The organism is Ornithinimicrobium sp. F0845, assembly GCF_023015765.1.
Taxonomy (GTDB): Bacteria; Actinomycetota; Actinomycetes; order Actinomycetales; family Dermatophilaceae; genus Ornithinicoccus.
The window spans coordinates 228596-343938 of sequence record NZ_JALKAL010000001.1; the positions used below are offsets into that span (position 1 = coordinate 228596).

The following is a 115343-nucleotide window of genomic DNA, read 5'->3' on the forward strand; positions in this document are numbered from 1 at the left end:
TGTCCTAGCCGGTGCAGGTGGCCGCCGATGCGGCCACCGCCGCTGCCGGCGTCAAGGATCCGCGCGCCGCGCGGCGCCATCGCGTCCACCAGGCGCGCCTCGCCGACCACATCCGCCCCGGATGCGGCCAGCCGACGGAAGCGATCGGCATACTTCGTGGAGTGCGCAGGGTCCGCCGCGACCTGACGCATCCACCCACTCGGTTCGACCATGACACCAGGCTAGCCAGGCCCCACCGACCGGGCCGGGCGACCGGGTCTCCGACGCACGCATCGGCGAAACAGATTGCGCCGCAACCCTGGTCAAGAGGAAGGCGGACTGGCTAGGGTCGTGCTCACATCCTGCTCCCCAACCGCACGGAGAGACCCATGAGACCCAGATCCCGCCCACCGGTCGACGTCGCACGACTGCGGCGCCGCGGCCTCGGTGCCGTCGCCGCGAGCGCGCTCGTCGCGAGCTCGCTCGCCACGGGTGTCGCCACCGCCGACGAGGACGACGCGACCTACCTCGGCAGTGCTCCGGACTTCGGCATCGAGCCGAGCGCCACGGACACGACCTTCGACGAGGGGGTGCTGGCCGGGAGTCCCCGGGTGGCGTCCGCCTACTTCGTGCAGCTGAAGGGCAGGTCGGTCATCGAGGGGGCCAGCGCGCAGGCGGTGAGCGCGGAGCAGGAAGGGTTCCTCCAGGACGCCGCAGCTCTGGGCGCGACCGTCGACGTCCGGGAGACCTACCGCAACGTCTGGAACGGCGTGACGGTGGACGCGTCCTCGGCCGACCTGTCGGTCCTCGCCGGGGCGAGCCAGGTGGAGGCGATCTTCCCGGTGTACCTGATGGACGCCCCGGAGGTGGACCCGGACGCGGTCGCGCCGATGATGGAGTCTGCCATCGGTATGACCGGTGTGGATGAGGCGCACGAGATGGGATACACCGGCGCCGGGCTGCGGATCGGCATCATCGACACCGGTGTCGACGTGGACCACCCCGACTTCGGCGGCGGTGGCACCCCGACCGACGGCCTGCACCCGAACTGGCGGACCAGCCAGATCCAGTACGGCCTCGACCTGGTTGGTGACAACTACAACGCCAACCCGCAGTCGGCCGCCTACGACCCCGTGCCGCTGCCGGACGGCAACCCGGACGACTGCAACGGGCACGGCACGCACGTGGCCGGCATCGCGGCCGGCAACGGTGACCCCGCTGCCGGCGGGGTGGTCGGGGTGGCGCCGGACGCCACCCTCGGTGCCTACCGCGTCTTCGGCTGTGGCGGCTCCACCACGGCGGAGATCATGCTCTCCGCGATGGAGCGCAGCTACGAGGACGGCATGGACGTGGTGAACATGTCCATCGGCTCGGCCTTCATGACGTGGAAGCAGTACCCCACCGCCGTGGCCGCCGACGCCCTCGTCGACGCCGGTGTCATCGTGGTGGCCTCCATCGGCAACAGCGGTGCGGAGGGCCTCTACTCCGCCGGTGCCCCGGGCGTCGGCGACAAGGTCATCGGCGTGGCGTCCTTCGACAACACGCAGATCGTCGTCAACGCGGTGACCATCAGTCCCGATGACACCGAGATCGGCTACGTCAACGCCACCGGCGCGGGCCCGACCCCGACCGAGGGCACCACGGTGCTCTCCAGGCTCGGGGACCCGGGCAGCGCCGAGGCCCGGGCCTGCGTGCCCATCACCGCCGACCTCACCGGCACCACGGTGCTCATCGAGCGCGGGGCCCACGCGGATCACCCTGCCTGCGACGCCTCGTTCTACAACAAGGCCCTGCAGGGTCAGGAGGCCGGCGCCGAGGCAGTGATCATCTACAACAACGTTGCCGGTCTGATCAACCCCACCGTTGAGCCACCGTCACCGGCTGACCCGCCGGTCACCATCCCCGTCATCTTCATCCAGCAGGCCGACGGTGCGCTGATCGACGGCCGCATCGTCGCCGGTGAGACGACGCTGACCTGGACCGACCAGGAGACTTCCATCCCCTCGCCCACGGGTGGCCTGATCTCGAGCTTCAGCTCATACGGGATGACGGCCGAGCTCGACCTCAAGCCGGACATCGGCGCGCCGGGCGGCAACATCCGGTCGGCATGGCCGCTGGAGAACGGCAGCTATGCCACCATCTCGGGCACCTCGATGGCCTCCCCGCACGTCGCCGGCGCGGCAGCACTGCTGCTGCAAGCGCGCCCGGACCTGACGGTGGCCGGCGTGCGTGACGTGCTGCAGAACCACGCGGACCCGGCGCTCTGGTCGCTCAACACTGCGCCCGGCCTTCTTGAGGGTGCCTTCCGCCAGGGTGCGGGCTTGCTCGACCTCGACGACGCGATCCTGGCCACGACCTCGATCAGCCCCGGCAAGCTCTCACTGGGCGAGGGTGAGGCGGGACCACACACGGTGTCGCTGTCGGTGACCAACACCTCGGACTCGCCGGTCACCTACGCGATCAGCAACAACGGTGAAACCATCGCGGTCGGCCCGCCGACCACCGCTCCGTCCTACTTCTACGACCCCGCCAACATGGTCGGACCGTCCGACGTCACGGTCGGTGCCGGTGAGACCGCTGTCGTCGAGCTGACCTTCACCCCCCCGGTGATCAGCCAGCGGATGTACAGCGGCTGGGTCACCTTCACTCCCGGGGACGGCGAAACGCTCCGGGTGCCCTATGCCGGGTTTGCCGGCGACTACCAGAGCATCGAGGTGCTCACCCCCGGCTCCTCCGGTGCGCTGCCGGTGCTGGGTCAGCTCGCCGAGTGCGACCGGTTGATCGGTGACGAGTGCGTGTGGAACGGGGTCTGGGACGGATTCTCCGACACGGGCACGGGCAATGAGCCGATCTTCACCCTGGTGGACGGGGACGTCCCGACGATCCTGGCCCACCTGGAGCACCAGGCACGCTCGGTGACGCTCACGGCATACGAGGCCGGTGCGGACGGTTCCCAGGGCGACCAGGTCGGGGTGGTGTCCACCCAGGACTACCTCGCCCGATCGGCCACCCAGGGCAGCTTCGACGCGTTCGTCTGGGACGGCACGTTCCAGGGCGAGGCGGTCGCCGACGGCAAGTACATCCTCGAGCTGGCCGTGCTCAAGGCTCTCGGCGATTCGGCGAATCCTGCCCACACCGAGACCTTCACCAGCGAGCCGTTCACGATCGGCGACGAGTCGGCAGCGCCGACCTCACCCGAGGTCACCCGGTTCACCGGGACCGACCGGTTCGCCACGGCGGCGCGGATCTCGGCCGAGACCGAGCCGGGCGTCGAGACCGTCTACATCGCGACCGGTCTCGATTACCCGGATGCACTCGCGGGCGCGGCCCGTGCCGGCAGCGAGGGTGCGCCGGTGCTCCTGGTCCGTGCGGACTCGATCCCGGCGGCGACGCAGTTCGAGCTCAGCCGGCTCCAGCCCCAGAACATCGTGGTGCTGGGTGGCACCTCGGTGATCCAGGGCTCGGTGACCGGTGCGTTGCGTGACTTCACCGACGGTGACGTCACCCGCGTGTCCGGGCTGGACCGCTATGACACAGCGGTCCAGATCTCCGCGGTGCACGCGCCGGGTGTCGACACGGTCTATGTGGCGACCGGATCACAGTTCCCCGACGCGTTGGCCGGCGCAGCCCGGGCCGGTGCGGTGGATGGTCCGGTGCTCCTGGTCAAGCAGGACCGTGTTCCGGCCGTCACCAGGGCCGAGCTCGAGCGACTGGCACCGGCCAACATCGTGCTGCTCGGCGGCACGGAAGCGATCTCGGGCGCGGTGGAGACCGAGCTCGCGGCCATCGGCACGGTCGACCGGGTGAGTGGCACCGACCGCTACGGCACCGCCGCGGCGATCTCGGAGGTCTACGAGCCCGGCACCGGGGTGGCGTTCGTGGCCACCGGCCAGGACTTCCCGGACGCGCTCGCCGGCGCGGCCAGGGCTGGTCACCTGGAGAGCCCGGTCCTCTTGGTCAAGCAGGACCACATTCCGGCCGCCACCCTGGCGCAGCTGGAGCGGCTGCAGGCCCACGAGGTCGTCATCCTCGGTGGTTTCGGCGCGGTCTCCTCCGACGTTGAGGAGCAGATCGCGGCGCTCACCTACGGCGACTGACCCCTCGTCGGCGCAACGGCTGGGGACCGCACAACGCGGTTCCCAGCCGTTGTCGTTGTGGGCCAGGAAACCTTCTCGCATTCAAAGGAATTGGAGGATGGCCGAAAGTCTGAGGCGATGCCACGATGCGTGGGAAGGCCCACCACAAGTCGGGCCGGACGCACACTAAGGAGAGGGACGTCGTGGAACTCGTTCCAGGCAATTCACTGATCACCGCCACACCGCAGGAGGGGCGCGAACTCGCGATCGCCATGGCCCGCAAGACCATCGGGGCGATCCAACCTGACGCCGATGTTCGTCATCTGCTGAGGCCCGGCTACGCGATGAGTGCCGACTCGCTGACGGCGGCAGGGCACGTGGTCGCGGTCGAGTTCGCGACGATCGCGGCGGCCAACAACTACTGGCGCGACAACGCCTGATCGCTGCAGGCTGCGGCCTTCGGTGAGCCCACATCTGCGAGCGACTGCGCGTTCTTCGGGCCGACTGTGCCCGAAGATACGGAAGGCGCTCGAAGTCCGACTGTCCAACGCCTCACGTGCTGCCGTCGGCAACCTCACGCTGGCTCTTCCCGACAGCCCATTTTCGTTATACGATTTTGCCATGGTGACTGAAGACCGGGTGACTGACGAGCAGATCAAGAAGTGGGCTGACGAGGCTGAGGCCGGATACGACGTGGAGGAGTTGAAGCGTCGCGGTCGGGGACGTCCCGGGCGGGGGGCCGAACCAAGCCAGGTGATAGCCGTGCGCCTCACGGCCGAGGAGCTCGCGGCGCTCGACGCTTACGCCGCCCGGGAGCACCTGTCCCGCTCCGAGGCCATCCGACGAGCGCTGGCCGGCTACGCCGCGTGAAGGTCCACCGCAGCGCGCTCAAGCACGGGATTCTGCCCGAGGACGCGGTCCAGGCTGCGGACCTGTCGCTGTGGATCGAGCCGCTGGAGGAAGACGAGTGGCCGCATCGCGAGCTGCGGCTCGGCTTCGACACTCGGGCGCGGCTCCTCGAGACGGTCGTGCTCGTCTTCCGCAGCGGCGAAGAACTGGTCATCCACGCTATGCCGGCACGTCGTCCGTTCTGGGACCTTCTGCCCTGAGTCAACATGCGCCCCCAGTCGCCCCTTCGATGGACACTGGTGGCCATGGGCATCATGCGAAAACTCATGAACGGCCGCGCCCACATCACGGCCCGGAGCAGCGCAAACGCGAGTGGGCCCCGTGGGACTCGAACCCACAACCTACGGATTAAAAGTCCGCAGCTCTAACCATTGAGCTAGAGGCCCAGGGCGTCCCCAGTGCTCGGTGGCGCTCCGGCCGGTCAGTCTACGTCCGTCGGCAGCCTGCACCGAGATGAGGGAGGGCGTCGGCGGCCCGATGCCGCACCGGAGGTGACGACGGACTCCGCTCGCTGTCACGCCATACTCCGCTCGCTGTCGCGCCGCAGGCCGAGGCCGCGCGCCTACGGCTTGTGCGGCAGCTTCACGTCCACCCAGACGAGCCGGTGGTCACTCGACGGGAACGGATAGGTGCCGGTCAGCCACGACAGCGGATCGCTCGACACCGGCCAGAACACCCCTGAGTCCAGGATCCGCAGGCTCTTGCCGGGCAGGACGTAGTCGACGCGGATGTTGCCCGGGGGCTCGGCGAAGTCCGCCGTGTCCAGGTGCGGGTCGCCCAGGTGCTCCAGGTTGATGCCGCCCTGCAGTTCGCTCGCCTCGGCAGCGCCCTCGCTGGTCGGGGGAGTCCCTGCGTTGACCCGCGGGTGCTCGAGCAGCTGGTTGATGGCGCCGTCATAGGAGTCCCCGTCCAACGGGTCGGCGTTCTGATCACCGGCGATGACGAACCGCGCGCCGGGCTCGAGGCCACCACGCACACCCTGGTCGTCATAGATATACGACGCCTTGCCCGGCGCCCCCACGTAGTCGGCCCAGAACCGGATCTCGTCGTGGTTGCGGCGCCCGTTGCGGTCCTCGGGGCCGTCGAAGGTGGGCGGCGTCGGGTGGCTGACCAGGAAGTGCACCGTCTTGTGCCGGTCGACCCGGATCGGCACGTCCCAGTGCGACTTGCTCGACAGCCGCAGGATCTCCTGCTCCTCGGGGGAGTAGAACTCCGTCGGCATCAGGTTGCCCGGCATGTCCTGCCACCGGAAGAGCTGGAAGGTGCGCACCGCGTCGGTGTCGATCGGGTACTTGCTGAACACGACCATGCCGTACTGCCCGGGGAAGAGCCCGAACCCGAAGGCGTCGTCGCCGCCGCCGATCACGCCGTCGTTGTTGAGGTCGTGACCGGAGGGGATCCCGGTGTTGGACGGCGCCACGTAGTAGTACGGATAGTCGACCGGCGCCGCACCGTTCTGCCCCACGGCCAGGTAGTTGTCGCGGAACAGCTCGGCGGCCGCACCGCCCTCGACGTAGTCGAACTCGTTGACCAGCAGCACGTCGGGGTCGTTGCGCTGGATGATCTCGGCGATCACCTGCGCCTGCTCGTTGTCCGGCGTCGACAGGTCGGCCAGCAGCTGGCCCTCCGCGCCGCGGTTCAATGAGGCGTTGAAGGTCGCGAAGCGCACGTCCATGTCCGGCCTTCCGGGTGCTGTCTGGGCGGCCGCGCCGGGAGAGCGGTCCGACGTGGCCGACGCAGGCGCCAGTGCGACGCCCGCGACAAGTGTGGCGGCGGCGAGGGCCAGGGCAGCCAGTCGCCTGTTCGTGGCAGCAGTCATAGGGGCAGGTTAGAGGCAGGAGTATGCCGTGTCGCGCGCTCGCGATGAGCGTCCGGTGAATGCTCGGGCCGACAGAGCGGTGTGCAAAATCTCCCCAAGAATGCGCGGGAGGCGGACAAAACCTCCCCAAGAATTGGTGTAACACTTGTCACACCAGTCACTTCTGCATCATATTGGTGGGCCCCGACCAAGGAGTCCACCGTGCGACCAACCCTCGCCGCCTCACTGGCCCTCGCCCTGACCGTCACGCTGCTGCCGACCGCGGCACTCGCGGCCGACGACACGGCCGAGCCGGTCAGCGAGGCGATCCCCGACGAGCACCTCGACCTCGAGCACGGGCTCATCACGTCCGACCCCGAGGACGTCGCCCTCTCCGAGCCGACCGTGGTCACCGAGCTGACGCAGCTGCCGGCGGCCGAGCCGAGCGCCGAGTCCTACCCGATGCCACCCGGCGGCGCCTACACGGTGACCGGGGGCGGCTGGGGGCACCGCATCGGCATGTCGCAGTACGGCGCGCACGGGGCCGGCCTCGCGGGCCTGACCCACCAGCAGATCCTCGCCTTCTACTACCCGGGCACCGTGCTGGAGACCCGGGACATCGGGACGATCCGGATCGGCATCACGATCGACAACGACGGGGTGACCCGGGTCGACCACCGCGCCGGACTGGTGGTCAGCCACGGCACCGGCGGCACGACATACTCCCTGCCGAGCAGGGACCAGTGGCGCGTCCGGGCCACGTCAGGCAGCGCAAGCAGCTGCGTCCTGGAGGGGCGCAGCGACGCGGGGGTGTGGTCGGCCTACCAACCCACCGGCATGCCGTCCGGGTGCCCGATCACCTTCGCCTCGCCCACCGAGGGCACCGTCGACCTCTACCTGCCCAGCGGCTCCCGGCGCATCTACCGCGGGCAGCTCACCGCCACCCACCGCGGCAGCACGAGTCTCGCAACGGTCAACCGGCTGCCGATGCAGCACTACCTGCGCTCGGTCGTCTCCATCGAGATGTCCCCCTTCTTCCACACCCAGGCGCTGCGCGCCCAGTCCGTCGCGGCCCGGACCTACGCCGAGCGCGGCGTCAACGGGACCGGCTACTACGACACCTGCGACACCACCTCGTGCCAGGCCTACCGCGGTCGCGGAGCGCGGCAGAGCGACGGTGGGATCACCAGCTATGAGTATGCCGAGAACACGGCTGCCGTGAACGCCACCGACGGGCAGGTGCTCACCTATAACTTCCCCACCGGCAAGGGCCTGGCCACGACGATGTACGCCGCCTCGACCGGTGGCTACACCATCCCGGGCGGGGCCGGGCACCCCTACCTGACGGCCCAGGCCGACCCCTACGACGCCACCCCGCTGAACACCCGGCACCGCTGGACGGCGCAGCTGACCGCGACCTCCCTGGAGGCGCGCTACGGCATCCACGACGTGACGCGCGTGCAGGTGCTGGAGCGGGACGGCCACGGGTTGTGGGGCGGCCGGATCGTCCGGGCCAAGGTGGAGGGCTTCACCTCCGGTGGCGCCTACACCTACGCCAACGCCACCGGCGTCGGGCTCTACCTGGCGCGGCCGTGGCCGACCTGGAGCACCGGCCTGTCCACCGACTACTTCACGTTCGGCGACCCCGGCGACGACCCGCCGCCCGCCGGCGACGTCACCAGGATCTCGGGGAAGGACCGCTGGGAGACGGCCAAGAAGGTCTCCGAGCAGTGGGCGCCCGGGGTGAGCGTGGTCTACCTGGTCAACGGCCAGGACTACCCGGACGCGCTGGCGGCCTCGGCGCGCGCCGGGATCTACGACGCGCCCGTGCTTCTGGTCAAGCGGGACCACATCCCCTCGGCCACCCAGCAGGCCCTGACCCGGCTGCAGCCGGGCCGCCTCGTGGTCGTCGGGGGCACCGGTGCGGTCAGCACGGCCGTCGAGGACCAGCTCAAGGAGTTCACCACCGGCACCATGGAACGGGTCGGCGGCGCCAACCGCTATGAGACGGCCGCGAACCTGGCCTCCTACTACGCCAGCGGGCAGTCGCGCGTATACCTGGCCAGCGGCCAGGACTTCCCGGACGCGCTCGCCGTCGCCGCCCTGGCCGGCAAGCAGCACACCCCGCTCCTGCTGACCCGGGGCGACCGGCTCAATGCTGCGGCCCGCACCCAGCTGGACCGGCTGAACCCGGGCGAGATCGTCGTCCTGGGCGGCACGGGCAGCATCTCGAACACGGTGGCGCAGCAGGCCGCGGCCTATGCGACGAGCGGCAGCTACCGCCGGCTCGGCGGGACCGACCGCTACCGGACGGCGGCCCAGGTGGCGCTGGAGTATCCCGGGTCGGTCAGCTCGACGATCGTCGCGTCCGGGGAGACCTTCTCCGACGCCCTGGTGGGCGCCGCGCTGGCCGGGCGTCGAGGCGTGCCGGTCGTCCTGGTCCAGCGGGACCGGGTCCCCGTGGGTGCCATCACGGCTCTCACCCACCTGCGCCCGTCCGCCATCGACGCGCTCGGCGGCACGAACTCCGTGACCGACGCCACGCTGGCCGATCTCGCAGATTACCTGCGCTGAACGCCGCCCGGTGGGAGAATCCGCGCATGACTGACACGCACACCGCCGTGCCCGAGGCCAAGCGGGTCCTGATCGAGACCAACGGGATCGACATCATCACGGAGCAGGAGCGCACCGCCAAGCCCTCCGACCTGTTCTGGCCGTGGTTCGCCGCGAACGTGTCGGTCTTCGGCATGAGCTATGCCGCGTTCGTCTACGGCTTCGGCATCGGCTTCTGGCAGGGGGTCCTGGTCACCGTCGTGGGCGTGACCCTGTCGTTCCTGCTGTGCGGGATCATCGCGATCGCGGGCAAGCGCGGCTCGGTGCCCACGATGGTGCTCTCCCGCTCCGCCTTCGGCGTCAACGGGCAGAAGGTGCCCGGCATCTTCTCCTGGCTCATCTCGATGGGGTGGGAGACCTTCCTGGCGATCATGGCGACGCTGGCCACCGCCACCGTCTTCAACGAGCTCGGCTGGAGCAGCGGGACGACCACCAAGGTGATCGCGTGCGCAGTGATCGCCGCGCTCATCGTGCTCGGCTCGGTCGCCGGCTACCACACGATCATCCGGATGCAGTCGGTGCTGACCTGGGTGACCGGCCTGGCCACCCTCGGCTACATCGCGATCACCTTCCGGGACATCGACCTGTCCGCGGCCACCGCGCTGCCGGCCGGGTCCAACCAGGCTGTCATCGGTGCCCTCGTCATGGTGATGACCGGCTTCGGCCTGGGCTGGATCAACATCGCGGCCGACTGGTCCCGCTACCAGAAGCGGGACGCCCCCGGCGGACAGATCGTCTTCTGGAACACCCTCGGCGGCGCTCTCGCCCCGGTCCTGCTGGTCTGCTACGGCCTCGCCCTGGCCGGCTCCAACCCCGACCTGATCGACGGCATCGCGAACGACCCGATCGGCACCCTCGCCACCATCCTGCCGACCTGGTTCCTCATCCCGTTCTGGATCGCCGCAGTGCTGGCGCTGGTCAGCGGCGCCATCCTGGGCATCTACTCCTCGGGCCTGACCCTGCTCAGCCTGGGCATCGACATCCCGCGCCCCATGGCGGCCCTCATCGACGGCACGATCCTGACCATCGGCACGATCTACGTCGTCTTCTTCGCCGAGTCCTTCCTCGCGCCCTTCCAGAGCTTCCTGATCACCCTGGGGGTGCCGATCGCCGCGTGGGCCGGCATCCTGATCGCCGACATCATGCTGCGGCGCAAGGACTACGACGAGCTGGCGCTGTTCGACCGGCGCGGGCGCTACGGCAACTGGAACTGGACCTCGGTCGGTCTCATGGTGGTCGCCTCGATCGTGGGCTGGGGCCTGGTCGTCAACAACTTCGCCGCGGACGCCGCCTGGAACAACTGGCAGGGCTACCTGCTGGAGCCGCTCGGCCTGGGCACCTACGTCGAGGACGGGGCCTACTGGGACGGCAACTGGGCCTACGCCAACCTGGGGGTCCTGCTCGCCCTGGTGATCGGCTTCGTCGGCTACGCGCTCCTGCAGGCGGCCACGGTCCGCCGCCAGGAGGCCACACCCGTGGCCCCGGCGGTCCGCGAGGACGTCGACGGAACGGTGGTGTGAGTATGTCGGACGAGCAGTCCTCCTCCGACCTCCCGACGGACCAGGGTGAGCTGAAGGAGGGCCCCGGCGACGTCGCCTCGTCGGCCGGCACGGACCCGTGGCTGGTCGTCATCGACGCGCAGGTCATCTTCGCCGACCCGGAGTCGAAGTGGGGCGCACCGCGGTTCCCCGAGATCGTCGAGCCGGTGCGGCGCCTGGCCGCCGCCTTCGGCGACCGCGTGGTCCTGACCCGCTGGGTCCCGCCGGCGCAGAAGATCGGCTCGTGGGTGCCCTACTTCGAGCAGTTCACCTTCGCCGACCAGCCGCCGAACCACCGGCTCTTCGACCTGGTGCCGGCGGCCGCGGACCTGGGCGCACGGCATACTCTCGCCGAGCCCACCTTCGGCAAGTGGGGCGACCAGCTGCGTGCGCTCACCGGGCCCACCCCGCACCTGGTCCTGGCCGGCGTCGCCACCGACTGCTGCGTCATCTCGACCGCGCTCCCGGCCATCGACGACGGTGCCCAGATCACGGTGGTCTCGGACGCCTGCGCCGGATCCGACGACACCAACCACCAGCGGGCGCTGGACGCCATGGCGCTCTACGCACCCCAGCTGTTCGTGCGCACGACCGAGCAGGTCCTGACCGAGGACCTCACCCCCTCCTGACCGAGCGCACGGGCGTCAGTCCGCCGGGGTGATCGACAACCCGAGCTCGGCGAACTGCTCGGCCGGGCGGTGGTAGCCACGGACGAGGTGCCGGATGCCACCGATGCGGGAGGGGGAGTCCGCGATGGCCGCGGCGATCACCGAGGAGAAGCCCGCGCGCACGTCGGGGACCTCGACCTCGGCCCCGCGGAGCCTGGACACGCCCTTGACGACCGCCGAGTGGACCGCGTTGGTGTCGTGGAAGCGGCACGACTCACCGCCCAGGCAGGTCGAGAAGAGCTCGATCTCGGCGCCCATCTGCTGCAGCGCGGGGACATAGACCAGCCGGTCCTCATAGACGGTCTCGTGCAGCACCGACATGCCCGAAGCCTGGGTGAACAGCACCATGAGCGGGGTCTGCCAGTCCGTCATGAACCCCGGGTGGGTGTCGGTCTGCACCGCGGCCGGCCGCAGCCCCTCGGGTGCGGTCGCCAGGACGTAGTCGTCGGTGATGTCGAAGCGGGCACCCATCCCGCGCAGGGTGGTGAGTGCGGTGACCAGCCGGTCCTGCCGGCAACCGTGGACCCGCACGTCACCGCCGGTCACCAGGCCGGCGACCAGATAGCTGAACGCCTCGTTGCGGTCGCCCTCGAGAGTGACCTCGGCGGCCTGGAGCCGGTCCACACCGTCGATGGTCCACTTGCGGCCAGGAGAGAGGACGATCCGGGCGCCCATCCGCTGCAGGAAGAGGGCGAGCTCGATGACCTCGGGCTCGGTCGCCGCGTTGCGGAGCACCGTGCGTCCCTCGGCAAGGGCCGCGGTGAGCAGCACCGTCTCGGTGGCGCCGACGCTCGGGTAGGGCAGCTCGAGCCGAGCGCCCCGCAGACGGGTCGCGCGGGCCACGATGCCGTCGTCCCGGTGCTCGATCTCCGCTCCGAGCGCCGTGAGTGCCTCGATGTGGAAGTCCACCGGGCGGCGTCCGATGCGGTCCCCGCCGACCAGCGGCACGAATGCCTCGCCGGCCAGGTGCAGCAGGGGTCCGAGCAGCAGGATCGGGATACGGTTCAGGCCGGTGAACGACAGGGGCACCTCCGCGCGCACGTCGTCGCCACGCCCCACCGTGATCACGCCCTGCTGCTCGTCGTGCTCCACCGCCACCCCCAGCGAGCGCAGCATGTCCCGGGTGATCGCGACGTCGCCGACCTCGGGCACGTTGCGGATCTGGCTGGGCCCGTCGCCCAGGATCGCGGCCACCATGTGCTTGGTGACGGCGTTCTTGGAGCCACGGACGTGCACGTCTCCGTGCAGGGGACCGGAGGGCGTCACCGACCAGGCTGTCGTAGGCATGGGATCAGGCTACGCACTGTCGGAAACTGCGTCGCGGGCGCTGGCCCCGGCTGTCAGGCTGTTGCCCATGACCTCACCTGATCAGAAGGCGATCCTGCACCGCTATCTCACGAGTGGCCGCGAGGCGCTGCTGTGGAAGCTGGACGGGCTCAGCGAGTATGACGTGCGCCGGCCGCTGACCTCGACCGGCACCAATCTGCTCGGCCTGGTCAAGCACGTGGCGAGCGTGACCGACGGCTACGTGGGCTCGGTCATGGGCAGGCCGTCGGGCATCGACCTGCCGTGGTTTCCCGAGGATCCGGCCGATGAGGAACCCAACGCCGACCTGTGGGTCCCGGCCGAGGAGTCCCGCGAGTCCATCATCGACCTGCACCACCGCGTGGCGGCCCACTCGGACGCCACGATCCAGGCGCTCGAGCTGGACGCTGTCGGTCACGTGCCGTGGTGGGGCGACCGGGGCGAGGTGACGCTGCACCAGGTCCTGGTGCACGTCATCGCCGAGACGCACCGGCACGCCGGCCACGCTGACATCATCCGGGAGCTGATCGACGGCGCGGTCGGGGTTCGTGAGGGCATGGACAACATGTGGGCCGAGGACGGCACCGACTACTGGGAGCGGCACCGGCAGCGGATCGAGGACGCCGCCCGTGCCGCCCAGCAGTCGGCGGGCGCCTAACGAGCCGGCGGGGCGACCGGGGCGGCCGAGGTGGCCGACCGGTCCGCCACCCGTGGTGCGTCCGTGTCCACGGAGCGCAGCGCTGAGCGCGCGGCGGGCAGGAGCCCGGCGACGAGCGCCACGCCCCAGACCACGCTGGCCCACGGCTGACCCGAGAAGGCCGCGAAGACGACGGTCCCCAGGAGCACGGACCCGAGGGCCCATCCAGGGATGACCCGCGCCCGCCAGAGCGCCAGCGCGAGCACCGCGGGGGCCAGGAGCACCCCGAGGAGGAAGGGCGCGAAGACCGCGAAACCGAGGCTGCTGGCGTCGAGGGACTGCTGGGCCGACACCGCGGCCTCCGTGTCCGGCATCCCGGACAGGGCGCCGACCGTGACGAAGTAGCCCATCAGGTGCGCGATCTGACCGGTGACCATCCCGGCGCCCAGCACCCCGCCGGTCCACGCCAGCACCGGCGCGCGATCGACCGCCAGGCGCCACAGCAGCAGCACCATCGGGATCGTGAGCAGCGCGGCGAGGTAGAAGAGCCACGCCCCGGCCTCCCAGGCGCCGCGGTGCGCGTTCACGGCCGTGAACAGCTGGGTGGTGCTAGCGGAGCCGTCCGCGAGGACGCCTCCCTCGGCGCCAAGGCGCAGCAGGTCGGCGACGGTGATGACGACGGGGGTGAGGAGGACGGCGATCGCGCCGAGCGTCCGTGCCTTCATGAGGTGCTCCTATCGGTGGTGGTTCGCGGCCCGGGTCCCCGGACCACCTCCACGGTGCCGCCGGGGAGCCCGTCGCCGCGTCCGCCGTGAGGCCCCGGCCTGCCTCCCCGGCCAGGTGATCCCGGCGACGCGCGACGAGGGATGCGGGTCCACCCTGAGGGGGACGCGCAGTGAGCGGTCCGGGTCGTACTCTCAGGCAGATGAGCAGGTGGCGCGGCCTCGTCGTCCTCGCGCTGGCGTGTGCCGGGCTGGACGCCTTCCTGCTGGCCGGGGAGGGGATCGCTCGGTATGCCGTGCCACCAGTCGCCGCGGTCGCTGTCCTCGCCGTGGGGCTGGCGCCGTGGGCAGGGCTCATCGGTGTCGTCGCAGCGATGGTGCTGAGCGGCTGGCTGGGGGTGCCCACGGAGAGCCCGGCACTCCTGCCGGCGACGCTGGCGGTGACCTATCTGGCCGGGCGGTCGGCGAGCACCTGGCCGGGTCCGGCCGGGGTCGCCGCTGTCGCCCTGACGGCCTGGGTGCAGGACGACCTCGGGGTGGGGACCCTGGTGTTCGCCGCGGTGGTGCTCGGCACGGTGTGGGCGTTCGGTCGGGTCGTGCGGCGCCGGACCGAGGCGGCCGAGGCAGCCGGCGAGGAGGCGGCCCGGATCGCAGCTCTGGACCCGGTCGCCGCGTCCGGTCAGGTCGTGCTGGCCGAGCGTCAGCGCCTGGCGACCGAGGCGGTCGCGGTGCTGCAGACGGCCGTGACGGACATGCGCCGGGCCTCCGGGGAGGCAGCCGGCTCGCTCGGCGAGGACGACCTGACGGCCGTGCACCGTCGAGGAGTCGTGGCGGTCCAGGAGCTGCGGCGCCTGCTCGGGCTGCTGCGCCAGGATCCCGAGGGGGAGGGCAGCGACGCGCACGGTGACGCGGAGGGGGTGACCGACGAGCGCCCGCCCGCACGCCGGTCCCGCTGGCCGTGGCGGTGGCACGAGTGGGCCACGGCCCTTCTCGCGCTCGCGCTCGTGCCGGTCGGCCTCGGGCCGGAGGCTCTCGAGCCATCGTCGCTCGACGTCGGCGTCGTGCTGTGCGTGGTGCCGCTCCTCCAGCGGATCCGCCCCTTCGCGGCGGCACTGCTGCTCGGTGGCGTGCCGCTCCTGACCCTGGCGCTGGGCGCACCGCCCTTGGACGGGATGTCCGAGGTCGTGGTCACCGTCGCCGCCGCGTGGCGGGTGGGCGCCGCCGGCGACCGGGTCCTCGGCGCGGGGCTGGCGGGCCTGCTGCTGTCCCGCGTCGTCTACGTGATGGGCCACGACCCGGGCAACCTGATGATCGAGCTGGCCCTCGTGGGCATGCCGCTGCTCGCCGGCGCGGCCTGGGGCGAGAAGGACCGCGCCTACCGCCGGGCGCGGGACCGGGCCACCACGCTGCACGAGGTGCACGACGGGATCATCAGCGCGGCGGTGGCCCAGGAACGGTTGCGGATCGCCCGTGAGCTCCACGACGTCGCCAGCCACGCGGTCGGCGCCATGGTCCTGCAGTCCGCGGCGGCGCTGTCCCACCGGGAACAGGACCCCGAGCGGGCCCGCCGGGCGCTGGGCTTCGTCGACACCGCGGGGGCGGAGGCCCTGGGCGAGCTGCGTCGGCTGCGGTCCGTGCTGCGCGGGGATGCGGACGGGCCGGCGTCCCCGCCGCCCGACCTCCAGGATGTCGTGGCCCGTGTCGGTCAGGGCCTCGAGGTGCACCTGGACGCAGAGGCGCTGCCGCAGGATCCCGTGACCGCGGCCTTTATCCGCCAGGTCGTGCACGAGGGGCTGGCCAACGCCAGTCGTCACGCGCCGGGCTCCCGCGTCGACGTGCACGTCGGACGGAGTCCCGGCGGGTGGGTCGTCGACATCGTCGACGACGGTCCCGCCGCACCGGGAGCTGCGGTGCAGAGCACCGGCTACGGTCTGGTCGGACTCGCCGAGAGGGCCCGGGCGCTCGGGGGAGAGGTCATCGCTGGACCCACGGCCGACGGAGGCTTCGCGCTGCGGGCCAGCCTGCGGCATACGACCCCCGCCGCTGAGAGGGTGGAGGCATGAACAACGAGCCCGTCCGGGTCGTCGTCGCGGACGACCAGGACCTCGTCCGCGGCGGCATCACCGCCATCCTCGACGCCGCCGAGGGGATCGAGGTGGTCGCCGAAGCGGCCGACGGGCACGCCGCGGCCGCGCTGGCGCGCGAGCACCGCGCCGACGTCGTGCTCATGGACGTGCAGATGCCCGGTCTCGACGGGGTGTCTGCCGTCGGCGAGGTCGCACGGGCACGGCCCGAGGCCCGGGTGGTCATGCTGACCATGTTCGACCTGGACGAGTACGTGTTCGGCGCGCTCCGGGCCGGTGCCAGCGGGTTCCTTCTCAAGACGACCCCGCCGGCGGAGCTGGCCGCCGCGATCCGCGCCGTGCACGCGGGCGACCTGCTCTTCGCGCCCGCCGTGACGCGTCGGCTCGTCGAGAACTACGTGCGCAGGCCACCCGCGGGCACGGTGTCCGACGGGCTGTCCGGTCTGACCCCGCGCGAGCTGGACGTGCTGCGGGCGATGGCCAGGGGCCTGTCGAACGCCGAGATCGGGCGCGAGCTCTACCTGGGCGAGGCCACCGTCAAGACCCACGTGACACGGGTGCTGGGCAAGCTCGGGCTGCGGGACCGGGTGCAGGCCATCGTGCTCGCCTACGAAACGGGCCTGGTCTGAGGAGAGCGACGGGCGGCGCGCTCGGTCGTCAGGGGGTCTCGGCGAGCCAGCCCCGCCGCTCGGCCTGCACGCCGAGCTGGATCCGGGTGTGGACGCCGCACGCCTCCATCAGGGAGGCCACCCGCCGCTGCACGGTCCGGATCGACAACCCGAGCTGGCTGCCGACCGCCTGGTCCGTCAGGCCCGAGAGCATCAGGGTGAGCACCCGCAGATCGGTCCCGTCGAGCCCGTCCCGCGTCGCGGCATCGGTCGGCTCGGCGGCCAGCGATCGGGCGGCCGCCCACGTGTAGTCGAAGAGAGCCACGAGCGAGTCCAGCAGCGCGCTGGGGTGGACCAGCAGGGCTCCCGCCTCGCTCCGGCCCTCGTTCGCCGCCGAGGCCAGCGGGATCAGGGCCAGCTCCTGATCGGCCATCATCATGCGCAGCGGGATCCGGTCCGCCACCCGGACCAGCTCGCCGCGGCTCATCGCGCTCTCGATGTTGGCGTCGAACCCCGGCTGCTCCAGGACCGCTCGCTCCAGGACGACCCGGTAGGTGACCCCGCGCTCGGCCGCCGCGTCCTCCTCGACGTTCTCGGCCGCCGAGACGACTGCCACCCCGGCACGGATCAGGGCACGCACCTCGGTGCGGGCCGAGCGCTGCAGCTGGGCGAACCGCTGAGCCACCGCGTCGGCCCCGGTGACGACGTCGATGACGTCGGTCGCCGTGCGCTTCGCCGCGGCGCCGCGGTACTGCTCCGTGAGGACCTCGAGCTCGGAACGAGCACGGTTCAGATCGTCCTGACGGTCCCGCACGAGCGATCCCAGCGCCACGAGGGGAGGGGACGCGACATACTGCCCGGTGCCGTTCGTGGACGTGGCGACCAGGCCCTTCTCAGCCAGGGTCTTCAGGGCCGCCTGCAGCTCGGCGGAGGGGAGCTCCAACTGCAGGGCGAGATCGGTCGAGCTGGCTGAGGGCAGGGTGATGAGATGGCGATAGGTCGCCTCTTCGATCGGATCAAGTCCCAACACATCGAGCATTGTTGTCCTCCTTCCGTCAGTGAAGACAGTCAAGCGTACGGCGGAAACATGCCACGGCGTAAATCCGCCGTTGTGATCGGGCGGTCTGAGTGACATATTCATGCCGTCAGATCAATCCCTGCAATGTAGCGAGGACCCTCTATGACTCACCGACCACGCGCGCGGACCGTCGTGTCCGGCGTCGCCGCTGCCGCCCTCGTGGCGACTGCGGCAGCAGGTGTCGCAACCGCGGCGCCCGACCAGGAGACCTCGGCCACGGCCGAGTCGAACACGACGTCGCGTCCACAGCTCAACCACCCGAGCACCGGCACGACGCACCGTCTCACACTGATCACCGGTGACGTCGTCACCGTCACCGAGCTCGCGGACGGCACGAGGACCGTGGGCGTCGAGTCGCCCACCGGTGGCGGCTACCAGACCACGACGGTGGGCGAGGACCTGCACGTCGTGCCTGACGCGGCACGCCCCTTCGTGGCGGCGGGGACGCTGGACGCGGACCTGTTCAACGTGTCCGCGCTGATCGAGCAGGGCGTCGGCACGGCAGGGCGCGACACCGCGCCGGTCATCGTGCAGTATGCCGAGGGGGCCTCCACGCAGTCGCTCCAGTCGTCCCTCGGGACGTCGACCGCCACGCTGGAGAGCATCAACGCCGTGGCGGTAACGCCCGAGGCCGACGCCGGCGCTGACCTGTGGCAGTTGCTCACCGGCGGTCGCAGCGACGGCACCCTGGCACGGGGCATCAGCAAGGTGCACCTCGATGGTCTTGTCGAGGCCACCCTGGCGGACAGCGTCCCGCAGGTCGGCGCGCCCGAGGCCTGGGACCGGGGGATCGACGGGGCCGGGGTCACCGTCGCGGTCCTGGACAGCGGCGCTGACGTCGACCACCCAGACCTGGTGGACGCGATCACTGACTCGCACAGCTTCGTGCCGGGCCAGGCCGTCACCGACGGCAACGGCCACGGCACCCACGTGGCCTCCACGGTCGCCGGGTCCGGCGCCGCCTCCGACGGTGTCCAGGTGGGTGTCGCCCCGGGGGCCGAGCTGATCATCGGCAAGGTGCTCGGTGACGACGGCTTCGGCCAGGAGTCCTGGATCATCGACGGGATGGAGTGGGCGGCGGAGAACGCCGATGTCGTCAACATGAGCCTGGGCACCCCCCAGGCGAGCGACGGCACCGACCCGATGGCGGTGGCACTGCAGACCATCAGCGAGGACACCGACACCCTCTTCGTGGTGGCCGCGGGGAACAACGGCCAGGTCAGCGGCATCGGCTCGCCTGGTGCGGCCGAGGCCGCGCTGACCGTCGGTGCCGTCGACGGCATGGACTACCGACCGTGGTTCACCAGCATGGGCCCCCGTCTCGGGGACGGCCTGGTCAAGCCCGACCTGTCCGCCCCGGGCGTCGACGTGCTCGCCGCCCGGTCGCAGGACAGCGCCGGTGAGGGTTGGTACACCACCCTGGACGGCACGTCCATGGCCAGCCCCCACATCGCCGGGGCGGCAGCCCTGCTGCTCCAGGACGACCCGGACCTGACCCGCGAGGAGCTGAAGAACACGCTGATGTCCTCCTCGTTCCCGCTGAGCGAGGGGCCCTTCCAGCTCGGCGCCGGGCGGCTCGACGTGCCGGCCGCGCTGGACGCCGAGGTGATCGCCACCGGGTCGGTCTCCTTCGGCTACTTCGACTGGCCCCACGAGGGTGACGTGCCCGTCACCCGCGAGATCACCTACACCAACGACGGTGCGGCAGACGTCACCCTGGCGCTACGTCTCGAGGGCGACGACGGCATGGGCGGCGGTCTGCCCTCCGGCCTGACCGAGCTGTCCGCCACCCAACTGGTCGTGCCCGCCGGAGGCACCGCCAGCGTCCAGGTCACCCTGGACCCGGCGGTCGTCCCGCTGGCCTCCACCCTGTCCGGCTTCGTCATCGCCTCCGCCGACGGGGCCGACGTGGCGCGCACCGGCTGGGGCGTCATGAAGGAGGAGGAGCGCTACGACCTGACCCTGCGCGCCACCGACCTCGACGGCTCCCCGGCCCTGGCCTACGTGGTGTTCAAGGGTCGCGACCACATGTGGCCCTCGCAGTACATCGTCGACGGCGAGACCACCCTGCGGCTGCCCGCCGGCACCTATGCCGCGATGAGCTACATGGACGTCCACGTCGCCGAGGACGCGCTCGGCGTGGCCCTGGTGGGTGACCCCCAGGTCGAGCTCGCCCAGGACACCGTCGTCGAGCTCGACGCCCGAGAGACGCACGAGATCACGGTCGACGTGGGTCAGGACGGGCTCGAGCCGTCCCAGCGCCGGATGGACTTCAGCATCAGGGCGGGCACCGGTCTGAACAGCGCCTACCAGGTGCCGGCCGCTGTCGACCACCTCTTCGCCGCCCCCATGGACGGCATCACCGACGGTGACTTCGAGTACCTCACCCGCTGGCGGCTGCGGACCCCGTTCGTGGCCGTCGCCGAGGGCGGCACGTCGCTGGACGTCACCGGGCTGGTCGGCAGCTCGATGCCCACCGAGCAGGTGAGCCTCGACGCGGTGTACGCCGGCACGGGCACGCCCGACGAGCTCGCCGCCGTGGAGACCGAGGGCAAGGCCGTGGTGATCACCCGCGACCAGTCCCTGGACCTGACCCAGATCGCCGCCGGCATCGACCAGGCCGGCGCGGCGCTCCTCGTCGTCGTCAACGACGAGCCCGGCGAGTTCTCCGCCGGAGTGTCCTGGGAGGCTCCGGTGTCCTACCCGGCCGTCGGCGTGAGCGGCGTCGAGGGCGCGGGCCTGATCTCCCGGATCCAGGCCGGTCCCGTCCAGCTCACCGTCAGCGGCGGTGTGGACAGCCCGGTCGTCTACGACCTGGTGGACCCGCACCCGGGCAGCATCCCGACCGACCTGGAGTACGCGCCGACCCTGGACGAGCTGGCCCGGATCGACACCAGCTTCCACGGCAACCAGACGCGGGCGGGTGGCGAGTTCCGCTACGACTTCCGTCCGTACACCCCCTACGGGGTCGGCTTCCAGGAGATGATGAACATGCCGATCGCCCGCACCGAGTACGTCTCGGCGCAGGAGGGCACGGAGTGGTACCAGGACGCCGTCGTCCTGGAGGGCAGCTGGAACGAGCGCGGCATCCGTCAGGGCTACGAGCCCGGCAGCGCCACCTCCGAGGCGTGGTTCTCCGCCGTCGTCCAGCCGCGGTTGGGTGAAGGGTTCTGGGTGCCGAACCGGCAGGGCAACACGCTCCAGGTGAACCTGCCCAGCTGGGCGGGCGACGAGCCGACCCACACCGGCAGCCTGGGCGACTACCAGGGCAACGACGACCAGACCATCCGCTGGTACGAGGGTGAGACCCTGCTGAAGGAGACCATCGGCTGGCAGAGCTCGTTGGTCGACCTGCCCACGGGTGAGCGCACGCAGTACCGCGTCACCAACGACGTGGGACGCCCGGACTCCTGGGGGACCACCCCGGCCAGCAGCACCGAGTGGACCTTCTGGAGCGAGCAGCCGGCCGACTGGTTCGCCGAGCTGCCGTTCGTCCAGGTCGACTTCGCGGTCGAGACGGACTGGACCGGCACGGCGGTCAACGCACCGAGCGACACCATCGGCCTCACCGCGTGGCAGCTGCCGAACACCCAGCTCGCCGGCGAGATCACGCAGGGCTCGCTGGCCATCTCCTACGACCAGGGTGCCACCTGGGAGGACCTGGAGCTGACCGGTGAGCCCGGCGACTGGACCGCGCAGGTCACCTACCCGGCCGGTGCCCAGACCGTCTCGCTGCGGGCGACCGCGGCGGACTCCGAGGGCAACTCGGTCACCCAGGAGGTCTACGGCGCGTACCACGTGGCCGAGGTGACCGGTCCGACGGTGGAGCGCGTCTCCGGCGTCGACCGCTACGCCACGGCGGCACAGATCGCGGAGCGCTACCCCGATGGGGCCGACACGGTCTACGTCGTCACGGGCGAGGACTTCGCCGACGCCCTGGCCGGTGCCGCACCGGCCAGCGAGGGCCGGCTGCCGGGCTCCGCGGGGCTGTTCACCGTGGACGGCTCACCGGCGCCGGTGCTGCTGGTCAAGTCGGACCGGATCCCGGGCGCGACCCGGGCGGCGCTCGATGCGGTCCAGCCGCAGCGACTCGTCGTCCTCGGCGGTGAGGGTGCGGTGTCCGAGGGCGTCGCCACCCAGCTGGGTGCGTGGGGCGAGGTCGACCGGGTCGCGGGCGAGAACCGCTACGAGACGGCCGCCATGCTCTCCGATCTCTACCCGGCCGGCGTGGACACCGTCTACGTCGCCAGCGGCGAGCCGGAGAACTTCCCCGACGCACTGGCGGGCGCGGCCCTGGCCGGCCACGAGGGCGCCCCGGTCCTGCTGACGCAGACCGACCACGTGCCCGCCGTGGTGACCGAGGCGTTGGATCGCCTGGACGCCGGCGAGATCGTGGTGCTCGGTGGCGACGGCGCGGTCTCCGACGAGGTCTTCGCCGAGCTCGGTGCCGATCGGCGGCTGGCCGGTGTGGACCGCTACGCCACCGCGGCGGCCATCTCGGCCGAGCACCCCTCCGGTCTGGCGAACACGTTCGTCGCGACGGGTCTGGACTGGCCGGACGCCCTCACCGGCTCCGCGCTGGCCGCCCACCTCGGCGAGCCGGTCAACCTGACCAGGCCGACCGGTCTGCCGGCGGTCACCCGCGCCGAGCTGGAGCGGCTGGAGCCGGGTCACGCGACGGTGCTGGGCGGCAGCGGTGTCGTCCCCGAGGACGTCGTGGCCGAGCTGACGGCGCTGCTGGACGGCTGGCTGTGACAGCGGCCTGCTGAGGAGGCATCCGACGACGGGGGCCCGGTCCGACCAGGACCGGGCCCCCGTTCGTCTCCTCTGTCACAGCGCCGTCTCCTCCGTCACAGCGCCGTCGCCTCCGTCACAGCGCCGTCGCCTCCGTCACAGCGCGGCATCACCTGAGTCACAGGAGCAACACAGGTCACATTGAGGTAAACATGTCTCGCAGGCCCCCCACGCGGGTCGCGTTTCCCCTACTGTGCTAAATGCCCCTTTCCCGGGAGCCCGTGTGACTTCCGGTTGCCCCGAGCGACGGAGAGTCCCGTGTCCGAACAGACCTACCAGCTCATCGCCATCGGCGTGTACTTCGCGCTCATGCTCGCGATCGGCTTCTACGCCTACCGGCAGACCAGCGACCTGGGCGATTACATGCTGGCGGGGCGCAACCTGCCGCCGGGCGTCGCCGCGCTCTCCGCGGGTGCCTCCGACATGTCGGGCTGGTTGCTCATGGGTCTGCCCGGCGCGATCTACGCCACCGGGCTGGTGGAGGCCTGGATCGCCATCGGACTGACGGTCGGGGCCTATCTCAACTGGAAGTTCGTCGCGCCTAGACTGCGTTCCTACACCGAGGTGTCGAACAACTCGATCACGGTCCCCAGCTTCCTGGAGAACCGGTTCAAGGACCACACCCACGCCCTCCGTCTGGTGGCCGGCATCATCATCCTGGTCTTCTTCACCTTCTACGTGTCCTCCGGCATGGTGGCCGGCGGCGTCTTCTTCGAGTCCTCCTTCGGCAGCACCTACATCTTCGGCATGCTGCTGGTGTCCGGCATCACCCTGATCTACACCCTCTTCGGCGGGTTCCTCGGGGCGTCGCTGACCGACGTCGCGCAGGGGCTTTTGATGCTGGCTGCCCTCATCCTCGTGCCCATCGTCACGATCGTCTCGATGGGCGGCCTCGGTGAGGTCTTCTCCAGCATCGAGGCCGCCGACGCGGCCTTCAACGCCGGGGTCAGCGACCCCGCCGACGAGCTGAACCGCACGTCGCTGCTCTTCGGCGGCACCTTCCTGGGCATCGTCTCGGCCGCGGCGTGGGGGCTGGGCTACTTCGGCCAGCCCCACATCATCGTGCGCTTCATGGCCCTGCGCTCGGCGGCCGACGCCAAGGCGGGCCGCCGCATCGGCATCAGCTGGATGGTCCTGGTCGCCGGCGGCGCCATCTTCACCGGCCTGATCGGCATCGGCTACTTCTTCAACTCAGGGGAGGAGCTGGGCAACCCCGAGACCGTCTTCCTCCGCCTGTCGCAGATCATGTTCCACCCGATCATCGCCGGCTTCGTCCTCGCGGCCGTGCTGGCCGCGATCATGTCGACGATCTCCTCCCAGCTCATCGTCTGCTCCTCGGCGCTCGTCGAGGACATCTGGAAGATCTTCGGCAAGGAGGCCACGCCACGTCAGCAGGTGATGCTCGGCCGGATGGGGGTGCTCGTCGTCGCGGTCGTCGCCGGACTGCTCGCCATCGACCCGCAGTCCAACATCCTGGGCCTGGTCGGCTTCGCATGGGCCGGCTTCGGCGCCGCGTTCGGCCCGATCATCATCCTCGCGCTGTTCTGGCGGAAGCTCACCGCGATGGGCGCTCTGGCCGGCATGATCACCGGCGCGGTGGTCGTGGGCATCTGGGGCAACGTGGATGCCCTCAGCGGCTTCATGTACGAGATCGTCCCCGGCTTCCTCGCCTGCCTGGTGGTGGCCTACGTCGTCTCGCTCGTCGGCACGCCGAACGCCGAGGACGCGGCGATCCAGGCCGAGTTCGATGAGATGTCCGGCACTGCCGAGAAGATGAAGGTCTGACCCGGGCACTCCTCTCCTCGCCGGCGGGTGGCGGGGCGGCCACCAATCTCTGCGGAGGCATGGCTGCCCCGGCCGGCCGCCTCTGGCGGGGCCGGTGTCCGAGATGACCACACGGCATACGGGATGATGGGCGGGATGGCCACTCCCACCACGCTCACCGACCTGCTCCCGCCCGAGGGGACCAACCCCGACCCGGACGACCTCTACGAGAAGTTCGCCGACTGGGCGGAGCAGCGCGGGACCGCGCTCTACCCGCACCAGGAGGAGGCGGTCATCGAGCTGCTGTCCGGGGCCAACGTCATCCTGGCCACCCCGACCGGCTCCGGGAAGTCACTCGTGGCGACCGCCGCCCACTTCCAGGCGCTGGCCGAGGACCGGGTGAGCTTCTACACCGCCCCCATCAAGGCGCTGGTCAGCGAGAAGTTCTTCGCGCTCTGCAAGATCTTCGGCGCGGACAACGTCGGCATGCTCACCGGGGACGCCGCGGTCAACGCGGACGCGCCGATCATCTGCTGCACCGCCGAGATCCTGGCCAACATCGCGCTGCGTGAGGGAGCCCAGGCCGACGTGGGGCTGGTCATCATGGACGAGTTCCACTTCTACGCAGAGCCCGACCGCGGGTGGGCCTGGCAGGTGCCGCTGCTGGAGCTCCCGGACGCCCAGTTCCTGCTGATGTCGGCCACCCTCGGCGACGTCACCCGCTTCGTCGACGACATCTCCCGGCGCACCGGCCGCGAGACGGCCGTCGTCGCGGGGGCCGAGCGGCCGGTGCCGCTGAGCTTCAGCTGGGCGCTCACCCCGATCACCGAGACGATCACCGAGCTGCTGGAGACCCACCAGGCGCCGGTCTACATCGTGCACTTCACGCAGAAGGAGGCACTGGAGCGCGCGCAGTCGCTGATGTCGCTCAAGATCGCCACCCGGGAGGAGAAGGACAAGATCGCCGAGCGGATCGGGGCCTTCCGCTTCACCGCGGGCTTCGGCAAGAGCCTGTCCAAGCTGGTCCGCAACGGCATCGGGGTGCACCACGCCGGGATGCTGCCGCGCTACCGCCGCCTCGTGGAGCAGCTCGCCCAGGACGGGCTGCTCAAGGTCATCTGCGGCACCGACACCCTCGGTGTGGGCATCAACGTGCCGATCCGGACGGTGCTGTTCACCGGCCTGACCAAGTATGACGGGAGTCGCCAGCGCGTCCTGCGCGCCCGGGAGTTCCACCAGATCGCGGGACGGGCCGGCCGGGCCGGCTATGACACGAGCGGGTATGTCGTGGTGCAGGCCCCCGAGCACCACATCGACAACGTGCGGGCCCTGGCCAAGGCCGGGGACGACCCGAAGAAGCAGCGCAAGGTGCAGCGCAGGAAGCCGCCGGAGGGCTTTGTCAACTGGACCGAGGAGACCTACGACAAGCTGGTGGTCGCCGAGCCCGAGGCGCTGGTCTCCCGGATGCGGGTCGACCACTCGATGATCCTCAACGTCGTGGCGCGCCAGGGTGACCCGTTCGTCAACCTGCGCAAGCTGCTGCGGGACAACCACGAGGACCCGCGCGCGCAGGTCCGGCTCTCTCGGAAGGCGATCACGCTGGCCCGGAGCCTGCTCGACAGCGGGGTCCTGGAGCGGCTCCCCGAGCCGCAGGAGTCGGGTCGGCAGGTCATCCTCTCCGCGGGCGTGCAGGAGAACTTCGCCCTCAACCAGCCCCTCGCCCCCTTCGCCGTCGCGGCACTGGAGGTGCTGGACCGGGAGGACCCGGCATACTCCCTGGACGTTGTCTCGGTGATCGAGTCTGTGCTGGAGGACCCGCGCCAGGTGCTCTACGCCCAGCAGTCCAGGGCCAAGGGGGATGCCGTGGCGCAGATGAAGGCCGACGGCATCGAGTACGACCAGCGGACGGAGCTGCTCGAGGACGTCACGTGGCCGATGCCGCTGGCCGAGCTGCTCGAGGCGACGCTGGAGATCTATCGCCAGTCGCACCCGTGGGTCAGCGAGGACGCGCTCAGTCCCAAGTCGGTGGTGCGGGACATGTACGAGCGGGCGATGAGCTTCACCGAGTTCGTCGGGTTCTACCAGCTGACCCGCTCCGAGGGGATCGTGCTGCGCTACCTGACCGACGCCTACCGGACGCTGCGCAACACCGTGCCGGACAGTGCCAAGACCGAGGAGCTGGACGACCTGATCCACTGGCTCGGCGAGACGATCCGGCAGACCGACTCCTCGCTGCTGGATGAGTGGGAGGCGCTCACGGATCCGGAGCTGGTGGCGGCTGCTGCGGCCCGGGCGGCGGAGGGGGTGCCGCTGGCACCGTCGCGGCCGATCACCGGCAACGAGCGGGCCTTCCGGGTGATGGTGCGCAACGCGGTCTTCCGCCGCGTCGAGCTCGCGGCCCGTGACGTCTACCACGACCTGGCGGCGCTGGAGCGGGCGGTCGCCGAGCTCACCGAGCCGCCGCGCGAGCCGCTGATGACCGCGGACGACTGGGACGCCGCGCTGGGGGCCTACTGGGAGGACCACGACGAGATCGGCCTCGGGCCGGACGCCCGCGGGCCGGCGATGCTGGAGATCACCTCCGAGCAGGGGCCGCAGCCGGGGGTGCGGGTCGTGCCGGGTGTCGCCTCCAGCGGCCCGGAGCAGGTGCGGCTGTGGCGGGTGCGCCAGACGCTCGCCGACCCCGCGGGCGACCACGACTGGGTGATCGAGGCGGTCTGCGACCTGGACGCCTCCGACGAGGTGGGCGAGCCGGTGCTCCTGGCCTCGGCGATGCGCCGCCTGTGAGCCGGGCGACGAGGGGCGCGGCAGTACCCTGACCCCCATGAGTGCCGACGCAGCCACTCCCGCCCCCGCGCCTGCTCCCGCCCCCGGGCCGCACGGCGTGGGCCGGGCCCGCCAGAACGCCATCTACCGTCCCGGCGCGCTCGGAATCGAGCCGGCGGTGCCTACGAGCACGGTCGAGCTGGAGCGCCGGGCGCGGCGCGCGATGAGCCGTCGGGCGTGGGCGTACGTGGCTGGGGGAGCGGGCGACGGTGCGACGATGCGGGCCAACCGGGAGGCGTTCGACCGGTGGCGGGTCGTCCCGCGCGTGCTCCACGGCACGACCGAGCGGGATCTACGGACCAGTGTGCTGGGCACCGATCTTGCGGCCCCGCTGCTGCTGGCTCCGGTGGGCGCCGCCGGGCTGATCACCGACGACGCGGACCTGAAGATCGCCGAAGGCGCGCACGCCAGCGGCATCCCGTACGTCTTCTCGTGCCAGGGGTCCTCGCCGATGGAGGAGACGGCCGCGGCGATGCGCGGCACGCCGTTCTGGTACCAGCTGTACTGGTCCACCGACGAGGAGCTCGTCGACTCGATGATCGGCCGGGCCGAGGCGGCGGGGGCGCAGGCGCTGGTCGTCACGCTGGACACGACGATGCTCGGCTGGCGCACGCAGGACCTCGACCTCGGGTCGCTGCCGTTCGCCCGGGGGATCGGGATCGCGCAGTACACCTCCGACCCGAGGTTCATGGCCCTGGTGCGGGAGCGGGTGGCCGCTGCGCAGAGTGCGGACGGGGGAGCGGGCCTGGGGATCGACCCGCGCAAACCACTCACGGCAGCCAGGGCGGCGCGGTCCGGCGTCGGCACGCTGCTGTCGATGGCGCGGTCCCATCCCGGCGCCACCCGCGACAACCTGCGGTCCCCGGAGCCACGCGCGGCGGTCGAGGCCTTCCTCGACATCTACTCCAACCCCGGCCTGTCCTGGGACCACGTCGCCACCCTGCGGGAGCGCACGTCGCTGCCGGTGCTGCTCAAGGGCGTGCTGCACCCGGACGACGCCCTCCGTGCCCTGGATGCCGGGGTCGACGGGCTCATCGTGTCCAACCACGGCGGCCGCCAGGTGGACCGGTCGGTCGCCGCGCTGGACGCTCTCGTCCGGGTCCGGGAGGCCGTCGGGCCGGAGCCCACCGTCCTGATGGACAGCGGGATCCGCACCGGCGCCGACGTCTTCGTGGCGCTGGCGCTCGGCGCCGACGCCTGCCTGCTCGGGCGCCCGCACGTCTACGGACTGGCCCTGGACGGCGCGGCGGGTGTGGGTGCCGTCATCGACAACGTCGTGGCCGAGCTCGACCTGACGATGGGGCTCGTGGGCGCCGGGTCCGTGGACGCCATCACCCGCGACCTGCTGGAAGGCTGAGGCCCGCTAGGGCAGGTGCTCGACCAGGCTGTCCAGCACGGCCATCCAGCCGTGGGTGGGATCGGTGGTGTCGGCCTGCGGCACGGCGAACTCGTGGACCAGCGTCACCAGCGTGCTCGCCTGCCCGTCGTCCCCGTCGGCGAAGGTGACCGTCACCAGGTCCTGCGGGGCTGCCGGGCCCGGAGACTCCCACAGCCACGTCATGACGATGCGCTCGCCCTCGTCCAGCTCCAGGTAGGTCCCGGTCGCGCCCAGCCCGGTCTGCGCGGAGCGGATCGCGAAGTGCCCTCCCCGGCGGGCGTCGATGACATAGCTCGTGTCCTGCCCGGGCCACCACCACTGCGCCAGCCGCTCCGGCTCCAGCCAGGCAGCGAAGGTGTCGGCTCGTGGGGCGGGCACGACCTGGGTCAGGGTGATCGCCGGCTGCAGATCGGCGTCGGCCGGGCTCGCGGCCACGGCGGGCGCACCGGAGGGGAGCTGCCCGTCGTGCGGCAGGCGGGCCAGGTTGCCGAGCACGTACTCCCACCCCTGGCGGTAGGACTCGACCCCGTCGGCGGTGGCCACCAGGTGCGTGACGGTGACGAGCGTGCCGCCGTCCTGGTCTGCGAGCTCGACCCGCACGTGCTCCTCGGGTCCGGCGACAGCACCGTCGAGCCAGGTCCACGTCAGCTCGATCAGGGTCGGCTCCTCGAGCCTGGTGAAGGTGCCGCGCACACCGATGCCGGCGCCGACGGACTCGACCAGGTAGTCCCCGCCGACCCGGCCGTCCACGGCATACTGCGTGTCGCCGATGCTGACCCACCACCACCGGGACATGCCCTCGGGAGTCAGCCACGCCGCATACACCTGGTGTGGCGGGGCGGGGACGTGCTGGGTGATCACGAGCTCGCGGGTCATGGCTGCTCCTTGGCGGTCGGGTCGAAGGACTGGGCGAGGTTGCCGAGCTGGGTGGCCCAGAAGGTGCGGGTGCGGTGCAGCCAGTCCTCGGCCGCGCGGAGCCGGTCGCGCTCCAGGCTGACGGTGACCGTGCGGCCCGACTTGGTGCGGGTGACCAGCCCGGCCGACTCCAGGACGGTCAGGTGCTTCAGGGTGCCCGGCAACGAGATGGGCAGGTGGGCGGCCAGCTCCGAGACGGTCTGGTCGCGCTGGGCGAGCAGGTCCACGATCAGGGCCCGCCGAGGGTCGCCCAGCGCGGCGAAGACCGTTGCCTCCTCCTGATGGTTAACCATACGGTTAACAGTATGCCGTGGGGCACGCGAGCGCAACACGGCGCGTTAGGTTTGCGTCATGCCGAATCTCTCCGCACTGCTCGAAGACTCCGCCGGCCAGTTCCCCACCCGTGACGCGGTGGTGCTCGGGGAGACACGACTGACGTACGCACAGGTCAACGGTGCGGCCAACCAGGTGGCGAACCTGCTCGCGTCCCGGGGCGTCGGCGCCGGCGACAAGGTGGCGCTGACATGCCCGAACCTGCCGTTCTTCCCGATCGTCTACTACGGGATCCTCAAGACCGGCGCCACGGTCGTGCCGTTGAACGTGCTGCTCAAGGCCCGCGAGATCGCCTACCACCTGCAGGACTCGGACGCCACGGCATACTTCTGCTTCGAGGGCACGCCGGAGCTGCCGATGGCGCAGGAGGGGGCCAGGGCCTTCGAGCAGACCCCGGGGTGCGAGCACTTCTTCGTGATGACCGCCGACCCGGCCGCGCCGTCCCCGATCGAGGGCACGACCACGCTCGGCGCCGCGATGGCCGACCAGCCGCCGACCTTCGAGACGGCTGAGGTGTCCGACGACGACACCGCCGTCATCCTCTACACCTCGGGGACGACCGGCCAGCCCAAGGGTGCCGAGCTGACCCACGCCAACATGACGTCCAACGCGCTGGTCGGTCGGGAGCTCTTCGAGGCCGACGCCGAGCGGCCGGACACCTACCTGTGCGTGCTGCCGCTGTTCCACTCCTTCGGGCAGACCGTGATCCAGAACTCCGGCTTCGCCTTCGGCGGCACGGTGGTGCTGCTGCCGCGCTTCGAGGCGCAAGCCGCACTGGGTCTCTTCCAGAAGGAGAAGGTGAGCTTCTTCGCCGGCGTCCCCACGATGTACTGGGGGCTGCTGGGGGCACTCGACGAGACCGTCGACGTGGCGGCCATCGCGGCCAACCTGCGGGTCGCCGCCTCGGGCGGCTCGGCCCTGCCGGGTGAGGTGCACAGGGCATTCCGGGAGCGCTTCGGCGTGACGATCCTGGAGGGCTACGGCCTGTCCGAGACCTCGCCGGTCGCCTCCTTCTCGGTCTTCGGGGAGGAGCCGCGGGTGGGTTCGATCGGGGTGCCCATCCCGCAGGTGCAGATGAAGCTGATCAACCCGGACTGGTCGGAGGTGGAGCGTTCGGGCGACCCGGACGCCGTCGGTGAGATCGCGATCAAGGGTCCCAACATCATGAAGGGCTACTACGACCGGCCCGACGCCACCGGCGAGGCGATCCACGACGGCTGGTTCCGCAGCGGTGACCTGGGGCGGGTGGACGAGGACGGCTACTACTACATCGTCGACCGCGCCAAGGACATGATCATCCGGGGCGGGTTCAACGTCTATCCGCGGGAGATCGAGGAGGTCCTGATGACGCACCCCGCCGTCTCCCTCGCTGCGGTGATCGGCGTGCCCCACGAGAGGCACGGCGAGGAGATCAGGGCCTACGTCATCCCCGAGCCTGGCGCGGAGGTGACCCCGGAGGAACTGGTGGCCTGGGGCAAGGAGCAGTTCGCGGCCTACAAGTACCCACGCCAGGTGGAGATCGTGGGCGCCCTGCCGATGACCGCGACGGGCAAGATCCTCAAGCGCGAGCTGGGCTGACCGCGGGGAGCGGGCCCAGACCAGCAAAACCACTATCAAAAGTGCTGGAGGACCAGCAAAACCACTATCAAAATTGGTCAGACGAAGACCGCGAGGATCCAGTAGGTCACGGCGGCGACCAGCCCGGCGCCGGGGAAGGTGAGGATCCAGGCGCCGACGATGTTGCCGGCGACACCCCACCGGACGGCGGACAGCCGGCGGGTTGCGCCGACGCCCATGATCGCCGAGGTAATCGTGTGCGTCGTGGAGATCGGCGCGTGGAAGCCGATGCCGGCGACGTAGAGCACGGAGGCGGCCACGCTCTCGGCGGCGAAGCCCTGCGGCGGGTCGAGGTCAATGATCTTGCGACCCAGGGTGCGCATGATTCGCCAGCCGCCGGCATACGTCCCTGCGGAGATGACCAGCGCGGAGGTGACGGTCACCCACAGCGGGATGCTGTCGCCCTCGTGGTAGCCGCCGACTACCAGGGCGAGCACCACGATGCCCATCGTCTTGGCCGCGTCCTGCAGACCGTGTCCCAGCGCCATGGCCGCCGCCGACACGGTCTGGGCCCTGCGGAAGTTGCGTGACATCTTGCCGGGGTGCCCGTTGCGGAAGATCCACAGGATGGCGGTCATCGCCAGGAAGCCCAGCAGCATGCCGGCGATCGGGGAGATGAGCATCGGGATGACGATCTTGTTCAGGATCCCGTTCCAGAGCACCGTCGTGCCGGCCGCGAGTGAGGCTCCGGCCATGCCACCGATGAGCGCGTGGGAGGACGAGGAGGGCAGGCCGTACCACCAGGTCAGCATGTTCCAGCCGATCGCACCGACCAGGGCGGCGGCCACGATGGCCAGACCGGTCATCCCGGAGGGCGGGTCGATGATGCCCGAGCCCACCGTCTGCGCCACGCCGGTGCCGAGAAAGGCGCCGAGCAGGTTGAAGAAGGCGGCCATGGCCAGGGCCACGCGCGGGGTCAGGGCCCGCGTGGACACCGACGTCGCGATCGCGTTCGCGGCGTCGTGGAAGCCGTTCGTGTAGTTGAAGCCCATCGCCAGGAGGATGACGAGGGCAACCGGGAGCCAGTCCACCGGATCAGGACTCCTTGGCCGCGATGCTCTCGACCGTGTTGGCGACGGTCTCGAACGCGTCGGCCGCAGCCTCCAGCTCGTCGTAGAGGGCCTTGTGCCGGATGATGTCGATCGCGTCCCGGTCGCCGTCGAACAGGTTGGCGATCATCCGCCGGTAGTTGCGGTCCGCGTCGTTCTCCAGGCTGTTGATGGCGATCCAGAACTCGCGCAGGTTGTGCATCTTCTCCAGGCCCGGCATGGCCTCAAGCGTCAGGTCGGCCATCTCGACCAGAACGGCGACCTGCTTGGCCACGGTCTTGGGGAGCTTGTCCACGCGGTAGAGGACCATGATGTCCAGGCTCGCCTCGATGTGGTCCAGGCAGTCGTCCAGCCGGGCGGCGAGTCGGTAGATGTCGTCCCGGTCGAACGGGGTGATGAACGAGCTGTTCACCGCCGACAGGATGGTGTGGGTGGCCTCGTCGCCCTCGTGCTCGATCTGCTTGAGCCGCTTGGCCGCCGACTCCCACTCGCCGGGCGGACCGGCGACGGCCTCCTGCAGCAGATGGGCGCCGTCCCGGATGTGGGAGGCCAGATCGGCGAACTGTCCGTAGAAGGTCGTGTTCTGTGGTGTCAGTTTGAAACGCACGGCGACGATGCTACGGGACACTCGCGGGACTACCCACCGTCGCCCGGCGTTCACAACGCGTTCATGGTTCGTTGACAGCGCGCGGAGAGGTGCCCGAGCGCCGTTCCTGGGGTCGCGCAACGGCGGGGAAAGGGACAGGCTGGGCACGGACATCCCGCCCAGCAAGGAGCCACCCGATGAGCGCCGCACCCGAAACCGCGAACGGCCCACTGTCCCAGGAGCAGCTGCAGTCGATCGACGCCTGGTGGCGCGCCTCGAACTATCTCGCCGTGGGGCAGATCTACCTCATGGACAACGCGCTGCTGGAGCGGCCGCTCGCCGAGCAGGACGTGAAGCCACGGCTGCTCGGCCACTGGGGCACCTCACCGGGCCAGAACTTCGTCTACGCCCACCTGAACCACCAGATCATCGAGCGCGACCTGGACATGATCTATCTCAGCGGTCCGGGGCACGGCGGCCCGTCGCTCGTCGCGGCCGCCTGGCTGGAGGGGACCTACTCCGAGGTCTACTCCCACGTGGGACCCGACGCGCGCGGGGTCAACGCGCTGTTCCGGCAGTTCTCCTTCCCCGGCGGGGTCCCCAGCCACGTCGCCCCGGAGACGCCCGGGTCGATCCACGAGGGCGGCGAGCTCGGCTACGTCCTGTCCCACGCCTACGGCGCCGCCTTCGACAACCCCGGCCTCGTCGTGGCCGCGGTCATCGGGGACGGCGAGGCCGAGACCGGCCCGCTGGCCACCGCCTGGCACAGCAACAAGTTCCTCAACCCGAAGGTCGACGGGACGGTGCTGCCCATCCTGCACCTCAACGGCTACAAGATCGCCAACCCCACGGTGCTGGACCGGATCCCGCGCGAGGAGCTCGAGGCCCTCATGGTCGGCTACGGCCACCGGCCCTACTTCTTCGAGGGCGGCTTCGAGGACGAGGACGACGCACAGGTCCACCAGCGGTTCGCCGCGCTCCTCGCGGAGGTGCTCGACGAGATCGCGCGGATCCGCACCGAGGCGGCCGACGGCATACTGGATGAGCGTCCGCGGTGGCCGATGATCGTCCTCCGGACGCCCAAGGGCTGGACGGGACCCAAGGAGGTCGACGGGCTGCCGGTCGAGGGCACCTGGCGCAGCCACCAGGTGCCGATGGCCTCGGTGCGCGGCAACGCGGACTACACCCGCCTGCTCGAGGAGTGGATGCGCAGCTACCGGCCGGAGGAGCTGTTCGACGAGGACGGCCGGATCGTGGAGGCGATCGCGCGCAACAACCCGGCCGGGACGCGCCGGATGAGCGCCAACCCGCACGCCAACGGGGGCACGCTCACCCGCGATCTGGACCTGCCGGACTGGCGGGAGTATGCCGTGGACGTCCCCTCGCCCGGCGGGGCCACCGCCGAGGCGACCCGGGTGCTCGGGGAGTGGGTGGCCGACGTGGTGGACCGCAACCGGGAGAACTTCCGGGTCTTCGGGCCCGACGAGACCAACTCTAACCGGCTGGGTGCGGCGGCGGAGAGGGGCGGCAAGACCTGGGTGGGCGAGGTCGTGGACACCGACGTCGACCTCTCGCCGACCGGTCGGGTGATGGAGGTGCTGTCCGAGCACCAGTGCCAGGGGTGGCTGGAGGGCTATCTGCTGACCGGGCGGCACGGTCTGCTCAACAGCTACGAGGCGTTCGTGCACATCGTCGACTCGATGTTCAACCAGCACGCCAAGTGGCTCGACGCCTGCCGCGACATCCCGTGGCGGGTGCCCGTCCCTTCGCTGAACTATCTGCTCTCCTCACACGTGTGGCGGCAGGACCACAACGGCTTCTCCCACCAGGACCCGGGCTTCCTGGACGTGGTGATGAACAAGACCGCGGACGTGATCCGGATCTACCTGCCGCCGGACGCCAACACGCTGTTGTCGACCTACGACCACGTGCTGAGCAGCAAGAACTACGTCAACGTCGTCGTGGCCGGCAAGCAGCCCGGGCCGCAGTGGCTGACGACGGAGGAGGCGGTGCTGCACTGCACCCGCGGCCTGGGCATCTGGGACTGGGCCGGCTCGGAGGTGCCCGGGGAGAAGCCGGACGTGGTGCTCGGCTGCGCCGGTGACATCCCGACGATGGAGGCGATTGCGGCCGCCAAGCTGCTGGCCGAGCACCTGCCCGAGCTCAGGGTGCGGGTCGTCAACGTGGTCGACCTGATGCGGCTGCAGGACGAGAAGGAGCACCCGCACGGTCTGAGCCACCGCGACTTCGACTCCTACTTCACGACCGACCGGCCGGTGATCTTCGCCTTCCACGGCTACCCGTCGCTGGTGCACCGGCTGACCTACCGACGCACCAACCACGCCAACATCCACGTGCGCGGCTTCAAGGAGGAGGGCACGACCACCACGCCGTTCGACATGCTGATGATGAACGACCTGGACCGCTACCGGCTCGTCGCCGACGTCATCGACCGGGTGCCGGGCCTCGCCGAGCGGGCCGCCGGGCTGCGGCAGGAGATGCTGGACCGGCGGGTGCGGGCGCGCAACTACACGCGCGAGCACGGTGAGGACATCCCCGAGGTCGCGCAGTGGGTCTTCAACGACGACGACAACACCCAGGGGTCGGGTGCCCCCGGCTCGGACACGGGTGGCGACAACGAGTAGCCCACCCATTCTTGGGGAAGATTTGTACGCGTTCTGCGCATTCTTGGGGAAGATTTGTACGTACTGACACGCGCATGGTTGGGGGCTCGCACCGCTCGGTGCCATGCCGAACACCCAAGAGCTCGTTGCCAGACGAAGATTTCGGTCTCGTTGCCAGCGCTTCGGCCAGTCGTGCGTCCCCGGTCCACACCGGGGCACCGAGCTCGGCGGCCAGCGTGAGATACGCGGCATCGTAGGCCGTGAGGCGCTCGCGCCACGGCCACGTCGACCATCGCAGTGAGCGAGTCATGGAGTGTCTGGAGGACATCCATGTCGGGAGGGCTGGTATGTGTTCGGCGGCTCTGGGGTGTCACGGGTTCCTCGATACCGTACCGAACGTCCCCAAGATTGCGGGAGCGGCGTACAAAACTTCCCCAAGAATGCGGGAGCGGCGTACAAAACTTCCCCAAGAATACGGGAGCGGCGTACAAAACCTCCCTCAAATTTGGTAGCCGAGGTTGGGGGCGAGCCAGCGCTCGGCCTCCTCCAGCGTCCAGCCCTTGCGGGCCGCGTAGTCCTTGACCTGGTCGCGGTCCAGCTTGCCGACCGCGAAGTAGACCGCCTCGGGGTGGCCGAAATACAGGCCGGAGACCGCTGAGGTCGGGGTCATCGCGCAGTGGTCGGTGAGCTCGATGCCCACCTCGTCGGTGTCCAGCAGGCGGAACAGGGTGCGCTTCTCGGTGTGGTCGGGCTGGGCGGGGTATCCCGGGGCGGGGCGGATGCCGTCGTAGTGCTCCTTGATCAGGTCGCCGACCTCGAGCTGCTCGTCGGGGGCGTAGCCCCACAGCTGCGTCCGCACCCTGCGGTGCAGCCACTCGGCGAACGCCTCAGCCAGCCGGTCGGACAGGGCCTGGGCCAGGATCGCGGAGTAGTCGTCGAGGTCCTCCTTGAAGGCCATCGCCAGCTCGTGGGCCCCGTGGATCCCGACCGCGAACCCCCCGACGTGGTCCCCCTCGGGCGCCACGAAATCGGCCAGGGCGGCATAGCGGTTGGTGCGCTGCTTCTGCTGGCGCAGCGTGTGGAAGACCGTGGTGCTGCCGTCCGGCTCGGTGATCTCGATGTCGTCCTGCCCGAGCCGCCGGGCGGGCCACAGCGCGACCACACCGCGCGGGGTGAGCAGCCGCTCGTCGAGAATCCGCCGCAGCAGCGCCTGCCCGTCGGCGAACAGCGCTCGGGCCTGCTCGCCCTGCCGCGGGTCGTCCAGCAGCCGCGGATAGGTCCCGCGCAGCTCCCACGCGGAGAAGAACGGGGTCCAGTCGATGATCTCGACCAGCTCCTCCAGCGACGGCTCGACCACGTGGCGTCCGAGCCGGAGGGGAGCGGGCTGCCCGGGCGAGTCGACCGCGCGGGTGTCCGCGCGGGCCTGGTCGAGCGCCACGAGCGTGACGTGCTTGCCGCCGTGCCGCTCCCGCAGCTCCGCGAACTGCGCCCCGACCCGCTCGGCGAGCTCGGACTCCCGGTTGATCGCGTCACCGGCGACCCCCACGGCGCGACTGGCGTCGGCCACGTAGGCCACCGTGCCGCGGTAGGCCGGGTCGATCTTGACCGCGGTGTGCGCGGCGCTGGTCGTGGCGCCCCCGACCAGCAGCGGGGTGGTCAGGCCGCGGCGGGACATCTCCGTGGCGACCCCGACCATCTCGTCCAGGCTGGGCGTGATCAGGCCGGAGACCCCGACGACGTCGGCACCCCACTCGGCCGCGGTGTCCAGCAGCGTCTCCGCCGGGACCATCACGCCCAGGTCACGCACGTCATAGCCGTTGCAGGACAGCACGACGCCGACGATGTTCTTGCCGATGTCGTGCACGTCGCCCTTCACCGTGCATAGCAGGATCCTGCCCTTGGAGTGGCCACCTGTCTCCGCCGCGGCAGCCTCGAGATAGGGCGTCAAGTGAGCCACGGCACGCTTCATCACCCGCGCCGACTTCACCACCTGCGGCAGGAACATCTGGCCGCTGCCGAACAGGTCGCCGACGACGTCCATGCCGTCCATCAGCGGACCCTCGATCACCAGGAGCGCCGACCCCAGCTCCTGGTAGGCCTCCTCGGCGTCCTCCACGACGAAGTCGGCGATCCCGTGCACCAGCGCGTGCCGCAGCCGGTCCGCGACGGGTGCGTCACGCCATACTGCCCGCTCGGGCCCACCACCCCCGCCCGAGGAGGTGCCCCGGTAGCGCTCGGCCAGCTCCAGCAGCCGCTCGGCCGCGTCCTCGCGCCGGGCGAGGATGACGTCCTCGACGGCCTCGCGCAGCTCCGGCTCGATCTCCTCGTAGATCCCGAGCATGCCGGCGTTGACGATGCCCATGTCCAGCCCGGCGGCGATCGCGTGGTAGAGGAACACCGCGTGCATCGCCTCGCGCACCACGTTGTTGCCGCGGAAGCTGAACGAGACGTTGCTGATGCCACCGCTGACCAGGGCACCGGGCAGGTTCGCCTTGATCCAGCGGGTCGCCTCGATGAAGTCGCGTGCATACAGGTCGTGCTCGCTCATGCCGGTCGCGACGGTCAGCACGTTGGGGTCGAAGATGATGTCCTGCGGGGCGAGACCGGCCTGCTCGGTCAACAGCCGATAGGCCCGGGAGCACACCTCCTGGCGGCGCTCCAGGGTGTCGGCCTGGCCCTTCTCGTCGAAGGCCATCACCACCACGGCCGCGCCGTAGGCCCGCACGATCGCGGCCCGGCGCAGGAACTCCTCCTCGCCGTCCTTGAGCGAGATGCTGTTGACCACGCCCCGCCCCTGCAAGCAGCGCAGGCCCGCCTCGAGCACCTCCCAGCGCGAGGAGTCGACCATCACCGGAACCCGCGAGATGTCCGGCTCGCCGGCCAGCAGGTTGAGGAAGTGGGTCATCGCGGCGACACCGTCGAGCATGCCCTCGTCGAGGTTGACGTCGATCAGCTGCGCGCCCGCCTCGACCTGCTGCCGGGCGATCTGCACCGCGGCGTCCCAGTCGCCCTCGGCCACGGCTTTCTTGAACCTCGGGGAGCCGGTGATGTTGGTGCGCTCGCCGACGTTGACGAAGTTGGTCTCGGGGGTGAGGGTGAAGGGCTCGAGACCGGACAGCCGCAAGTATGCCGGGAGCTGGGCCGGGTGCCTGGGTGGCACCCCGTGGACCGCGGCCGCGATGGCCGCGATGTGCTCGGGCGTGGTGCCGCAGCAGCCGCCGACGATGTTGACCATGCCCCCGCGGGCGTAGTCGCCCAACACCCGCGCCATCTGCTCGGGTGTCTCGTCGTAGCCGCCGAAGGCGTTGGGCAGCCCAGCGTTGGGGTGCACCGACACCAGGCGCTGCGTGCTGGCCCCGACCTCGCGCAGGTGGGGGCGCAGCGCCTCCGGGCCGAGCGCGCAGTTCAGTCCCACCGACACCAGGTCGACGTGGTCGGTGTCGATCCCGGTGGAGACCACGAACGCCTCCGGCGTCTGCCCGGACAGGGTCCGGCCGGAGGCGTCGGTGATGGTGCCGGACATCATGACCGGGACCGGGCGCCCCAGCTCCGCGCCGACGGTGTCGACGGCACGCAGGGCCGCCTTCGCGTTGAGGGTGTCGAAGACCGTCTCGATCAGGATCAGGTCGGCCCCGCCGGCCAGCAGCGCCCGGGCCTGCTCGGCATACGCCTCGTGCAGCTGCTCGTAGGTGACGGCCCGGAACTCGGGGCGCTCCACGTCGGGGGAGAGGGAGGCCGTCCGGTTGGTCGGGCCGAGGGACCCGGCGACCCAGCGGGGCCGGCCGTCCCGGGCCGTGAACTCCTCGGCGACCTCCCGGGCGAGCGCGGCCCCGGCCCGGTTGAGCTCGGGCACGAGCGCCTGCGTCCCGTAGTCGGCCTGCGCGATCGAGGTCGCGGTGAACGTGTTGGTGGTGGCGATGTCCGCGCCGGCCTCGAAGTACTGCCGGTGCACGTCGCGTACTACGTCGGGGCGGGTGAGCTGCAGCAGGTCGAAGTTGCCGCGATAGCTGCGGCCGGGGTCGGCGCCGTCGAAGCGGAAGTCCTCCTCGTCGAGCTCGACCTGCTGGAGCATCGACCCCCAGGCGCCGTCCAGGACCAGGATGCGCTCACGCGCCAGGGTGCGGAGCTCCGCGCTGTTCATCGTCTGCCTCTCGTGCCACGGCTGTGGACTTCCGACCTCGCGGCCGGGCCTGGGGACGGCACCGTCGAGGATAGTGGAGGCGCCGCTGCAACCTTTGGTCGCGGTGGGAGCGTCATGGCTGACGTGAGGGACAGGAGCACCGGATGAGGATCTTCGGCCGCTCGGCCGAGCAGGGCGAGGTCGAGGCCTACGTCGTGGGCGCCATGCCCCGGCTGGTGGGCCTGGCCTATGCGATGACCGGCGCCCGCGAGGACGCCGAGGACCTCGTCCAGGACACCCTGGCGATCGTGGTCACCAAGTGGGCCCGGATCTCCGGGGCGGAGAACATCGACGCCTACGTGCGGCGCACCATGGTCAACCTGCTCATCTCCAAGAAGCGGCGCAAATGGACCAGCGAGGTCGTCTCGCACGAGGCGGTCACGGCTGACCGGGCACAGCCCGCGACCGCCGGGGTCGCCCAGCGGGTCACCGACCGCGACGCCGTGCTGGAGTTGCTGCGCGAGCTGCCCGACCGGCAGCGGGCGGTGATAGCCCTGCGCTACTACGAGGACCTCCCGGACGTGCAGATCGCCGCGGCCCTCGACTGCTCCGAGCAGGCCGTGCGCAGCGCGGCCCACAACGCGATGAAGACGCTCCGCCGGCTGCTGCCGGCCAGAGAATGGCAGGAGGTCCGGTGATGGCTCCACAGGACGGCGGTCAGGGCAGGGAGAGCCTCCGCACGGCGATGCACGTCGCGGTGGACCGCGAGCAGTTCGACTACGAGGCGCTCGTGGCCGGGGTTCACGTCCGCGCGGGCCGGATCCGGCGCCGGCGGGCGATCACGGCAGGGGTGGCTGCGGCGGTGCTCGGTCCGGCCCTGGTGGGCGGCGCGGCCCTGGTGCTGCCCGACATACTGCCCGGTGGTGACTCGACCATCATCGCCCCGGCGACCAGGCCGGATGACGGGTCGACGACCGCCCCCGTCGAGGAGTCCGAGGCCACCGCCGAGCCCACTCCTGCCCAGCCCGGTCCTCCCTGGCAGGACGGCGCGCCGCCGCTGCCTGAGGGCGGGTTCGAGGTGAACGAGGACCTCCCGAACGCGTGGGAGATCCCGGACGCCCGACCCACCGGCGTCCCGGCCCTGGACGATCTGGGTGTGCCCCAGTTGGCCCAGGCCTACCCGCGGGCGGTGCCCGTGATGAGCCTGATGGTCTGCGACCCGGGCCGCGAGGGCGGGGCCGAGCCCGAGGCGGCCCAGTCCTTCGGTTACTTCTCCGACGAGGCGGGCGACCCGACCATCGATCTCCAGGTGACCGGGTGGGCGGACAGCGACGCGGCGCGCGACGGGCTCGTGTCGGACAGTTACACCCTGTGCACCTGGTCCCCCGATCCCGGGGAGCCGCAGCCGTGGCCCGGCCACGAGGGTGACGAGGACTACCTGCTGTTCACCCCCGAGGGCTCGGACACAGCGGCCGCGGTCGTGCGCCAGGGCGACTACCTGGTGGCGGTTACCGTGCAGGACACCGGCGCCCACGGTGCCGAGCTGGCGACGGAGATCGCGAGCCGGACGGCGGACAACCTCGAGGCGCTGGACCCGGTCCACGGACGGGACTGACGGTGCCGACCCTGTTCGACGAGCGCTTCGAGCGAGACCTCGCCGACGACCTGCGTCGCTCTGTGGCCGAGGTGGAGTTCGACTATCCCGCGCTCGTCGCCGGGGTGCGCCGCCGGGTGGCACGTCTCCGTCGACGGCGGATACCGGAGACCGGTTCCAGCGTGCTGCTGCTCGCTCCGCGGTGGTGGGTGGGGGCGCGCTGGTCCTGCCGGGGCTACCCGACCCACCGGCGCGACTGACCTCGGGGAGCCCACCGGCCTGCCAGGGCTGACAGACTCAGAGGGTGCGCCCCACCGACGTCACCGCGACCTACCGGCTGCAGCTGCACGCCGGCTTCACCCTCGACGACGCCTGCGGCGTGGTGCCCTACCTCGCCGATCTCGGCGTCTCCCACGTCTACATCTCCCCGGTGCTCACCGCGGTGCCGGGCAGCCAGCACGGCTACGACGTGCTGGACCACGGCTCCATCGACCCTGAGCTGGGCGGGCGGGAGGCGCTGGAGCGCCTCGCAGCGTCCTGTCACGAGGCCGGTCTGGGGGTCGTGGTCGACATCGTCCCCAACCACATGGCCCTGACCGCCCCCGAGTGGGCCAACGTCCAGGCCTGGCAGGTGCTGCGGGAGGGCCGCCTGTCCGCCACCGCGCACTGGTTCGACGTCGACTGGGACGCCCTCGACGGCCGCATCGGCCTGCCCGTCCTCGGTGCGCCACTGACCGAGGTGCTCGCGGCGGGGGAGCTCACCCTCGACACCGGCCGGGACGACGAGGGACCCGCCGCCGGTCAGCCGGTGATCCGCTACTACGAGCACGTCCTCCCCGTGGCGCAGGGCACCGGAGAGACTGGGGACGTCGCGGAGGTGCTCGCGCGGCAGCACTACCTGCTGGCGGACTGGCGCGAGGCCGAGACGGCGCTGAACTATCGCCGCTTCTTCGAGGTGGACTCCCTCATCGGGGTGTGCGTCGAGGAGAGCGACGTCTTCGAGCAGACCCACCGGCTGCTCCTCGACCTCAACCACGCGGGGGTCATCGACGCGTTCCGCATCGACCACCCGGACGGGCTCGCCGACCCCCACGACTACCTGCGGCGACTCACCCGCCAGGCGCTGCCCGGCACCCCGATCTGGGTGGAGAAGATCCTCGAGGGCGACGAGCGCCTCCCGGAGGGCTGGGAGTGCTCGGGCACCACGGGCTACGACGCCAACGCAGTCCTCCAGCGCGCGCTGACCCCGACCGCGACGGTCGAGCCGGTCTCGACCGCCTGGCAGCAGGTCGGGGGCAACCCCTCGCTGGACGAGGTCGTGACGCGTGCCAAGCGCGAGGCGGTGGACCGGCTGCTGACCCCGGAGACCGCCCGGCTGCTGCGGCTGGCGCGCAGGGTGCTGCCCGAGCGCGACCCGAGCGACCTGCGTGCGGCGCTCCGGGACCTGCTGGTCTCCGTGGACGTCTACCGGGCCTACGTGCGGCCGGGCCGCGACACCGACCCGGCGTCCGCCGAGCGGTTGAGGGAGGCGATCGACCGGGGCGACACGACTGACGAGACCGGGACCGTCCGGGCGCTCGGGGCCGTGCTCCTGGCCCCCGACGCCTCCCACGACCCGGTCGCCGCGCGAGACCTCGCGGTGCGCTTCCAGCAGGTCACAGGGCCGGTGATGGCCAAGGGCATCGAGGACACCGCGTTCTATCGCTGGCACCGGCTCACCGCCCTCAACGAGGTCGGAGCCGACCCCGCGGCGCCGGCCGGCACGGACGCCCTCGTGGCGTGGGCCGAGCATCAGCTTGAGCACTGGCCGTCCGGCATGACCACGCTGTCCACCCACGACACCAAGCGCAGCGAGGACGTGCGGGCCCGGCTCCTCGCGGTCGCGGCGGACGCCGAGGCGTGGCGGTCCTGCACCGAGGCGTTTGCCGCTGCGGCGGCAGAGCACGGCGTCGACGGCCCGACCGCGCACCTGGTCTGGCAGACGGTGGTCGGGGCCGGCGGCGACTGCGGGAGCGGGCTGGAGCTTGACGAGCAGCGGCTCGGCGACTATCTCGTCAAGGCGCTGCGCGAGGGCAAGGAGCACACCAACTGGATCGCGGTCGACGAGGCCTACGAGGCCCGCGTGCTCGGTCTGGCCCGGGCGGCGCTCGCCGACGGACCGTTGCGTGAGGTGACCGACGCCGCACTGGCCGCCAACCGGGGCCGGGTGCGCGCCGTCATACTCGCCCAGAAGCTGCTCCAGCTCACCCTGCCCGGCGTGCCCGACACCTACCAGGGGTGCGAGCTGGTCGACCTGTCCCTGGTCGACCCCGACAACCGGCGGCCGGTCGACTTCGCGGATCGCGCCGCGCGTCTGGCGCGGCTCGACGCGGGGGAGGCACCTGCGGACCTGTCGGACGAGAAGCTCCTGGTCACCGCCACGACAGTCCGGCTGCGGCGCGAGCGACCCGCCCCATTCGCCGCGGCCTTCACCCCGCTGGACGTCGGGGAGCACCTCATCGGGTTCGGGCGCGGCGAGGACGTCCTCGTGCTCGCTGTGCGTCAACCCGACGCCGACGGCACGGCTCCCGGCCCACGGCTCGACCTGCCCGCAGGCACGTGGACCGAGCGGTTCAGCGGCGAGCAGCACTCCGGCGCCGTGTCCACCGAGGCCCTGCTCGCCGAACTGCCCGTAGCGCTCCTCGTCCGGACGTAGGACCATGGTGGACAACACCCGGGAGGCGTCATGGCCGGAGAGAGCTTCGCGGCATACCTGAAGCAGGTGCGGGCCCACCGTGCCGAGCTGCGCGACTCGGTGCGGCAGGTGGAGGACGCGCTGTCCTCGCCGATCGCCCAGGGGAGCGCGTGGCGGACGCGCGTGGCGGTCGCGCTGGCCGAGCTGTCCCGCGACTTCGAGGATCACATCCACCTCACCGAGCGGCCCGGCGGTGTCTACGACTCGGCACGGTCCGCCGCGCCCCGGCTGGCGGCGACGGCAGAGCGACTGGTCAGTGAGCACGTCGGCCTCAACCGGGCTATCGCCGAGTGCCTCGAGGCCTACACCGAGGGCCCGGACGACGCCGACCTCGCCACCCTGCGGGAGCGCGCCACGACCCTGGTCGGACAGCTGGTGCGGCACCGGCAGCGCGGCGGCGACCTGGTCTACGAGGCCTACGACGTGGACATCGGCGGTCAGGGCTGACCTCCCACGCCGGCCGCTCCCGCCAGCCATGCGACCCGCCCGCTCCCGCCAGCCATGCGACATTCTGTGCGCCGTGCGACGCCCAAGCACTCCCACGGCGCACAATTTGTCGCACGGCGGCGGTGAGTTGGTCGCACGGCGGCGGTGAGATGCTCGCGCGGTGGCGGTGAGTTGGTCGCACGGCGGCGGTGAGATGGCAGGATCGGTGTGGTGAGCCAGGGGACCGAGCAGCCGAGGCAGTATGCCGTGTGGGCACCCGACGCCGACCGCGTGGACGTGGTCGTCGGTGACCGCGTCGTCGGTGACCGCGTCGTCGGTCACCCCGCCGACCGTGCGCGCCCGATGGTGCCGGGGGAGCGTCCGGGCTGGTGGGTGGCGCCGGTCGAGCAGGGCGACGACGGCCGCTATGCATTCAGCCTCGACGGCGGTGACCCGCGCCCGGACCCGCGCTCGCTGTCGCAGCCCGACGGGGTCCACGCCTCCTCGGCCCTGGTCGACCTCGGGGCCCACGAGTGGGGGGACGGCGACTGGACCGGCCGCGAACTGGAGGGCTCGGTCCTCTACGAGCTGCACGTCGGGACGTTCACCCCGGAGGGCACCCTCGCCGCGGCGACCCGGCACCTGGACCACCTGGTCGACCTCGGGGTCACGACGGTCACGCTGATGCCGGTCGCGGCCTTCCCGGGGCGGCACGGCTGGGGCTACGACGGGGTCGCGCTGTTCGCGGTGCACGAGCCCTACGGCGGCGCGCGGGGGCTGCAGGAGTTCGTCGACGCCTCCCACCAGCGTGGCCTGGGGGTCCATCTCGACGTCGTCTACAACCACCTCGGGCCGAGCGGCAACTACCTCGCGCAGTTCGGGCCCTACTTCACCGACCGGCACCACACCCCGTGGGGACAGGCCGTCAACCTGGACGCTCCGGGCAGCGACGAGGTGCGGACGTTCCTGCTGGACAACGCACGGATGTGGCTCACCGACTTCCACCTGGACGGGCTGCGCCTGGACGCCGTCCACGCGCTGCACGACGACCGCGCCGAGCACCTCCTGGAGGCGCTCGCAACCCTCGCCGACGAGGTCAGCCGGCAGACCGGCATACCCCGGCACCTGATCGCCGAGTCCGACCGCAACGACCCCGCCACGGTGAGCCCGCGCGGCCCCGGCGGCGCCGGCGGGCTCGGGCTGGCCGGACAATGGGCCGACGACGTCCACCACGCGCTGCACGTGATGCTGACCGGGGAGACGCAGGGCTACTACGCCGACTTCGCTGCTCCCGGCGCCCTGGCCAAGGTGCTGACGCGCACCCCCTTCTTCCACGACGGCACCCCCTCCACCTTCCGGGGACGCGACCACGGCCGCCCGGTCGACCTGGGCGTCACCCCGCCGTGGCGTTTCGTGGCGTCCCTGCAGACCCACGACCAGGTCGGCAACCGGGCGGCGGGCGACCGGCTGTGCCACGGGCTCACCCCCGGCCAGGCGGCAATCGGGGCAGCGCTGCTGCTCACCGCGCCCTACACGCCGATGCTGTTCATGGGGGAGGAGTGGGCTGCGGGCACGCCGTGGCAGTTCTTCACCGATCACGCCGAGCCGGACCTCGTCGCGTCGATCCGCACCGGGCGGGCCCGCGAGTTCGCCGAGCACGGCTGGACGACGCAGGTCCCCGACCCGCAGTCCCCGGACACGGTGGAGGCCTCCCGACTGGACTGGATCGAGCCGACCCGTGAGCCCCACGCGTCCCTGCTGGCGTGGCACCGCACCCTCCTCCGGCTCCGCCGGGACCTCCCCGACCTGCTCGACACGCCGCTGGACGCCTCCAACCTGACCCGCGAGGGCGACGTCCTCGTGCTCACTCGCGGAGGCGTCCACGTCGTCGCCAACCTGGGTGAGTCCCCCGCCCGGGTGCCGGCACCGGGGGAGCCGGGTGCACGGCATACTGCCGCGGAGTATGCCGGGGCGCGGGTCGAGGCGGACACGGTCCACCTGCCCGCCCACTCGGTGATCGTCGTCGCCGACCAGCGGCCGGCGGACTGAGGGGGCACCCGCCGCCGAGAGAGCCGGGGCGGCGCGTCACGGCTACCCTGGGGCGCGTGAGGTTCCACAAACCGATCCCCGTGCCACCTGAGTCGATCGACGCCAACACGGCCGCGCCCGACCAGCTTGAGGTGGCCGAGATGGCCCACCGCAGCGCGGCCGTCCTGGTGGACCGCGGCCGGGCCAGCGACGACCCCGAGCTGCAGCGACGACTCGTCGAGCTGCCCCGGACCGTCGGCCTGCAGACCCTCGCCGAGGTGTGGTCCGAGCGCCCCGCCCGCACGCTGCCGGGCGCACTGTGGCGGCTCTACGTCCTCGACGAGTGGGTGCAGCGGTCCCCGGAGGCGGTGGCGCAGGCGTTCACCGCCGGGGCCGCCCATGCCGAGGTCTACCGCGTGATCTCCGGAGTGGTGGAGCCTCCGCGGCCGGAGGACCTGCGGGAGCTGACCCACCAGATCCTCAGTGGTGTCTACGAGGGCGACCTCGACGTGGCACTCGAGCGGGCGGCGGCCTTCTGCCACGTGGCGGCGACCGGTCTGGCGGTGCTGCACGAGAGCGACGACGAGTCCTCCCGGTCGGAGGAGCTGCGCCGGGCCGCCCGCCTCCAGGAGACGGCCGCCGACCTGCAGGCGTGCGCGAAGCTCTGGCTGCGCGGCGACCTGCGCTGAGGGACCCCGGCCCGGCCCGGGAACAGATCCGCCCGGAGACCCGTTAGTCTCATCGTGTGCCGGGCCGCGGCAGCCCCGGGCTCCAACATTCGCCGCTACGAGCGGCCACGCGCCGAGAGGCGCTCCCGGCCCGGCACACGACTTCCCTGCGAGCCTGCACCTGACTCCCCCTGTGAGGCCAACGAACCAGATGGCCTGCTCGCGAACGGAGGGTTTCGGTAGTCTGACTACGGCTGCATAGCATGTGGCCAGCGACGGACCTCGTCGTGGCGGCCGAGACTCCGGAGATGACGCGTGCGCCTTCGCCTGACCCCCAGGAGCCCGTCGTTGACCGACGCCCTGACCGGTCTGGCCGTCCTGGTCCGTGACGGCGCCGTCATCATGCGCGACAGCCTCGGTGCCACCAGCGTCGGCAGGGCGCAGGAGCTCGACCGGCTGCGGGCCCTCGTGGGCGAGGCCGGGCAGGCGCGCAACCACATCGTCGACCTGACGCGCAACGCCTTCGTGACGCCCTACGACCGGGGCGACATCCACCTCCTCGCCGTGACGCTCGCCGAGTGCCTGATGCACCTGGAACGCGCGGTGGACGGTGGCATCCGCCACCGGATCGAGGACGTGCCCGACGGAGCAGCGGCCCTGGTCGACGCGCTGGTGCGGATGGCCGAGCTGACGGCGCAGGCCATGCCGCGGCTGCGCAGCCTCGAGGAGCTGGCCGGCTACCCGGAGGAGCTCCGCCGGGTGGCCGCCCGGGCCCTTCGCGTGCGGGGGGAGATGCTGACCGAGACGCTGGCGGCCGGAGCAGATCCGCTCCTCGCGCTGCGGACCGTGGTCGTGAGCGGCGACGTGGCCAACGCAGTGCGTGCCTTCGAGCAGGTGGCCACCGTGGTCGAGGGCATCGTCGTCAAGGAGTCCTGAGGGTGGACTGGCTGCCGGTCGCCCTCGTCATCGGGCTCGCGCTGATCTTTGCGTTCACCAACGGTTTCCAGGACGCGTCGAACTCCATCGCGATCGTCGTCGCGACGGGCTCGCTCAGCCCGCGTCTCGCGGTGACGATGGCAGCGACCCTGGGGCTCGGCGGCGCCTTCCTGGGGGAGGGGCTGGCCCGCAGGTTCGGCCTGGCCATCATCGACCCGCCCGCTGGGGGGCTGGGACTCCGGATCATCGGCGCTGCCCTGGTCGCGGCGATCGTGTGGGACCTGGTCACCTGGTGGTTCGGGATGCCGGCGTCGTCGACGCAGGCGCTGATCGGAGGGCTCACCGGGGCGTCGCTGGCGGCCGGGACGACCGTGCTCTGGAGCGGCATCTGGCGTGATGTCGCACTACCGATGCTGCTCTCGCCCGTGGCCGGACTGGTCCTCGCCTACCTGGGCATGCGGGTGCTGATCAGGGTGGCGGGCGACCTCGCGAGACGTCGGGTGGGACCGGACATGCGCCGTGCCCAGGTCGCGGCGGCCGGTGCCGTCGCCCTCGGCAACGGCCTGCAGGACGCCGCCAAGACCATGGGCGTGATCCTCCTGGTCCTGACCGTCAGCGGTCACCAGCTGGGGCCGGGCGTGCCGTGGGAGGTCATGGTGGGGGCGGCCGTCGCGATGGCGCTCGGCACGTATGCCGGGGGCTGGCGGATCGTGCGCACCCTCGGCCGCCGGATCATCTCCCCGGCACCCGACCCGGCTCAGGGGACGGTGGCCCAGAGCGCCACGGCAGGCATCCAGTATCTGGCGGGCGCCCTCTATGCACCGGTGTCGAGCACGCACACCGTCACGGCCGCGATCGTGGGCGCCGGGTTGACCGGGCGTCGCTCCGCCATCCGCTGGGACGTCATCACCCAGGTCGTGGCGGTCTGGTTGGTGAACTTCCCGGCCACCGTGGCCCTCAGTGCGCTCCTGTGCACGGTGGCTCTCGCCCTCTGATCTGAGCCCGTTCGTGACGCAGCCCACACGGTTGCGTTGCACATTCAAACGTCGTTCACGCCGCGTTCACCCAGCACGCCCGATCGGGTCACGTGCCCTCCCTACGGTTCGAGGAGGTTGGCAACGAGGCCAGCACGCAGGACCAGCAGTTTGCTGCCGTCGCGTGCCACCGACCACCCCCCTCACTTGGAGAGAGGCAACACCACCGTGAAGCTCAACCGCTTTGGCTCGACCGTCGCGATCGCGATGGCGGCATCCCTGACCCTGTCCGCCTGTGGTGACGACAACCCCACCCAGAGCGACGACTCCACCTCCGAGGCCGCCGGGGAGGGCGCGGCGCAGGAGGGTGCTGACGAGGAGACCACCGCGGACGACGCGGGCGAGGAGACCGAGGCGTCCGGCGCCGAGCTGTCCGGCACGCTCGCCGGCGCCGGTGCCTCCTCCCAGGACTCCGCGATGGCGGCCTGGATCGCCGGCTACAACGAGGACCAGCCCGACGTCACCGTGAACTACGACGGTGTCGGTTCCGGCGGCGGCCGCGAGCAGCTGCTCGCCGGTGCGGTCGGCTTCGCCGGCTCCGACGCCTACCTCTCGCCGGACGAGCACGCCGCGTCGCAGGAGTTCTGCGGCCCGGGCGGCGCGATCAGCATCCCCGTGTACATCTCCCCGGTCGCGATCCCCTACAACCTGCCCGGCGTGGAGACCCTGAACCTCTCCCCGGGCGTGCTGGCCCAGATCTTTGACCAGCAGATCACCACCTGGAACGACCCGGCCATCGCCGAGATCAACCCGGACGCCGACCTCCCCGAGGCCGACATCACCGTGGTCAACCGCTCCGACGAGTCCGGCACCACCGAGAACTTCATGGAGTACCTCTCCGCGGTCGCTGCGCAGGACTGGGAGTACGAGGCGGACAAGGTGTGGCCGGTCGCCGGTGGCGAGGCCGCCCAGGGCACCTCGGGCGTCATCGAGGTGGTCGGCTCGACCGAGAACGCGATCGGCTACGCCGACGCCTCCGCCGTCGGCGCGCTGAGCACCGCCCTGGTCGGGGTCGGCGACGAGTACGTGGCCTTCTCCCCCGAGGCCGCAGCCAAGGTCGTGGACGCCTCCGAGTCGGCCGACACCGGTGTGGAGGGCGACCTGGCCCTTGACCTGGCGCGCGACACCACCGAGTCCGGCGCCTACCCGATCGTCCTGGTCTCTTACCACATCGTCTGCACCACCTACAACGACCCGGTGCAGGGCGAGCTGGTCAAGGACTTCGTCGGCTACGTCATCTCCGAGGAGGGCCAGGCCGCCTCCGCCGAGGCTGCCGGCTCCGCCCCGATCTCCGAGGCCCTGCGCACGCAGGCCCAGGAGTCGCTGGACTCCATCGACGCCGGCTGATCGGAGCACCCACTGCACCCCCAGCACCTACGCACTGAGGCGACGGTTGCCACCCACCCGTGGCGGCCGTCGCACCGGCGCGACCGGAACGGTCGCGCCAGGCAAGGAATGAGATGAGCGAGACACTCACCCGCACGCCCCGGCGCAGCGGCCCCGCCCGCCGTGTCGGCGACGTGATCTTCAGCGGCACCTCACGGGCGTCGGCACTGCTGATCCTGGTCATCCTGGCCGGGGTCGCCATCTTCCTGACGGTCGAGGCACTGCCGGTCTTCGCATCCGAGTCCGAGGAGATCACCGGCGGGCAGGGTTTCGTCTCCTACGTCTGGCCGCTCGTCGCCGGGACGGTCGTGGCGTCGATCATCGCGATGGTGGTGGCGACCCCCATCGCCGTCGGCATCGCCCTGTTCGTCTCGCACTACGCCTCGCGGCGGGTCGGCCAGACCATCGGGTTCGTCATCGACCTGCTCGCCGCGGTGCCCAGCGTCGTCTTCGGCATGTGGGGCATGCAGGTCTTCGCCCCCAAGCTGGTCCCCGTCTTCGGCTGGTTGGAGGAGAACCTCGGTTTCCTCCCCTTCTTCGCGGACGGCTCGGCGACCGGACGGACCCTACTGACCGCCGCGCTGGTGCTGGCCGTGATGATCCTGCCGATCATCACCTCGGTGTCCCGCGAGGTGTTCGTGCAGACGCCCCGGTTGCACGAGGAGGCCGCCCTGGCCCTGGGCGCGACCAAGTGGGAGATGATCCGCACCGCGGTGATCCCGTTCGGCACCCCCGGCGTCATCGGCGGCACCATGCTCGGTCTCGGACGGGCTCTCGGCGAGACCATGGCCGTGGCGATCATCCTCTCGCCCGGACCGTTCACCTGGAACCTCATCGGCACCGGCAACAAGACGATCCCCGCCGAGATCGCCCTCAACTTCCCCGAGGCGGCGGGGCTGCGGCTCTCCGAGCTGATCGCCGCCGGTCTCGTCCTGTTCGCACTCACCCTGGCGGTGAACCTCATCGCCCGCTGGATCGTGGACCGCCGGTCCGAGTTCTCAGGAGCCAACTGATGAGCACCCCGACGAAGGACCGCACCCCCGCGCGCCGGATGGACCACGAGCTGGACCACCTGAGCGGCATCGTGCCGTCCCCGGTGCGTCCGGCACCGCGCCACCTGAGCCTGATGGTGCTCGGCGGCGCGGTCCTGGCCACACTCTTGATCCACACCGTCCTCGACCGGTCGCTGGTGCTGTCGGCGGTCATCGGCTACCTGCTCTACGTCATCGGCGTCAACGTGGCCTACCGGCTCACGAGCGGGTCGCGGGTGGCCACGGACCACACGATGCGCGCCCTGGTCTACGGCGCGTTCGTCCTGGCGATCATCCCGCTGGTCTCCCTGCTGTGGACCGTCGTGGAGAACGGCGGCGCCCGCGCGCTGAGCCCGGACTACCTCCTGCAGACCATGAACGGCGTTACCGGCGTGCACGACAAGGCCTACGCCGAGGACGGCGCGCCGATGGTCGGCGGTGCCTACCACGCCATCATCGGCACCCTCATCATCACCGGCATCGCGGCCCTCATCTCCATCCCGATCGGTCTGTTCACCGCGATCTACCTGGTGGAGTACGGCGCCAAGAACCGGCTCTCCCACGCCATCCGGTTCATGGTCGACGTCATGACGGGCATCCCCTCGATCGTCGCCGGCCTCTTCGCCTTCGCGCTGTTCGGCGTGCTGTTCGGCGTCGGGACCAAGAACGGGGTGGCCGGCGCGGTGGCGCTGTCGGTGCTGATGATCCCCACCGTGGTCCGCAACAGCGAGGAGATGCTGCGGATCGTGCCCAACGAGCTCCGGGAGGCCTCGCTGGCCCTGGGGGTGCCGAAGTGGCGCACGATCGCCAAGGTGGTGCTGCCGACCGCGGCCTCCGGGCTGGCGTCCGGCATCACCCTGGCCATCGCCCGCGTCATCGGTGAGACCGCGCCGCTGCTCGTGGCCGTCGGGTTCACCCGCGTCCTCAACCTCAACCCCGTGGACGGGCCGATGAACAACCTGGCCCTCTACGCCTACTACATGTTCACCCGGCCGCTGAACCCCGGCTACCGGGACCCCAGCATCGAGCGGGCGTGGGCCGCCGCCGTGCTGCTGGTGATCTGCGTGATCGCCCTCAACCTGCTTGCCCGACTGATCGCCAAGTTCTTCGCACCGAAGACGGGGAGCTGACCACCATGGAGAAATCTGCAATGTCCAAACGCATCGACATCAACGACCTGAACATCTTCTACGGCGCCTTCCACGCGGTGAAGGACGTCAGCATGGCCATCGAGCCGAAGACAGTCACCGCGTTCATCGGCCCCTCCGGCTGCGGCAAGTCCACCTTTCTGCGGACGCTGAACCGGATGCACGAGGTGATCCCCGGTGCCCGGGTCGAGGGCGAGGTCAGCATCGACGGCAGGAACCTCTACGGCCGCGGCGTCGACCCCGTGGACGTGCGCCGCGAGGTGGGCATGGTCTTCCAGCGGCCCAACCCCTTCCCCACCATGTCCATCAAGGAGAACGTCCTGGCCGGCGTGCGCCTCAACAGCAAGCGCCTGTCCACCAGCGCGGCCGACGAGCTCGCCGAGCGGTCGCTGCGCGGGGCCAACCTGTGGAACGAGGTCAAGGACCGCCTGGACAAGCCCGGGTCGAGCCTGTCCGGCGGCCAGCAGCAGCGTCTGTGCATCGCCCGCGCCATCGCGGTGCGGCCGCAGGTGCTGCTGATGGACGAGCCCTGCTCGGCGCTGGACCCGATCTCCACGCTGGCCATCGAGGACCTGATCAACGAGCTCAAGTCCGACTACACGGTCGTGATCGTCACCCACAACATGCAGCAGGCGGCCCGTGTCTCGGACCGGACCGGCTTCTTCAACCTCGAGGCCACCGGGCAGCCGGGACAGCTCGTCGAGTTCGACGACACCCAGCGGATCTTCAACAACCCCGCGCAGCAGGCCACCGAGGACTACATCTCCGGCCGCTTCGGCTGATCTGCCCGCCGCAGGCCCTACACTCTGCGCATGACCTGGCTCGCGGCGCTCCCGTCCGCCTGGATCGTCCTGGAGACGGGGCTGAAGCTGTATGCCGTGGGCACGGTGCCGGAGAACCGCCGGCCTGCCTCGTCCTCGGCGTGGCTGCTGCTGATCCTCTTCCTCCCGCTGGTCGGTTTCCCGCTCTACTGGCTGATCGGCAGCCCGTGGGTGCGGGGACGGCGGCACGAGGTCCAGGCCCGCACCAACCAGCTCCTGGCCGAGGTGAACGCCCCTCTGCCGCAGCTGCCGGACGGCGTCACGGTCTCCGACGGGCTGGCCTCGGTGGTCACCATGAACCGGCGGCTCACCGCCCTGCCCTGCGTGACAGGGCGGGACGAAGGGCTCTATGGCGACACCGATGACTACTTCGCCGCGCTCGCCGGGGCGATCGGCGCCGCGCGGGAGCACGTGCACATCGAGTTCTACATCGTGGCGCGGGACGACGCGACCGAGCCGGTTTTCCAGGCCATGTTCGAGGCCGTCCGGCGTGGCGTCCAGGTCCGGCTGCTCCTGGACCACCTCGGCTCGCGCAAGTATCCCGGCCGCACGCAGATGCAGGAGGCCCTCACCGCCGGCGGGGTGCAGTGGCACCACATGATGCCGATCGACCCGCTGCGGGGCCGGTGGCGGCGCCCCGACCTGCGCAACCACCGCAAGCTGATGGTGGTCGACGGCACCGTCGGCTTCATCGGCTCGCACAACCTGATCGGCGCGGCCTACGGCAGCGCCGCGAACGAGAAGATCGGGCGCCGGTGGAAGGACCTGAGCATGCGGGTCACCGGTGACGTGGTGACCTCCCTGCAGTCGGTCTTCCTGACCGACTGGTTCACCGAGACGGGCGAGCTGCTGGACCGCACGACATACTTGATCGACCAGCCGGACCTGCTCCCGGGTGACCGGGACAACGCCCTGCAGCTCGTCCCCTCGGGTCCGGGCTTCCCGACCGAGCCCAACCTGAGGATGTTCACCGCCCTGGTGAGCCAGGCGACCGAGAAGATCTCCATCACCAGCCCCTACTTCGTCCCGGACGAGTCGCTGCTGGCCGCCATCACCTCCGCGGCCTACCGCGGGGTCCGGGTCGAGCTCTTCGTCGGCGAGCAGGCGGACCAGTTCCTGGTCGGGCACGCCCAGCGCTCCTACTACCGCGCGCTGCTCACCGCCGGCGTGGTCATCCACCTCTACCCGACCCCCACGGTGCTGCACGGCAAGTACCTCACCGTGGACGACGCGGTGGGCGTCATCGGCTCCTCCAACATGGACTTCCGCTCCTTCGGCCTGACCTACGAGATCATGCTGATGGGCTTCGGCGGCAGCATGGTCGCCCGGTTGCAGGCCAACGATGACGAGTACCGCGCGGTGTGCCGCGAGCTGACCCTGGAGGAGTGGGACGCCCAGCCGTGGCACGCCCGCTACATCGACAACGTCTGCCGCCTGACCGCGGCGCTGATGTAGCCGCTCAGACGGGCGGGCGGTGTCGCTCGACGTGGACGACGTTCGCGTCCGGTCCGGTGCCGGCCAGATGGACTGCCAGCACCTCACCCTTGTCCATCCCCTGCCTGGCCAGGCGGGTCAGCATCCGCGCCGACCGTCCGGCAGGTGCCAGACCGGCGAGCGTGGTCAGTATGCCGGGCAGCACCGGTCCGTGGGTGCACAGGGCGGTCCCCGCCCCGCGGGCGAGCACCGCGCCCAGGTGCTTGGCCGCCTTGTCCGGTGCCGCCTCGAACCCCTCCTCGGACAGACCCTTGCGGGTCGTCAGCCGCAGACCGGACTCCACGGCATACGGGGCCAGCGTGTCGGCGCAACGGACCGAGGGCGAGCTGACCAGGTGCTCCGGGTCGTAGGCCGTGAGCAGCGGGATGATCCGCCGGGTCCGCCGCTGACCGGCCTCGGTGAGCGGTCGGTCGGGGTCGACGCCGCGCCAGGACCCGCGCCCCACCGCCTTGGCGTGCCGCACCACGAGCAGGGTCCAGGTCTCCAGGTGCCCGTCGGTGTGGGCCTCGACGGCGGCGTCCAGCTGCTCTCGGTCCCGGCGGTAGCTCAGGCGCTCCCTGGCCTCCTGCGCGCCGAGCCAGCGCACCTCGTCGATCTCGTGCTCGAGGTGACCGTGCCCCCCGGTCACGGTGCCCGCCCAGTAGCGCACCTGCTTGAGCTGTGGGCGTCCGTCCTTGGTGCCCAGGCCGTAGAAGGAGGTGGGCAGCGGCGGCCCGAGGCGCACCCGCAGGCCGGTCTCCTCCAGGGTCTCCCGGGCCGCGGCCACCGCCCACTCCTCGCCCACCTCGAGCTTGCCCTTGGGCCAGGACCAGTCGTCATACTGCGGTCGGTGCACGAGCGCGAACTCCAGCTCACCGTCCCGCAGGCGCCACGGGAGGACCCCCGAGGCACGGACGAGCACCGCGCGTTCGGTCTGCGTCGCCACCGTCTGCCGGTCCTCAGCGGCGACGGCCCGGCCGTCGCCGGGCGCGGTAGGAGGCGATCAGCTCGAACTGGATGTCGGTCAGCGGGACGCCCTCGCTGGACAGGTGGTGCCGGTGCCACTGGCCGTCGGGGGACAGGTGCCAGCTGGCGACCTCGTCCGAGAACACCCGGTCGAGCAGCGTGCTGAGGGTCTTGAGCTGGTCCCGGTCGGTGATCGGCACCAGCGCCTCGACCCGGCGGTCCAGGTTGCGGTGCATCATGTCGGCCGAGCCGATGTAGACGGTCGCGGTCTTGCCCCGGCCGAACGCGAAGATCCGGGAGTGCTCGAGGAACCGCCCCAGGACGGAGCGGACCCGGATCGTCTCCGAGAGGTCGGGCACCCCGGGGCGGATGGCACAGATCCCGCGCACCCACACGTCGACCGAGGCACCGGCCCTCGAGGCCCGGTAGAGCGCATCGACGACGGCCTCGTCCACGATCGAGTTCAGCTTGAACCGGATCGCCCCGTCAGCGCCCTTGGCGGCCTCGGCGTCGATGAGCTCGACCAGCCCGGAGCGGACCGACCGCGGCGCGACCAGCAGCCGCTTGAACTTTGACTTGGGGGCCATCCCGGACAGCTGGTTGAACAGCCGGGTCAGGTCCTCACCGACCCCGTCGTCGCAGGTGAGCAGTCCGAGGTCCTCGTAGAGTCGGGCGGTCTTGGGGTTGTAGTTGCCGGTGCCGACGTGGCAGTAGCGGCGCAGGCCCCCCTCCTCCTCACGGACCACGAGGCAGAGCTTGGCGTGCGTCTTCAGCCCCACCATGCCGTAGACCACGTGCACGCCCGCGTGCTCCAGCTTGCGCGCCCACGAGATGTTGTTCTCCTCGTCGAAACGAGCCTTGATCTCCACCACCGCCAGCACCTGCTTGCCGGCCTCGGCAGCGTCGATGAGGGCGTCGATGATGGGGCTGTCGCCGCTGGTGCGGTAGAGCGTCTGCTTGATGGCCAGGACCTGCGGGTCGTTGGCAGCCTGCTCGATGAATGCCTGCACGGAGGTGGAGAAGGAGTCGTAGGGGTGGTGCAGCAGGATGTCGCCGGAGCGCATCGCCCGCAGTATGTCGCCTGGTGCAGCGCTCTCGACGGGCGCCAGTGTGGGGTGGGTCGTGGGCACGAAGTTGGGGTAGCTCAGCTCGGTGCGGTCCAGGTCGGCCACCGTGTTGAGCGCGGTGAGGTCCAGCGGTGAGGGGAGCCGGTAGACCTCGGAGGACTGGACGCGCAGCTCCCGGGTGAGCAGGTCCAGGACGTGGTCGTCCATCTCCGACTCGACCTCGAGGCGCACCGGGGGGCCGAACCGTCGCCGGGTCAGCTCCTTCTCCAGCGCGGTCAGCAGGTTCTCGGCGTCGTCCTCCTCGACCTCCAGGTCCTCGTTGCGGGTGACCCGGAAGGTGTAGGTCTCGTGGACCTCCATCCCGGGGAAGAGGTACTGCAGGTGGTTGCCGATGAGCTCCTCGAGCAGCACGTAACGGGTGGCGTAGAGCCCGTCCTCGCTGGGGAGCTCGATGAAGCGGGGCAGCAACGGGGGGACCTTGACCCGCGCGAAGTGCTCGGCCCCGGTCTGGGGGTTGATGAGGATGACCGCCAGGTTGAGGGAGAGCCCGCTGATGTAGGGGAAGGGGTGCGCCGGGTCGACGGCCAGGGGAGTGAGCACCGGGTAGACGGTGCTGCGGAACATCTCCCCGAGCGACTTCTGCTCCTTGGCGGTCAGCTCGTCCCAGCGCACCAGCGTGATGCGCTCGCCCTCGAGCGCGGGGGCGATCACCTCCCGGTAGAGCTGGGCGTGGCGCTCCATGAGCTCGTGCGCGCCGATCGAGATCTCGTCCAGGACCTCGCGCGGCTCGAGTCCGGAGGCGGAGCGGGTGGCGATGCCCGTGGCGATGCGGCGCTTCAGCCCGGCCACCCGCACCATGAAGAACTCGTCGAGGTTGCTGGCGAAGATGGCCAGGAACCGGGCCCGCTCCAGCAGGGGGACCTCCGGGTCGGCGGCCAGCTGCAGCACCCGCTCGTTGAACTGCAGCCAGGAGACCTCGCGGTCCAGGAACCGGTCACCGGGCAGTGCCTCGTCAGTGCCTTCGCCCGCGGTGGCCCCGGGCGGCGCCGCGCTGATGAATCGCCCGTTGGAGGCACGGGGTCGCTGGGCGCGGATCGTGGGCAGCGGGACGACGGTCGAGGACTCCACGATGTCCGGGACGGACCGGGTGCTGGAGGTCATGTCAGCCAGTCTGCCACCACCGTCGGCAGCTGCGACGACACAGGTGTGCGGCGTCACCGGCGCGCGGAGGGGTGCTGCTCAGGCTGGTGCGTCCGCGGCGGCATACATGACGTCGATAGCGGACCGCTCGAACCCCAGCCGGTGGTAGGTGGCCAGCGCTGGAGCGTTGTCCCCCTCGACGTAGAGGGTGGCGCTGGCCAGGCCGCGATTGCGCAGGTGGTGCAGCCCCACCAGGGTCACCACGGTGCCGAGTCCGCGTCCCTGGTAGGCCGGGTCGACCCCGACGACGTAGACCTCGCCGGAGGCGGGCACACTGTGGCCCGGCTCCGCCGGCTCGACCTTGGTCCAGTGGAATCCGGCGAGGTCGTCCCCGTGCTCGATGAGCAGGAATCCGTGGGGGTCGAACCACGGCTCCTGGGTCCGGTCCTGGAGGTCGGCCAGGGTCATCCGGCCCTGTTCCGGGTGGTCCGCGAAGGCTCGGGCGTTGACCGCCAGCCAGCGCTCCTCGTCGCGGCCGCGCTCGAAGCTGCGCACCGTGAAGCCCTCCGGCAGCGTGACTCCCGGCAGCTCGGACCACTCTCCGCGCAGCGGCCGGGTCATCTGCCACAGCTCGCGGACCGGTGACAGGTCCAGGCTGGAGAAGAGGTTCCGTGCGGCGGGTAGGTCACCGTGGGCCCAGAACCGCGTGTGCGGCCACTGCGCGAGCACCGCCTGCGCCAGGGCGCGGCCGTGCCCTGCGTGCCGGTGGTCCGGGTCCACGACGATCTCTGCCGACGGGGGGTCGGTCAGCTCGACGTGCGCATAGGCGACCACGCCGGTGCGCGGACTGTCCGGGTGCTCCTCGATGAGCAGGTGCCTGGTGGGGGCCTCGCTGGCCGCCGATCCGGGCAGGCGGCGGACGTCGAGCACGGTCTGCTCGGACAGGGGGCGCACCCCGTCGTGGGTCGCCGCCCGCACGGCCATGGCCAGCACGTCCGCGGACTGGGCCGGTTCCAGGTGTGCGTCGGTCACAGTCGGCTGCATCGGGCTATTCCACCATGCCGCCGTCGGTCACGGAGCGGGGCGCCCGGGCAAAGCGGTAGCCGACGTTGCGGATCGTGCCGATCAGCGACTCCCGCTCCGGTCCGAGCTTGGCGCGGAGCCGCCGGATGTGGACGTCCACCGTGCGGGTCCCACCGTAGTAGTCGGTGCCCCACACCTCGTGCAGCAGCTGCTCGCGCGTCACCACCCGGCCGGGATGGCTGACCAGGAACTTCAGCAGCTCGAACTCCTTGAAGGTGAGGTCCAGGGGCTCTCCTCCCGCCCGGACCATCCAGCTGGCCTCATCGACCTCGACGTCGGCGACCTGGATCGGGCTGGCCGTCGCCGTCGGGGCAGCGACGTGAGGGGCGGGTGGGGACGCGCTCGCTCGACGGAGCCGTGCCGCCAGCTCGGTGGGGCCGCAGCCGGTCAGCACGAAGTCGGTGATCGGCCACTGCTCGTCCAGGGCGACCAGGCCCCCATCGGCGAAGACCGCGATGACGGGACAGTCCAGCTGCATCGCGTCGATGGTGCGGGCCACCGTGCGTGCCTGGACGAGCGCCCGGGTCGCGTCGATGAGGACCAGACCGGGGGGAGGACCGGTCAGCAGCTCGGCGGGGTCCAGCTCCAGGACCCGCAGCCGGTGGGGGAGCAGTTCGAGGGCGGGCAGCACGGTGAGCGGCGCGTCCGGGGCGCCACCGGGAGTGAGCAGTGCCAACTCGGCCACCCGGTCAGGATAATCGCCCTCCCCCACCCACGACCGAGCGCGTGGTGTCGCGTCTCCTCAGCTCCGCTGGAGGCCGGTGATGGCACCATGGGCCTGTGCCGCGCCGCCCAGCCCCACTGCCGCCCGCTGTTGAGGTGGCGACCTTGGTGTGCTGTGCAGCGGCGGTCGTGGCACTGGGGGCGATGGCCAGTCCGGACGTCCTGGCGCTCGCCCTGTGGATCGGTGGAGCGGTCCTGGCGTGGGGCTGGGCGGGCATGCTCGCTCTCCCTGCGCCCCGTGGCACGTCGGTGGTGCTGCTGATCGGCTCGCTCGCTGTCGTGCTCAGTGCCTCGCTGGACAACGAGCGGCCCTGGCTCACCTGGGTGGCGGAGGCCCTGGCCATCGCCGTCGTGGTGGCCTTCCTCCACCAGCTTCTCCGGGTCGATGGTCGACCTCGGATCGTGGAGTCGGTGAGCTCGGTCGTTCTGGGCCTCGGGCTCATCACCTGCGGCGTCCTTCTCATCCCGCTGGCCGGCACGGTCCAGGGCGCCGCCCTGGTCGCGGCCACCGTCGCAGGTGCGGCGGGCAGCGCCCTCACCGACACACTGGGCCGGTGGGCGGCGGTGCGGCCCTGGCTGGTCCCGCTCGCCCTCGCAGCCGGTGGGGTCGGCGCGACCGTCGTCGCCCTCGTCCTCGACGAGCCGTGGAGCATCTTCATGCTGGCGGGAGTCGTGGCCGGGGCAGTGAGCCACGCGACCCGGTCGGTGCTGCGCATCCTGCCCACGATGGCCCACGCGCGACCCCGGCTGGTCATGGCCATCACCTCGCTGCTGGTGACCGGCCCGGTCGCCTACGCCGTGGCCCTCGCGCTGCTGCCCGCCACCGCGCTGACCTGACCTGCTGACCGCCACCGCGCTGACCTGAGCTGCTGCGGGGGTCCTGGACCGCCACGTGGAGGACGCTTCAGCTGGCCACCGCGCCGCCTGAGCCACCTACGATGGGGCTGTGGCTTTTGAACTCGACCCGAACATGCCCTCCGAGCTGGCCCCACTGGCCTGGCTGATCGGCCGCTGGGAGGGGGCCGGTGTCGTCGGTTACCCGACGATCGAGTCGCACAACTTCGGGCAGGAGCTGGAGGTCAGCCATGACGGCCGCCCGTTCCTGCGCTGGGAGTCCCGCACCTGGCTCCTGGACGAGGCAGGCAACAAGGTGCGGCCCGGTGCGACCGAGCTCGGCTTCTGGCGGCCGTTGCCTGATGGTGAGGTGGAGTTCCTGCTGACCCACCCGACGGGGATCGTGGAGATGTACTTCGGCAGCACCAGCCCCGCCAAGATCGAGGTGCGCACGGACAGCGTCGTGCGCAGCCCCCATGCCAAGGAGTACACCGCGGCGCACCGCCTCTACGGGCTGGTCAACTCCAACCTCATGTGGGTCATGGACATGGCCGCCGTGGGTCAACCCCTGACCAGCCACCTGTCCGCCGAGCTCAAGCGCGTCGGCTGAGCAGCCGCTGCAGCGTCAGCGCCCAAAACCCTGCGTCGGTGACACGTCGTCGCGATAGTCCTCCATCGTGTCGGTGCGCAGGTGCTCGCGGAGCACCTCGAACTGCGCTTCGTGGGGGATGACGATCGATCCGGCCAGGTCGTCCGAGCCGATGCCGCTCCACGGTGCTGTCACGAAGTGGATGTCACCGCCTCGCAGGTCGCGCAGCTGCCAGCCGAGATCGCGCATGTCGCTGACCTTCAGGTCCTCGTCGACGGTGAGGTTCTGCGTCGCCGCGTCGACGACGGTGGCCAGCCGAGCGGGGTTGGTGAACGTGTCACGCGTCAGCACCTTGAGCATGACGGCCTTGATGAACTCCTGCTGCCGGTGGCCGCGGGAGATGTCGCCCTGGCTGAGGTTGTAGCGCTCGCGGACAAAACGGAGGCCGGTCTCGCCGTCCATGTGGGTCATCCCCACCTCGAAGCCCGGGCTTGCCTCGGCGACGTTGACGTCGACGCCGCCCACCGCGTCGGTCAGCGACTGGAAGCTCTCGAAGTCGGTGATGACGACGTGATCCACCGGCACGCCGATCAGAGGCTGGATCGTCTCCACCAGGAGCGGTGGGCCGCCGAAGGCGTAGGCGGCGTTGAGCTTGTTCTTGCGCTCCGAGCCGGGGATCTCCACGAACAGGTCGCGCGGGAAGTGGATGAGGTCGACACGTTCCCGTTCGTGCGAGACGTGCATCAGCACCATCACGTCGGACCGGCCACGGTCGGCGTCAGGGTCCCTGCTGTCCGAACCGATGACCAGGATGTTCAGCGCGTCACCGGCCTCTGCGGGCTTGTCGGGCGGCGCCGGGGTGACGACGGAGTCCTCGCCGCGGATGGGGGAGTCCGGGAGGAGCTGTGCGTGGGTGATGTTGCTGCTGACCTTCCAGTTGAGGAAGGCCAGGTAGCCCGCGACGGTGCCAACGCCGAGCAGCACCAGGGTCACGAACGAGACGATCGCGATCCGCAGCCCGCGCCGTCGTCGGCGGCGTGGGCGCACGCCCACGTCGTCCTGGGCGCCGGTGCCGTCGAAGATGTCATCGCCCTCGTCGGCAGCCGGCAGGTCTCCCTCGTAGTCCCCTGCCATGGGAGCGGATTCTACGTCCCGAACCTGGGGGGATACCGTGAAGAGGTGACCCACGTGACCAGCGCCCCCGGTGACGCGGCGACCCAGGAGCGTCGCGTCGTCCCGCCGAGCCCTCTCCTGAGCCGGCCCGGTGCCGTCGCCGCCAGCGGTGCCGATGACGGCGTGGCCGCGCACTTCGGGGACCCGCACCGAGAGCAGCGGCTGCTCGTCGAGGGCCTGTCCGTCGTCGACCTGTCCCACCGGGCCGTGCTGACGGTGACCGGCCCGGACCGGCTCAGCTGGCTGCACTCCCTGACCAGCCAGGCACTGACCGATCTGGCGCCGCGGACCTCGACCGAGTCGCTCATCCTCACGCCGAAGGGGCATATCGAGCACGCACTGCACGTCATCGACGACGGCGACACCACCTGGCTCGTGACGGAGCGGGAGACCGCCCCGGCGGCTCAGGCATGGCTGGACTCGATGCGCTTCATGCTGCGCGTGGAGGTGGCCGACCGCACCGAGGACTTCGCTGTGGTCGGCGAGCCCGTGGCGCGCGAGGCGGCCGAGGGTGAACACCTGGCCTGGGTCGACCACTGGCCCGGACCGATCGGGGACACGGCGCTGTACGGCCCCGCCGAGGGACACCCGGGTGCCAACCGACCCTGGCGCGAGGTGCTGGTCCCACGGGGCGAGCTCACGGCATACGTCGGCGAGCGGCCGCTGTCCGGGGTCTGGGCGGCAGAGGCGCTGCGCGTGGCCGCCTGGCGCCCACGGGCCGGCGCCGAGACCGACCACCGGACGATCGCGCACGAGCTGGACTGGTTGCGCACCGCGGTGCACCTGCACAAGGGCTGCTACCGCGGGCAGGAGACGATCGCGCGGGTGCACAACCTCGGCCGGCCACCGCGACGACTGGTCTTCCTGCACCTGGACGGGTCGGGGCACACGCTCCCCGAGCCCGGGGACGAGCTGCACCTCGGCGACAAGACGGTCGGACGCATCACCACGGTGGCGCGGCACTACGAGGACGGGCCGATCGCGCTCGCCGTCGTGAAGCGCAACACCGATCCCGAGGCGGTGCTCACCTCGGGCCCGACCAGCGCAGCCCAGACAGTCATCGTCACCCCCTGAGCACGGACCGCGGCGGGGGCTCGGTGGGTGGTGGACCCCGGCTGTGAGCAGCATCTCACCAGGAAACTGCTAGCTCAGTTTGCATTGTGCTTGCAGTTGCAAGCACAATAGAGCCATGAGCCGCCTACCAGTTCCGGACCTGGGGTCCTACCTGCGCGAGCAGCGTGAGTCTGCCCAGATGTCGGTTCGGCAGGTTGCCAAGGCTGCCGGTATCAGCAACCCCTACCTCAGCCAGATCGAGCGGGGCCTGCGCAGGCCGAGCGCCGAGATCCTCCAGCAGCTCGCCAAGGGCCTGCGGATCTCGGCCGAACAGCTCTACATCCGCGCCGGCATCCTGGACGACAGCTCGACGGGAGCCCCGGTCGAGCAGCCGTACGACGTCACCGTGGCGATCATGGCCGACGAGCGGTTGACCGACCGCCAGCGGCGCGCCCTGCTGGACGTCTACCGCTCCTTCGTCGGCGACGGTGCCGACGCGACCGCAGAGCCGGTGGATCCGGCCACTCCCGACCATCCCTGACCGGGTGCCTGACGGCCCCGCCATCGACCACACCCCCTGAGGAGAGAACACCATGGCAAGCATCAAGAAGATCAAGGACGACGCCGTCAAGGCCGTCGAGACCTACACCGACCAGGCCAGCAAGCGTGTCGAGGAGGTCACCACCGAGGTGACCAAGCAGTCCGCTGCCGCCCGCGCCGAGGCCACCCGCGTCGCGACCGACCCGACGCCGATCTACGCCGTCGTCGGCCTCACCGACACCGTCGTGGAGCGTGCCCGCGAGACGGTCACCGGGACGGTCAACCTGGTCAGCAAGTCGCTCAGCCCCAAGGCCATCAGCACCACGGTCAGCCAGACGGCCACCGAGGCCTCCAAGAAGGCCGAGGCGCTGCCGGGCAAGGCCCTCGGCGACGTGACCGGGGGTCTGGGCAAGGTCCAGGAGGGCTACCAGGAGCTCGCCAAGCGCGGCGCCGACCTGGTGGGCCGGGTGAAGGAGCAGCAGGCCACCAAGGACCTGACCAAGCAGGTCAGCAACGTGGTCGAGCAGGGCAAGACGCTGCTGGGCACCGCGGCCAAGGGAGTCACCGACACCCGCAGCGCGGCGAAGGCGACCGTGACCAAGGGCCGCCGCCAGGCCGCCGACGTGGTGGCCGACGCCGTGGCCGGTGAGGACATGACGGTCACCACCAAGAAGCCGGTTGCCCGCAAGGCTGTCGCCAAGCCGGCGACCAAGGCTGCTGCGACCAAGTCCAGCACCAAGGCCCCGGCCAAGCCGGCCACGAAGGCTGCTGCGACCAAGTCCGGCACCAAGACGGGCAGCAAGCCGGCCACGAAGGCTGCTGCGACCAAGTCCGGCTCGAAGGCCGCGGCCAAGCCGGCCACGAAGGCTGCTGCGACCAAGTCCAGCACGAAGGCCGCGGCCAAGCCGGCCACGAAGGCTGCTGCGACCAAGTCCGGCACCAAGACGGCGAGCAAGCCGGCCACCAAGGCTGCCGCGACCAAGTCCGGCACCAAGACGGCGAGCAAGCCGGCCACCGGGACGACCGCTCCGAGCCAGCCGACCACGACCGCGGCCAAGCGCACCGTCACCACGGCCCGCAACGCCGCCACCAAGACCGTGGACGCGGCCCAGGGCACCGTCACCGAGGCCGCCAAGGTCGCCGACAAGGCCGGCGACGCCGTGAGCGCGACCGCTGCCAAGGTCGGCGACTGACCGCTCACCGGTCGATCTGACCGACCAACACCGACCACTGCGGTGGGGACTAGGCTCTGCGCCGTGACCCCACCGCAGTTGTCGTCTGACCCCTCCCTGCACACAGCGCCCGTCGTGGCGCAGGTCCACCGAAGCGGGTTCGTGGAATCCGTGCACCACGGTGTCGTCGCCGTCACCGCGGCGGACGGGAACCTGGAGCTGACGGTCGGCCCCGTCGGGACACCGATCTTCCCGCGGTCGTCCAACAAACCGGTGCAGACCCTGGCCATGCTGCGCAACGGGCTCGACCTTCCGGACAGACTGGTGTCCCTCGCGAGCGCCAGCCACAACGGTGAGTCCTTCCACCTGGACGGGGTCCGCGAGATCCTGGCCTCGGCCGGGCTGGGTGAGGACGCCCTGCAGAACACGCCCGACCGCCCGATCCACGAGCCCGACCGGGAGCAGTGGATCGCCCGGGGGCTGGCACCCAGCTCCCTGGGTCAGAACTGCTCCGGCAAGCACGCGGCGATGCTGGCCACCTGCGTGGTCAACGGCTGGGACACCGCCACCTACCGCGACCCGGACCACCCGCTCCAGGTCGCGATCGCCGAGACCCTGGCCGAGCTCAGCGGCGAGAGCGTGGCCGCGACGGGCGTCGACGGCTGCGGTGCTCCGGTGATGGCCATCAGCACCGCCGGCCTCGCCCGGGCGTTCGGCACCCTGGCGGCAGCCGGGGAGGACACCCCGGAGGGGCGGGTCGCCCGCGCGATCCGGACCTATCCCGAGTTCCTGGGCGGCACCGGCCGGGACGTCACCGACCTGATCCGCGCCGTCCCCGGCCTCATCGCCAAGGACGGGGCGGAGGCGGTCTACGCCATCGGTCTCCCCGACGGCCGGGGCGTCGCCGTCAAGATCAGCGACGGCAACCAGCGTGCCCGCACCGTCGTCGCCCAGGCGGCCCTGCGCGCAGCAGGCATCGAGGACGACCTGTCGGCCCTCGACGCCGACCCCGTGCTGGGCCACGGCGAGCCCGTCGGCGCCATCACCGCCGTCGGTCTCGACGGCTGACACGACGCGGCGAGCAGATGCGTGCGGTGCTGCAGCGGGTCATCCGGGCCGCGGTGACGGTCGGCGACCGGGTCGTCGGTGCCATCGACCGACCCGGTCTGGTCGCACTGGTGGCGGCCACCCACGACGACGGACCCGACGACGTCGAGCGGATGGCCCGCAAGATCGCCGAGCTGCGGATCCTGCCGGACGAGAAGTCCGTGAGTGACGTCGGCGCCCCCGTCCTGGTCGTCAGCCAGTTCACGCTCTACGGTGACACCCGCAAGGGACGCCGTCCTGGATGGTCGCAGGCGGCGCCCGGCCACGTCGCCGAACCGCTGGTCGACGCCGTGGTGACGGCCCTGCGCGAACGGGGGATCGAGGTCGCCACGGGGGAGTTCGGGGCACAGATGCAGGTCGACCTCGTCAACGACGGCCCGTTCACGGTCCTGGTCGACACCTGATCCGACACCGGCTCGACACCAGAACTGTCCGCGACGGCCCGTACCCTGGTGCCATGCCGACGTTCTTCGATGTCCAGCAGTGGGTCGGGCTCGCCCTGGGCGCCCTCGCCCTCGGCATCCAGGTGTGGGCGTTCGTCGACGCGCTGATGACCCGCGGCGACGCGTTCGTCGCCGCCGACAAGCGCACCAAGGGTTTCTGGCTCGCGCTGACCGGTGTCGCCAGCGCCATCGGCTTCATGCACCTGCAGCAGCCATTCGGGCTGTTCAACCTCATCGCGATCGTGGCCGCCGCCGTCTACCTGACCGACGTGCGTCCCGCCGTCGCGCAGATCCGCGGCCGTGGCCGCGGCGGGGCCTCCAGGGGTTCCTACGGTCCGTGGTGACCCCACCGCATACTCGTCTGGTCGTCGGTCCCACGGGGGACCTGGAGGTCCTGACCGCCGGCCACGGCGCACCCCACACCGTCTTCGCCCACGGACTCGCCGGGTCCATCCCGACCACCCGGCCCTACGCCTCGAAGGTGCCTGGCACGCGCACCTTCCTGCACTTCCGTGGCCATGGCTCCTCCACGACCCCGGACGACGGCTGGCAGTATGTCGACCTGGCCGCCGAGCTCTGGACGGTGGCGGACCACGTGGGGGCCAGACAGGCGCTGGGGATCAGCATGGGTGCCGGCGCGTTGTGCGCCGGGCTCACCACCGATCCGGGCCGGTTCGAGCGCCTCGTGCTGGTCCTGCCGGCGGCCATCGACCGCCCGCGGGACGACGCGGCGATGGCCCGTCTGGCCGGGCTGGCCGACCTGGTCGACGCGGGTGACCACGAGGGGGTGGCGGAGCACCTGCTGGGGGCCGAGCCGGTGCACGTGCGCAGCGAGCCGGGCGTGCGCCAGTGGGCCCGGGGCCAGGCCGACCGGCTGGTGGGGACCGGCGTGGGTCGGGCCCTGAGGACCCTGCCGCACCGGGTGCCGGTCGCCGACCGGGCGCTGCTGAGTCGGGTGACCGCCCCCGTCCTGCTCCTCGCCCAGGAGGGCGACCCCGCCCACCCGGCTGCCGTCGCCCGCGAGCTCGCCGAGGTGCTGCCCGGGGCGATGCTGCAGGTGCTGCCGCCGGGTGGCATCATGTGGGGTCACCGCTCCCGCGTCCGTGACCTCGTGGGGGAGTTCCTGACGCCATGATCCGACGCACCATCACCGAGCACGGGGAGACGACTCGATGAGTGACCACACCACCACGGAGGAGCAGATCCACACCCCCGAGGAGTTGGCCGCTGCTGCCCGGGCGCAGCCCACCGAGGGGTCGCCCGGGGCCTACCGCGACCGCACCCGGGACGTCTTCGTGGTCGAGCGGCCCTGGGGTCGCTTCGAGCAGTTCGCGACCAACGAGACCGTGACGGTCAAGACGGTCACCATCGACCCCGGTCAGCGCCTCTCGCTGCAGCACCACGCGGCACGCAACGAGATGTGGCAGGTGCTGGACCACCCGGTCGACGTCACGCTCGGCGACCGCACCTGGTCGGCCCAGCCGGGCGAGCTCGTGTGGGTGCCGGTGGGCACGCTGCACCGGATGGGCAACTCCGGCGACCAGCCCGCCCGGGTGCTCGAGCTCGCCTTCGGCGACTTCGACGAGGCGGACATCACCCGGGTCGAGGACGACTACCGCCGCGACTAGCGTCTGCTCCGCGCCGGGCTGGCTCCCGGCTAGGTCCCGGGCGCGACAGCCTCCCACGCGACCTCCAGCTCGCCCAGGCGCCAGCGTCCCCGGGTGCCCAGGACCGGCCACCCGCGGTCTCGCAGGTCCGAGACCGTCGCCAGGAACCGCTGCCGGTGGCCGTATGCCGCGTGGCCGACCGCCCGGGCCCACGCGTCGTCGAGGTCGGTCATCAGCGCGTGCACCCGCTCGCCGGGCACGTTGCGGTGGATCAGGACCTTGGGGAGGCGCTCGGCCACCACCGAGGGCTGGTCCAGCTGCGCCAGCCGCCAGGAGAGCGTCAGCGACCGGGGCGTCGGTGCCCCGTCCTGGCCCCGGCGCACGTCGACCCAGGAGCCCAGTCGGCCGAGCTCGTCGCAGGTGCCCTCCACGAGCGCCCCTCCGGGAGCCAGCCGGGAGACCACCCGGGACCAGGCAGGCAGGACCTGCTCCTCGTCATACTGCCGGAGCACGTTGAGCGCCCGGACCACCACGGGCGACCGTCCGCCGGCGAGCGGGATCTCGAAGCCCCCGACCGCGAAGGTCAGGCCCGGCGGGTCCGCGTGCCGGGCGGCGGCGGTGACGCGTTCCTTGTCGATCTCCAGGCCCACGACCTGCACGTCCGGACGGACCGCCGCCAGCCGCTGGTGCAGCTCGAGGGTGGTGACCGGGTGGGCCCCGTAGCCGAGGTCGACCACCACCGGAGGTTCCGGGGAGGACGCGAGGAGCGGGCCGTAGGTGTGGACCACCCACCGGTCCACGCGCCGCAGCCGGTTGGGGTTGGTCGTGCCGCGGGTGATCGCGCCGACCGGTCGGGTCGTCCGGGGTGCACCAGCCACGGCCCCACGATAGGCGCCGTGCGAGACTGGAGGACACAGTGCAAGCCGTAGGCAGGAGTTCACCACGTGACTGAGACCGACCGGGTCCGTCGGGTCGCCATGCTCAGCGTGCACACCTCGCCGCTGGACCCTCCGGGCACCGGCGACGCGGGCGGGCTGAACGTCTATGTGGTCGAGACCGCGCGGCGGCTCGCCGCCCGGGGCACCGAGGTGGAGATCTTCACCCGGGCCACCGACGGCTCGTTGCCCGAGACGGTGCGGATGGGCCCGGGCGTCCTGGTCCACCACGTGCCGGCCGGACCCTATGAGGGCCTGGGCAAGGACGACCTGCCGGGACAGCTCTGTGCGTTCACGGCGGGGGTGATGCGGACCGCGGCGGGCCGCCCGGAACAGTGGTATGACGTGGTCCACTCCCACTACTGGCTCTCGGGGCAGGTCGGCTGGCTGGCCGCGGACCGGTGGAACGTGCCGCTGGTCCACACGATGCACACCATGGCGCGGGTCAAGAACGCCCAGCTGGCCGAGGGGGACAGTGCCGAGCCCCCGGGCCGCGAGATCGGCGAGACGCAGGTGGTTGAGGCGGCCAGCGTGCTCGTCGCGAACACGCCCGAGGAGGCCACCCAGCTCATCGAGCTCTACGACGCCGACCCGCAGAAGGTCCGGGTGGTCCCGCCGGGCGTGGACCTGGAGGTGTTCAGCCCCGGTGACCAGCGCGCGGCCCGGCACGCCGTCGGCCTGGCGCCGGACGCGCTCGTGGTGCTGTTCGTCGGCCGGATCCAGCCGCTGAAGGCGCCCGACGTCACGATCCGGGCGGTCGCGGAGCTGGTCCGTCGCGACCCCACGCTGCGTGAGCGCCTCGTGGTCGGGGTGCTCGGTGGCCCGTCGGGGTCAGGGCTGGCCAGGCCGGAGTCGCTGCAGGAGCTCACCGCCGAGCTCGGCCTGGAGGACATGGTCCGGTTCGTGCCGCCGGTGTCCCGGGCTGCCCTGGCCGACTGGTACCGCGCCGCCGACCTGGTCACCGTGCCGAGCTACAACGAGTCGTTCGGGCTGGTCGCCGTGGAGTCGCTGGCCAGCGGCACCCCCGTCGTCGCCGCAGACGTCGGCGGGCTGCCGGTGGCGGTGGGTGACGGCGGGGTCCTGGTCGACGGGCACGACCCGCTGCACTGGGCCGACGAGATCGGTGCCCTGCTGGCGGACGGCCAGCGGCGCGCGGCCCTCGCCGAGGCCGGTCTGGCCCACGCCGCCTCCCTGGGCTGGGACAGCACCGTGGACCGGCTCGACGAGGTCTATCGGCAGGCTCGGGCACAGCGGGCTCCGTCGGGTGTCAACGGCTACGGACCGCTGCTCGGTCAGCCGGTCCCCAGCCTGGTGCTGCCGTGAGCACTGAACAGTCATTGAGCCGGTTGCGGGCGGCGCTCGACGAGGTGGGCGTCGACTATGACGAGGGCACCCGGGAGGGCGAGCTCGTGGTCACCCTCCCCGGTGAGCGCAAGCTGCGGACGGTCTGCTCGCTGGTGGTGGGTGCCGACGCGGTCTCCGTGCAGGCCTTCGTGATCCGCAACCCCGACGAGAACCACACCGAGTTCTACCGCTTCCTGCTGCGTCGCAACCTGCGGATGCCGGGCACGGCCTACGCCATCGACGCCGAGGGTGACGTCTATCTCAGCGGCCGCCTACCCGTCGAGGCGATCGACACGCCCACCATCGACCGGCTGCTCGGCACGGTGCTCACCGCCTGTGACGAGCCGTTCAACGAGCTGCTGGTCATCGGCTTCCTCACCTCGATGAGGACCGAGTGGCGCTGGCGGGTCTCGCGGGGCGAGTCGACGGCCAACCTGGAGGCGTTCCGGCACCTGCTCGAGGGAACCGGGGACGAGTCCGGCGCATCCTAGGGCCATGGAAGAGCGGCGCAACCACCGAAGGGGCATGGTCACCTTGGCCCTCGCGCTCCTGCTCGGCGTCGCGACGGGCTGGAGTTCTGGCCGCTCCTGCCCGAGGAGCAGGACGACCTCGACCTGGTCCGCTACGGCACCGGGATGGGCGTCCACATCCTGACGGTCTCCGAACCAGGCCCGGGCGACGACATCGGCACCCTCACCGTCTACGCCGACGGCCGGGCCCACTACGTCTCGGACAGCGGTCAGGAGATCTGGCTGGTGGATGAGCACCGCACCTACAACTGGGTGTGCTGACCAGCCTGCGGTCCTGCGACAACCCCGAGGCAGGGCGGAGGGTGCCCGGAACCCGAGAGCTTCGGTGATTCCGGCTCGACCGAGACTCCCGGTGATTCCGGCTCGACCGAGACTCCCGGTGATTCCGGCTCGACCGAGACTCCCGGTCAGGCCTCCGTGACCAGCGAGGGGCGGTACTCCTCCGGGACGTCCAGACCGAGCAGCACCAGCAGCGTCGCGGCCAGGTTGGACAGGCCGGGGGACTCCACGCCGTCCACGATCTGCCACTGCTGGCCGGAGTAGTCGGCGATGAGCAACGGGACCGGGTTGGTCGAGTGGGCGGTCTTCCAGAGGGGGGTGCCGTCCTCGCGGGTGCGGGGCTGGCCCGCCTTGTCGCGCTCGACCATGTCCTCGCTGTTGCCGTGGTCCGCGGTGACCACCAGGCAGCCACCCGCCGCCTCCACCGCCCCCGCGATCCGGCCCACGGCCTCGTCCACGGCTTCCACGGCCAGGACGGTGGCGTCGAAGTTGCCGGTGTGCCCCACCATGTCGCCGCCGGCCAGGTTGGACCGCAGGAAGGTGTAGTCGCCGTCCTGGAGCGCCGAGATGACGTAGTCCGCCGTCTCGGCCGCCTTCATGCGCGGGGCCTTGTCGAACTCGATGCGGTCCGAGGGGATGTCGATGTAGGTCTCGGTCTGCGGGTCGAAGGGGTCGGACCTGTTGCCGTTCCAGAAGTAGGTCATGTGCCCGAACTTCTGGGTCTCGGACGCCGCGAGCTGGCGCAGTCCGGCGCGGGCGATGACCTCGCTGACCGTGTCCTCGATCTTCGGTGGCTGCACCAGCCGGACCGGCGGCATGTTGGTGTCGCCGTCATAGAGGGTCATTCCCGCGAAGAAGACGTCCGGGCGAGTGCCCCGGTCGAATCCGGGGAACTCCTCGCCCTCCACGAAGGCCCGGGTCAGCTCGATCGCCCGGTCACCGCGGAAGTTGAAGATGACCACGGCGTCACCGTCGCGGACGGGTCCCACCGGATCTCCGACGGCGTCGACGACGGTGAAGGCCTCGAGCAGCTGGTCGCTGATCCCCGGAGTCTCCTCGCGGAGCGTGCGGATCGCCTCGGCCGCGGACGGGAACGGTCGGGCGGCACCCTGCATGTGGGCGCGCCAGCCCGCCTCCACCACGGACCAGTTGGCCTCGTAGCGGTCCATCGTGGTGACCATGCGCCCACCGCCGGAGGCGATCCGAAAGTCCAGGTCGGTGCCGTCGGTGAGCGCGGCGAGGGCCTCCTCGAGCCGGGCGACGTAGCGGTCCGCGGTGCGGTCCTCCACGTCCCGGCCGTCGAACAGCGTGTGCACCCGCAGGCGGGTGACCCCGTCGGACCGGGCGTGCTCGAGCAGCAGGAGCAGGTGCTCCCACGAGGAGTGAACGTTGCCGTCACTGAGCAGGCCGATCAGGTGCAGCGCGGCGCCGTCACGCGTCGCGGTCGCGACCACGTCCTGCCAGGACCCCTCCCAAATCTCCCCGCCGAGGACGGCGTCGTCCACCCGCTTGGCTCCCTGCGCGATGATGCGGCCCGCGCCCATCGTGTTGTGGCCGACCTCGGAGTTGCCCATGTCGCTGTCGCTGGACAGCCCGACGTGGGTGCCGTGGGCGAGGATCTCCAGGGAGGTCCCGTCCTGGCGCAGCGCGTCCAGGTGCGGGGTGTCCGCCGCGGCCACCGCGTCATACTGGTCGCCGGTGCCGACACCCACGCCGTCCATGACCACCAGGACCACGGGCCGCCCGCCGGGCGCGCTCGCCGGGGTGCTCACGGCGCCTCGAACTTGTAGCCGAGACCGCGCACCGTGACGATGTGCTGCGGTTGTGCCGGGTCCGGCTCGATCTTGGCGCGGAGCCGCTTGACGTGCACGTCCAGGGTCTTGGTGTCCCCGACGTAGTCGGTGCCCCAGACGCGGTCGATCAGCTGTCCCCTGGTCAGCACCCGCCCGGAGTTGCGCAGCAGCATCTCGAGCAGCTCGAACTCCTTGAGCGGGAGCGTGATCGCCTCGCCGTTGACCGACACGGTGTGCCGCTCGACGTCCATCCGGACCGGTCCTGACTCGACCGTCGAGGGCAGCAGCTCCTCGGGCTCGGCCTGTCGGCGGAGCACCGCCTTGATGCGCGCCAGGAGCTCGCGGCCGGAGTAGGGCTTGGTGACGTAGTCGTCGGCCCCGATCTCCAGACCCACCACCTTGTCGACCTCGCTGTCCTTGGCGGTGAGCATGATGACCGGCACGCTCGACTTGGCACGCAGCGACCGGCAGACATCGACGCCGGACAGTCCCGGCAGCATGAGGTCGAGCAGCACCAGGTCGGCCCCGTTGCGGTCGAACTCGGTGAGAGCGTCGGGGCCCGTCTCGGCGACCGCCACGTCGTAGCCCTCCTTCTGCAGCATGTAGGAGAGCGGGTCGCTGAACGATTCCTCGTCCTCGACCACCAGGATCCGGGTCATGAACTCACTCCTCGCTCGGTCTCTCGACCGAGGTCGTCTGACGGGTGGGTGGATGGAGCGGATGCTGTCTCCGAGGCTACCCCGACGGAGCCAGAGGCCGAATCCGCGGCAGGGAGCCGGATGGTGAAGGTGGACCCCTGCCCCAGCTCGCTCCAGACGACGACGTCGCCGCCGAGGTTGGCGCAGATGTGCTTGACGATCGACAGGCCCAGGCCGGTGCCGCCGGTCGCCCGGGAGCGCGCGGCGTCGATGCGGTAGAAGCGTTCGAAGATCCGCTCCTGGTCGGCCGGGGAGATCCCCTGGCCCTGGTCGGTGACCGCGACCTCCACGAGATCCTTGCGACGCCGGCAGATCACCGCCACGGGACTGCCCTCCTCGGAGTAGCTGATCGCGTTGGTGATGAGGTTGCGGATGGCGGTGGTGATCCACTCGGGGTCACCGTGGACCGTCAGGGGGGTGCGCGGCGTGGCGTTGGTGAGGGTGATGCGCCGTGCCCCCGCGACGACCCGGGTGTGTTCGACCGCCTCGCGGGCGCACGCGCCCACGTCGACCTCGCCGAGCGGGGAGGACAGGTCCGCCGTCTGCAGTCGGGACAGGTCCACGATCTCGCTGACCAGCCGGGTGAGCCGGACGGTCTCGACCTTCATCCGGCCGGCGAAGCGCTGGACGGCGTCGGGGTCGCTCGCCGCATCCTCGACCGCCTCCGCCAGCAGCGCCAGTCCGCCCACGGGGGTCTTGAGCTCGTGGCTGACGTTGACCACGAAGTCGCGCCGGACCTCCTCGACGCGGCGGGCCTTGGTCCGGTCCTCGACCAGGGCCAGGACCTGGTCACGGCCGATCGGGGCCACCCGGACCCCCACGACGATCAGCACCTGGCCCAGGGGTCCCCGGGGCAGCTCCAGCTCGGCGTCGCGGATGACGCCGTCGCGGTGGACCTGGACCGCCAGCTCTCGCAGCTCGCTGTGGGTCAGTCGGTTCCCCCGCACGAGACCGTGGGCGACCGCGGACGCACTGGTCTTGACGACGCTGCCGTTGGCGTCGAGCACGATGGCCCCGTCCCGCAGCACGGCGAGCACGTCAGCCACCCCCTTGGGCACCGCTGGCTCGACCGGCTCCGGGAGCGCTGCCGGGACAGACCTGCGCTCGGTGACCCGCACCAGCAGGGTCGCGATGGCCGCCAACGCCAGCCCGAGCACCACGCCCAGGGCCCCTGCCGTCAGCTCGTCCACGGCTCCAGCCTAGTGAGCCGGACGGCATACTCCTGCCTGTGGGTGCGCCCCCCCACGCACATCAGAGGAGCACCGGGGCGACCCTCGCCCACCTGGTCGAACGGCGTTCACCTGGTGTGCGGGAACCGTTAACCCAGGGGTGACACAGTCTCCTGTGGAGTAGGACCCGACTGACACAGAGGGAGTGCGCGTGCGCAAGGCTTTTACCGAGGAACTGCAGTTCATCACCGACCAGCTCGTGGAGCTGTCCCGGCTGTCGGCGGCTGCGCTGCGCCAGGCGACCGAGGCGCTGATGACCGGGGACCTGGAGCTGGCCGAGTCCGTGATCTCGGCCGACGAACACATCGACGCGGTCCGGCGCGACCTCGACACCCGTGCCGTTGACGCGCTCGCCCGGCAACAGCCCGTGGCGACCGATCTGCGCATGCTCGTGACGGCGATGCGGATGAGCGCGGACCTGGAGCGCATGGGTGATCTCGCCAGGCACGTCGCCAAGGTGGCGCGCCTGCGCTACCCGGCGCGCGTGCTCGGGGCGAGCCTCACGCCGACCTTCGCCCGGATGGCCGAGGTGGCCCAGGACCTGGTGACCGAGGCGGGGCGTATCATCCGGGAGAACGACGTCGAGGCCGTGTCCCGGCTCATGGTCACCGACGACGAGATGGACGACCTGCACCGCGAGGTGTTCCGCACCCTGCTGTCCGAGGAGTGGGACTCCGGGGTGGAGGCCGCGATCGACGCGACGCTGCTCAGCCGCTACTACGAGCGCTTCGGCGACCATGCCGTCTCCGTCGCGCACCGGGTGGTCTACCTGGTCACGGGCGAGTGGGGCGCGGATCACCTGGATATCGACGAGCGGCTGGACGTCACCGAGGTCAGCCAGCCCGCAGGGCTCACCCGGCCCGCGGGCTGAGGAGGGCTACTGGCTCGTGTCCGTGGTGGGGACGACCACGTCACCGTAGTAGCCGTCGGGCAGGACGACCGGCGCCAGTCCCGAGTCCGCCTCGCCCTGCGAGGTCTGCACCATGAGCTCGATGACGCCGCCGGCGCGGACCGGGACGTTCGGAACGGTGACCGGTGTGCCGGCGCCGCCCGAGCCCTGGCCGTCCAACCGGACCGATGCTCCGGGCTCCACGGTCACCGTCGGTTGCAGCGCGACCATCTGACCGTCGACGACGGCGGAGATCGTGACGTCGGCCGCCTCGCCGGTGTTGTTGACGACCTGACCGCTGACCACCCCTGGAGCGCCGTCCCCCTCGCTGACGACCAGCAGGTCGCGCACCGCCATCGCTCCAGCATCGACCGAGACGCCGTCGGCGGGGTCGTAGCCCATATCGGTGGTGACCGGGGAGCTCATCTGGCAGGCGCTGAGGGTCAGCGCGGCCGCCAGCGCGAGCCCGGCGGCGGCCAGACGGCGGGGACGGGGGGCGAGCTGCGGGGCAGCGGTCCTGGAGATCACGGGAGCCACTCTAGCGGCCCCCTCGCGCGCGCGTCAGAGACCCGTCAACCTCGGGCGGCCAGGCCGTGCCTGAACAGGGTGAATGAGCCCCGTTACTCCGCTGACCAGCACAAATGCCACGGATGTTATTACGTGATCTGCGCCACGCATGTTACCCTTGAACTCCGCGAAAGGGGCTAACTGAAGATGACGTTCAAGGTCGGCGAGACGGTTGTGTACCCGCACCACGGGGCCGCACTGATCGAAGAAATGAAGACGCGCACCATCAAGGGCGAGGAGAAACTCTACCTAAAGCTCAAGGTCGCCCAGGGTGATCTGACCATCGAGGTCCCCGCAGACAACTGCGATCTGGTCGGCGTTCGCGATGTGGTCGGCAAGGAAGGTCTGGACAAGGTGTTCGAGGTGCTGCGCGCCGAGCACACCGAGGAGCCGACCAACTGGTCCCGCCGTTACAAGGCCAACCTGGAGAAGCTCGCCTCCGGTGACGTCATCCGCGTGGCAGAGGTCGTCCGCGACCTGTGGCGCCGCGACAAGGACCGGGGCCTGTCCACCGGTGAGAAGCGCCTGCTGAACAAGGCCCGTCAGATCCTGGTCTCCGAGCTCGCGCTCGCCGAGAAGACCAACGAGGACAAGGCCGAGGCCACGTTGGACGAGGTCCTGGCCTCCTGAACCCGCAGCACCGCGTCGGCGTCATCCTGGTGGCGGCCGGCCGGGGCACCCGCCTCGGGGCCGACCGGCCCAAGGCACTCGTGCCGATCGGGCACGGCGCCGGTGCTGAACCCCTCGTGACACACGCCCTCCGGGGCGTGTTGTCATGTCCGGACCTGTCCGATGTGGTCGTGGTCGCTCCCGCCGGCAGTATGCCGGAGCTCACCGAGGCCGTCCGCCGTGCGGTCCCGGACGGGTCGCCGGTGCCGGTCTCCGTGGTGCCCGGTGGGGCCGAGCGCACCGACTCCGTCGCCGAGGGGCTGCGCGCGATGCCCGATGACGTCGGCATCGTCCTGGTGCACGACGCGGCCCGCGCGTTCACCCCCGCCGCGGTCTTCGAGCGTGTCGTCGCCGCGGTCCGGCACGGCCACGCGGCAGTCGTCCCGGCGGTGTCCGTCACGGACACGATCAAGGTCGCCGACGCCCGGGACCACGTGGTGGCCACCCCCGACCGCAGCACCCTGCGGGCCGTCCAGACGCCCCAGGGGTTCCTCCGCGAGACACTCGACCGGGCTCACCGGGAGGGCCACGGTCACGCCACGGACGACGCCGGCCTGGTCGAGGCCATGGGCGGGGCGGTCTTCCTCGTCGTGGGCGACCCGCGGTCCCTCAAGGTCACCGGGCCCGAGGACCTGGCTCGTGTCGCCGCGTGGACCGAGCCCCCCGACGTCGCCCGACGACCGGTCCTGCTCGTGCTGGGCGGCCTCCCGGGCTCCGGCAAGACCACTCTCGCCCGCGCGTGGGCGCGGCACCGCGCGGCGGCGCACGTCCGGGTGGACACGGTCGAGCAGGCGCTGGTCCGTGCCGGGACAGACCAGGTCGGACCGCAGGGATACGCCGCCGCCTACGCGGTCGCGGCCGACCAGCTCGCGCTCGGCCTCGACGTGGTCGCCGACTCGGTCAACCCGCTGCCGGAGACGCGGGCGGCCTGGCGGGAGGCAGCCACCCCCTCCGGTGCGGTCGTGCTCGAGGTGGAGCTCACCTGCACCGCCGGTGAGCACCGGGAACGCGTCGAGACGCGGGAGGCTGACATCGCCGGGCACCGGCTCCCCGGCTGGGAGTCGGTCGTGGGCAACGACTACCAGCCCTGGCCCGAGTCGCACCTGACCCTGGACACCACCAGCCGCCCAGTCGAGGCCCTGGTCGCGCAGGTCGAGGAAGCTCTTCGAGCTCGGCGCGCCGGGCGCTGCGGCTCCTGACGCCTGTTTGGCCAGCCTCGCTCACCGCACCTGCGGCATGACCTCCGCGGCGATCAGCTCGAGGTGGTCCACGACGTCGTCGGTGAGGTCCAGCACCTGGAGGTAGACCCGCTCGATGCCGGTCCGGTCGACCCACTGACCGATCCGCTCGACCACCTCGCCGGGCGCTCCCGCCAGACCGTTCTCCCGCAGCTCGTCGGGGTCCCGGCCGATCGCGGCCGCGCGTGAGCGGAACTGCGCCTCGTCGCGACCGACGACCGCGGTGAGGGCCGCCGAGCGGATCATGCTCCCGGACGCGCGTCCGGCCTCCTCACACGCGTCCGCCACCCGCTGGAACTGCTCGGCGGCCTGCGGCAGCGCGACGAACGCCGTGTTGAACTCGGCGGCATAGCGTGCGGCCAGCGCGGGGGTGCGCCGCTTGCCCATACCGCCCACGATGACCGGTGGCCCGCCGGAGACGGCGTCCCGCTGCACCGGCTTGGGCAGCCCGGGCGAGTCGGTCACGGTCACGGTCGCTCCGTCATACGAGAACAGCTCTCCCACCGGGGTCCCCCACAGGCCGGTGATCACCGCCAGGGAGTCCTCGAGCAGGTCGAACCGGCCACCCACGGCGGGGAACGGGATGCCGTATGCCGTGTGCTCGTCCTCGAACCACCCGGCACCGAGCCCGAACTCGACCCGGCCGTCGCTCATCGCGTCGACCTGGGCGACCGCGATCGCGGTCGGTCCGGGTCTCCGGAAGGTCGCGGAGGTGACCAGGGTGCCGAGGCGGATCGTCGAGGTCTCGCGGGCCAGGCCGGCCAGCGTCACCCAGGCGTCCGTCGGTCCGGGACTCCCGTCCCGGTCGCCCATCGCCAGGTAGTGGTCGGAGCGGAAGAAGGCGCCGAAGCCCGCGGCCTCGGCGGTGCGTGCCGCGCGGAGCTGCTCGTCGTAGGTGGCGCCCTGCTGGGGCTCGGTGAAGATGCGTAGGTCCACGTCCGCCATCCTGCCTCAGCTGTCGCCCTACAGTGGGCTCATGTCCACAGCTCCCTTCCGCGTCGGCACCGGGGTCGACGTGCACGCCTACGCTCCGGAGGGGAGTGCCAGGGTGCTCATGCTCGGCTGCCTCGAGTGGCCGGGGGAGCGCGGCATCGAGGGTCACTCGGACGGCGACGTCGCCGCCCACGCCGCCTGCAACGCCCTGCTGTCGGCCGCCGGACTCGGTGACCTCGGCTCGGTGTTCGGGACCGACCGCCCGCAGATGGCTGGGGCCTCGGGGGCGCAGATGCTCGACCACGTCCGCGGCCTCGTCGAGCAGGCGGGCTATGCGGTCGGCAACGTCGCGGTGCAGCTGGTCGGCGCGCGCCCGAGGGTGGGCCCGCGGCGCCAGGAGATGGAGGCCGCGATGTCCCAGGCCCTCGGTGGCGCCTCGGTCTCGGTGAGCGCGGCCACGACGGACGGGCTGGGGTTCACCGGTCGCGGTGAGGGTCTCGCCGGCATCGCGACCGCCCTGGTCTTCTCGGGCGCGGGCACCTGACGCGGGAGGTCGAGGGGCCCCCGACCTCGGCGCCGCTCAGGTGAATGCGAGCGTCCCGATGCCACCGTCGGTCAGGCGAACGCGAGAGCACTCAGGACGCCACCTGGCCACCACAGCCACCAGCCGACCGCGCGCCTCGCCAGGCATCCCCACCGGTGCCCGCGGAGCAGGTGCACGAGGGTGGTGACCACCAGGGACACCACGGGCAGGAGCATGATGACGAGGCCGCCGACGGGCCGGCCCGGGTAGAGCTCCAGCCCGATGAACACCACGAGGGTGTAGAGGCCGAGCGTCAGGACCGGGATGAGCACGAAGTTGGCCACGCCGGACCAGAACCCGTGGTGGCGTGTGTCGACCTCCCGGCCGCACGGGCACAGTGCCCGACCCACGCCGATCCTGCCGGGCCTCCCGCTGCGCGGTGGGCGCCGGACCAGTTCTTCCCCGCGGGACGCCGACGGCGCCCTGTCCCCGCTCATGGGCGACAGGATATCCGCAGGGCCGGGCACTCACCGATCGCCAGGCCGGGATGACGCACCGCGGGCGACCGCCTAGATTGGGCCAAGGCGCGCACGCGCGCACGTGTCACTAGTGCACGTGTCACTACCGGTCACAACCCGAGGGGTCAGGAATGCCAAGCACGGTCAAGGGAGTCATCGCCCGCAGAAGGGGCGCCGAGGTCGAGCTCGTCGACATCGTCGTCCCGGATCCTGGACCGGGGGAGGCCGTGGTAAGGGTCGAGGCCTGCGGCGTGTGCCACACCGACCTGCACTACCGGGAGGGCGGCATCAACGACGAGTTCCCGTTCCTCCTGGGCCATGAGGCGGCAGGCACCGTCGAGGCCGTCGGGGAGGGAGTCACCGAGGTGGAGCCCGGTGACTTCGTGATCCTCAACTGGCGGGCGGTCTGCGGTCAGTGCCGGGCCTGCGCCAAGGGCGAGCCCTGGTACTGCTTCAACACCGCCAACGCGACCCAGAAGATGACGCTCACCGACGGCACCGAGCTGTCGCCCGCGCTGGGCATCGGCGCCTTCATCGAGAAGACGCTCGTGGCGGCCGGGCAGTGCACCAAGGTCGACCGGGAGGCCTCGGCCACTGCCGCCGGGCTCCTCGGGTGCGGGATCATGGCCGGCTTCGGTGCGGCGGTGAACACCGGCGGGGTGCGGCGCGGTGACTCGGTGGCGGTCATCGGCTGCGGCGGCGTGGGAGACGCCGCCATCGCGGGTGCGGCTCTGGCCGGCGCGACGACGATCATCGCGGTGGATGTGGACGACCGGAAGCTGGAGATTGCCACGGGCTTCGGCGCCACCCACACCGTGAACAGTTCCGGGCGTGACCCGGTCGTGGCGATCCAGGAACTCACCGACGGGTTCGGTGCCGACCTGGTCGTTGACGCCGTCGGCCGGCCGGAGACCTACAAGCAGGCCTTCTACGCGCGTGACCTGGCCGGCACCGTCGTGCTGGTCGGGGTGCCGACGCCGGAGATGACCGTCGAGCTGCCGCTCCTGGACGTCTTCGGGCGCGGCGGGTCGCTGAAGTCCAGCTGGTACGGCGACTGCCTGCCCTCACGGGACTTCCCGATGCTCATCGACCTCTACCGTCAGGGCCGTTTCGACCTCGATGCCTTCGTCACCGAGACCATCGGCATCGACGACGTCGAGGGGGCCTTCTCCAAGATGGAACGCGGCGAGGTGCTTCGCTCGGTGGTGGTCCTGTGAACGGCGCCGGCCAGCTGCGGATCGACCACGGCGTGACCTCCGGGACCTTCAGCCTGGACGGTGGCACCTGGGACGTGGACAACAACGTGTGGGTGATCGGCGACGACCGGGAGTGTGCGGTCATCGACGCCCCGCACGACGTGCAGAAGATCCTGGACGTCGTCGGTGGTCGCACGGTGGCCGCCATCCTCCTGACGCACGCGCACGACGACCACATCGACGCGGCCGCGGCGCTGGCCGAGGCCACGGGGGCGCCGACCTACCTCCACGCGGAGGACCGGATGCTCTGGGACCGGGTGCACTCCGACCCCCCGACCGAGGAGCTGGAGGACGGCGACACGATCGAGGTCGCGGGCACCGTGCTTCAGGTGATGCACACGCCGGGGCACACCCCCGGGGCGTGCTGCTTCCACGTGCCCGCGCTGGGGGCGGTGTTCACCGGCGACACTCTCTTCCAGGGCGGTCCGGGTGCGACCGGGCGCTCGTTCAGCGACTTCGGCACCATCGTCGACTCGATCACGCGAAGGCTGCTGACCCTTCCGCTGGACACGGTCGTGCACACCGGTCACGGCGAGACGACGACCATCGGAGCGGAGGCCCCGCACCGCCAGGAGTGGATCGACCGCGGGCACTGACCCACAGCCATGGACACGGCCGTCGGCCACCGGGGCGCGGGAGAGAAGGCGCCGACCTCCTGAGCTGAACTCGCGGCTATCCTGTGGGTGTGCACCAGACCGACCCGCGCCGCTCCCTGCTGGGGATGCTGCTGAGCGCTGTCGTCGTCGGTGCGCTCGCGGGCATCCCCGCGGACTCCGCCACGCTGGCGGTCGGGCTCGGAGTGCTGCTGCTGGTCGGGATGGCCGTCACCACGACGGTCGCCGCGATCGCGCTGGGTGCGCCGGGCGCCGTGGTTCCGGGCGCAGGGCGGCTCCGCAGGCAGTGGGGTCGCGCTCCGATCCCGCTGCTCGACCCGGGCCTGGCGGGCAGGCCACAACCGAGGGCTCCGGGGCGCCACCCCGCGGAGGTCCTCGTGACCAGCCCTGCCCGCTGATCCGCGCGCGAGACCCGCGCCGACTGACGCCTGACCCGCGCCGACTGATCCAAGCGCCGCACGCCTGATCGCCGCAGCACCTCCGAGACGCCCCCGTCCCGCTGTGCCTCCCGGAGGATCCCTATGTCCTGGCTCGACCCGTTCCTGCTCCCCGTCCACCACCTGATCGACGGGACCGCCCAGTGGCTGCCGATGCCCCTGGTGATCGTCCTGCTCACCGTCCTGGTGCGGCTCGTGCTGCACCCGCTCAACCGCGCGACCTACCGTGCCACCCTGCACCGGCAACGGATCGCACCCCAGCTGCAGGAGGTCCGGGCACGGCACGGCAAGGACCGCGAGCGGCTCCAGCGCGAGCTGCTCGAGCTCCACCAGCGGGAGGGTGTCTCACCGGTCGCGGGTTGCCTGCCCGCACTGGTCCAGCTCCCGGTGTTCTTCGTCGTCTACCGGTTGTTCGCCGCACCGGAGTTCGCCGGCCAGGTCAACTCGGTCCTGGAGCACACGATGCTCGGCGTGCCGATGACGGCCCACCTGGTGACGGCGGGCCCAGGGCTCCCCGTGTTCGTCGGGCTGCTCACCGTGTCCCTGGTGGTCGCCTTCCTGACGATGCGGCAGACCCGCGCCTACCTGGTCGAACCCGCCGCAGGTGGCGACCCGCGTCAGGCCGAGGTGGCCGCCACGATGAACCGGATCATGCCGTGGCTGTCGTTCGGCTCGGTGTTCGCGGTCGCCGTGCTCCCGCTGGGGACCGGGATCTACCTGGTGACCAGTGCCCTGTGGACGCTCGTGGAGCGGGCTGCCGTGCGACGGATGGTCAGCCTGTGAGCCTCCCCTAGCGCGACCGGGCTCGGGGGGAGCAGACTTGATCCGTTCGAGCCAGGAAAGGGTCCGCGTGGGTGAGATGGAGCTCCAGCAGAACCGGGTGACCGACGCGATCGTCTGCACCCACCAGGTCGACGTCGACCCGGTGCACGCCTTCGAGGTCTTCACCGAGCGGTTCGGCGACTGGTGGGACCCCCGCCTGACGTCGGACCCCTCGACCTACGAGGGAGCGGACGTCGAGGAGGTCGAGGGTGGCGTGGTCGCCCTGCACCACGACGGCGAGGACTACCCGATCGGCGAGGTGCTGGAGTGGGAGATCGGCGAGCGCTTCGCGATGACCTTCCACCTGGCCCTGCCCCGGGACCACCCGACCGAACTGGTCGTCGACTTCGAGCCGTCCGACGGGGGCACTCTGGTGACCCTGACGCACGGCGGGTGGGAGCAGGACAACGCGGCGCAGCGCCACAAGTTCACCGAGTGGCCGAGCCTGCTGGCCCGGTTCGCCGCTACCGCACTGCAGGACTGACCGGCCTCCGAACGTCCCGGGTGGACCGACCCCGGGACGTGCGCCGGGTCGCGCTTGCGCAGGTAGCCTTACCCGCGTGAGCCTGCGTCTGTACGACACCGCCACCCGCGAGCTGCGGGCCTTCGAGCCCCTTGAGCCCGGACGGGTCGGCATCTACATCTGTGGCCTCACGACCCAGGGGGCGCCGCACATCGGGCACGTCCGGTTCGCCGTCGCCTTCGACATCCTGCGCCGGTGGCTGGTGCGCGGGCACGGGCTCGACGTCACCCTCGTGCGGAATGTCACCGACATCGACGACAAGATCCTCGCCAAGTCCGCCGACCACGGAGCGCCCTGGTGGGCCTGGAGCTATGCCCACGAGCGCGCCACCACGCAGGCGCTGGAGACACTCGGGGTCCTGCCGCCGACCTACGAGCCGCGGGCCACCGGTCACATCACCGAGATGGTCGAGCTGATCGACGTGCTCGTCGAGCGGGGCCACGCCTACCCGGCGGCCGACGGCAGCGGCGACGTCTACTTCGACGTGCGCTCCTGGCCGTCCTACGGCGAGCTGACCCACCAGAAGATCGAGGACATGGAGCCGGCCGCCGACGCCGACCCGCGTGGCAAGCGCGACCCCCGGGACTTCGCCCTGTGGAAGGGCGCCAAGCCCACCGAGCCGGCCACGGCGTCCTGGCCGACCCCCTACGGGCGCGGCCGCCCCGGGTGGCACCTGGAGTGCTCGGCGATGGCCCGCAAGTATCTCGGTGACACCTTTGACATCCACGGCGGCGGGGTCGACCTCCGCTTCCCGCACCATGAGAACGAACAGGCCCAGTCCCGCGCCGCCGGGCTCGGCTTCGCCCGGTTCTGGCTGCACAACGCCTGGGTGACCCTGAGCGGCGAGAAGATGAGCAAGTCGCTCGGCAACACCCTGACCGTCACCGAGCTGACCAGGACGGTGCGCCCGCTGGTCCTGCGCTACTACCTCGGCGCCGCGCACTACCGCTCCACGATCGAGTATGGCGATCACTCACTGGACGAGGCGCAGGCGGCGGTCGAGCGGATCGAGGGTTATCTGCAGCGCGCCCTGGAGGTGGTCGGGGAGCCGGCCGACGGCCTCCTGGCTGAGTCGGCCGACGCGGCTGTCCCCGAGGGCTTCGCGGCGGCGCTGGACGACGACGTCAACGTGCCCGAGGCGCTCGCCGTCCTGTTCGGTGCGGTGCGCGAGGGCAACCGGGCCCTCGAGCAACAGGACGGGACCGACCGGGCGAGTGTCCGGCATACTCTCCTGGCCGTGGTGGCGATGACCGACGTCCTCGGCATCAACCCGCTGGACCCCGTCTGGGGTGGCGGGAGCCAGGGCGGGGCCGCCGAGGACGTGCTGGCCGCGCTCGTGCAGAACCGGCTCGACGCCCGGGCCGACGCGCGCGCCGCGAAGGACTTCGCGGAGGCGGACGCGATCCGCGACCAGCTCACGTCGCTCGGCGTGGTCATCGAGGACACCCCGGCCGGCGCCCGCTGGTCGCTGGCCCGCTAGAGAAGGACGAGGTAGATCGCGATGGCGGGAAACTCCCAGCGCAAGGGCGCGGTGCGCAAGAGCGCCAAGAAGGGCCCACAGGTCGGCAGCGGCGGGCAGCGTCGCAAGGGACTGGAGGGGCGGGGCCCCACGCCCAAGGCGACCGAGCGCACCGGTCACCCGGCCGCGCGCCGGGCCAACCGGGACAGCAAGGCCGACCGTCCGCGTCCGCAGCGTCGCGGCGGCACCCGGGCGAGCAGCGAGATCGTCGCGGGGCGCAACTCGGTGCTGGAGGCGCTGCGCACCCAGGTGCCGGCCAGCACGCTGTACGTCGCCTCCCGCATCGACTCCGACGACCGGGTGCGCGAGGCGATCGCGCTCGCCTCCGAGCAGGGCATCGCCCTGTTGGAGACCCCGCGCGGCGAGCTGGACCGGCTGACCGACGGGGCCGTGCACCAGGGGCTGGCGCTGCAGGTGCCACCGTACGACTACGCGCACCCGGACGACCTCCTCGCGGCGCAGCTGCCAGGCGTCCCGCTCATCGTGGCGCTGGACGGCATCACCGACCCGCGCAACCTCGGGGCGATCATCCGCTCGGTCGGTGCCTTCGGCGGTCATGGCGTCGTCGTGCCGGCCCGTCGGTCCGCCGGCATGACCGCTGCCGCCTGGAAGACCTCGGCCGGTGCGGCCGCGCGGATCCAGGTCGCCCAGGCCACCAATCTCACGCAGGCGCTGAAGGACTACCGCAAGGCCGGTTGTTTCGTGATCGGTCTGGACGCTGACGGCGAGGTCGAGCTGCCCGGCCTCGAGCTGGCCGACCAACCGCTCGTGGTGGTGATCGGGTCGGAGGGCAAGGGCCTGTCGCGGCTGGTGCGCGAGACGTGCGACCAGGTCGTCTCGATCCCCATGGCCGCGGTCACCGAGTCGCTGAACGCCGGCATCGCCGGTGCCGTGACGCTCTACGAGATCGCTCGCCTGCGGCGGAGCTGAGCGTCGTGCCCGTCGTCCGTGCCGCGACCCGGGGTCTCGTCGTCGACGACGGCAGGTTGCTGCTGACGGTCCTGCACGGTCACACGGGGGAGTACTGGCTGACGCCCGGCGGCGGGCAGGCGTTCGGTGAGTCGAAGGTAGAGAACGTGGCGCGGGAGGTGCTCGAGGAGACCGGCTACCGGGTCCGGGTGGGGGACCTGGCCTGCGGTCGGGACTACATCGGTGCCCGGCACTTCCCCGACTGGGACTCCGGTTTCCAGCAGACCGAGCTCTGGTTCTGGTGCTACCTCGTGGACGACCGGCAGCACCCAGCGGCCGGGGCCGACGCCGAGCAGACCGACGTGCGCTGGGTGCTGCTGCCCGACCTCGTCGGCTCGCCCCTCTATCCGCGGGCACTGGCCTCGTGGCTGAACTCCGATCCGGCCGACCGCCCCGTGTGGCTGGGCGACGTCAACTGATCTGGTGCCAGAGATCCTGAAGGAAGACCCTGTGGAGGACCACGTGCAGACCCGCCCCTACGGCTCCTGGCCGTCACCGCTCGACGGGCGCCAGACCCTGTCGGCGACGACCCGTCGCAGGTCGCCGCGGACCGACGGGGATGACCTCTACTGGTTGGAGGCACGTCCGGAGGATGCCGGGGCCGTCACGCTGGTGCGGCGCCTCGCTCCCACCCAACCCGGCCTCACTCAGCCCAGCGGTGGTGCCGTCGAGGACGTGAGCCCGGCGAGTCACAACGTGCGCACCCGCTATCTGGAGTACGGCGGTGGCGACTATGCCGTGGCCGGGGGAACGGTGCTGTGGGTCGACTTCGGCACCCAGCGGGTCTGGCTCCGCGCACCGGGACATGAACCGCGAGCGCTGACCCCGGACACCGGAGGGGCTGTCCGATGGTCCTGCTTCCGGATCGACCCTGCGCGGCGGGCGGTGTTCTGTCTGCGGGAGGACCAGCGTGAGCCGTCGCTGGAGCCGGTGAACTCCCTGGTCCGGCTGGACCTGGACGGCGACAACGATGACCTCGGTGTCGTGCTCGTGGCCGGGAAGGAGCGCCGCCGGGCGGAGCGCGGCAGCGACGAGGGGACCGCCGGACCCGACTTCGTGCTCGACCCGGTGCTCTCCCCGGACGGCACGCGGATCGCCTGGCTCACCTGGGACCACCCGCACATGTCCTGGCACGAGACGACGCTCTGGCTGGGAGACCTCGATGAGCACGGGGACCTGCACCGTGCCCACACGGTCGCCGGTGGCTCGGGCGAGTCGTTGGAGCAGCCGCTGTGGCTGGACGACGCCACGCTGCTGGTGCTCTCCGACCGCACGGGCTGGAGCAACCTGCACCGTCTCGACGTCTCCAGCCCGGGCGGCGGGCTGCAGGCCGTCACCACCGAACAGCTCGACCTCGGCCTGCCCCGGTGGGTGCCCGACACCTCCACCTACGCCCTACTGCCAGGCGGGCGGGTGGTGAGCGGTCGCTCGCGCGAGGGCTTCCGGGAACTGGTCGTGATCGACCCGGCGACCGGTGCGACCGAGGTGCTGGACTCGGCGACCACGGCTGTGACCGAGATCGCGGTGCTGGCCGACGGGACCCTGGCCGTCGAGGCGGCCCGGGCCGACCTGCCCACGACGGTGGTGACCGTCGACCCGCGGACCGCCGCCACGGCGCCCGTGGTCCCCGAGGAGCCGAGCGGTCTGGAGGACTACGCGGCGACGCCTGAACCGGTGAGCTGGCCGGGGGCAGACGGCGAGACGGCCCACGGGTTCCTCTACCTGCCCCGTAACCCGCAGGTCCGTGCGCCCGAGCGGGACCTGCCGCCGCTCGTGGTGACCCTGCACGGCGGGCCGACCGCCGCGGCCGTCCCGGGGCACAGCGCCGCACGGACCTTCTGGACCTCGCGCGGCTTTGCCGTCCTCGACGTCAACTACGGCGGGTCCACCGGCTACGGCCGCGCCTACCGGGAGCGGCTCGACGGCCGGTGGGGCGAGGTGGACGTCCAGGACGCCGCCACCGGGGCCCGCCACCTGGCCGAGCAGGGTCTCGTGGACGGCGCCCGCCTGCTGATCACCGGCGGCAGCGCCGGCGGTTTCACCACGCTGGCCGCGGCGACCTTCACCGACGTCTTCGCCGCGGGCGCGAGCCACTTCGGGATCTCCGACCTGGCGACGTTGGCGACCGACACGCACAAGCTCGAGTCGCGCTACTGCGACGGGCTGGTCGCGCCCTGGCCGGAGGGCCGGGAGGTGTATGCCGCGCGCTCACCGATCCACCACGTGGACCGGCTGGCCACGCCGCTGATCCTGCTGCAGGGCACCGACGACCAGGTGGTCCCCCGGGCGCAGGCGGAGCAGCTGGCCGAGGTGCTGCGCACCAAGGGCCTGCCCGTCGCACTGGTCCTGTTCGAGGGTGAGGGACACGGGTTCCGCGCGCTGGACAACCAGGTCCGGGCGCTGGAGTCCGAGCTGTCGTTCTACGCCCAGGTGCTCGGGCTCGACCCGCCCGAGGGCCTCGACCCGGTGCCGGTCGAGAACCTGTCGAGCGCGAGGAACCCCAACGCGCCCCACGGGGTTTCGTTGCGCTGAGCGCCCGTGCCGCGTCCTAGAACACCCCGTCGGAGTGGTGCCGCCGACGACGGGCGATGTCCGACGCGGCGTCCTGCGCATCGCGGGGGTCCGGCCGGGAGCTGCTCGTCCGGGCGCCCCCAATGGTGACAGAACGGACCCCTGCTGTCAGCAGCCCGGCGTTCACCCCGCGAGTTGGCCGACTCTTGACGAGGCCCAGGGCCAGGTGTGTCGAGAGTCGGTGCACTGGGGCGGATCGTGGCCGGGCAGGGTGGCACGTGCCCGGGAACTACCCACGGTTTGGCGTCCCGTGGGGTATTTCCCGGGCTCGTGCCGCCCTCCGGACGAACGGCGGGACTGCCGTGTGGGCTGCGGGGACGGGGGCAGGGGCCGGCGCGAGCGGGTCGTGGTGTCCCTCTCGGGGGTCCGGGGAGGACGGCCGGCTCAGCCCTTGGTGCGGATCGGGATCTCCTGGGTGTCCAGGCCGAGGACCGCGACCTCGTCCGGCTTGCTGGGCAGCACGGTGTCCACGTAGTCGCGGACCGCTTCCTCCAGGGGGACGTCGTAGTCCGCGCGCTCGGAGAGGTACCAGCGGTGCTCGAGGAGCTCGTGGAAGAGCTCGGCCGGCTCCAGCTTGCTGCGCAGCTCCGGCGGAACGGTGCGGGTGACCGGCTCATAGATGCTGGAGAGCCAGTCGTGGGCGACGAGCTCCTCGTCGTCGTTCTGTCGGTCCTGGGAGGCGCGGAAGGCGTCCAGGTCGTTGAGCAGGCGGCGCGCCTGGTTCTCCTCGACGTCCAGACCGGTCAACCGCAGCAGGCGACGACAGTGGTGACCGGCATCGACGATCTTCGGCTCGATCTGGATATGGGTCCCGTCCACGTCCGTGCTCATGGCCAGCTCGCCGACGTCGAAGCCAAGGTTGTTGAGTCTGCGGATCCGCTCGTCGACGCGCCAGCGGTCACCGCGCTCGAAGCGCTCGGTCGCGGTGAGCTCGCGCCACAGCAGCTCGTAGCGGTGCATCAGCCGGTCCGCGATCTCCAGCGCGTCCGCGTCCTCGGCGAGCAGGCCGCCGGCCTCCAGGTCCATCAGCTCGCCGGCGATGTTGCCGTGTGCGATGAAGAGGTCGTGGCGTCGTTGTCCGTCGCTGAGCTGGTTGTGCACCTCGGCGGTCTCCGCATCCACGAGGTAGGCGGCAAACTCCCCGGCGTCGCGCCGGAACAGGGTGTTGGACAGCGAGACGTCGCCCCAGTACACCCCTGCGAGGTGCAGCCGCACCAGGAGGACGGCGAGCGCATCGAGCACCCGGCGCGCGGTGTCGGGCCGCAGCCGCTGGCTGAAGATGGCGCGGTAGGGCAGGGAGAACTTCAGGTGCCGTGTCACCAGGCACGCGTCCAAGGGGTTGCCCTCCGCGTCGACGCGACCGGCGATGACACCCAGTGGCTCCACGGCCGGCTGACCGATCCGCCGGAGCAGCTGGAGCGTCTGGTACTCCCGCTGAGCCAGCTCGGCCTTGATCTCCTTCACCGCGATGACCCCGCCGGAGAGCCGCACGAAGCGCACCACGTGCCGGGAGATACCGCGGGGGAGCGCGGCCAGGTGGTGCTCCGGCCAGTCCTCCAGGGACACCGCCCAGGGGAGGTCGAGGATGGCAGGGTCCGGCCGCGCGGCGGTGATCTGCAGTGGCATGGTAGAGCCTCCCTGTGCTCGGGGTGCGGTCAGGACAGTGTCCGCCCGACCGCACCCCGGTACATCCGCAGGATGGGCGCGACGCGGGCCTCAGTCGCCGAGTCGGAGCCCGCTCTCGGCGTCGAACACGTGCAGGTGGTCGGGCTTGGGCACGAAGCGGACGACCTCGCCCTTGGCGGGCGGGGTGCGACCGTCGACCCGCGCGATGAAGGCGTTGGCGTCCGCCCCCGAGCCGGGGCGCCGTCCGTAGACGTAGGCGTCGGCGCCGAGCTCCTCGACGACGTCGACCTCGATGGCCAGCCCGTTGCTGTCGGTGCCCGGCGTCAGGTCCTCGGGCCGGACACCGACCACGACCCGGCTGCCCGCGGCAGCCAGGACGCTGCGGTCGACCGGGAGCACTGCCTCGCCGAAGCGGACCCCGCCGTCGGTGACGTCTCCCTCCATGAGGTTCATCGCGGGGGAGCCGATGAAGCCGGCGACGAAGACGTTGTCCGGGTGGTCATACATGCGTCGCGGCGGGTCGCACTGCTGCAGCACACCGTCCTTGAGGACGGCGACCCGGTCCCCCATCGTCATGGCCTCGACCTGGTCGTGGGTGACGTAGACCGTGGTCACGCCGAGGCGGCGCTGCAGGGAAGCGATCTGCGTGCGGGTCTGGACGCGCAGCTTGGCGTCCAGGTTGGACAGCGGCTCGTCCATCAGGAAGACCTGCGGCTGGCGCACGATCGCGCGCCCCATGGCCACGCGCTGGCGCTGACCACCGGACAGGGCCTTGGGCTTGCGGTCCAGGTAGGGCTCCAGGTCCAGGATCTTGGCGGCCTCCTCGACACGCTGGCGGATCTCGGCCTTGGACTTGCCCGCGATGCGCAGGGCGAAGCCCATGTTGTCCGCCACGCTCATGTGGGGATACAGCGCGTAGTTCTGGAAGACCATCGCGACGTCGCGGTCCTTGGGCGGGAGGTCGGTCACCTCCCGGTCACCGATCAGGATGCGGCCGGAGTTGACCTCCTCCAGTCCGGCGAGCATGCGCAGGCTGGTGGACTTGCCGCAGCCGGAGGGACCGACGAGGACGAGGAACTCGCCGTCGGTGATCTCGATGTCCAGGGAGTCGACGGCCGGGATCTCGGAACCGGGATAGATCCGCGTGGCCTTGTCGAATGTCACTGTTGCCATGGTGGGGCTACTCCTTCACCGGCAGGAACGTGCCGGACGATCCGTTGTAAAGGACGGTCCCGCCGGCGGGCGCCGACAGGAGTTCGCCAGGGACCCCGCCCCGACGAGTCCGGCCCTGCCGGGGCCGGTCACCGGCGGCGTTGCCCGTGACTGTTGTTCGTTACCGTACTGCAATCTGCAAAATCTTGCAGAAAATGTAAGGTATGCGCCATGCTAGCGGACGTGCCTTCGGGCATGGCTCGTGACCCGGAGCCGCGACCCTCGCGGACTGCCGTTCAAAGGAGAACTCATGAAGCGCACGACCGGCGCGATCGCGATGGCGGGCATCACAGCCCTCCTGCTGACCGCCTGCGGTGGCGACGCCGCGAACGACGACGACCCCACCACCCCTGCTGGCGAGACCGAGGCCGAGACCCCGGCCGACGACGAGGAAGCCACCGACGAGGGTGACGCGGCCGACGAGACGGAGGAGGCCGCGGAGGAGCCCGCGACCGACGACGCGGAGTCGACCGAGCCCCCCGTGCGTGACCAGAACGCCGAGCTGGTCATCTGGTCCGATGACGTCCGGGCCCCCATCCTGACCGAGTTTGCCGACGAGTTCGGCACCGAGTTCGGCATCACCGTCCAGGTCCAGGTGGCCACCGACGTGCGTCAGCAGTTCAAGGACGCCACCAACGTCGACCAGGGGCCGGACGTCATCGTCGGAGCCCACGACTGGTTGGGTGAGCTCGTCCAGAACGGCACCGTCGCCCCGATCCAGATGTCCCAGGACGTCCAGGACCAGTTCGTCCCGGAGGCGCTCGAGGCCACCAAGTTCGACGGGCAGATCTACGGCGTCCCCTACGCCACCGAGTCCCTCGGCCTGATCCGCAACACCGCTCTGGCCCCCGAGGCGCCGTCCTCGATGGAGGACCTGATCGCCAACGGCACCGCACTGGTGGAGTCCGGCGACGCCGACCACGTCATGGTGACCCCGGTCGGCCAGCAGGGTGACGCCTACCACGCCTTCCCGTGGCTGTCGGCCTACGGCGGTGGCATCTTCGGCACCAACGCCGAGGGTGGCTGGGACGCCCAGAACGTGATCATCGACTCCCCGGAGAGCATCCAGGGCGGCGAGAAGATCGCCTGGCTGGCCGAGAACGGCGCGCTGAACGTCAACGTCGGTGGCACCGAGATGGAGGCCCTGTTCGGCGAGGGCAGGACCCCCTACATGGTGTCCGGCCCGTGGGCGATCGCCAACGTCGAGGGTGCTGGCATCGAGTACGCCATCGACCCGATCCCGGACTTCGAGGACGGCGGGACGACCACCCCGTTCCTGGGTGTCCAGATGTTCTACGTCTCCTCCAAGGCCAAGAACCCGGCCATCGCGCAGGAGTTCGTGAACCAGTACGTCCCCAGCGTCGACCTGCAGCTGGCGCTCTTTGAGGCCGGCGACCGCCCGCCGGCCCTCCAGGCGGCGCTTGACCAGGTCTCCGCCGAGAACGAGGACATCGCCGCGTGGGCTGCCGCCGGTGAGGGTGCCCTGCCGATGCCGAACATCCCCGCCATGAACGCGGTCTGGGGCCCGCTGGGCCAGGCCACCTCCGACATCGTCGGTGGCGCGGACCCGGCCGAGCGCCTGACCGCCGCACAGGAAGAGGTCGTCGCAGGGATCGGCTGATGACCACCCGCTAGACCCGGTCCCGGCTGGACCTCTCCGCGAATGTCCAGCCGGGACCGCCCCCTGAGCACCACCCCCCGACGACCCCACCCTGACAACATCTGGCACCCAGGGAGACGACGATGTCCCAGCAGGCCACCACCCCACCGGAGGACGCCGAGCTCAGCCACCTGGCCGAGCCCGAGCACCTGGACTACGGCACGCGGCCGCCGCTCTGGCTGACCGTCGTGAAGTGGGCGTTGATCGCGCTGGCACTGGCTGTCCTGCTCTACGTCGCCCAGGAGCTGATCGAGGCCGGCCACTGGCTCATGGTGATCCTGGTGGCCTTCGTGGCCATGTGCATCCTGGCCGTCTACTCGACCAGGCGTGCGGTCCCGCTGAAGTACCTGCTGCCCGGCCTGCTCTTCGCCCTGGCCCTCCAGATCTGGCCGTTGATCTACACCGTCAGCCTCTCGTTCACCAACTACGGCGACGGACACCTGATCTCCAAGGAGGAGGCGATCAGTGCCATCGAGGCCAGCTCGGTGCGCCCGGTCGAGGGTTCCGCCCGCTTCTCGCTCAACATCGCGGTCCCCGAGGGCCAGGACGCGGCGACCGGCGACCTCACCTACCTGCTGACCGACCCCGACGGGAACTTCTTCGCCGGCGACCTCGAGGGGGTCGAACCACTCGACCCGGCGACGGTCGAGGCCGGGATCAGCGGCCGGATCACCAGTGCCGAGGGTTTTACTATCCTCAGCGCCAGCGAGGTGAACGACCGCTCGGCGGACCTGGCCGAGTTCGCGGTCCCGACCGAGACGGGCGGCATCAAGCAGATCGGCCTGTCCGAGGCCTTCATCGGTGAGCCCACCAAGGTCTGGGACGAGGCCACGGACACCATCACGGACACGCTCACCGGCCGGGTCTACGTGCCCGAGGGCGCCAACTTCGTCCCGCAGGACGGCGTCGGACCGCCGCTGCCGCAGGGCTGGCTGGAGAACGTGGGCCTCGACAACTACACCGAGGCGCTGACCAACCCCACCCTGCGGGCCGGCTTCATCAAGGTTCTGCTCTGGAACTTCGCGTTCGCCGCCATCACGGTGGTGTCGACCTTCCTGCTCGGCATGCTGCTGGCGCTGCTCTTCAACGACGCCAGACTCAAGGGCAGGGGGATCTACCGATCGCTGCTGATCCTGCCCTACGCACTCCCGATCTACGTCACGGCGCTGGTCTGGTCCTCGATGTTCAACCAGGACTTCGGGCTGATCAACAGCGTGACCGGACTGGACATCAACTGGTTGGGTGACCCGTGGATGGCGCGGCTCGCGCTGCTGATCACCAACCTGTGGCTCGGCTTCCCCTACATGTTCATCGTGTGCACAGGAGCGCTGCAGTCCATTCCGGGCGAGGTGCGGGAGGCCGCGGCGATCGACGGAGCCGGTCCGTTCCGGACCATCCGCTCGGTGATCATGCCCCTGCTGCTGGTCGCCGTCGGACCCCTGCTGATCGCCTCCTTCGCGTTCAACTTCAACAACTTCGGGCTGGTCTTCCTCTTCAACGAGGGCGGGCCGTTCATCGGCGGCCAGAGCCAGGTCGGCTCGACCGACCTGCTGATCTCCTGGGCCTACCGGCTGGCCCTGGGCGGGACGCAGCCGAACTTCGGCCTGGCCTCCGCGATCGCCGTCTTCATCTTCTTCATCGTGGCCCTGATCAGCTATCAGGGCTTCCGGTCCACCAAGGCACTCGAGGATGTGAACTGACGATGACCACAGGCACCCCCGCAGGCGGGGAAATGGCTGCCATCGACGTGAGCAACGCCGACCAGCGAACGGCGGCCCCGACTCCGGCGGGCCGGCGGAAGAAGGGTGGTGGGGTCTGGTGGCGGCACGCCCTGGCGCTGCTGGCCCTGGTGTTCGCGCTCTTCCCGATCCTGTTCATCGTCTCCTCGGCGTTCAACAACGCCGGCACGCTGTCCACCTCCGGGCTGATGCCGACCAGGTTCGGCACCGACAACTTCAAGGACCTGTTCGCCGACCCGGCGCGGCCGTACTGGACCTGGTTCAAGAACTCGATGATCATCTCGGTGGTCTCGACGATCGCGACGCTCTTCCTCGGGGCGTGCGCGGCCTACTCCTTCTCCCGGCTGCGGTGGACAGGACGCCGGACCGGGCTGCTGGCCATCCTGCTGCTGCAGATGTTCCCGGCCGTGCTGGCCTTCGGCGCGCTCTACATCACCTTCGCCAACGTCGGCAACGTGCTGCCCGCGGTGGGCCTGAACACCCTGGCCGGCCTGATCCTGGTCTACCTGGGCGGTGCCATGGGCTCGAACATCTGGCTGCTCAAGGGCTACTTCGACACCGTGCCCAAGGAGCTCGACGAGGCTGCCTACATCGACGGCGCCTCCCACGCCCGGATCTTCTTCACGATCACCCTGCGGCTGGTCACCCCGATCCTGGCCACCGTCGCGATGCTGGCCTTCGTCGGGCTGTGGGGCGAGTTCCTGCTGGCCTCCATCTTCCTCACCGACGTCAACCAGCAGACCCTCGCGGTCGGCCTGTGGCAGACCCGCAACGCCGACGTCAACCGCTACTTCGGTCAGTTCGTCGCGGGTGCGGTCATCGCCTCCATCCCGGTCGTGCTGGTCTACCTCTCCCTGCAGAAGCAGCTGATCGGCGGTCTGACCCAGGGCTCCGTCAAGTGATCGCATGCTGACCCAACCCCACCACGACGGGTCACCGCTCTACGTCTCGGCGGTCGCGCCCCGGCTCGGCGACGCCGTCTCCGTCCGGGTCCGCACCCCGGAGAGCGCGGGGGTCACGGCCGTGCACGTGCGCACCACTCCGGACGGTGAGCAGGAGTTCACGACCGCTCGCCGCGTGCACACCGACGGGGCGGAGACGTGGTGGCAGGCCGAGCTGGTCCTGCACAACCCGGTCACGAACTACCGCTTCCTGCTCGAGGGCGGCGCGGCGGCGACGGGCGGCTACCGCTGGCTCAACGGCACCGGCGTGCACCCGCGGGACGTGCCGGATGCCGCCGACTTCCGCATCGTCACCTACTCCGCGCCCCCCGCCTGGGCCACCGGCGCCGTGGTCTACCAGATCTTCCCGGACCGCTTCGCCCGAGACGCCGCTGTCGAGCCCGCCGGCGACCCGGGCGGCCCCCGCCAGGACCTGCCGCCGTGGGCGGCCCCGGCGCACTGGAACGACCCGGTCGACGAGACGCGGCACGGCAGCCAGCAGGTCTTCGGCGGCACGATCCAGGGCATCATCGACCACCTCGACCACCTCGTCGAGCTCGGGGTGAGCGTCGTCTACCTCACCCCGTTCTTTCCGGCCAGGTCCAACCACCGCTACGACGCCTCGACGTTCGAGGAGGTCGACCCGATCCTGGGGGACCCGGAGTCGATGGCCCGCCTGCAGGCGGCTGCGCACGCCCGCGGCCTGCGGGTGATGGGTGACATCACGACCAACCACACCGGGGACGCGCACGAGTGGTTCGTCGCCGCCGACGCCGACCCCTCCGGGCAGTATGGCGGGTGGTACGTCCGCCAGACCCGTCCCGACGGGACCCCGGGCGAGTGGGTGACCTGGCTGGGCGTGCCCTCCCTGCCCAAGCTGGACCACACCGACGCCGGGCTCCGCACCGCGTTCATCGACGGCCCGGACTCCGTCATCCGCCGCTGGCTACGACCCGGCGCCGGGCTCGACGCGTGGCGGGTGGATGTCGCCAACATGACCGGCCGCTACGCCCAGACCGACATCGCCCACGAGGTGGCCAGGGCCGTGCGCGCCGTGGTCGACGAGGAGGCCGCCGCGCACGGGGCTGAGCCGCTGCTGGTGGCCGAGCACGTGCACGACCACAGCGCCGACGCCGTCGGCGACGGGTGGCACGGGGTGATGAACTACTCCGGGTTCACCAAGCCCGTGTGGACGTGGCTGCGTGACGACGGCTTCACCCCGAAGTTCCTCGGGTCGCCGGCCCGGCTCCCTCGGCTCGGCGGCGGGCTCGTGGCGGAGACGATGCGGGAGTTCTCCGCGATCGTCCCCTGGCGCAGCCTGGTGCACTCCTTCACCCTGGTCGGCTCGCACGACACGAGCCGCGTGGCCACCCTCGTCGGTCGCGACCGCGCCCTCACCCTGGTGGCCGCGGGACTGCTGCTGACCGCCCCGGGCATCCCGATGATCTGCTACGGCGACGAGATCGGGATGCAGGGTGACTTCGGCGAGGCCGGGCGCCGACCGATGCCGTGGGACGCGGCCCCGGACGGCCCGGACGGGGAACCTGCCGACCCGGACCGGTGGGACGAGCAGCTCCGGCGGGAGTATGCCGTGCTGATCGGTGCCCGACGCACCAGCCCGGCCCTCGCCGCCGGGGGTATGCGCTGGGTCCACGCGGAGCAGGACGCGCTGGTCTTCCTGCGCGAGCACCCCGAGCAGACCGCCCTCGTGCACGTGGCCCGGTCCGCTCACGACCCGATCACCCTGCCCTCGGGGCAGGTGCCGGGCGCACCTGCCGGCTCCTCGGCATACGGCCCGGCGGTGGGGACCGACGCCGACGGTGACCTCGTCCTGGACGCGACAGGGCCGCTCGTGCGGATCTGGACCTGGCCGACGCAGGCCCCCGGCTGGGAGGTGGCGTCGTGAGCAGGCTCGCTGACCTGGCGCAGCACGCGGGAGTCAGCGAGGCCACCGTCAGCCGGGTGCTCAACGACCGGCCGGGGGTCGCGGCCAACACCCGCCAGGCCGTGCTGACGGCGCTGGACGTGCTGGGCTACGAACGGCCGAGCAAGCTGCGGCGCAACAGCGCCGGACTGGTCGGTCTCGTCGTGCCCGAGCTCACCAACCCGATCTTCCCGGCGTTCGCGCAGGCCATGGAGACCCGCCTGGCCGCCGCCAACTACACCCCGGTGCTGTGCACCCAGGTGCCCGGCGGCATCCACGAGGACGACTACGTCCGGATGCTGCTGGACCGCGGGGTCGCCAGCATCGTCTTCATCAGCGGCTACCACGCCGACACCAAGGCCGACATCACGCGGTACACCGCCCTGCGCGAGCGCGGACTACCGATCACCCTGGTCAACGGCTGGCGTGAGGGGGTCGAGGCCACCTTCATCTCCAGCGACGACATCGCCGGGGTGCACCTGGCGGTGCGGCACCTGCGCGAGCTCGGCCACACGCGCATCGGGCTGGCGACCGGCCCGGCGCGGTATATCCCGGTGCAGCGCAAGATCGAGGGTTACGAGCTCGCGATGGACGAGCTGCTCCCCGATGCCGAGCACTTCGTCCAGACGACGCTGTTCACCGTCGAGGGCGGTGTCGCCGCCGGGCGCAGACTGCTCGAGCTCGGGGTGACCGCGGTCGTCTGCGGGTCCGACATCATGGCGCTCGGCGTGGTCCGCGCCGCCCGTCAGGCGGGGTTGCGGGTGCCCGAGGACGTCTCCGTCATCGGGTCGGACGACTCCCAGATGATCGGCTTCACCGACCCGCCGCTGACCACGGTGCGCCAGGACGTCGAGTCGATGAGCGAGGCCGCCGTCACCGCGATCCTGGAGGAGATCCAGGGCGAGCACGTCGTGCACCGGGAGTATCTCTTCGCGCCGGACCTCATCCTCCGGGCCTCCACCGGCGCGGCACCCGACCGGGGCTGACCGAGCATCTCAGGGCAGTCGCTGGCCGCGCAGCAGGAGCAGGCCGCGCAGGAGCGTGACGACGTAGGTCTCGTCGCGCACCCGGTGCTGCGCGACGGTCTCGCCGGGGCCGACCCGGACCGTCAGGTGGTCGGGCCCCAGTGCGGCGAAGGCCTGCTCGTCGGTGACGTCGTCGCCGATGTAGAGCACCTTGTCCACGCCACGGGCCTGCGCCAGGTCCAGCAGGGCCGTGCCCTTCCCGACGTGGCGGGTGGCCAGCTCCAGCACGTCCTTGCCGGGCGTCAGCTGCAGGTCCCGGCCCTGGGCCAGCGCCCGACCCTCGGCCAGCGTGGCCGCGGCCTCCTGCGGGGGGATCCCGCGGGTGTGCAGCACCAGGGAGTGGGGTTTGCGCTCGAGCCGCGCCAGGGGGTGCGCACGCAGCAGGGCGTTCAGATCCGCCTCGAGTGCGGCATACCGGATTGCCTCGGCGTCGTCCATCGCCGGCGCCTGGTCGTGGTAGGAGGTCTCGACGCCGTGGCTCCCGACGAGCAGGAGCGGCTCAGCTGCTCCGGTCAGCTCGCGCAGCGCGGCCAGGGCGCGTCCGGAGACGATCGCCACCCAGGTGTCCGGGAGCTCGGCCAGCCGGTCCAGCAGCTCCAGCGCCCCGGGCAGCGCGCGAGCACTCATCGGGTCGTCGACGAGGGGGGCGAGAGTGCCGTCGAAGTCCACGGCGACCAGGACCCGCGGGAGGACCGCGAACCGGCGGAGCGCGTCGGTGAGGGCTCCGGCGGGGGTGGTCGCCCGGTGCCGCACGCCGGTCACCCGCGGTCCGGCTTGTCCGGGGCCGCCTCGAGGGCTGCCAGATAGCGCCTGGCCCAGGCGTGCACGTCGTGGGTCCGGACGCGGCGACGCATGCCCAGCATCCGCTTGCGCCGCGAGGCGGCGTCCTCGCTCATGGCCGCCACAATGGTCTGCTTGAGCCCGACGATGTCGTGCGGGTTGCACTGGAAGGCCTGGGTGAGCTCGTGGGCGGCCCCGGTGAACTCGCTGAGCACCAGGGCACCGCCACCGTCCCAGCGGCTGGCGACATACTCCTTGGCCACCAGGTTCATCCCGTCCCGCAGCGGGGTCACCAGCAGCACGTCGGCCGCGAGGAAGAGCGCAGCCATCTCCTCCTTGGGGTAGGAGTGGTGCAGGTAGTGCACCGCCGACGCGCCGATCGTGGAGTGGTCACCGTTGATCCGGCCGACCTGTCCGTCGACCTGGCTGCGCAGCTCCCGGTAGGCGCTGACCCGCTCGCGGCTCGGGGTGGCGACCTGCAGCAGCGTCACCTCGGGCGTGGCGATGTCGCCGTCCGCGAACATCTCCGAGATCGCCCTCAGCCGGTGCCGGATGCCCTTGGTGTAGTCCAGCCGGTCGATCCCCAGCAGCACGGTCCGCGGGTTGCCCAGGGAGGCCCGGATCTCCTGGGCGCGACGCCGCACCCCCGGCGTCCGGGCCAGCTCGTCCACGGTGGTGAAGTCGATCGAGATCGGCACGGCGGCCATCCGGACCCGCCGCTCGCCCGACCCGGGTTCGTCCTCGTCGCCGACCCAGGAGACGACGTCACCGGAGGTGTGCGCACCCAGCAGCTGCTGGCAGGCGCGCGCGAAGTTGGCGGCGTCGTTGCGGCGCTGGAACCCCAGGAAGTCGGCCCCGAGGAGCCCGCGCAGGACGGAGTCGCGCCACGGGAGCTGACCGAACAGCTCCACCGGGGGGAAGGGGATGTGGTTGAACCAGCCGATCCGCAGATCGGGCCGCAGCTCCCGCAGCATGCTCGGCACCAGTTGCAGCTGGTAGTCGTGGATCCAGACGACGGCACCGCGCGCAGCCACCTGGGCGACGCACTCGGCGAACCGCGCGTTGACCTCCCGGTAGGCGGCCCACCATCGCCGCCGGTAGCGCGGGGGCACGATCACGTCGTGGTAGAGCGGCCACAGCGTCTCGTTGCTGAAGCCCTCGTAGTAGTCCTGGATCTCCTCCGCTGTGAGCACGACCGGGTGCAGCCGGACCCCGTCCCGGTCGAAGGGCCTCACGTCCTCGTCCGGCACTCCGGCCCAGCCCACCCACGCCGCACGCCGGCCCTGCATGACCGAGTCCATCGCGGTCACCAGGCCGCCGGGGCTCGCCTGCCAGCGGGTGGTCCCGTCGTCGTCGACGACCCGGTCGACCGGTAGCCGGTTGGCGGCCACCACGAAGTCGAAGGTGCGTCGTGCGGAAGCCAAAACCACTCCTGAGCCTCTGGGGTCGCGTGCGCGGCTGTCGGCGAGGAAACCAACTGAGCACGCGGATCGTTGCCGACCTTGAGCCTAGTCCGGTGCTGAACGTCCAGCGAACGGACGCAGCATGCCGTGTCGACACGAGGAGACGCAATACGGTGGAGACTATGAGTGCCGAGTCCACGCCCCCCGCGGGGCCGCCCGAGCGAGCCGGGTCATCGCCCCGGCGTCTCGGGCGTTACACGCTGGGCACGCGCCTCGGCGAGGGCGGCATGGGCGTGGTCTACCGGGCCCGCGTCGACGGTGCACCCGTCGACGGCAGCCGCGACGTGGCGATCAAGGTGCTGCGCCCGCACATCGCCCACGACCCGCACGCGCGGACCCGCCTGTCCCGCGAGGTCGCCACGCTGTCCCGGGTCAGTAGCCCCCGCGTTGCGGCGGTCCTCGACGCCGACACCGAGGGACCGGCCCCCTATATCGTCACCGAGTTCGTCCCCGGGCCGCCGCTGGACCACGTGGTCAGCACGCAGGGGCCGGTCACCGGGCAGGCGCTCGTCGACCTCGGTCGGGGCCTGTCCGAGGCGCTGACGGCCATCCACCGCGTCGGCATCGTGCACCGCGACCTCAAGCCGGGCAACGTCCTGATGGTCGGGGCGGACCCGGTCGTGATCGACTTCGGCATCGCCCAGGTGGCCGACGACGTGCGCCTGACCATGACCGGCCTGGTGATGGGGACACCGGGCTACCTGTCCCCGGAGGTCGTCGAGGGCGGCGCCGTGACCGAGGCCACCGACTGGTGGGGCTGGGCGGCGACGCTGGCGTTCGCAGCCTCCGGCACCCCGCCCTTCGGCAGCGGGCCGATGAGCGTGGTCCTGGACCGCGTGGTGCGCGGTCGCACCCAGCTGGACGACGTCGACCCGGCCCTGCGCCCCCTGCTCGCCGCGGCCCTGGACCCCGAGCCGACGCGTCGCCCGCACAGCGACGAGGTGATGCGGGCACTGGAGCTGTATGCCGAGCACAAGCCGGTCACCGAGGCGCTCACCGTCCACCTGCCCAGCCCCGGGACGGACCGGGGGCCGGACGCAACCGTCGCGGCGCGGGGCACCACCGTCTCCGCACCGGAGACCACCCGCACCCCGCAGCAGGAACAGACCCGGGTGCAGCCCGTGGACCCCACCCCGCGGACCCGCGTCGCCCCGGTGCAGCAGCCTCAGGCGCAGCACCCGGCAGGGACGCAGTATGCCGCGCCCCAGGGACCGCGGCAGCGTGCCACCTATCCACCTCCTCAGGGTGCGGCACACCCGGCGCCGCAGGGCAGCTACCCGCGCCCGCAGCAGGGCGTAGGGTACCCACCGGCGCAGGCCGCTGGACCATCGTCACCCAGCACCTCGCCATACGGTCCGCCCGCGGTAGACCAGCAGCGGTTCGGACAGCCGATGCGCGGACCGGACCCCCGCATCGGGCGCCCGCTGCGCACCGGCACGCTCGCCGCCGGACTCGTCGCGCTGGTCGGGACAGCGGCGGTCGTGCCGCTCGTGGCTTGGGGGATCCTGGTCCTCTGGTCGGTGTCCGCCCGCACCGTGGACCACGCCATGACCTCGCTCGTCCTGCGCCGGCACGAGGCCGGTCCACGGCGCTCCGACGTGCCGGTCACCGTGCTCACCAGCCCCTGGCACCTGTTCGTGGCCGCGCTGTCGACGGGGCTGGCCCTGCTGCTGCCGCTCGCGTTTGCGTTCGCCGCCAGCGTGATCACCGCCGGTGTCCTCACCGAGTCGGGCCTGCTGCAGGTCGGCGTCGAGCATCCGCTCCCGACGGCGGTCGGCACCCTGCTGGGGGTCCTCATGGCGTGGTGGGGCCCCGGCGGGCTGTCGCTGCGACGCGGGTCCCGCACCATGGTCCGGGCCATGCTGCCGACCCAGCTGCTCACGCAGGTGGTCGTCGCGGTGCTCCTCGCGGGCGGTGTGGCCCTCCTCGTCCTCGCCCTCATGGACGGCACCGGCGTCTCCTGGTGGCCCACCACGTGGGACACCGCACCCTTCACGGACCTGATCCCGCAGATGCTCCGCCCCTGACCGGCCTCGAGCGAGCCCTCCAGCGCGTTCCGGGGTGCACGTCCCAGCGCATGGGGCAGGTAGCATCGTCGTCGGTGTCGGCCGCTGCGGTCGGCGCCGTCGCCGGTGCTCCGGCGGCACGCCCCTGTAGCTCAGTTGGTAGAGCATCCGCCTTGTAAGCGGACGGTCGCGGGTTCGACTCCTGTCGGGGGCTCCAGGCACTCCCGGTCGGTCAGCCGAGCGGGGGGCGCTTGCCGACCATGGCCCGCACCGCGCGGATCTCCTGGGCGTCGGGGATGTCCAGGCGCGCGATCCGGGCCGCGAGCTCGCGTGCCGGGGCCTGTGCCTGGGCCACCCGCTCCATCGCCTCGCCGGGGAAGCCCTGCGAGGCCGTGGCCAGGACGGTGAAGCCGAGCCAGGCCGTGGCGTCGCGCACCGGCACCAGGTCCGCGATCCGGTCCGGCTCGTCCCGGATCGCCCGGCCCGCGATGGCCGAGAGCTCCTGCAGGTCGAGCGCCAGCTCGCGCTGGGCGACCAGCCCGGGCGGGTCCTGGTGCTGGCCCCGCGCCAGCAGACCGGTCACCCTGGCGGCCGAGCTGATCGCGCGGGACAGGTGCGCCGCGACCATCCGCCGGCCGGACCGCCAGCCGACCAGCCACGGCACCACGACGCCGCAGGCCACGCCGATGGCGGTATCCAGCAGCCGGTCCTGGGCGATGACCGTGGCGGACTGGCCCGACCCCGCCGTGCCGATGGTCAGGGCGAGGGGAGTCATGAACAGGACCGCGACCGTGTAGTTGCGCACGATGCACAGCTCGACGAGACCCTGCAGGATCACGATCGTCACCACGACGGCCCACATCCCGCTGTCGGCAAAGCCGCCCAGCAGGAACAGACCGATGCCGACGGCGGTGCCGCCGAGCCGCTCGACCGACCGGATCGCCGTGGCCCGGCGGTCCATCCCCGTGTGGAGCACCAGTGCCGCGGCCGCCATCGCCCAGTACATGTGCCCGCTGCCGACCAGGATCCCTGCCACGACCCCTGCCGCGGCGATGCCCGCGGCGACCCGGAGGGCGGCCTGCAGGGCGCTGGTCGGCCAGCGGAGCGCGCGAGCGATCATCCGGCGGAGCGGGGGCCGGCCCAGCGGAGCCGCCGTCGGCTCCCCGCCGAGGTCGGGGTTGGCCTGTTGCGTGGGCAGGAGGCGCTGGGAGTACTGCTGCTGGATCACGATGAGGTCGGTGGCCAGCTCCGCGCGGGTGGTGTCGCCGGTGCTCTCGGGGGAGTCCTCGACCGTCGCACTCGCGACCAGGGGCTCCCCGCCGTCCCACAAGGTGGTCCACGCGTCGTGGATGGCGTTGGTGGCGGCGGTGCTCAGGTCCTCCGCCTGCGGGTCACCCGGGGTGGTCGCCACGAAACGGTCCACCGCGTGCTGTGCGGCCGCGACCGCAGCGCGCTCGGGTCCGAACCGGTCCAGGATCAGGTCGAACATCGCGATCGGGATCGCGACGGCCGCCCCGGTGGTGGTGGCGAGCACCAGGGCGAGGGGGTCGATGTCGTGGGTCGGGAGATAGCCGCCGATGCCGACGACCAGCACGAAGAAGAACGCGCCCGGCGGCCCGACCCGCAGCGCCTGCGCGAGGAAGGTCGCCCCCGCGCCGACGAGTGCCGTGACCGTGATGGAGAGCAGCAGGTTGCCGGAGACCAGCACGCCCAGCGCCATCCCGGCGACCAGGCCGAGTGCCACCAGGACCAGGAGCCGGATCCGGCTGCGCAGCGGGCGCCCGGCGCCGTAGAGCACGGTGAACGTCCCGGTGCCGCAGAGCAGACCCCAGGACTGGTGCCCGAGGAGCGTGGCGATGGTGAGCGGGATGGCGATGGCCAGCGCCGCGCGCAGCGCGACCGGCCACCGGGTCGGCGGACGGAGCTCCCAGCGCAGCCCGCGGAAGGGCGTGGACGCGGCCGTGGCCAGGTGGCTCGCGCCACGGACCGCCCGGCGCCCCATGCCGCGGACGGCCCGCTGCGGGTAGCTCACGGCCGGCTCGGCCCAGCGGCGTGCACGGCGCTGCCTACCGGCCCCTCAGCGCGGCGGCATCCGCAGGGCGCCGTCGAGGCGGATCACCTCGCCGTTGAGCAGGGGGTTCTCGACGATGTGGGCGACGAGCGCGGCATACTCCTGCGGCCTGCCGAGCCGCGCCGGGTGGGGGACGAGCGCCTCGAGCGAGGCCCGCACCTCCTCACCCAGCCCGGCCATCATGGGCGTCTCGAAGATGCCGGGGGCGATCGTCATCACGCGGATGCCCTTGTCGGCCAGGTCGCGTGCGGCGGTGATCGTCAGACCGACGACCCCGCCCTTGGACGAGGCGTAGGCAGCCTGACCGACCTGACCGTCGAAGGCCGCCACCGAGGCGGTCATGACCACGACACCGCGGTCGGCGTCCACGGGCTCGTTTCCGGCCATCGCCTCGGCGGAGAGACGCAGCACGTTGAAGGTGCCGATCAGGTTGATCTCGACCACCGTGCGGTAGGCCTCGAGGTCGTGCACGCCCCGCCGGGACAGGATCCGTCCAGGGGTCGCCACCCCGGCACAGTTGACCACGATGCGCAGCTCACCGAGCTCGGTCGCGACACCGATCGCAGCGCGGACCTGGTCCTCGTCGCGCACGTCCGCAGGGGCGAAGCGCACCCGGTCACCGAGCTCGGCGGCCAGCTCCTCTCCGCGTCCGCCCGGCAGGTCCATGAGCACGACAGCGGCGCCGTCGGCGAGCAGGCGGCGGGCGGTGGCCTCCCCGAGGCCGCTGGCGCCGCCGGTGACCAGGGCGACGGTGTTCGGGGTGATCTGCACGGGACTCTCCTGACGGTTCTGTGGACGGTATGACGTGGGGCCGGGTGGGTGTGGGCCGCGCGACTGGCTCAGCGCAGCAGCTGGCGGGAGATGACCAACCGCTGGATCTGGTTGGTGCCCTCGAAGATCTGGGTGACCTTGGCCTCGCGCATGAAGCGCTCGACCGGGAAGTCCTTGGTGTAGCCGTAGCCGCCCAGCACCTGCACGGCGTCCGTGGTGACCTTCATCGCCGCGTCGGTGGCGACCAGCTTGGCCACCGACGCCTCCTGGCTGTGCGGCAGGCCGGCGTCCTTGAGCCGAGCGGCGTGCAGGTAGGTCGCCCGGGCGCTGCCGACCGCCGCGGCCATGTCGGCCAGCAGGAAGGCCAGGCCCTGGTTGTCGGCGATGGGCCGGCCGAACTGCTCGCGCTCCTTGGCGTAGGCCACGGCCTCGTCGAGTGCCCGCTGGGCCAGGCCGGTGGCGGCGGCCGCGATGCCGAGCCGGCCGGCCTCGAGCGCGGCGAGGGCGATCGACATGCCCTGTCCCGGCTCGCCGATCAGCCGGTCGTCCGCGACGAAGACCTTGTCGAAGAGCACCTCGCCGACCGTGTCGGAGTCCAGCCCCATCTTGCGCTCGGGCTCGGCGAAGGTCAGGCCCTGCGCGTCGGCGGGGACGATGAAGCAGCTCAGGCCGCGCCCGCCCTCGTCAGAGGTGCGCACGAACGAGGTGTAGTAGTCGGCGTGCCCCGCGTGGCTGATCCAGGCCTTCCCGCCGGTGATCTCATAGCCCCCGTCGACCTTGGTGGCCCGGGTGCGGATCGCGGCGACGTCGGAGCCGGCGTGCGGCTCGGAGAGGCAGTAGGCCCCGAGCTGCTCGCCCGAGAGCATCTCGGTCAGCAGGGTGTTCTTCTGCTCAGGGGTTCCGAAGGTGGCCACCGGGAAGGCGGTCAGGGAGTGGACCGAGACGCCGACCGCGACCGACATCCAGGCCTGGGCGATCTCCTCGACCACCTGGAGATAGACCTCGTAGGGCTGACCCCCGCCACCCAGCTCCTCGGCATACGGCAGGGAGAGCAGCCCGGCCCGGCCCAGCACGGTGAACACCTCACGCGGGAGGCGGGCGGCGGCCTCGGCCTCGTCGACCTGTGGCAGCAGCTGGTCCCGGGCGATCTCACGGACGAGGGCGATGAGCTCGGTGGACTCCTCGGTGGGCAGCACGCGCGACACTGGCATGGGCCGAAGACTACCCGTGGACCACGGGGTGCTCGCCAAGTCCGCAGGTTCGGGCCTATGATGCGCAGTATGCCGCAACTACGGATCAGCGAGGCCGCCTCACTTCTCGGGGTGAGCGACGACACGGTGCGCCGGTGGATCGACCAGGAGCGCCTGTCGGCGACACGCCCCGAGACCGGCCGGATGACGATCGAGGGCCGGGACCTGGCCGCCCTGGCCCAGGAGCTCGCGGGGGAGGAGGACGGCGGCCTGCGCTCCTCGGCCCGCAACCAGCTGCGCGGGATCATCACCCGGGTCACCCGGGACACGGTCATGGCCCAGGTCGACCTGCAGTGCGGGCCCTTCCGGGTCGTGTCGCTGATGAGCTCCGAGGCCGTCGACGAGCTCGGGCTGGAGCCCGGGGTCGTCGCGGTCGCCTCCATCAAGGCCACCCAGGTCGTCGTCGCCCTGCCTCCGGACCACTGACCACCTCCCACATCGTCACCCGCCCACGGAGTCCACATGTCGATCAGCAAACCCCCGTCCCTCGCCAGCCGCAGCCGGATCGCCGTCGCGGGTGCCGCCATACTCCTCCTGACGCTGACCGCCTGCGGGAGCGACGAGGCTGACGACCAGGAGACCGACGAGGCGACGGCCGCTGGTGGCGGGGCGAGCGAGGTGACCGGCGACATCGCGGTCTTCGCGGCCGCGTCCCTGACCGACACCTTCACCGAGCTGGGGGAGCAGTTCGAGGCCGCGCATCCGGGCACGACCGTGACCTTCAACTTCGCGGGCAGCTCGACGCTGGCGCAGCAGATCATCGGCGGTGCGCCCGTGGACGTCTTCGCCGCAGCCTCACCGGCGACGATGGCGCAGGTCACCGACGAGGGGCTCGCCGAGGGGGAGCCGACCGTCTTCGTCCGCAACCGGCTCGAGATCGCGGTGCCCGCCGGCAACCCGGCCGGGGTGAGCGGTCTGGAGGACTTCACCGACGAGGACCTGATCATCGCGCTGTGCGCGGAGGAGGTGCCGTGTGGTGCGGCCTCGGTCAGAGTCTTCGAGGCGGCCGGTCTCACGCCCGCTCCCGACACCTACGAGCAGGACGTGCGGGCGACGCTGACCAAGGTCGAGCTCGGTGAGGTCGACGCGGCGCTGGTCTACCGGACCGACGTCATGGTTGCGGGTGACAGCGTCGAGGGCATCGAGTTCCCCGAGTCCGACGGGGCGGTCAACGACTACCCCCTCGTCGCGCTCGCTGAGGCGCCCAACGCCGACGGCGCGCAGGCCTTCATCGACTTCGTGCTCGGTGACGCCGGGCGCGAGGCGCTGGGAGCGGCCGGCTTTGACCTCCCGTGAGCAGCGCCGCGGCAGCGGCATCCCACCGGTCCTCCTGATCCCGGCCGGCCTCGCGCTGGCCTTCCTGCTGCTGCCCCTCGTTGGGCTGTTGGTCCGCACCCCCTGGGCCGACCTGGGCACCCACCTGACCCAACCCGCCGTGCTCGAGGCGCTGCGCCTGTCCCTGGTGACCGGTGTGATCGCGACCGCGGTGTGCCTGGTGCTCGGGGTGCCGCTGGCCTGGGTGATGGCCCGGGCGGAGTTCCCGGGCCTGCGTCTGCTCCGGGCCCTGATCACCCTGCCTCTGGTGCTGCCGCCCGTCGTCGGCGGTGTCGCGCTGCTGCTCCTGCTGGGCCGGCGCGGCCTGATCGGGCAGCACCTCGACGACTGGTTCGGCATCAGCCTGCCGTTCACCACGACCGCGGTGGTGATCGCCCAGGCCTTCGTGGCCATGCCGTTCCTGGTGATCGCGGTCGAGGGGGCGCTGCGCGGGGCCGACCGGCGCTACGAGGACGCGGCAGCCACCCTCGGTGCCGGCCGCTGGCTCACCTTCCGGCGGGTCACCCTGCCGCTCGTCGCGCCGGGCATCTCGGCCGGTGCCGTCCTGTGCTTCGCGCGGGCGCTGGGCGAGTTCGGGGCCACCATCACCTTCGCCGGCAACTTCCCCGGCGTCACGCGCACCATGCCGCTCGCGGTCTACCTGACGCTGGAGACCGACCCGGAGGCGGCCATCGTGCTGTCCCTGGTGCTGCTCCTCGTCTCGGTCGCGGTGCTGGTCAGCCTGCGCGGCCGGTGGGTGTCCGGAGCGTCCTCGTGACCGCGTCCGGCAGCGCGCCGACCCAGCCCCGGGACCGCCGCGACGCCGCAGCAGGGGGCGGCGTCGCGGCTCAGCTCCGGATCTCCCGGGGCGAGTTCCACGTGGACGTCGACCTGGAGGTGCCCCAGGGCCAGGTCGTCGCGCTGCTCGGCCCCAATGGCGCCGGCAAGACCACCGTGCTGCACGCGCTCGCGGGGCTGCTCCGGCTGACGGACGGGTCGATCGGGCTGGCCGGTCGGGTCCTGGACGACCCGGCGCACCGGAGGTTCGTCCCCGCGGAGCAGCGGCACGTGGGGATGGTCTTCCAGGACTACCTGCTCTTCCCGCACCTGTCCGCCCTCGACAACGTCGCGTTCGGGCTCCGGGCGCGCGGGGCGGGGCGCGGCGCGGCGCGGGCCACGGCGACGAGATGGCTGGAGCGGGTCGGGGTCCTGGAGCACGCCGACTCCAGGCCGCGTCAACTCTCCGGGGGGCAGGCGCAGCGCGTCGCGCTCGCGCGCGCCCTGGCGACCGAGCCCGGTCTGCTGCTGCTGGACGAGCCGTTGGCCGCGCTGGACGCCGCGACCCGGCTCGAGGTGCGGGCCGACCTGGCGCGGCACCTGCGGGAGTTCGGCGGCAGCGCCGTGCTGGTCACCCATGACCCCCTCGACGCGATGGTGATCGCCGACCGCATCATCGTGCTCGAGCAGGGGCGGGTCGTTCAGGACGGGCTCCCTGCGGAGGTGGCCCGGGCACCACGGACCGACTATGTCGCGCGACTGGTGGGTCTGAACCTGCTCCGGGGTGCGGGCACGGGACCGATGGTCGCGTTGGAGGCCGGCGGGGTGCTGCACGTCGCCGATCCGGTGGACGGGCCCGTGCTCGTCGCCTTCCCGCCGACCTCGGTCACCCTTCACCGGCGGCATCCCGAGGGGTCGGCGCGCAACGTCTGGCAGGGCACGATCGCTGGGCTGGAGCAGCACGCGCACACGGTCCGGGCGCAGGTGGCGGCCCCCGGTCACCCGGCGGTGCTTGCCGACGTGACCCCCTCCGCGGTGGCCGAGCTGGACCTGGCCGTGGGCGCCCCCGTGTGGCTCTCGTTCAAGGCGACCGACACCCACGTCTACCCGGCGTAGCCCGCCAGCACGCCTGGCAGCGCCGCCTAGGCCGGTCACCCTCGTGGGGAGGCCGGGTGTCGTCCTGGTGCAGTCGGTCGACCCACGAGTTCCCGTCCCTGGGCTCAGGGCTGGTCGTGGGGGCTCGCATCGCCTGTGTGCGGGTGCTCGGCTGGCGTCGTCGCAGACTCCGGTGGCTGAAGCGGCGTCAGGTCCGGCCGCTTGGGGTCGATGTGGTCACCGGAGGAGGTGCCGCGCAGGCGCCGACCGACCCAGGGCGCGGCATACTCCCTGGCCCAGACCGCGTTCTCGCGCAGCGACTCCAGGCGCCCCGGCCGCGGCTGGGGCGGGAGGGGGATCCGCCAGTCCGCCTCGGCGGCGGTGTGCCCGAGCGTCTCGTAGGCCGCCAGAGCGACCCGCCGGTGTCCCTCGGCGCTCATGTGGATGCGGTCCGGCTCCCACATCCGCCAGTCCTGGAGGAAGGTGAGGGCCCACTGGTTCATCAGGTAGGCACCCTGGCGCTCGGCGATCGACCACAGGTGCGCCAGGTAGACCGCGACCTTGGGGCGGGTGCGCTCCACGACGGGGGCTCCAGCCGGGTCAGTAGGTGTGGCCATCAGCACATCCGCCCCGGTGGCCCGGATCCGCGCGATGGCCTCCTCGAGCTGGGCGGCGAGCGCGTCGGGGTCGGCGCCGGGGCGCAGGATGTCGTTGCCGCCGCCGATGATGCTGACCAGGTCGGGTTGCAGCTCCAGGCCGACGTCGATCTGCCGGCCTGCGATGTCGCCCATCCGGCGACCGCGGATCGCGAGGTTGGCGTAGGCGAAGTCGGGCGAGTGTGCCGACAGCAGTGCGGCGAGCCGGTCGGCCCAGCCGATGAGTCCACCCTCGGGGCCGGGGTCGCCCAGACCCTCGGTCATGGAGTCGCCCAGCGCGACGTAGCGGCTCCACGCGCGCGGCTCGGGTCGGATGCTGCCGGTGCGGTTGCTCCCTGCCATGGCCCTATCCTGCCGTGTCACGCAGGTGGCCGAGCAGGCGCCCGAGGCCCTCCTCGCCGAGCACCTCGCCGGCCATCAGCGGCACCTGCACCGCGGGCAGGTGAGGCAGTGACCGGGCCAGCTCGGCGACATACTCCTCCTCGAGGAGACGGCGGGAGGCGAGCAGGTCGCCGGCGTCGGCAGGCGATCGCTTGTTGATCACCAGGGCGGCGACGTCCATCCCTGAGCGGGTGAGCTGTTCGTGCAGCTCGACCGACTCCAGGACGGGCAGCCGCTCGGCGGCGGTCACGATCACGAAGGCCGTGCTGGTGCGGTCGGTGAGCACCTCCCGCAGGTGGCGGAAGCGCTGCTGACGGCGGTCGAGCACCGACCGGATCTCCGCATCACGGCGGGCGCGACGGTCCTGGGTGCGGCGCGGACCGATCGAGGTGCCGGAGTCCGGCAGACGTCGGGACCCGATCACCTCGGCGGCGTCGTAGTCGGCTCCCTCGAGGCCGCGCAGCGCCGCCCCGAACCGGGCGGACCGGTCCTGGCGGCGCAGCAGTCCCTCCGTCCAGGCCTGCATCAGCTCCGGTAGGGCGATGAGTCGGGTGGTGTGCCCGCTGGGCGCGGTGTCGAAGATGACGAGCTCGTCAGGACGGCGCTGCTCGACGACCTCGGCGATCCTCTCCAGGACCGCGGCCTCGTGCGTGCCGGGCGCGTCGCGGGCCAGGTCGAGGTGCTTGTCGACCTCGCCCTGGAGGTGGTCGGCCATCAGGCGCCGCAGGGTCGCGCGGACCGCCCGCAGGTGCTCGTCGGTGGTGCGTGACGGGTCGATCTCGAGGCCGCGCAGCAGAGGGGCGAGCTCGACGGGGGAGTCGCCGACCGCACGCTGCCACAGGTGCCCGAGGTTGTGCGCGGGGTCGGTGGAGACCACGAGCGTGGGCCGGCCGACGCGGGCCTGGGCGAGCGCCAGGGCGGAGGCGATCGCGGTCTTGCCGACGCCGCCCTTGCCGCCGACGAAGAGGACGTCCCGCCGGCCGGCGAGATCGGAGAGCGTCATGTGGATCCTCAGCAGCAGGAGAAGTGGTCCAGGGGAGAGCGGTCCAGGCCCATCCGCCGGTGCCAGTCGTGGAACTGGTCGTAGACGACAGGGAGCAGCTCGACGGTGTAGTAGCTCACCGGGTTGGGCACGCCGAGCGCCTCCGCCATGACGATCACCAGGAACAGGTCGTCCTCGTCCTGCTGCGCCCGTGCGAACGTGCGGCGGTAGGGACCGCTGTAGAAGTCACGCAGCCCCGCAGCCACCTGGGACAGGCGGCTGCGGGGCTGGTCGGACTCCTCCATCAGGGGGAGGCTACCCGGGTCAGTCCTGCGCGGAGCGACCGGACGCGATCTCGACGGCCTCCTGGGCCAGCTCGGCGTCGTCGTCGCCCTCGTAGTTGCGTGCGGTCTTCATCGCGGCGAAGGCCTCGACGATGACCCACAGGGCGGCGATCAGGATGACGACGTCCATGATCAGCAGCAGCCAGTTCTGCTCCGAGTAGAAGGTTCCCAGCTGGACGAACAGTGCGTAGACGGTCACCAGCCCGACGAACACCAGCGGGATCAGGGCCGGCAGCGGCGTGCGGCCGCGGCGCAGCAGCATGATCGCGATGATCGAGAGGGTCAGTGCCGCCATCAGCTGGTTGGTCGTGCCGAACAGCGGCCAGATCAGCATGCCGCCGGACCCGTCCGCGCCCGCGCCGAAGGTGAGCGCGAGACCGACACCGACCGCGATCACGGTCGCGAGGTTCTTCTTCAGGGTGACGCCGGCGATGTCACCGATCTCCTGGACGACGAAGCGCTGTAGTCGCACGCCGGTGTCCATGGTGGTCGCGGCGAACAGGATCGCCGTGGTGGCCATGATCGTCGCCGACAGGGACTGCGGCAGGCCCAGCCCGGACTCGATGATCGCTCCACCACCATTCACGAAGGCTGCGACGCCGCCGTCGTTGAAGGCCTGGTAGACGTTCTCCCAGTCGGCCAGGGTCCGGAAGCCCGCCGTCGTGGCGATGATTGCGCCCAGGGCCAGCAGGCCCTCGCCGACCGCACCGAAGTAGCCCACGAACCGGGCGTCGCTCTCCTTCGCCAGCTGCTTGGAGCTGGTGCCGGAGCTGACCATGCCGTGGAAGCCGGAGATGGCGCCACAGGCGATGGTCACGAACAGCAGCGGCACGATGCTCGGCGTGCCCTCGGGCACGTTCTGGTTGTACACCGGCGCCACGATCTCCGGGCGTGCGATCAGGACCGAGCCGTAGAGGATGCCCAGGGCGATGAACAGCTGCAGCCCGTTGATGTAGTCACGCGGCTGCAGGAGCATCCAGACCGGCAGCATCGAGGCGATGCCGGCGTAGACGAACAGGATGATGATCCAGACCGCGTTGGCGGGCAGGCCCATGACCTCGTCCGGCAGGGCCAGCGGCACGTTGTCGCCCACCACGATCAGGGCGTACAGCGCCACCACGCCGACGATCGAGACGGTGATCAGGTTCCACTTGTAGCGGTAGATGGCGTGGCCGACGAGGAAGGCGACGATGAGCGCACCCCAGGTCGGGATCACCGCGGTCGGCGTGGAGATCAGCAGGTTGGCGATGACGACCGCGAAGGCCGCGTTGACCATCAGAAGCAGGAGGAATATGACGACCAGGAACAGGTTGCGACCGCGCGCACCGATGTAGCGTCCCGACAGGGCACCGATCGACTGGCCGCGGTTGCGGGCCGAGGCCCACAGCGCGCCCATGTCGTGCATGCCGGCGAAGAAGACGGTGCCGAGCGTCACCCAGAGGAACGCGGGTAGCCAGCCCCAGATGACGGCCACGGCCGGACCGACGATGGGGGCGGCGCCGGCCACGGACGTGAAGTGGTGGCCCCAGAGGACGTACTTGTTGGTGGGGACGTAGTCGACGCCGTCCTCGAACTGGTGGGCCGGGGTGGTTCGGGAGTCGTCGAGGGCGTAGATGCGTCGGGCCAGATACTTCGAGTAGAGGAAGTAGCCGGCCAGGATCATGCCCACGCCG

Annotated in this window: 99 protein-coding genes and 2 tRNA genes (2 of these 101 running past the window's edge); 67 read left to right on the plus strand and 34 right to left on the minus strand. The window is 71.3% G+C overall.

The window, feature by feature from the left end; all coding sequences use genetic code 11:
- Positions 1 to 212, minus strand: the beginning of a protein-coding gene (locus MWU75_RS01040) for a class I SAM-dependent methyltransferase (RefSeq protein WP_247087584.1). Its footprint begins 394 nt before the window's first position; the window shows 212 of its 606 coding nt (coding positions 1-212); its start codon is at positions 210 to 212; its stop codon lies off the left edge, out of view.
- 156 nt (positions 213 to 368) lie between these two features.
- Between MWU75_RS01040 and MWU75_RS19740 the strand changes: the two genes are divergently transcribed.
- The 4 genes from MWU75_RS19740 to MWU75_RS01065 all read left to right on the plus strand — a co-directional run bounded on the left by MWU75_RS19740 (position 369) and on the right by MWU75_RS01065 (position 5164).
- The gene (locus tag MWU75_RS19740; RefSeq protein WP_281496636.1) at positions 369 to 4076 is read left to right on the plus strand and encodes a S8 family serine peptidase; all 3708 of its coding nucleotides are present in this window, start codon (positions 369 to 371) and stop codon (positions 4074 to 4076) included.
- Positions 4077 to 4258: 182 nt separating this feature from the next.
- A complete protein-coding gene (locus MWU75_RS01055) occupies positions 4259 to 4495 on the plus strand; it encodes a hexameric tyrosine-coordinated heme protein (protein WP_247087586.1) in 237 nt (78 codons plus the stop codon).
- A gap of 181 nt (positions 4496 to 4676) precedes the next feature.
- A complete protein-coding gene (locus MWU75_RS01060) occupies positions 4677 to 4925 on the plus strand; it encodes a ribbon-helix-helix protein, CopG family (protein ID WP_247087588.1) in 249 nt (82 codons plus the stop codon).
- Positions 4922 to 5164: a toxin gene (locus MWU75_RS01065; protein ID WP_247087590.1), complete on the plus strand. Its 243-nt coding sequence runs from the start codon at positions 4922 to 4924 to the stop codon at positions 5162 to 5164. The genes MWU75_RS01060 and MWU75_RS01065 overlap by 4 nt, the downstream gene beginning before the upstream one ends.
- Positions 5165 to 5277: 113 nt before the next feature.
- Here the strand turns inward: MWU75_RS01065 and MWU75_RS01070 are convergent.
- Together MWU75_RS01070 and MWU75_RS01075 are read right to left on the minus strand one after the other, a co-directional pair.
- Positions 5278 to 5350 (minus strand) — tRNA-Lys (locus MWU75_RS01070).
- 176 nt (positions 5351 to 5526) lie between these two features.
- On the minus strand, positions 5527 to 6783 hold the full coding sequence (locus tag MWU75_RS01075) for an endonuclease/exonuclease/phosphatase family protein (RefSeq protein ID WP_247087592.1): 1257 nt from the start codon (positions 6781 to 6783) through the stop codon (positions 5527 to 5529).
- Between the two features lie 201 nt (positions 6784 to 6984).
- Here MWU75_RS01075 and MWU75_RS01080 point away from each other — a divergent pair, with 201 nt between their 5' ends.
- From MWU75_RS01080 to MWU75_RS01090, 3 genes are read left to right on the plus strand one after another with little or no spacing between them, the layout of a single operon-like run.
- Positions 6985 to 9336, plus strand: a complete 2352-nt coding sequence (locus MWU75_RS01080; RefSeq protein ID WP_247087594.1) for a cell wall-binding repeat-containing protein — start codon at positions 6985 to 6987, stop codon at positions 9334 to 9336.
- Between the two features lie 26 nt (positions 9337 to 9362).
- Positions 9363 to 10895, plus strand: coding sequence for a cytosine permease (locus tag MWU75_RS01085; RefSeq protein WP_247087596.1), 1533 nt, complete (start codon positions 9363 to 9365; stop codon positions 10893 to 10895).
- Positions 10896 to 10897: 2 nt separating this feature from the next.
- The gene (locus MWU75_RS01090; protein ID WP_247087598.1) at positions 10898 to 11542 is read left to right on the plus strand and encodes a cysteine hydrolase; all 645 of its coding nucleotides are present in this window, start codon (positions 10898 to 10900) and stop codon (positions 11540 to 11542) included.
- A gap of 15 nt (positions 11543 to 11557) precedes the next feature.
- Here the strand turns inward: MWU75_RS01090 and murA are convergent, their stop codons facing one another.
- The gene (murA, locus tag MWU75_RS01095; protein WP_247087600.1) at positions 11558 to 12868 is read right to left on the minus strand and encodes a UDP-N-acetylglucosamine 1-carboxyvinyltransferase; all 1311 of its coding nucleotides are present in this window, start codon (positions 12866 to 12868) and stop codon (positions 11558 to 11560) included.
- A gap of 67 nt (positions 12869 to 12935) precedes the next feature.
- Between murA and MWU75_RS01100 the strand changes: the two genes are divergently transcribed.
- Positions 12936 to 13544: a DinB family protein gene (locus MWU75_RS01100; RefSeq protein ID WP_247087602.1), complete on the plus strand. Its 609-nt coding sequence runs from the start codon at positions 12936 to 12938 to the stop codon at positions 13542 to 13544.
- On the opposite strand, the gene MWU75_RS01105 is transcribed toward MWU75_RS01100, so the two are convergent.
- Entirely contained in the window at positions 13541 to 14248 is a 708-nt protein-coding gene (locus MWU75_RS01105) for a hypothetical protein (protein ID WP_247087603.1), read from the minus strand. The two genes, MWU75_RS01100 and MWU75_RS01105, sit on opposite strands and share 4 nt — an antisense overlap.
- Positions 14249 to 14448: 200 nt before the next feature.
- Between MWU75_RS01105 and MWU75_RS01110 the strand changes: the two genes are divergently transcribed.
- Positions 14449 to 16308, plus strand: coding sequence for a histidine kinase (locus MWU75_RS01110; protein ID WP_247087605.1), 1860 nt, complete (start codon positions 14449 to 14451; stop codon positions 16306 to 16308).
- Positions 16305 to 16958 carry a response regulator transcription factor gene (locus MWU75_RS01115; protein ID WP_247087607.1) on the plus strand — a complete coding sequence of 218 codons (654 nt, stop codon included), beginning with the start codon at positions 16305 to 16307 and terminating at the stop codon, positions 16956 to 16958. Before MWU75_RS01110 ends, MWU75_RS01115 begins: the two co-directional genes overlap by 4 nt.
- A 28-nt stretch (positions 16959 to 16986) precedes the next feature.
- On the opposite strand, the gene MWU75_RS01120 is transcribed toward MWU75_RS01115, so the two are convergent.
- Complete coding sequence (locus MWU75_RS01120) at positions 16987 to 17976, minus strand: helix-turn-helix domain-containing protein (RefSeq protein ID WP_247087609.1); 990 nt, start codon at positions 17974 to 17976, stop codon at positions 16987 to 16989.
- 141 nt (positions 17977 to 18117) lie between these two features.
- Between MWU75_RS01120 and MWU75_RS01125 the strand changes: the two genes are divergently transcribed.
- From MWU75_RS01125 to MWU75_RS01140, 4 genes are all read left to right on the plus strand, one after another.
- Positions 18118 to 22770: a S8 family serine peptidase gene (locus MWU75_RS01125; protein ID WP_247087611.1), complete on the plus strand. Its 4653-nt coding sequence runs from the start codon at positions 18118 to 18120 to the stop codon at positions 22768 to 22770.
- Positions 22771 to 23067: 297 nt separating this feature from the next.
- The gene (putP, locus tag MWU75_RS01130; protein ID WP_247087613.1) at positions 23068 to 24594 is read left to right on the plus strand and encodes a sodium/proline symporter PutP; all 1527 of its coding nucleotides are present in this window, start codon (positions 23068 to 23070) and stop codon (positions 24592 to 24594) included.
- Between the two features lie 135 nt (positions 24595 to 24729).
- Complete coding sequence (locus MWU75_RS01135) at positions 24730 to 27360, plus strand: DEAD/DEAH box helicase (RefSeq protein ID WP_247087615.1); 2631 nt, start codon at positions 24730 to 24732, stop codon at positions 27358 to 27360.
- Between the two features lie 37 nt (positions 27361 to 27397).
- Positions 27398 to 28756, plus strand: a complete 1359-nt coding sequence (locus MWU75_RS01140) for an alpha-hydroxy-acid oxidizing protein (RefSeq protein WP_247087617.1) — start codon at positions 27398 to 27400, stop codon at positions 28754 to 28756.
- Positions 28757 to 28762: 6 nt separating this feature from the next.
- On the opposite strand, the gene MWU75_RS01145 is transcribed toward MWU75_RS01140, so the two are convergent.
- Together MWU75_RS01145 and MWU75_RS01150 are read right to left on the minus strand one after the other, a co-directional pair.
- The gene (locus MWU75_RS01145) at positions 28763 to 29653 is read right to left on the minus strand and encodes an SRPBCC family protein (RefSeq protein WP_247087619.1); all 891 of its coding nucleotides are present in this window, start codon (positions 29651 to 29653) and stop codon (positions 28763 to 28765) included.
- On the minus strand, positions 29650 to 29985 hold the full coding sequence (locus tag MWU75_RS01150; RefSeq protein WP_247087621.1) for a metalloregulator ArsR/SmtB family transcription factor: 336 nt from the start codon (positions 29983 to 29985) through the stop codon (positions 29650 to 29652). Before MWU75_RS01150 ends, MWU75_RS01145 begins: the two co-directional genes overlap by 4 nt.
- Before the next feature lie 58 nt (positions 29986 to 30043).
- Between MWU75_RS01150 and MWU75_RS01155 the strand changes: the two genes are divergently transcribed.
- Entirely contained in the window at positions 30044 to 31603 is a 1560-nt protein-coding gene (locus MWU75_RS01155; RefSeq protein WP_247087623.1) for a long-chain fatty acid--CoA ligase, read from the plus strand.
- Between the two features lie 77 nt (positions 31604 to 31680).
- Here MWU75_RS01155 and MWU75_RS01160 read toward each other — a convergent pair whose 3' ends face one another.
- Positions 31681 to 32673, minus strand: a complete 993-nt coding sequence (locus MWU75_RS01160) for an inorganic phosphate transporter (RefSeq protein WP_247087625.1) — start codon at positions 32671 to 32673, stop codon at positions 31681 to 31683.
- Between the two features lie 4 nt (positions 32674 to 32677).
- Entirely contained in the window at positions 32678 to 33298 is a 621-nt protein-coding gene (locus tag MWU75_RS01165; RefSeq protein WP_247087627.1) for a DUF47 family protein, read from the minus strand.
- A 176-nt stretch (positions 33299 to 33474) separates the two neighbouring features.
- Here MWU75_RS01165 and MWU75_RS01170 point away from each other — a divergent pair, with 176 nt between their 5' ends.
- On the plus strand, positions 33475 to 35922 hold the full coding sequence (locus MWU75_RS01170; protein ID WP_247087629.1) for a phosphoketolase family protein: 2448 nt from the start codon (positions 33475 to 33477) through the stop codon (positions 35920 to 35922).
- Between the two features lie 478 nt (positions 35923 to 36400).
- Here the strand turns inward: MWU75_RS01170 and metH are convergent, their stop codons facing one another.
- Positions 36401 to 40042, minus strand: coding sequence for a methionine synthase (gene metH, locus MWU75_RS01175; RefSeq protein WP_247087631.1), 3642 nt, complete (start codon positions 40040 to 40042; stop codon positions 36401 to 36403).
- Between the two features lie 143 nt (positions 40043 to 40185).
- Here metH and MWU75_RS01180 point away from each other — a divergent pair, with 143 nt between their 5' ends.
- From MWU75_RS01180 to cls, 14 genes are all read left to right on the plus strand, one after another.
- Positions 40186 to 40719 carry a SigE family RNA polymerase sigma factor gene (locus tag MWU75_RS01180; RefSeq protein WP_247087634.1) on the plus strand — a complete coding sequence of 178 codons (534 nt, stop codon included), beginning with the start codon at positions 40186 to 40188 and terminating at the stop codon, positions 40717 to 40719.
- A complete protein-coding gene (locus MWU75_RS01185; RefSeq protein WP_247087636.1) occupies positions 40719 to 41636 on the plus strand; it encodes a hypothetical protein in 918 nt (305 codons plus the stop codon). The genes MWU75_RS01180 and MWU75_RS01185 overlap by 1 nt, the downstream gene beginning before the upstream one ends.
- A gap of 2 nt (positions 41637 to 41638) precedes the next feature.
- Positions 41639 to 41875: a hypothetical protein gene (locus MWU75_RS01190; RefSeq protein WP_247087638.1), complete on the plus strand. Its 237-nt coding sequence runs from the start codon at positions 41639 to 41641 to the stop codon at positions 41873 to 41875.
- Positions 41876 to 41919: 44 nt separating this feature from the next.
- Entirely contained in the window at positions 41920 to 44310 is a 2391-nt protein-coding gene (treY, locus tag MWU75_RS01195) for a malto-oligosyltrehalose synthase (protein ID WP_247087640.1), read from the plus strand.
- Positions 44311 to 44340: 30 nt separating this feature from the next.
- Positions 44341 to 44796, plus strand: a complete 456-nt coding sequence (locus MWU75_RS01200) for a hemerythrin domain-containing protein (RefSeq protein ID WP_247087642.1) — start codon at positions 44341 to 44343, stop codon at positions 44794 to 44796.
- Positions 44797 to 45006: 210 nt separating this feature from the next.
- Complete coding sequence (gene treZ / locus MWU75_RS01205) at positions 45007 to 46824, plus strand: malto-oligosyltrehalose trehalohydrolase (protein WP_247087643.1); 1818 nt, start codon at positions 45007 to 45009, stop codon at positions 46822 to 46824.
- Between the two features lie 56 nt (positions 46825 to 46880).
- Entirely contained in the window at positions 46881 to 47492 is a 612-nt protein-coding gene (locus MWU75_RS01210) for a hypothetical protein (protein WP_247087645.1), read from the plus strand.
- 327 nt (positions 47493 to 47819) lie between these two features.
- Positions 47820 to 48407, plus strand: coding sequence for a hypothetical protein (locus tag MWU75_RS01215; RefSeq protein ID WP_247087647.1), 588 nt, complete (start codon positions 47820 to 47822; stop codon positions 48405 to 48407).
- Positions 48408 to 48409: 2 nt separating this feature from the next.
- Entirely contained in the window at positions 48410 to 49402 is a 993-nt protein-coding gene (locus MWU75_RS01220) for an inorganic phosphate transporter (RefSeq protein ID WP_247087649.1), read from the plus strand.
- A 207-nt stretch (positions 49403 to 49609) separates the two neighbouring features.
- Positions 49610 to 50788: a phosphate ABC transporter substrate-binding protein PstS gene (pstS, locus tag MWU75_RS01225; protein ID WP_247087651.1), complete on the plus strand. Its 1179-nt coding sequence runs from the start codon at positions 49610 to 49612 to the stop codon at positions 50786 to 50788.
- Positions 50789 to 50901: 113 nt separating this feature from the next.
- Positions 50902 to 51840: a phosphate ABC transporter permease subunit PstC gene (gene pstC / locus MWU75_RS01230; protein WP_247087653.1), complete on the plus strand. Its 939-nt coding sequence runs from the start codon at positions 50902 to 50904 to the stop codon at positions 51838 to 51840.
- Positions 51840 to 52988: a phosphate ABC transporter permease PstA gene (pstA, locus tag MWU75_RS01235; RefSeq protein ID WP_247087655.1), complete on the plus strand. Its 1149-nt coding sequence runs from the start codon at positions 51840 to 51842 to the stop codon at positions 52986 to 52988. The genes pstC and pstA overlap by 1 nt, the downstream gene beginning before the upstream one ends.
- A 20-nt stretch (positions 52989 to 53008) precedes the next feature.
- The gene (gene pstB, locus MWU75_RS01240) at positions 53009 to 53788 is read left to right on the plus strand and encodes a phosphate ABC transporter ATP-binding protein PstB (RefSeq protein WP_247087657.1); all 780 of its coding nucleotides are present in this window, start codon (positions 53009 to 53011) and stop codon (positions 53786 to 53788) included.
- Positions 53789 to 53818: 30 nt separating this feature from the next.
- Positions 53819 to 55282, plus strand: coding sequence for a cardiolipin synthase (gene cls / locus MWU75_RS01245; RefSeq protein ID WP_247087659.1), 1464 nt, complete (start codon positions 53819 to 53821; stop codon positions 55280 to 55282).
- Positions 55283 to 55286: 4 nt separating this feature from the next.
- Here the strand turns inward: cls and MWU75_RS01250 are convergent, their stop codons facing one another.
- From MWU75_RS01250 to MWU75_RS01265, 4 genes are all read right to left on the minus strand, one after another.
- Complete coding sequence (locus MWU75_RS01250) at positions 55287 to 56246, minus strand: NUDIX hydrolase (protein WP_247087661.1); 960 nt, start codon at positions 56244 to 56246, stop codon at positions 55287 to 55289.
- A gap of 13 nt (positions 56247 to 56259) precedes the next feature.
- Positions 56260 to 58494 carry an RNA degradosome polyphosphate kinase gene (locus MWU75_RS01255; RefSeq protein WP_247087663.1) on the minus strand — a complete coding sequence of 745 codons (2235 nt, stop codon included), beginning with the start codon at positions 58492 to 58494 and terminating at the stop codon, positions 56260 to 56262.
- Between the two features lie 78 nt (positions 58495 to 58572).
- Positions 58573 to 59517: a mycothiol synthase gene (mshD, locus tag MWU75_RS01260; RefSeq protein ID WP_247087665.1), complete on the minus strand. Its 945-nt coding sequence runs from the start codon at positions 59515 to 59517 to the stop codon at positions 58573 to 58575.
- 4 nt (positions 59518 to 59521) lie between these two features.
- On the minus strand, positions 59522 to 60241 hold the full coding sequence (locus MWU75_RS01265) for a winged helix-turn-helix transcriptional regulator (protein WP_247087667.1): 720 nt from the start codon (positions 60239 to 60241) through the stop codon (positions 59522 to 59524).
- 182 nt (positions 60242 to 60423) lie between these two features.
- Between MWU75_RS01265 and MWU75_RS01270 the strand changes: the two genes are divergently transcribed.
- Together MWU75_RS01270 and MWU75_RS01275 are read left to right on the plus strand one after the other, a co-directional pair.
- Positions 60424 to 61116: a hypothetical protein gene (locus MWU75_RS01270; protein WP_247087669.1), complete on the plus strand. Its 693-nt coding sequence runs from the start codon at positions 60424 to 60426 to the stop codon at positions 61114 to 61116.
- 109 nt (positions 61117 to 61225) lie between these two features.
- The gene (locus MWU75_RS01275) at positions 61226 to 61723 is read left to right on the plus strand and encodes an FABP family protein (RefSeq protein WP_247087671.1); all 498 of its coding nucleotides are present in this window, start codon (positions 61226 to 61228) and stop codon (positions 61721 to 61723) included.
- Positions 61724 to 61738: 15 nt separating this feature from the next.
- Here the strand turns inward: MWU75_RS01275 and MWU75_RS01280 are convergent, their stop codons facing one another.
- The gene (locus MWU75_RS01280) at positions 61739 to 62836 is read right to left on the minus strand and encodes an LCP family protein (RefSeq protein WP_247087673.1); all 1098 of its coding nucleotides are present in this window, start codon (positions 62834 to 62836) and stop codon (positions 61739 to 61741) included.
- Positions 62837 to 62890: 54 nt separating this feature from the next.
- On the opposite strand from MWU75_RS01280, the gene MWU75_RS01285 reads away from it, so the two are divergent.
- The 8 genes from MWU75_RS01285 (at position 62891) to MWU75_RS01320 (ending at position 68818) form a co-directional block, all read left to right on the plus strand.
- Entirely contained in the window at positions 62891 to 63949 is a 1059-nt protein-coding gene (locus tag MWU75_RS01285) for a folate-binding protein (protein WP_247088110.1), read from the plus strand.
- A gap of 115 nt (positions 63950 to 64064) precedes the next feature.
- Positions 64065 to 64469, plus strand: coding sequence for a helix-turn-helix domain-containing protein (locus MWU75_RS01290; protein WP_247087675.1), 405 nt, complete (start codon positions 64065 to 64067; stop codon positions 64467 to 64469).
- 52 nt (positions 64470 to 64521) lie between these two features.
- Positions 64522 to 65661, plus strand: a complete 1140-nt coding sequence (locus MWU75_RS01295) for a hypothetical protein (protein ID WP_247087677.1) — start codon at positions 64522 to 64524, stop codon at positions 65659 to 65661.
- Positions 65662 to 65724: 63 nt separating this feature from the next.
- On the plus strand, positions 65725 to 66708 hold the full coding sequence (locus tag MWU75_RS01300; RefSeq protein WP_247087679.1) for an asparaginase: 984 nt from the start codon (positions 65725 to 65727) through the stop codon (positions 66706 to 66708).
- 17 nt (positions 66709 to 66725) lie between these two features.
- Positions 66726 to 67151, plus strand: a complete 426-nt coding sequence (dtd, locus tag MWU75_RS01305) for a D-aminoacyl-tRNA deacylase (RefSeq protein ID WP_247087681.1) — start codon at positions 66726 to 66728, stop codon at positions 67149 to 67151.
- A gap of 53 nt (positions 67152 to 67204) precedes the next feature.
- Entirely contained in the window at positions 67205 to 67534 is a 330-nt protein-coding gene (locus tag MWU75_RS01310) for a DUF2516 family protein (RefSeq protein WP_247087683.1), read from the plus strand.
- The gene (locus tag MWU75_RS01315) at positions 67531 to 68325 is read left to right on the plus strand and encodes an alpha/beta fold hydrolase (RefSeq protein ID WP_247087685.1); all 795 of its coding nucleotides are present in this window, start codon (positions 67531 to 67533) and stop codon (positions 68323 to 68325) included. The genes MWU75_RS01310 and MWU75_RS01315 overlap by 4 nt, the downstream gene beginning before the upstream one ends.
- 37 nt (positions 68326 to 68362) lie before the next feature.
- On the plus strand, positions 68363 to 68818 hold the full coding sequence (locus MWU75_RS01320) for a phosphomannose isomerase type II C-terminal cupin domain (RefSeq protein WP_247087687.1): 456 nt from the start codon (positions 68363 to 68365) through the stop codon (positions 68816 to 68818).
- A gap of 29 nt (positions 68819 to 68847) precedes the next feature.
- Here MWU75_RS01320 and MWU75_RS01325 read toward each other — a convergent pair whose 3' ends face one another.
- Positions 68848 to 69675, minus strand: a complete 828-nt coding sequence (locus tag MWU75_RS01325) for a class I SAM-dependent methyltransferase (RefSeq protein ID WP_247087689.1) — start codon at positions 69673 to 69675, stop codon at positions 68848 to 68850.
- 99 nt (positions 69676 to 69774) lie between these two features.
- Here MWU75_RS01325 and mshA point away from each other — a divergent pair, with 99 nt between their 5' ends.
- The 3 genes from mshA to MWU75_RS01340 all read left to right on the plus strand — a co-directional run bounded on the left by mshA (position 69775) and on the right by MWU75_RS01340 (position 71867).
- On the plus strand, positions 69775 to 71055 hold the full coding sequence (gene mshA, locus MWU75_RS01330; RefSeq protein WP_247088111.1) for a D-inositol-3-phosphate glycosyltransferase: 1281 nt from the start codon (positions 69775 to 69777) through the stop codon (positions 71053 to 71055).
- The gene (locus MWU75_RS01335) at positions 71052 to 71567 is read left to right on the plus strand and encodes a YbjN domain-containing protein (RefSeq protein WP_247087691.1); all 516 of its coding nucleotides are present in this window, start codon (positions 71052 to 71054) and stop codon (positions 71565 to 71567) included. The genes mshA and MWU75_RS01335 overlap by 4 nt, the downstream gene beginning before the upstream one ends.
- A 144-nt stretch (positions 71568 to 71711) precedes the next feature.
- A complete protein-coding gene (locus MWU75_RS01340) occupies positions 71712 to 71867 on the plus strand; it encodes a hypothetical protein (protein ID WP_247087693.1) in 156 nt (51 codons plus the stop codon).
- 146 nt (positions 71868 to 72013) lie between these two features.
- On the opposite strand, the gene gpmI is transcribed toward MWU75_RS01340, so the two are convergent.
- Genes gpmI through MWU75_RS01355 form a run of 3 tightly spaced genes read right to left on the minus strand, consistent with a single transcriptional unit; the run spans position 72014 to position 75566 of the window.
- Positions 72014 to 73657: a 2,3-bisphosphoglycerate-independent phosphoglycerate mutase gene (gpmI, locus tag MWU75_RS01345; protein ID WP_247087695.1), complete on the minus strand. Its 1644-nt coding sequence runs from the start codon at positions 73655 to 73657 to the stop codon at positions 72014 to 72016.
- On the minus strand, positions 73654 to 74337 hold the full coding sequence (locus tag MWU75_RS01350) for a response regulator transcription factor (RefSeq protein ID WP_247087697.1): 684 nt from the start codon (positions 74335 to 74337) through the stop codon (positions 73654 to 73656). The genes gpmI and MWU75_RS01350 overlap by 4 nt, the downstream gene beginning before the upstream one ends.
- A complete protein-coding gene (locus MWU75_RS01355) occupies positions 74334 to 75566 on the minus strand; it encodes an ATP-binding protein (protein ID WP_247087699.1) in 1233 nt (410 codons plus the stop codon). The genes MWU75_RS01350 and MWU75_RS01355 overlap by 4 nt, the downstream gene beginning before the upstream one ends.
- Positions 75567 to 75756: 190 nt before the next feature.
- On the opposite strand from MWU75_RS01355, the gene phoU reads away from it, so the two are divergent.
- Positions 75757 to 76476 carry a phosphate signaling complex protein PhoU gene (gene phoU, locus MWU75_RS01360; RefSeq protein ID WP_247087701.1) on the plus strand — a complete coding sequence of 240 codons (720 nt, stop codon included), beginning with the start codon at positions 75757 to 75759 and terminating at the stop codon, positions 76474 to 76476.
- Between the two features lie 6 nt (positions 76477 to 76482).
- Here the strand turns inward: phoU and MWU75_RS01365 are convergent, their stop codons facing one another.
- On the minus strand, positions 76483 to 77022 hold the full coding sequence (locus tag MWU75_RS01365) for a hypothetical protein (RefSeq protein WP_247087703.1): 540 nt from the start codon (positions 77020 to 77022) through the stop codon (positions 76483 to 76485).
- A 186-nt stretch (positions 77023 to 77208) separates the two neighbouring features.
- On the opposite strand from MWU75_RS01365, the gene MWU75_RS01370 reads away from it, so the two are divergent.
- Positions 77209 to 77691 carry a CarD family transcriptional regulator gene (locus tag MWU75_RS01370; RefSeq protein ID WP_109471754.1) on the plus strand — a complete coding sequence of 161 codons (483 nt, stop codon included), beginning with the start codon at positions 77209 to 77211 and terminating at the stop codon, positions 77689 to 77691.
- A gap of 29 nt (positions 77692 to 77720) precedes the next feature.
- Positions 77721 to 78929: a 2-C-methyl-D-erythritol 4-phosphate cytidylyltransferase gene (gene ispD / locus MWU75_RS20155; RefSeq protein ID WP_348647717.1), complete on the plus strand. Its 1209-nt coding sequence runs from the start codon at positions 77721 to 77723 to the stop codon at positions 78927 to 78929.
- A gap of 21 nt (positions 78930 to 78950) precedes the next feature.
- Here the strand turns inward: ispD and MWU75_RS01385 are convergent, their stop codons facing one another.
- On the minus strand, positions 78951 to 79904 hold the full coding sequence (locus MWU75_RS01385; protein WP_247087705.1) for an LLM class F420-dependent oxidoreductase: 954 nt from the start codon (positions 79902 to 79904) through the stop codon (positions 78951 to 78953).
- A gap of 40 nt (positions 79905 to 79944) precedes the next feature.
- On the opposite strand from MWU75_RS01385, the gene ispF reads away from it, so the two are divergent.
- On the plus strand, positions 79945 to 80445 hold the full coding sequence (gene ispF, locus MWU75_RS01390; protein WP_247087707.1) for a 2-C-methyl-D-erythritol 2,4-cyclodiphosphate synthase: 501 nt from the start codon (positions 79945 to 79947) through the stop codon (positions 80443 to 80445).
- 71 nt (positions 80446 to 80516) lie between these two features.
- Here the strand turns inward: ispF and MWU75_RS01395 are convergent, their stop codons facing one another.
- Positions 80517 to 80921 carry a hypothetical protein gene (locus MWU75_RS01395; RefSeq protein WP_247087709.1) on the minus strand — a complete coding sequence of 135 codons (405 nt, stop codon included), beginning with the start codon at positions 80919 to 80921 and terminating at the stop codon, positions 80517 to 80519.
- Positions 80922 to 81073: 152 nt separating this feature from the next.
- On the opposite strand from MWU75_RS01395, the gene MWU75_RS01400 reads away from it, so the two are divergent.
- The 9 genes from MWU75_RS01400 (at position 81074) to MWU75_RS01440 (ending at position 89614) form a co-directional block, all read left to right on the plus strand.
- Positions 81074 to 82159 (plus strand): S-(hydroxymethyl)mycothiol dehydrogenase, encoded by a 1086-nt coding sequence (locus MWU75_RS01400; RefSeq protein WP_247087711.1) that lies wholly within the window; start codon positions 81074 to 81076, stop codon positions 82157 to 82159.
- Positions 82156 to 82794: an MBL fold metallo-hydrolase gene (locus tag MWU75_RS01405; RefSeq protein WP_247087713.1), complete on the plus strand. Its 639-nt coding sequence runs from the start codon at positions 82156 to 82158 to the stop codon at positions 82792 to 82794. The genes MWU75_RS01400 and MWU75_RS01405 overlap by 4 nt, the downstream gene beginning before the upstream one ends.
- An 89-nt stretch (positions 82795 to 82883) precedes the next feature.
- A complete protein-coding gene (locus tag MWU75_RS01410; RefSeq protein ID WP_247087715.1) occupies positions 82884 to 83210 on the plus strand; it encodes a hypothetical protein in 327 nt (108 codons plus the stop codon).
- A 123-nt stretch (positions 83211 to 83333) separates the two neighbouring features.
- Complete coding sequence (locus MWU75_RS01415) at positions 83334 to 84032, plus strand: YidC/Oxa1 family membrane protein insertase (RefSeq protein WP_247087718.1); 699 nt, start codon at positions 83334 to 83336, stop codon at positions 84030 to 84032.
- A 76-nt stretch (positions 84033 to 84108) separates the two neighbouring features.
- Positions 84109 to 84555 (plus strand): SRPBCC domain-containing protein, encoded by a 447-nt coding sequence (locus MWU75_RS01420; RefSeq protein ID WP_247088113.1) that lies wholly within the window; start codon positions 84109 to 84111, stop codon positions 84553 to 84555.
- Positions 84556 to 84631: 76 nt separating this feature from the next.
- Positions 84632 to 86074, plus strand: coding sequence for a cysteine--tRNA ligase (gene cysS / locus MWU75_RS01425; RefSeq protein ID WP_247087720.1), 1443 nt, complete (start codon positions 84632 to 84634; stop codon positions 86072 to 86074).
- Positions 86075 to 86095: 21 nt separating this feature from the next.
- Positions 86096 to 87043, plus strand: a complete 948-nt coding sequence (rlmB, locus tag MWU75_RS01430) for a 23S rRNA (guanosine(2251)-2'-O)-methyltransferase RlmB (RefSeq protein ID WP_247087722.1) — start codon at positions 86096 to 86098, stop codon at positions 87041 to 87043.
- A gap of 5 nt (positions 87044 to 87048) precedes the next feature.
- Positions 87049 to 87501: an NUDIX domain-containing protein gene (locus MWU75_RS01435; protein WP_247087724.1), complete on the plus strand. Its 453-nt coding sequence runs from the start codon at positions 87049 to 87051 to the stop codon at positions 87499 to 87501.
- A gap of 4 nt (positions 87502 to 87505) precedes the next feature.
- Positions 87506 to 89614, plus strand: coding sequence for a S9 family peptidase (locus MWU75_RS01440; protein WP_247087726.1), 2109 nt, complete (start codon positions 87506 to 87508; stop codon positions 89612 to 89614).
- 423 nt (positions 89615 to 90037) lie between these two features.
- Here MWU75_RS01440 and MWU75_RS01445 read toward each other — a convergent pair whose 3' ends face one another.
- Both MWU75_RS01445 and ugpC read right to left on the minus strand, forming a co-directional pair.
- Positions 90038 to 91279 carry a DUF4032 domain-containing protein gene (locus MWU75_RS01445; protein ID WP_247087728.1) on the minus strand — a complete coding sequence of 414 codons (1242 nt, stop codon included), beginning with the start codon at positions 91277 to 91279 and terminating at the stop codon, positions 90038 to 90040.
- Positions 91280 to 91369: 90 nt separating this feature from the next.
- The gene (ugpC, locus tag MWU75_RS01450) at positions 91370 to 92452 is read right to left on the minus strand and encodes a sn-glycerol-3-phosphate ABC transporter ATP-binding protein UgpC (RefSeq protein WP_247087730.1); all 1083 of its coding nucleotides are present in this window, start codon (positions 92450 to 92452) and stop codon (positions 91370 to 91372) included.
- A 289-nt stretch (positions 92453 to 92741) separates the two neighbouring features.
- Here ugpC and MWU75_RS01455 point away from each other — a divergent pair, with 289 nt between their 5' ends.
- The 5 genes from MWU75_RS01455 (at position 92742) to MWU75_RS01475 (ending at position 99741) form a co-directional block, all read left to right on the plus strand.
- Entirely contained in the window at positions 92742 to 94112 is a 1371-nt protein-coding gene (locus MWU75_RS01455; protein WP_247087731.1) for a maltose ABC transporter substrate-binding protein, read from the plus strand.
- 122 nt (positions 94113 to 94234) lie between these two features.
- Positions 94235 to 95851 carry an ABC transporter permease subunit gene (locus tag MWU75_RS01460; protein ID WP_247087733.1) on the plus strand — a complete coding sequence of 539 codons (1617 nt, stop codon included), beginning with the start codon at positions 94235 to 94237 and terminating at the stop codon, positions 95849 to 95851.
- 32 nt (positions 95852 to 95883) lie between these two features.
- Positions 95884 to 96792, plus strand: a complete 909-nt coding sequence (locus MWU75_RS01465) for a sugar ABC transporter permease (protein ID WP_247087735.1) — start codon at positions 95884 to 95886, stop codon at positions 96790 to 96792.
- 4 nt (positions 96793 to 96796) lie between these two features.
- Positions 96797 to 98737: a glycoside hydrolase family 13 protein gene (locus MWU75_RS01470; RefSeq protein WP_247087737.1), complete on the plus strand. Its 1941-nt coding sequence runs from the start codon at positions 96797 to 96799 to the stop codon at positions 98735 to 98737.
- Positions 98734 to 99741 carry a LacI family DNA-binding transcriptional regulator gene (locus tag MWU75_RS01475; protein WP_247087739.1) on the plus strand — a complete coding sequence of 336 codons (1008 nt, stop codon included), beginning with the start codon at positions 98734 to 98736 and terminating at the stop codon, positions 99739 to 99741. The genes MWU75_RS01470 and MWU75_RS01475 overlap by 4 nt, the downstream gene beginning before the upstream one ends.
- A gap of 9 nt (positions 99742 to 99750) precedes the next feature.
- Here the strand turns inward: MWU75_RS01475 and otsB are convergent, their stop codons facing one another.
- A complete protein-coding gene (gene otsB, locus MWU75_RS01480; protein ID WP_247087741.1) occupies positions 99751 to 100542 on the minus strand; it encodes a trehalose-phosphatase in 792 nt (263 codons plus the stop codon).
- Complete coding sequence (locus MWU75_RS01485; RefSeq protein WP_247087743.1) at positions 100539 to 101984, minus strand: trehalose-6-phosphate synthase; 1446 nt, start codon at positions 101982 to 101984, stop codon at positions 100539 to 100541. The genes otsB and MWU75_RS01485 overlap by 4 nt, the downstream gene beginning before the upstream one ends.
- A 161-nt stretch (positions 101985 to 102145) precedes the next feature.
- On the opposite strand from MWU75_RS01485, the gene MWU75_RS01490 reads away from it, so the two are divergent.
- Both MWU75_RS01490 and MWU75_RS01495 read left to right on the plus strand, forming a co-directional pair.
- Entirely contained in the window at positions 102146 to 104050 is a 1905-nt protein-coding gene (locus tag MWU75_RS01490) for a serine/threonine-protein kinase (protein ID WP_247087745.1), read from the plus strand.
- A 120-nt stretch (positions 104051 to 104170) separates the two neighbouring features.
- Positions 104171 to 104246 (plus strand) — tRNA-Thr (locus tag MWU75_RS01495).
- A gap of 15 nt (positions 104247 to 104261) precedes the next feature.
- Here MWU75_RS01495 and MWU75_RS20160 read toward each other — a convergent pair.
- The 3 genes from MWU75_RS20160 to MWU75_RS01510 all read right to left on the minus strand — a co-directional run bounded on the left by MWU75_RS20160 (position 104262) and on the right by MWU75_RS01510 (position 108082).
- Positions 104262 to 106061, minus strand: a complete 1800-nt coding sequence (locus MWU75_RS20160; protein WP_247087747.1) for an FUSC family protein — start codon at positions 106059 to 106061, stop codon at positions 104262 to 104264.
- A gap of 45 nt (positions 106062 to 106106) precedes the next feature.
- Positions 106107 to 106871, minus strand: coding sequence for an SDR family NAD(P)-dependent oxidoreductase (locus MWU75_RS01505; protein ID WP_247087749.1), 765 nt, complete (start codon positions 106869 to 106871; stop codon positions 106107 to 106109).
- A 68-nt stretch (positions 106872 to 106939) separates the two neighbouring features.
- On the minus strand, positions 106940 to 108082 hold the full coding sequence (locus tag MWU75_RS01510; RefSeq protein WP_247087751.1) for an acyl-CoA dehydrogenase family protein: 1143 nt from the start codon (positions 108080 to 108082) through the stop codon (positions 106940 to 106942).
- A 69-nt stretch (positions 108083 to 108151) separates the two neighbouring features.
- On the opposite strand from MWU75_RS01510, the gene MWU75_RS01515 reads away from it, so the two are divergent.
- From MWU75_RS01515 to MWU75_RS01530, 4 genes are read left to right on the plus strand one after another with little or no spacing between them, the layout of a single operon-like run.
- Positions 108152 to 108547 carry a TOBE domain-containing protein gene (locus MWU75_RS01515; RefSeq protein ID WP_247087753.1) on the plus strand — a complete coding sequence of 132 codons (396 nt, stop codon included), beginning with the start codon at positions 108152 to 108154 and terminating at the stop codon, positions 108545 to 108547.
- A 36-nt stretch (positions 108548 to 108583) separates the two neighbouring features.
- Complete coding sequence (gene modA, locus MWU75_RS01520) at positions 108584 to 109417, plus strand: molybdate ABC transporter substrate-binding protein (protein ID WP_247087755.1); 834 nt, start codon at positions 108584 to 108586, stop codon at positions 109415 to 109417.
- Positions 109404 to 110213 carry an ABC transporter permease gene (locus MWU75_RS01525; protein WP_247087757.1) on the plus strand — a complete coding sequence of 270 codons (810 nt, stop codon included), beginning with the start codon at positions 109404 to 109406 and terminating at the stop codon, positions 110211 to 110213. The genes modA and MWU75_RS01525 overlap by 14 nt, the downstream gene beginning before the upstream one ends.
- Positions 110189 to 111328 (plus strand): ABC transporter ATP-binding protein, encoded by a 1140-nt coding sequence (locus MWU75_RS01530; RefSeq protein WP_247087759.1) that lies wholly within the window; start codon positions 110189 to 110191, stop codon positions 111326 to 111328. Before MWU75_RS01525 ends, MWU75_RS01530 begins: the two co-directional genes overlap by 25 nt.
- Before the next feature lie 104 nt (positions 111329 to 111432).
- On the opposite strand, the gene MWU75_RS01535 is transcribed toward MWU75_RS01530, so the two are convergent.
- The 4 genes in view from MWU75_RS01535 to MWU75_RS01550 are tightly spaced (at most 19 nt apart) and all read right to left on the minus strand, a layout consistent with a single transcriptional unit that may run on beyond the window.
- The gene (locus tag MWU75_RS01535; protein ID WP_247087761.1) at positions 111433 to 112305 is read right to left on the minus strand and encodes an SGNH/GDSL hydrolase family protein; all 873 of its coding nucleotides are present in this window, start codon (positions 112303 to 112305) and stop codon (positions 111433 to 111435) included.
- Positions 112306 to 112309: 4 nt separating this feature from the next.
- A complete protein-coding gene (locus tag MWU75_RS01540; RefSeq protein WP_247087763.1) occupies positions 112310 to 113347 on the minus strand; it encodes an ArsA family ATPase in 1038 nt (345 codons plus the stop codon).
- A gap of 8 nt (positions 113348 to 113355) precedes the next feature.
- On the minus strand, positions 113356 to 113631 hold the full coding sequence (locus MWU75_RS01545) for a cory-CC-star protein (RefSeq protein ID WP_247087765.1): 276 nt from the start codon (positions 113629 to 113631) through the stop codon (positions 113356 to 113358).
- 19 nt (positions 113632 to 113650) lie between these two features.
- Positions 113651 to 115343 carry the 3' portion of a carbon starvation protein A gene (locus tag MWU75_RS01550; RefSeq protein WP_247087767.1) on the minus strand. It continues 26 nt past the right edge of the window, so only the last 1693 of its 1719 coding nucleotides appear in the window; the start codon falls outside the window, past its right edge; its stop codon occupies positions 113651 to 113653.

Bases quoted from the DNA above. Each gene is read 5' to 3' on its own strand.
- MWU75_RS19740 (WP_281496636.1), top strand. From the start codon at position 369: ATGAGACCCAGATCCCGCCCACCGGTCGACGTCGCACGACTGCGGCGC.
- MWU75_RS01060 (WP_247087588.1), top strand. From the start codon at position 4,677: ATGGTGACTGAAGACCGGGTGACTGACGAGCAGATCAAGAAGTGGGCT.
- MWU75_RS01075 (WP_247087592.1), bottom strand. From the start codon at position 6,783: ATGACTGCTGCCACGAACAGGCGACTGGCTGCCCTGGCCCTCGCCGCC.
- MWU75_RS01085 (WP_247087596.1), top strand. From the start codon at position 9,363: ATGACTGACACGCACACCGCCGTGCCCGAGGCCAAGCGGGTCCTGATC.
- MWU75_RS01090 (WP_247087598.1), top strand. From the start codon at position 10,898: ATGTCGGACGAGCAGTCCTCCTCCGACCTCCCGACGGACCAGGGTGAG.
- murA (WP_247087600.1), bottom strand. From the start codon at position 12,868: ATGCCTACGACAGCCTGGTCGGTGACGCCCTCCGGTCCCCTGCACGGA.
- MWU75_RS01100 (WP_247087602.1), top strand. From the start codon at position 12,936: ATGACCTCACCTGATCAGAAGGCGATCCTGCACCGCTATCTCACGAGT.
- MWU75_RS01105 (WP_247087603.1), bottom strand. From the start codon at position 14,248: ATGAAGGCACGGACGCTCGGCGCGATCGCCGTCCTCCTCACCCCCGTC.
- MWU75_RS01110 (WP_247087605.1), top strand. From the start codon at position 14,449: ATGAGCAGGTGGCGCGGCCTCGTCGTCCTCGCGCTGGCGTGTGCCGGG.
- MWU75_RS01115 (WP_247087607.1), top strand. From the start codon at position 16,305: ATGAACAACGAGCCCGTCCGGGTCGTCGTCGCGGACGACCAGGACCTC.
- MWU75_RS01120 (WP_247087609.1), bottom strand. From the start codon at position 17,976: ATGCTCGATGTGTTGGGACTTGATCCGATCGAAGAGGCGACCTATCGC.
- MWU75_RS01125 (WP_247087611.1), top strand. From the start codon at position 18,118: ATGACTCACCGACCACGCGCGCGGACCGTCGTGTCCGGCGTCGCCGCT.
- MWU75_RS01135 (WP_247087615.1), top strand. From the start codon at position 24,730: ATGGCCACTCCCACCACGCTCACCGACCTGCTCCCGCCCGAGGGGACC.
- MWU75_RS01140 (WP_247087617.1), top strand. From the start codon at position 27,398: ATGAGTGCCGACGCAGCCACTCCCGCCCCCGCGCCTGCTCCCGCCCCC.
- MWU75_RS01145 (WP_247087619.1), bottom strand. From the start codon at position 29,653: ATGACCCGCGAGCTCGTGATCACCCAGCACGTCCCCGCCCCGCCACAC.
- MWU75_RS01150 (WP_247087621.1), bottom strand. From the start codon at position 29,985: ATGGTTAACCATCAGGAGGAGGCAACGGTCTTCGCCGCGCTGGGCGAC.
- MWU75_RS01155 (WP_247087623.1), top strand. From the start codon at position 30,044: ATGCCGAATCTCTCCGCACTGCTCGAAGACTCCGCCGGCCAGTTCCCC.
- MWU75_RS01170 (WP_247087629.1), top strand. From the start codon at position 33,475: ATGAGCGCCGCACCCGAAACCGCGAACGGCCCACTGTCCCAGGAGCAG.
- metH (WP_247087631.1), bottom strand. From the start codon at position 40,042: ATGAACAGCGCGGAGCTCCGCACCCTGGCGCGTGAGCGCATCCTGGTC.
- MWU75_RS01180 (WP_247087634.1), top strand. From the start codon at position 40,186: ATGAGGATCTTCGGCCGCTCGGCCGAGCAGGGCGAGGTCGAGGCCTAC.
- MWU75_RS01185 (WP_247087636.1), top strand. From the start codon at position 40,719: ATGGCTCCACAGGACGGCGGTCAGGGCAGGGAGAGCCTCCGCACGGCG.
- MWU75_RS01200 (WP_247087642.1), top strand. From the start codon at position 44,341: ATGGCCGGAGAGAGCTTCGCGGCATACCTGAAGCAGGTGCGGGCCCAC.
- pstC (WP_247087653.1), top strand. From the start codon at position 50,902: ATGAGCGAGACACTCACCCGCACGCCCCGGCGCAGCGGCCCCGCCCGC.
- pstA (WP_247087655.1), top strand. From the start codon at position 51,840: ATGAGCACCCCGACGAAGGACCGCACCCCCGCGCGCCGGATGGACCAC.
- pstB (WP_247087657.1), top strand. From the start codon at position 53,009: ATGTCCAAACGCATCGACATCAACGACCTGAACATCTTCTACGGCGCC.
- cls (WP_247087659.1), top strand. From the start codon at position 53,819: ATGACCTGGCTCGCGGCGCTCCCGTCCGCCTGGATCGTCCTGGAGACG.
- MWU75_RS01255 (WP_247087663.1), bottom strand. From the start codon at position 58,494: ATGACCTCCAGCACCCGGTCCGTCCCGGACATCGTGGAGTCCTCGACC.
- mshD (WP_247087665.1), bottom strand. From the start codon at position 59,517: ATGCAGCCGACTGTGACCGACGCACACCTGGAACCGGCCCAGTCCGCG.
- MWU75_RS01270 (WP_247087669.1), top strand. From the start codon at position 60,424: ATGGCCAGTCCGGACGTCCTGGCGCTCGCCCTGTGGATCGGTGGAGCG.
- MWU75_RS01280 (WP_247087673.1), bottom strand. From the start codon at position 62,836: ATGGCAGGGGACTACGAGGGAGACCTGCCGGCTGCCGACGAGGGCGAT.
- MWU75_RS01290 (WP_247087675.1), top strand. From the start codon at position 64,065: ATGAGCCGCCTACCAGTTCCGGACCTGGGGTCCTACCTGCGCGAGCAG.
- MWU75_RS01295 (WP_247087677.1), top strand. From the start codon at position 64,522: ATGGCAAGCATCAAGAAGATCAAGGACGACGCCGTCAAGGCCGTCGAG.
- dtd (WP_247087681.1), top strand. From the start codon at position 66,726: ATGCGTGCGGTGCTGCAGCGGGTCATCCGGGCCGCGGTGACGGTCGGC.
- MWU75_RS01310 (WP_247087683.1), top strand. From the start codon at position 67,205: ATGCCGACGTTCTTCGATGTCCAGCAGTGGGTCGGGCTCGCCCTGGGC.
- MWU75_RS01320 (WP_247087687.1), top strand. From the start codon at position 68,363: ATGAGTGACCACACCACCACGGAGGAGCAGATCCACACCCCCGAGGAG.
- mshA (WP_247088111.1), top strand. From the start codon at position 69,775: ATGCTCAGCGTGCACACCTCGCCGCTGGACCCTCCGGGCACCGGCGAC.
- MWU75_RS01340 (WP_247087693.1), top strand. From the start codon at position 71,712: ATGGGCGTCCACATCCTGACGGTCTCCGAACCAGGCCCGGGCGACGAC.
- MWU75_RS01350 (WP_247087697.1), bottom strand. From the start codon at position 74,337: ATGACCCGGATCCTGGTGGTCGAGGACGAGGAATCGTTCAGCGACCCG.
- MWU75_RS01370 (WP_109471754.1), top strand. From the start codon at position 77,209: ATGACGTTCAAGGTCGGCGAGACGGTTGTGTACCCGCACCACGGGGCC.
- ispF (WP_247087707.1), top strand. From the start codon at position 79,945: ATGTCCACAGCTCCCTTCCGCGTCGGCACCGGGGTCGACGTGCACGCC.
- MWU75_RS01395 (WP_247087709.1), bottom strand. From the start codon at position 80,921: ATGAGCGGGGACAGGGCGCCGTCGGCGTCCCGCGGGGAAGAACTGGTC.
- MWU75_RS01400 (WP_247087711.1), top strand. From the start codon at position 81,074: ATGCCAAGCACGGTCAAGGGAGTCATCGCCCGCAGAAGGGGCGCCGAG.
- MWU75_RS01415 (WP_247087718.1), top strand. From the start codon at position 83,334: ATGTCCTGGCTCGACCCGTTCCTGCTCCCCGTCCACCACCTGATCGAC.
- MWU75_RS01420 (WP_247088113.1), top strand. From the start codon at position 84,109: ATGGAGCTCCAGCAGAACCGGGTGACCGACGCGATCGTCTGCACCCAC.
- rlmB (WP_247087722.1), top strand. From the start codon at position 86,096: ATGGCGGGAAACTCCCAGCGCAAGGGCGCGGTGCGCAAGAGCGCCAAG.
- MWU75_RS01445 (WP_247087728.1), bottom strand. From the start codon at position 91,279: ATGCCACTGCAGATCACCGCCGCGCGGCCGGACCCTGCCATCCTCGAC.
- ugpC (WP_247087730.1), bottom strand. From the start codon at position 92,452: ATGGCAACAGTGACATTCGACAAGGCCACGCGGATCTATCCCGGTTCC.
- MWU75_RS01455 (WP_247087731.1), top strand. From the start codon at position 92,742: ATGAAGCGCACGACCGGCGCGATCGCGATGGCGGGCATCACAGCCCTC.
- MWU75_RS01460 (WP_247087733.1), top strand. From the start codon at position 94,235: ATGTCCCAGCAGGCCACCACCCCACCGGAGGACGCCGAGCTCAGCCAC.
- MWU75_RS01465 (WP_247087735.1), top strand. From the start codon at position 95,884: ATGGCTGCCATCGACGTGAGCAACGCCGACCAGCGAACGGCGGCCCCG.
- MWU75_RS01470 (WP_247087737.1), top strand. From the start codon at position 96,797: ATGCTGACCCAACCCCACCACGACGGGTCACCGCTCTACGTCTCGGCG.
- MWU75_RS01490 (WP_247087745.1), top strand. From the start codon at position 102,146: ATGAGTGCCGAGTCCACGCCCCCCGCGGGGCCGCCCGAGCGAGCCGGG.
- MWU75_RS01510 (WP_247087751.1), bottom strand. From the start codon at position 108,082: ATGCCAGTGTCGCGCGTGCTGCCCACCGAGGAGTCCACCGAGCTCATC.
- MWU75_RS01515 (WP_247087753.1), top strand. From the start codon at position 108,152: ATGCCGCAACTACGGATCAGCGAGGCCGCCTCACTTCTCGGGGTGAGC.
- modA (WP_247087755.1), top strand. From the start codon at position 108,584: ATGTCGATCAGCAAACCCCCGTCCCTCGCCAGCCGCAGCCGGATCGCC.
- MWU75_RS01535 (WP_247087761.1), bottom strand. From the start codon at position 112,305: ATGGCAGGGAGCAACCGCACCGGCAGCATCCGACCCGAGCCGCGCGCG.
- MWU75_RS01540 (WP_247087763.1), bottom strand. From the start codon at position 113,347: ATGACGCTCTCCGATCTCGCCGGCCGGCGGGACGTCCTCTTCGTCGGC.
- MWU75_RS01545 (WP_247087765.1), bottom strand. From the start codon at position 113,631: ATGGAGGAGTCCGACCAGCCCCGCAGCCGCCTGTCCCAGGTGGCTGCG.